This is a genomic window from uncultured Duncaniella sp., assembly GCF_910578445.1.
In the GTDB taxonomy this organism is placed as follows: domain Bacteria; phylum Bacteroidota; class Bacteroidia; order Bacteroidales; family Muribaculaceae; genus Duncaniella.
This window is the reverse complement of the sequence record NZ_CAJTQC010000010.1, coordinates 1-92391: the sequence shown is the minus strand read 5'-3', so window position 1 is coordinate 92391 and position 92391 is coordinate 1. Positions and strand designations below refer to the sequence as shown.

At 49.5% G+C, this 92391-nt stretch carries 68 protein-coding genes, 1 tRNA gene and 1 pseudogene; 40 read left to right on the top strand and 30 right to left on the bottom strand.

Annotated features, from left to right (window positions below; translation table 11 throughout):
* Window positions 1-83 precede the first annotated feature (83 nt).
* Window positions 84-305 (bottom strand): DUF2795 domain-containing protein, encoded by a 222-nt coding sequence (locus QZ311_RS06190; protein ID WP_123613708.1) that lies wholly within the window; start codon window positions 303-305, stop codon window positions 84-86.
* Between the two features lie 316 nt (window positions 306-621).
* Here QZ311_RS06190 and QZ311_RS06185 point away from each other — a divergent pair, with 316 nt between their 5' ends.
* Window positions 622-2838: a TonB-dependent receptor gene (locus tag QZ311_RS06185; protein ID WP_297065493.1), complete on the top strand. Its 2217-nt coding sequence runs from the start codon at window positions 622-624 to the stop codon at window positions 2836-2838.
* A gap of 168 nt (window positions 2839-3006) precedes the next feature.
* A complete protein-coding gene (locus QZ311_RS06180; RefSeq protein ID WP_297065490.1) occupies window positions 3007-3936 on the top strand; it encodes a hypothetical protein in 930 nt (309 codons plus the stop codon).
* A gap of 98 nt (window positions 3937-4034) precedes the next feature.
* Here the strand turns inward: QZ311_RS06180 and QZ311_RS06175 are convergent, their stop codons facing one another.
* The 5 genes from QZ311_RS06175 to QZ311_RS06155 form a co-directional block, all read right to left on the bottom strand.
* On the bottom strand, window positions 4035-4931 hold the full coding sequence (locus QZ311_RS06175; protein WP_297065488.1) for a WYL domain-containing protein: 897 nt from the start codon (window positions 4929-4931) through the stop codon (window positions 4035-4037).
* Window positions 4932-4958: 27 nt separating this feature from the next.
* Window positions 4959-6272: a Na+/H+ antiporter NhaC family protein gene (locus QZ311_RS06170; protein ID WP_297065485.1), complete on the bottom strand. Its 1314-nt coding sequence runs from the start codon at window positions 6270-6272 to the stop codon at window positions 4959-4961.
* A 472-nt stretch (window positions 6273-6744) separates the two neighbouring features.
* Complete coding sequence (locus QZ311_RS06165) at window positions 6745-8343, bottom strand: YifB family Mg chelatase-like AAA ATPase (protein WP_297065483.1); 1599 nt, start codon at window positions 8341-8343, stop codon at window positions 6745-6747.
* A gap of 53 nt (window positions 8344-8396) precedes the next feature.
* Complete coding sequence (gene metH / locus QZ311_RS06160) at window positions 8397-12068, bottom strand: methionine synthase (protein ID WP_297065481.1); 3672 nt, start codon at window positions 12066-12068, stop codon at window positions 8397-8399.
* A 94-nt stretch (window positions 12069-12162) separates the two neighbouring features.
* Window positions 12163-13251 carry an SGNH/GDSL hydrolase family protein gene (locus QZ311_RS06155; protein WP_297065478.1) on the bottom strand — a complete coding sequence of 363 codons (1089 nt, stop codon included), beginning with the start codon at window positions 13249-13251 and terminating at the stop codon, window positions 12163-12165.
* Between the two features lie 248 nt (window positions 13252-13499).
* Between QZ311_RS06155 and rplS the strand changes: the two genes are divergently transcribed.
* A complete protein-coding gene (gene rplS / locus QZ311_RS06150; RefSeq protein WP_123613700.1) occupies window positions 13500-13859 on the top strand; it encodes a 50S ribosomal protein L19 in 360 nt (119 codons plus the stop codon).
* A 149-nt stretch (window positions 13860-14008) separates the two neighbouring features.
* Here rplS and QZ311_RS06145 read toward each other — a convergent pair whose 3' ends face one another.
* Window positions 14009-14152, bottom strand: a complete 144-nt coding sequence (locus QZ311_RS06145; protein ID WP_297065470.1) for a hypothetical protein — start codon at window positions 14150-14152, stop codon at window positions 14009-14011.
* A 285-nt stretch (window positions 14153-14437) separates the two neighbouring features.
* Here QZ311_RS06145 and QZ311_RS06140 point away from each other — a divergent pair, with 285 nt between their 5' ends.
* The 5 genes from QZ311_RS06140 to QZ311_RS06120 all read left to right on the top strand — a co-directional run bounded on the left by QZ311_RS06140 (window position 14438) and on the right by QZ311_RS06120 (window position 19161).
* A complete protein-coding gene (locus QZ311_RS06140) occupies window positions 14438-15409 on the top strand; it encodes a DUF3943 domain-containing protein (protein ID WP_297065468.1) in 972 nt (323 codons plus the stop codon).
* A 128-nt stretch (window positions 15410-15537) separates the two neighbouring features.
* Window positions 15538-16083, top strand: coding sequence for a hypoxanthine phosphoribosyltransferase (hpt, locus tag QZ311_RS06135; RefSeq protein ID WP_297065465.1), 546 nt, complete (start codon window positions 15538-15540; stop codon window positions 16081-16083).
* Window positions 16084-16175: 92 nt separating this feature from the next.
* Window positions 16176-16766, top strand: coding sequence for an adenylate kinase (locus tag QZ311_RS06130; protein WP_297065461.1), 591 nt, complete (start codon window positions 16176-16178; stop codon window positions 16764-16766).
* Between the two features lie 44 nt (window positions 16767-16810).
* A complete protein-coding gene (gene xseB / locus QZ311_RS06125; RefSeq protein WP_297065458.1) occupies window positions 16811-17041 on the top strand; it encodes an exodeoxyribonuclease VII small subunit in 231 nt (76 codons plus the stop codon).
* Window positions 17042-17109: 68 nt separating this feature from the next.
* A complete protein-coding gene (locus QZ311_RS06120) occupies window positions 17110-19161 on the top strand; it encodes a M13 family metallopeptidase (RefSeq protein WP_297065456.1) in 2052 nt (683 codons plus the stop codon).
* A 123-nt stretch (window positions 19162-19284) separates the two neighbouring features.
* On the opposite strand, the gene QZ311_RS06115 is transcribed toward QZ311_RS06120, so the two are convergent.
* From QZ311_RS06115 to QZ311_RS06100, 4 genes are all read right to left on the bottom strand, one after another.
* Window positions 19285-20256 (bottom strand): type I phosphomannose isomerase catalytic subunit, encoded by a 972-nt coding sequence (locus QZ311_RS06115; protein ID WP_297065453.1) that lies wholly within the window; start codon window positions 20254-20256, stop codon window positions 19285-19287.
* 92 nt (window positions 20257-20348) lie between these two features.
* Entirely contained in the window at window positions 20349-20873 is a 525-nt protein-coding gene (locus QZ311_RS06110) for a hypothetical protein (protein ID WP_297065449.1), read from the bottom strand.
* A gap of 58 nt (window positions 20874-20931) precedes the next feature.
* Complete coding sequence (locus QZ311_RS06105) at window positions 20932-23379, bottom strand: two-component regulator propeller domain-containing protein (RefSeq protein WP_297065446.1); 2448 nt, start codon at window positions 23377-23379, stop codon at window positions 20932-20934.
* Between the two features lie 96 nt (window positions 23380-23475).
* On the bottom strand, window positions 23476-24057 hold the full coding sequence (locus QZ311_RS06100) for a non-canonical purine NTP diphosphatase (RefSeq protein WP_297065441.1): 582 nt from the start codon (window positions 24055-24057) through the stop codon (window positions 23476-23478).
* A 264-nt stretch (window positions 24058-24321) separates the two neighbouring features.
* Here QZ311_RS06100 and rsmH point away from each other — a divergent pair, with 264 nt between their 5' ends.
* The 12 genes and pseudogenes from rsmH to ftsZ all read left to right on the top strand — a co-directional run.
* Complete coding sequence (rsmH, locus tag QZ311_RS06095) at window positions 24322-25242, top strand: 16S rRNA (cytosine(1402)-N(4))-methyltransferase RsmH (RefSeq protein WP_297065506.1); 921 nt, start codon at window positions 24322-24324, stop codon at window positions 25240-25242.
* Window positions 25243-25281: 39 nt separating this feature from the next.
* A complete protein-coding gene (locus QZ311_RS06090; protein ID WP_297065438.1) occupies window positions 25282-25623 on the top strand; it encodes an FtsL-like putative cell division protein in 342 nt (113 codons plus the stop codon).
* Complete coding sequence (locus QZ311_RS06085; RefSeq protein WP_297065435.1) at window positions 25623-27707, top strand: penicillin-binding protein; 2085 nt, start codon at window positions 25623-25625, stop codon at window positions 27705-27707. The genes QZ311_RS06090 and QZ311_RS06085 overlap by 1 nt, the downstream gene beginning before the upstream one ends.
* 35 nt (window positions 27708-27742) lie before the next feature.
* On the top strand, window positions 27743-29203 hold the full coding sequence (locus tag QZ311_RS06080) for a UDP-N-acetylmuramoyl-L-alanyl-D-glutamate--2,6-diaminopimelate ligase (RefSeq protein WP_297065432.1): 1461 nt from the start codon (window positions 27743-27745) through the stop codon (window positions 29201-29203).
* 64 nt (window positions 29204-29267) lie between these two features.
* Complete coding sequence (mraY, locus tag QZ311_RS06075; RefSeq protein WP_297065428.1) at window positions 29268-30533, top strand: phospho-N-acetylmuramoyl-pentapeptide-transferase; 1266 nt, start codon at window positions 29268-29270, stop codon at window positions 30531-30533.
* A gap of 33 nt (window positions 30534-30566) precedes the next feature.
* Complete coding sequence (gene murD / locus QZ311_RS06070; RefSeq protein ID WP_297065424.1) at window positions 30567-31913, top strand: UDP-N-acetylmuramoyl-L-alanine--D-glutamate ligase; 1347 nt, start codon at window positions 30567-30569, stop codon at window positions 31911-31913.
* A gap of 83 nt (window positions 31914-31996) precedes the next feature.
* Window positions 31997-33328 carry an FtsW/RodA/SpoVE family cell cycle protein gene (locus tag QZ311_RS06065; RefSeq protein WP_297065421.1) on the top strand — a complete coding sequence of 444 codons (1332 nt, stop codon included), beginning with the start codon at window positions 31997-31999 and terminating at the stop codon, window positions 33326-33328.
* A gap of 89 nt (window positions 33329-33417) precedes the next feature.
* Complete coding sequence (murG, locus tag QZ311_RS06060; protein WP_297065418.1) at window positions 33418-34548, top strand: undecaprenyldiphospho-muramoylpentapeptide beta-N-acetylglucosaminyltransferase; 1131 nt, start codon at window positions 33418-33420, stop codon at window positions 34546-34548.
* Window positions 34549-34600: 52 nt separating this feature from the next.
* Window positions 34601-35989, top strand: a complete 1389-nt coding sequence (gene murC / locus QZ311_RS06055; RefSeq protein ID WP_297065416.1) for a UDP-N-acetylmuramate--L-alanine ligase — start codon at window positions 34601-34603, stop codon at window positions 35987-35989.
* Window positions 35990-36029: 40 nt separating this feature from the next.
* Window positions 36030-36926 (top strand): hypothetical protein, encoded by an 897-nt coding sequence (locus QZ311_RS06050; RefSeq protein WP_297065413.1) that lies wholly within the window; start codon window positions 36030-36032, stop codon window positions 36924-36926.
* 29 nt (window positions 36927-36955) lie between these two features.
* Entirely contained in the window at window positions 36956-38734 is a 1779-nt protein-coding gene (locus tag QZ311_RS06045) for a cell division FtsA domain-containing protein (RefSeq protein WP_297065409.1), read from the top strand.
* A gap of 140 nt (window positions 38735-38874) precedes the next feature.
* Window positions 38875-39822: pseudogene (gene ftsZ / locus QZ311_RS06040) on the top strand (cell division protein FtsZ); the annotation flags it as partial.
* Window positions 39823-40355: 533 nt separating this feature from the next.
* Here ftsZ and QZ311_RS06035 read toward each other — a convergent pair.
* Window positions 40356-42380 carry an alpha-glucuronidase gene (locus QZ311_RS06035; protein WP_297065405.1) on the bottom strand — a complete coding sequence of 675 codons (2025 nt, stop codon included), beginning with the start codon at window positions 42378-42380 and terminating at the stop codon, window positions 40356-40358.
* A gap of 158 nt (window positions 42381-42538) precedes the next feature.
* Between QZ311_RS06035 and QZ311_RS06030 the strand changes: the two genes are divergently transcribed.
* Window positions 42539-42889, top strand: a complete 351-nt coding sequence (locus tag QZ311_RS06030) for a hypothetical protein (protein WP_297065403.1) — start codon at window positions 42539-42541, stop codon at window positions 42887-42889.
* A 55-nt stretch (window positions 42890-42944) separates the two neighbouring features.
* On the opposite strand, the gene QZ311_RS06025 is transcribed toward QZ311_RS06030, so the two are convergent.
* The 4 genes from QZ311_RS06025 to QZ311_RS06010 are packed head-to-tail and all read right to left on the bottom strand — an operon-like array spanning window position 42945 to window position 48207.
* Entirely contained in the window at window positions 42945-43931 is a 987-nt protein-coding gene (locus tag QZ311_RS06025) for a glycoside hydrolase family 43 protein (RefSeq protein WP_297065503.1), read from the bottom strand.
* Between the two features lie 43 nt (window positions 43932-43974).
* Window positions 43975-45090 (bottom strand): endo-1,4-beta-xylanase, encoded by a 1116-nt coding sequence (locus tag QZ311_RS06020; RefSeq protein WP_297065501.1) that lies wholly within the window; start codon window positions 45088-45090, stop codon window positions 43975-43977.
* A gap of 40 nt (window positions 45091-45130) precedes the next feature.
* Window positions 45131-46543, bottom strand: a complete 1413-nt coding sequence (locus QZ311_RS06015) for an MFS transporter (protein WP_297065400.1) — start codon at window positions 46541-46543, stop codon at window positions 45131-45133.
* A gap of 44 nt (window positions 46544-46587) precedes the next feature.
* Window positions 46588-48207, bottom strand: coding sequence for a sialate O-acetylesterase (locus QZ311_RS06010; protein WP_297065398.1), 1620 nt, complete (start codon window positions 48205-48207; stop codon window positions 46588-46590).
* A gap of 172 nt (window positions 48208-48379) precedes the next feature.
* On the opposite strand from QZ311_RS06010, the gene QZ311_RS06005 reads away from it, so the two are divergent.
* A complete protein-coding gene (locus QZ311_RS06005) occupies window positions 48380-48526 on the top strand; it encodes a hypothetical protein (protein ID WP_297065395.1) in 147 nt (48 codons plus the stop codon).
* Between the two features lie 108 nt (window positions 48527-48634).
* Here the strand turns inward: QZ311_RS06005 and QZ311_RS06000 are convergent, their stop codons facing one another.
* From QZ311_RS06000 to QZ311_RS05985, 4 genes are all read right to left on the bottom strand, one after another.
* Window positions 48635-50536 (bottom strand): ATP-dependent DNA helicase RecQ, encoded by a 1902-nt coding sequence (locus QZ311_RS06000; protein WP_297065393.1) that lies wholly within the window; start codon window positions 50534-50536, stop codon window positions 48635-48637.
* A 37-nt stretch (window positions 50537-50573) separates the two neighbouring features.
* Window positions 50574-52295, bottom strand: a complete 1722-nt coding sequence (recJ, locus tag QZ311_RS05995) for a single-stranded-DNA-specific exonuclease RecJ (RefSeq protein ID WP_297065390.1) — start codon at window positions 52293-52295, stop codon at window positions 50574-50576.
* Between the two features lie 399 nt (window positions 52296-52694).
* Window positions 52695-53618: a mechanosensitive ion channel domain-containing protein gene (locus QZ311_RS05990; protein ID WP_297065387.1), complete on the bottom strand. Its 924-nt coding sequence runs from the start codon at window positions 53616-53618 to the stop codon at window positions 52695-52697.
* A gap of 31 nt (window positions 53619-53649) precedes the next feature.
* A complete protein-coding gene (locus tag QZ311_RS05985; RefSeq protein ID WP_297065384.1) occupies window positions 53650-54888 on the bottom strand; it encodes a clostripain-related cysteine peptidase in 1239 nt (412 codons plus the stop codon).
* 310 nt (window positions 54889-55198) lie between these two features.
* On the opposite strand from QZ311_RS05985, the gene QZ311_RS05980 reads away from it, so the two are divergent.
* From QZ311_RS05980 to QZ311_RS05965, 4 genes are all read left to right on the top strand, one after another.
* Window positions 55199-57331 carry an outer membrane beta-barrel protein gene (locus QZ311_RS05980; protein WP_297065381.1) on the top strand — a complete coding sequence of 711 codons (2133 nt, stop codon included), beginning with the start codon at window positions 55199-55201 and terminating at the stop codon, window positions 57329-57331.
* A 101-nt stretch (window positions 57332-57432) separates the two neighbouring features.
* Entirely contained in the window at window positions 57433-57921 is a 489-nt protein-coding gene (locus QZ311_RS05975) for a sigma-70 family RNA polymerase sigma factor (RefSeq protein ID WP_297065378.1), read from the top strand.
* Between the two features lie 20 nt (window positions 57922-57941).
* A complete protein-coding gene (locus QZ311_RS05970; protein WP_297065373.1) occupies window positions 57942-58484 on the top strand; it encodes a hypothetical protein in 543 nt (180 codons plus the stop codon).
* A 2-nt stretch (window positions 58485-58486) separates the two neighbouring features.
* The gene (locus QZ311_RS05965) at window positions 58487-59023 is read left to right on the top strand and encodes a DUF4252 domain-containing protein (protein ID WP_297065371.1); all 537 of its coding nucleotides are present in this window, start codon (window positions 58487-58489) and stop codon (window positions 59021-59023) included.
* Between the two features lie 148 nt (window positions 59024-59171).
* On the opposite strand, the gene QZ311_RS05960 is transcribed toward QZ311_RS05965, so the two are convergent.
* Window positions 59172-59450 (bottom strand): PQ-loop domain-containing transporter, encoded by a 279-nt coding sequence (locus QZ311_RS05960; protein ID WP_297065368.1) that lies wholly within the window; start codon window positions 59448-59450, stop codon window positions 59172-59174.
* Window positions 59451-59661: 211 nt separating this feature from the next.
* Between QZ311_RS05960 and QZ311_RS05955 the strand changes: the two genes are divergently transcribed.
* The 4 genes from QZ311_RS05955 to QZ311_RS05940 all read left to right on the top strand — a co-directional run bounded on the left by QZ311_RS05955 (window position 59662) and on the right by QZ311_RS05940 (window position 64666).
* Window positions 59662-61707, top strand: a complete 2046-nt coding sequence (locus tag QZ311_RS05955; RefSeq protein ID WP_297065365.1) for an Ig-like domain-containing protein — start codon at window positions 59662-59664, stop codon at window positions 61705-61707.
* A 295-nt stretch (window positions 61708-62002) separates the two neighbouring features.
* The gene (locus tag QZ311_RS05950; RefSeq protein ID WP_297065361.1) at window positions 62003-62977 is read left to right on the top strand and encodes a polyprenyl synthetase family protein; all 975 of its coding nucleotides are present in this window, start codon (window positions 62003-62005) and stop codon (window positions 62975-62977) included.
* Between the two features lie 314 nt (window positions 62978-63291).
* The gene (gene ndk / locus QZ311_RS05945; RefSeq protein ID WP_297065358.1) at window positions 63292-63759 is read left to right on the top strand and encodes a nucleoside-diphosphate kinase; all 468 of its coding nucleotides are present in this window, start codon (window positions 63292-63294) and stop codon (window positions 63757-63759) included.
* Between the two features lie 76 nt (window positions 63760-63835).
* The gene (locus QZ311_RS05940; protein ID WP_297065356.1) at window positions 63836-64666 is read left to right on the top strand and encodes a M23 family metallopeptidase; all 831 of its coding nucleotides are present in this window, start codon (window positions 63836-63838) and stop codon (window positions 64664-64666) included.
* Between the two features lie 133 nt (window positions 64667-64799).
* Here QZ311_RS05940 and dapA read toward each other — a convergent pair whose 3' ends face one another.
* Window positions 64800-65687 carry a 4-hydroxy-tetrahydrodipicolinate synthase gene (gene dapA / locus QZ311_RS05935; protein ID WP_297065354.1) on the bottom strand — a complete coding sequence of 296 codons (888 nt, stop codon included), beginning with the start codon at window positions 65685-65687 and terminating at the stop codon, window positions 64800-64802.
* A gap of 319 nt (window positions 65688-66006) precedes the next feature.
* Here dapA and QZ311_RS05930 point away from each other — a divergent pair, with 319 nt between their 5' ends.
* From QZ311_RS05930 to QZ311_RS05895, 8 genes are all read left to right on the top strand, one after another.
* Window positions 66007-66372 (top strand): PadR family transcriptional regulator, encoded by a 366-nt coding sequence (locus tag QZ311_RS05930; protein ID WP_297065352.1) that lies wholly within the window; start codon window positions 66007-66009, stop codon window positions 66370-66372.
* Window positions 66369-67598, top strand: coding sequence for a PspC domain-containing protein (locus QZ311_RS05925; RefSeq protein WP_297065350.1), 1230 nt, complete (start codon window positions 66369-66371; stop codon window positions 67596-67598). The genes QZ311_RS05930 and QZ311_RS05925 overlap by 4 nt, the downstream gene beginning before the upstream one ends.
* A gap of 146 nt (window positions 67599-67744) precedes the next feature.
* A complete protein-coding gene (locus QZ311_RS05920) occupies window positions 67745-69616 on the top strand; it encodes an AraC family transcriptional regulator (RefSeq protein WP_297065348.1) in 1872 nt (623 codons plus the stop codon).
* 167 nt (window positions 69617-69783) lie between these two features.
* Window positions 69784-72984 carry a SusC/RagA family TonB-linked outer membrane protein gene (locus tag QZ311_RS05915; protein ID WP_297065347.1) on the top strand — a complete coding sequence of 1067 codons (3201 nt, stop codon included), beginning with the start codon at window positions 69784-69786 and terminating at the stop codon, window positions 72982-72984.
* A gap of 32 nt (window positions 72985-73016) precedes the next feature.
* On the top strand, window positions 73017-74429 hold the full coding sequence (locus QZ311_RS05910) for a RagB/SusD family nutrient uptake outer membrane protein (protein WP_297065346.1): 1413 nt from the start codon (window positions 73017-73019) through the stop codon (window positions 74427-74429).
* A 27-nt stretch (window positions 74430-74456) separates the two neighbouring features.
* Entirely contained in the window at window positions 74457-75629 is a 1173-nt protein-coding gene (locus tag QZ311_RS05905) for a TlpA disulfide reductase family protein (RefSeq protein ID WP_297065345.1), read from the top strand.
* Window positions 75630-75879: 250 nt separating this feature from the next.
* Entirely contained in the window at window positions 75880-76821 is a 942-nt protein-coding gene (locus QZ311_RS05900; RefSeq protein WP_297065344.1) for a tyrosine-type recombinase/integrase, read from the top strand.
* Window positions 76811-77104 carry an HPF/RaiA family ribosome-associated protein gene (locus QZ311_RS05895; RefSeq protein ID WP_297065343.1) on the top strand — a complete coding sequence of 98 codons (294 nt, stop codon included), beginning with the start codon at window positions 76811-76813 and terminating at the stop codon, window positions 77102-77104. Before QZ311_RS05900 ends, QZ311_RS05895 begins: the two co-directional genes overlap by 11 nt.
* Window positions 77105-77266: 162 nt before the next feature.
* On the opposite strand, the gene QZ311_RS05890 is transcribed toward QZ311_RS05895, so the two are convergent.
* The 6 genes from QZ311_RS05890 to QZ311_RS05865 form a co-directional block, all read right to left on the bottom strand.
* Window positions 77267-78748 (bottom strand): hypothetical protein, encoded by a 1482-nt coding sequence (locus QZ311_RS05890; RefSeq protein WP_297065342.1) that lies wholly within the window; start codon window positions 78746-78748, stop codon window positions 77267-77269.
* Window positions 78749-79119: 371 nt separating this feature from the next.
* Entirely contained in the window at window positions 79120-79665 is a 546-nt protein-coding gene (locus QZ311_RS05885; RefSeq protein ID WP_297065341.1) for a 2-amino-4-hydroxy-6-hydroxymethyldihydropteridine diphosphokinase, read from the bottom strand.
* 49 nt (window positions 79666-79714) lie between these two features.
* Window positions 79715-82834: a translation initiation factor IF-2 gene (infB, locus tag QZ311_RS05880; protein ID WP_297065340.1), complete on the bottom strand. Its 3120-nt coding sequence runs from the start codon at window positions 82832-82834 to the stop codon at window positions 79715-79717.
* A 93-nt stretch (window positions 82835-82927) separates the two neighbouring features.
* A complete protein-coding gene (nusA, locus tag QZ311_RS05875; protein WP_297065338.1) occupies window positions 82928-84313 on the bottom strand; it encodes a transcription termination factor NusA in 1386 nt (461 codons plus the stop codon).
* Between the two features lie 39 nt (window positions 84314-84352).
* On the bottom strand, window positions 84353-84820 hold the full coding sequence (gene rimP, locus QZ311_RS05870; protein ID WP_297065335.1) for a ribosome assembly cofactor RimP: 468 nt from the start codon (window positions 84818-84820) through the stop codon (window positions 84353-84355).
* A gap of 244 nt (window positions 84821-85064) precedes the next feature.
* Window positions 85065-86351 (bottom strand): pitrilysin family protein, encoded by a 1287-nt coding sequence (locus QZ311_RS05865; RefSeq protein WP_297065333.1) that lies wholly within the window; start codon window positions 86349-86351, stop codon window positions 85065-85067.
* Between the two features lie 232 nt (window positions 86352-86583).
* Between QZ311_RS05865 and QZ311_RS05860 the strand changes: the two genes are divergently transcribed.
* Entirely contained in the window at window positions 86584-86757 is a 174-nt protein-coding gene (locus QZ311_RS05860) for a histone H1 (protein ID WP_297065330.1), read from the top strand.
* 123 nt (window positions 86758-86880) lie between these two features.
* Here QZ311_RS05860 and mfd read toward each other — a convergent pair whose 3' ends face one another.
* Both mfd and QZ311_RS05850 read right to left on the bottom strand, forming a co-directional pair.
* The gene (gene mfd, locus QZ311_RS05855; RefSeq protein WP_297065498.1) at window positions 86881-90186 is read right to left on the bottom strand and encodes a transcription-repair coupling factor; all 3306 of its coding nucleotides are present in this window, start codon (window positions 90184-90186) and stop codon (window positions 86881-86883) included.
* Window positions 90187-90298: 112 nt separating this feature from the next.
* Window positions 90299-91948, bottom strand: coding sequence for a S41 family peptidase (locus QZ311_RS05850; protein WP_297065327.1), 1650 nt, complete (start codon window positions 91946-91948; stop codon window positions 90299-90301).
* A 241-nt stretch (window positions 91949-92189) separates the two neighbouring features.
* Between QZ311_RS05850 and QZ311_RS05845 the strand changes: the two genes are divergently transcribed.
* Window positions 92190-92263 (top strand) — tRNA-Asn (locus QZ311_RS05845).
* The last annotated feature ends 128 nt before the right edge of the window (window positions 92264-92391 follow it).

The following is a 92391-nucleotide window of genomic DNA, read 5'->3' as shown; positions in this document are numbered from 1 at the left end:
AATGCAAGAAAAAAGAGTTGGGCTGTCGCTTGGCGCGAAGCTCAACTCTTTGGTATTCTTTGTATTAATCCTTTTGTATGGGCTTAATATTCCTCCTCGTTGAATAGGAAATCTTCTTTCTGGGGGTAGTCGGGCCAGATGTCTTCGATACATTCGTAGGTATCGCCTTCATCTTCGATTTCCTGAAGGTTTTCGATCACTTCCATCGGTGCGCCGGAACGCATGGCGTAGTCTATGAGTTCTTCCTTGGTGGCGGGCCAGGGTGCGTCTTCGAGTTTTGATGCCAATTCAAGTGTCCAATACATGGTGGTAATGTGTTAGATAAGTGTATATTGTTGATATTTTTATGTTCCCACGTTTTTTGTGGGCGCAAAGGTAGTCATTTTCTATATATATACAATCGAATTCAATAGGTGATTTGTTAAATCTTCTAAACAATTGGCTACGGCAGGCTTTTTGATAAATAATTCTTATCTTTGCAGTCCGATTTTAACGGCCTATAGCTGATTGTCCAAATTAAAAACCAATATTTCACGTATGGTTAAGTTTCTACGCTACCTTGCTCCCCTAATTCTGTCCATTTTTGTAAATCCAGTAGCCTCTCATGCCGCTTCTGACGATATGACATCAGTACCCCGTATAAAGGAAGGCCCTGATACGCTTGAAATCGGTGAAGTGACTATTACCTCCATCAAACAAGCCCGTTCGCTCCTCCGACAGCCGGTGTCTGTGACCACCTTGCGACAGGATGAACTTGAGAGACTGAACGTCGGTGGCATTAAGGGTGTCTCTGATATAGTGCCTAATTTTTTCATGCCTGAATATGGTTCGCGAATGACATCCTCGATATATGTTCGTGGCATAGGTGCGAGAATCGACCAGCCTGCTGTCGGATTGAATGTCGACAATGTGCCGTATCTCAACAAGGATGCCTACGATTTCGATATGCAGGACATCCAGCGTATCGAAGTCCTCCGCGGACCGCAGTCGACGCTCTATGGCCGAAACACCATCGCCGGCCTCATAAATGTGACTACTCTTTCTCCGTTGCACTATCAGGGTGTACGTGCGATGGCCGAAGGGGCTACACACAATAATTATAGGCTCGGATTATCTTACTACGGTTTGCTTGCACCTCGGCTCGGCATGTCGGTGAGTGCATGCGGTTCTTTCCGTGGCGGATATTTCAGAAACAGCTATAATGGCGACAAGGCCGACCGCGAACGCCTCGGTTCTTTCCGTTGGAAGACCGCATGGCGCCCGGCCGATAATCTCCTGATTGAAAACGTCGCTTCCTATGGACATACCCGTCAGAACGGCTATCCGTATTTTTTTGAGGATACGGATGAAATCAATTATAATGATACATGCTTCTATAAGCGCACGACATTTACCGACGGTCTGACTGTCAATTGGAGCACACCGTATTTCACCTTGGCTTCGATTACAGGTTTTCAGTATGTGAACGACAATCTGACGCTCGATCAGGATTTCCTTCCCGAAAGCTATTTCACCCTGACCCAGAAGCAGCATGACCGCAGTGTGACTCAAGACATCGTCCTGCGCGGAGCGAAGGGCGGCTATAGCTGGCTGGCAGGAGTGTTCGGGTTTTATAAGTATGCCAATATGAACGCACCTGTCAACTTCGGCAAGGATGGCATTGATAATCTTATATTAGGCAATGTGAACAATATGCTTCCTCCCGGAATGGCTCTCCGATGGGATCAGGATAATCTTTTTCTCGGTTCGGAGTTCACGATGCCTGTGAAAGGTGTGGCCGTGTATCATCAGAGCACATATGACTGGCGGAATTTCTCGTTTGCGCTTGGTCTGCGTCTCGACTACGAGCACACTGCCCTTAAATATCGTAGCCACAGCTCGTCGTCGTGCACGATGTATCGTGGCAACAGGCCGCTCGGATCGGTCAGTGTCGACATTGACGACTCCGACCGTCTTTCGCAGCACTTTTCCCAGCTTCTGCCAAAATTCAGCATCACTTACAACCTTCCGCATTCAGCAATCTTCGCGTCGGTCTCTAAGGGCTATAAGGCAGGAGGATTCAACACGCAGATGTTTTCCGAATTCCTCCAGCAGCGTCTGAAGCAGGAAATGATGGGAAATATGGGTGGCGGACAGGGCGGCCGTCCGCAGACGGTGGCCGAGGGGGGAGCTGACCTCGTCGCCGGACTGGTCAATTACCATCCTGAAGTGTCGTGGAACTATGAAATCGGAGGCCACTTCAGCGTTGACCAAGGACGTGTCTACTCGTCTTTTGCCCTTTTCATGATTGATTGCCGCAATCAGCAGCTCACAATGTTCCCGAAAGGCACAACAACCGGGCGCATAATGGTCAACGCCGAGCGTACGCGCAGCACAGGCGGCGAATTCACTCTTGGCTATAATCCGACTCCGCGCTGGGCATTTAACCTCGCTTATGGATATACGCATGCAGTCTTCCGCCGATTTTCCTATAACGGTAGCGAATACAAGGGCAATCATGTTCCTTATGCTCCGTCAAACACCCTTTACCTGTCGGCGACCTATCGTCAGCCTGTAAAATCGTCACTGTTGAAGAGCATAGGATTCACGGCTGATATGCGTGGAACAGGTGAGATATATTGGGATGAGGCCAATGAATACCGACAGCCGTTCTATGCGGAAATGGGTGCGAATATCAGATTTGAGCTCCTGTGCGGTAGTCTCGACTTGTGGGGAAAGAATCTGACCGATACACGGTTTTCAACCTTCCGCTATGAATCGATGTCAAACAGCTTCTTCCAGCGCGGACTCCCGGTGAGAGGAGGATTGACTTTGCGACTTGATTTCAGGTCGTTATAACGATTTTCATTTATTTATAAGGATAAGTTAACCAAAACTTGCGGTTTTTTAACTAAACAGCTATATTTGCGCTATAATAAGCGGACATAAGTTGCGTTTATAAATAACTGTCTTTATTAGACAGCGATATAGCTCCATATAATTCAAAAGATAATAACTCCACAAACTATGAAGAAGTACCTTCTTTCGCTTGGCGTTCTCATAAGCGCCGCTCTTTCGCTCACTTCTTGTCTCGGTTCAGGTAACGGCGAGCAGAAATATACATTTTCCTACGGCCCGTCGGATTGCTTTAACCGTGTCGTGGATAATGAAGCAGGCACAACCTACATTGGGCTGAACCCGGCATATAATATTGTATTTAATATGACTTCAGCTCAGGCTGACATTGACATATCAAATCTCAAGTTCAGTTCGTCCAACTCCGGAATTACTCTCCGTCTGCCATCGTTGCCTCTAAAGCAGGATCCTCAGGATGCTTTCTATACTGCATCGGGGATGTATCTCACACCTGTTGGCCAGACTTCTTCCTTTGTGTTTGACAGTTTCAATTTCCGTGCTTATCCTTTCCGTTCGATTCCCGCCTACATTATCAATTATACTGTTAACAGCCGCTATGATGTGACAGTCTATCCGACTTTGCCGACTTATGTAGGTGCGGTTTCTGCGACCAATCTTGAACCTGAGGAGGGCAAAAATCCGGTGTTCAATCTCAATCCCGATGGAGAGGCATACTATCAGCTTCTTATTAATCCTGAGAATATGACCGCAATGTTCCATGTGGCCAACGCAAAGTTTGCCGACGGTATGTCACGCTATAGCTTTGCAACCAAAGGACTTAAGGTTGAGCTGACATCCGAAGGATATCGTGTTGCGACTGAGGCCGGAAAAGAGTATAACATCTATTCTCCCCAGTCTGTATCTTCTGACACAGCTACCCCGATACCCGGATGTACGATCAGTGACCTAAGAGTAAACGCCGTTCTCTCGACCGGTGCGTCAATCTCATTCACCTGTGATCTCGGTGATATGGGCAAGTATTCAGTCAATGCAATATTGCGCTATCTCATCTATAATACAGAAAATACAGATAAGCAGTAATTTCTTCGAAGGAATTCGTTAATATACATATACAGCGAAGGCAGTCCGCATGAAGGACTGCCTTCGCTGTATATATGATTTGCGGTTATACCTTTGTGCTACAATCCATATTGGTCGAGGGCCGAACGCAGGGCGTCTGTTACCATTGCCCTGAGCTCGGGTGGAGATATGACCTTTACGTCAGGGCCGAGCGACAGAATTTCCTGCACAAAATCCGGTGTCAGTCGCAATCGGTAGTGGAAATCGGAAAACGAATCGTGGATTTCCTCACGTTGTGAATGATGTAGCGGAAGAGCTCTGATGTATTTGGCCCGTCGGGTATTTGCACGTATCACCACATCGTGTGGATTTGCGTGAGTGAATACGATACCGAATGAATCTTTGACGAAATTCTCGGCATCGAAGTCGGGAGCGATTGTGAACTTCTCGCTGCCGATAGCCACGTCTTCCATTCGGTCAAGGGCATAGGTCTTGATTATCTTGTCGCGTATATTCAGACCGGTGACATACCAACGCTGTTTGAATATTTTCAGGAAATACGGCTCGATTACGACATCGCGTGTCGGGTTGACACGTGTATAGGGCCTGTATGTAAAATGTAGCTGTAGCTTTTCGCGTAATGCCGAAATCACCTGCGACAGATACAGTCGCGCGGAGGGGACATCCTCAAGGAAAATACGTTCGGATACATCCCTTACCGATGAAAGCACGTTGCTCATGGCAGCCGAATTGAGCAGCCAGTCTGTGACGCTTGCCTGATGCGAGTCGCCGGAGTCGATATAATACTCATAGGTGGTCGGGTTATACTCTATGTTTATGTTGAACAGCTCCTCGATAGCGGTTCGGTAGTTATAGAAAGTCCTTCTTGGCAATGGATTTCCGTCGGAGTAGGGCGAGAGCATCCAAAGCTCGTTGAGTTTTTCGCGTGTGATCGCACCATAGCGTCTGATGGTGTCGATGAGCCAGATGTAGCGGGCGAGTAGGTTGCGTGACATGTCGGCGGTGGTTTTATTGGATTTCCGTCAGTTGAGTCTGCGGGGGAAAAGGAATATTATGGACAGTGCAATCATGGCAGCGAGCGCCCACGGATAATATAGATAGGGGAAAGGAGCGGCCGGTGAGATTCCTGCAAGCGATGTGGCAAGCAATGTCTGTGCGCCATATGGGATGAGACACTGGATTACGCATGAGGCCGAGTCGAGCAGTGAGGCGCTTTTTCTCGGGTCTATGCCGTAGCGTTCGGCAATGTCGCGTGAAATTCCGCCCACTGTGATGATGGCCACAGTATTGTTGGCGGTGCAAAGGTTCACAATCCCGACGAGCAGTGCAAGTATGGCCTGCGCTCCACGTCTGCCTGATATACGTGATGTCAGTCCCTGAAGCAGAAACTGTATTCCTCCGGCAGCCTTGATGAGCCCCAACATTCCGGCGGCGAGGAGTGTGATGATGATGAGGTCGCCCATGCCGTCGATGCCGGCTCCTGCAAATGACGCCATGTCAATGAGGGAAATTCCGTTTATCATGCCCATGATGATGGCAGAGAGTATGCCCAACGACAGGACTATGGTGACGTTTATGCCTGCAATTGCAGTTGCCAGCACCACGATGTAGGGCAGAATCAGCATGTAGTCGCTTTCCTGCGCAAGCTGTATCGGAGGAGTATCCTGCCCCATGACTATGTAGGCTATAAGTGTGACGATTGCGGCCGGTAGCGCTATCCAGAGATTGGCTTTGAATTTGTCGGCCATATTGCATCCCTGCGAGCGGGTGGCGGCAATGGTTGTGTCGGAAATGAATGACAGATTGTCGCCGAAAAACGCACCACCGAGCACGACTGCCACATAGAAGGCTGTATTGGCTTCGGCCATCTGCGCGATTTCAACCGCAAGAGGTGTGAGCGCCACGACTGTCCCGACCGATGTCCCGACCGACAGCGAGATGAAGCAGGCTGCAAAAAACATGGTCGGGATAACGAATTCCGGGGGAAAGAAGCGCAGTGTGAGATTGACCGTAGCGTCGATAGCCCCGATTTCTTTTGCAATTGTGGCAAAAGCCCCTGCGAGTACGAACACCCATATCATATAAAGGATGTTGAAATGGCCTGCCGCACGTGAGAATGTCTCGATGCGTTCCATCAGAGGCCGTCCGCGATAGATTGCCACAGCCCACATTGATGCAACGACAAGGGCCACGGCGATGGGCATCTTATAGAAATCATTGAGTATGATCGATACCATCACGTAAAGAAACAGAAATACGATGACTGGTGACAGTGCAAGCCATCCGCGTCCCGGGGGGATGCGGCGGTCTGTGTCGATGGTCGGTTTTTCAATCATAAGTGGGGAGGTGTGATGTTTTACTTAGTTGATGAATCTCCTGTGGAGTGGTTGCAAAGGTAATATAATTCTCAACAGCTCTGAGCGAAAGACATAAAAAAAACGCCCCTTTGATTAAAGGAACGCGGCATTGGTTGTTTACTCGGCAGCCTTTTTGGGGCTTACTTTTCAGCGTGGCTTTTCGCTTCGTTGAGATAGAGTTCTGCCCGTGCGATGCAATAGTTGGCAGTGCGAAATGCGTTGGCGGCTTTTTTGAATAAGTTGGTCATAATAAACAGTGAATTTAATAAAACCTTAGTGATTGTTGCTTTCTCTTAAGTAACGCTGCAAAGTTACAAAATGTTTTTAAATTATGTTGTATAACATATAAAAATTTAAACATATTTTTTCTATGTCGCGTGGGCGGTTTGCGTAATAGGCTTATAGATAGCGATATATGTGATTGTGGCGTTCCAACGGTGATTCGGCTGATTTAGAACGGCATTTTATCGACGGTCCGTCCCCAGTTTCCACGGTCGAGATTGCGGTATGACAGCGCTTCTTGGATATGATGTGTTAGAATCGGGGCATTTACTGCATCTGCTGTAGGGAGCGAAGAGTCGAGTCCGTATTCCAGATCGGCTATTGTCCTTGCAACTTTGAGTATGCGGTCATAGGCACGGGCGCTCATGTCAAGACGTGTCATTGCCTCGCGCAATGTTTCAAGTCCTTTTCTGTCAATGGAGGCATATTTCCGAAGAAGTCGTGACGACATCTGGGCATTGCAGTGTATGCCTTTCTCTGCGGCAAAACGCAGTGCCTGAATTTCGCGTGCTCTGACCACCCTTGCTTTCATTGCTTCGCTCTTTTCGCCTTCGCGGGCTGAGGACAGCTCGTCGAAAGCGACAGGATAGATTTCTATCTGCAGGTCGATGCGGTCAAGGAGCGGACCGCTGATTTTGTTAAGGTATTTCTGCACGATTGGCTGAGAGCATATGCATTCTTTGGTCGGATGGTTGTAGTAACCGCAGGGACACGGGTTCATTGATGCGACGAGCATGAAACCGGCCGGATAGTCAATGGTATATTTCGCTCTGGAGATTGTGATGTGGCGGTCTTCGAGGGGCTGTCGCATTACTTCGAGCACCTGACGGGAAAATTCCGGGAACTCATCAAGGAAAAGCACCCCGTTGTGGGCAAGCGATATTTCGCCCGGAGCGGGATTTACGCCTCCACCGACGAGTGCGACCGGAGATATCGTGTGGTGTGGCGAGCGGTAGGGACGTGATGTCATCAGCCTTGATCCGCTACGAAGTTTTCCTGCCACAGAGTGTATTTTGGTCGTTTCGAGAGCCTCGGATAATGTCAGCGGCGGGAGAATGGTCGGAATGCGTTTGGCCATCATTGATTTTCCTGCTCCCGGAGGCCCGATCATGAGGATGTTGTGCCCTCCGGCACAGGCTACCTCAAATGCTCGTTTCACATTTTCCTGTCCCTTCACTTCTGAAAAGTCACAGTCGAATATATCAGCGGCACGTGCAAACTCCTCGCGTGTGTTGACCCTGACGGGGACTGGAGTGCTCTTCCCGGTGACAAATTCAATCACTTCCCTGAGTGTCGACATGCCATATACCTCAATATTATTTACAACCGCTGCCTCTGTAGCGTTGGCGACAGGGACAATCATGCCTTTGAACCCCATTTCGCGGGCTTTGATGGCCATTGGCAGCACACCCTTTATGGGGAGTATCGATCCGTCGAGGGACAGTTCGCCCATAATCATGAACGAATCAAGAGGGATGGCCGGGCTCAGCTGCTCGCAGGCCGCAAGGATGCCGATTGCAATCGGGAGGTCGTAGGCTGCCCCCTCCTTTTTAACGTCGGCAGGCGAGAGGTTGACAACAATCCGCCGGCGAGGCCACTTGTAGCCTGACTGGCTGACAGCCGACAGCACACGCTGGTAGCTTTCCTTGACGGCTGTGTCGGCCATCCCTACCAGTGAAAACTGGATTCCTGTTTCGGCTACCGCTTCGATGGTTATCACCAATGCGTCGATTCCTTGGACGGCAGCGCCAGATGTCTTGATCAACATGGTATTTTAGAGGGTGTTTAAGGTTCTGTGAAGGTTTGTAGAGAGGGTAGAGGTCAGTTGTGGGCGAGTAGCTTTCGTATCTCATCAACACTCATGCCGCGCCGTCGGGCATAATCCGCCATCTGGTCGTCGGCAATCGGGCCGAGCATGAAGTAGGATGAATCCGGATGGGCGATGTAAAGCCCGCAGACTGTCGCCGATGGGCTCATCGCTCCGTTTTCAGTGAGCGAGATTCCTATTTCATCGAAGTCCAGCAATCCGGACAGGACAAACGTGAGCTTCTGGTCGGGGAGTGAGGGATAGCCTATGGCCGGACGGATGCCGGAATACCGAGCTTGGAACATCTGGAGGGTGGTCAGGTCCTCATCTTTGGCATAGCCCCACAGTTCCCGTCTTACGATTGAGTGGAGGTATTCAGACGATGCTTCTGCAAGGCGGTGGGCTATACTCTGCACCAGCAATGATTTGTAGGAATCGCCGTCCGTTTCGAAGCGTTTGATTGTCTCGGAGATGTCGACGGTCACGGCAAAAGCTCCGGCATAGTCGCCGGAAGGCATTATATAGTCGGCAAGAGAGCGGGTCGGGACGTTATTTTCAGGAGTCTGTGAACGGAGTGTCGGGATGCGGGTGTCACCGATTATAATATCGTCATTCTCCGAATGAGCATCAGTCAGGCAGACAACAGCTCTGCAAACAGTATTGTTTTTTTCAAGTTCATGCAATAGCTCCGAGGCATCGTCATAAAGCTTCAATACTTCCTGCCCCTTGGCTGTGTTTCCGTGACAGTGTTTCTCAATCCACGCCTGACGGCAGGCGGGACAATCGTGGAGCGATGCGACAGACGCGAAGTCGCCGGGCATCTTCCATGCGTTGAAAAAGAAGCGCCAGTTGATGAAGGGGATGACTTTTCCGACCGGGATGTCAATCACTGTTCGCCCGGGTTTGGCCGGTCTGACAGGTGTATATTGGCTCAGTGTGGAGCGGATAGAGCGCTCGCGGGCTTCTTCAAGGGGAATTCTTGGGATGAGGCGCGTACGTTCGCGTTGACGCAGCGCCTCGTATTCTTCGCGCAGCTCCGCAATGTAGTTTTCATGGGTGGCTGAGTTGAGCAGGCGCGCTGCAATGAGTGGATTCTGTGATGCGTCGGGGACATGGATGACCGGCGCTGAATAGCATGGAGCTATTTTGACCGCTGTGTGGATGCGCGATGTGGTCGCTCCGCCTACCATGACCGGGATTTTCAAGCCGCTTTTTTCCATCATCTCCACAACGTGGGCCATCTCTTCGAGAGAAGGCGTTATCAGGCCGGAAAGGCATATGAGATCCGGGCGTTCTTCAATAGCCGTTCTTACAATTTTTTCGGCCGACACCATCACACCGAGGTCGATAATCTCATAGTTGTTACATGCGAGAACTATCGACACGATGTTTTTGCCGATGTCGTGGACATCGCCTTTGACGGTGGCAAATATTATTTTTCCTGCCTTGCTTGTTTCGTGAGCTCCCTGTGAGGCCTCGATTGCGGGTGTGAGTATCCCGACCGCACGTTTCATTGTCCGTGCGGTCTTCACCACCTGTGGCAGAAACATTTTGCCTTCGCCGAACAGTTGGCCTACGCGGTTCATACCTTCCATCAGCGGGCCGTCAATAATGCTGACTGGATTGTTGTATTTTTCAAGAGCCTCGGCAAGATCTGTTTCGAGATATTCGTGGATGCCTTTGACGAGCGCATGGGTCAGTCGCTCGCCGACAGGCAGCTTGCGCCACGATTCTTCCTTCCGGCTATCGGCTGTGGGAGTCATGGATGTGCTCTCTTTGTCGCGGAGCATCCGCTCGGCATGTTCAATAAGTTCGTCAGCAGCTTCCTCACGGCGATAGAGCACCACGTCTTCGAGCAGTGTCCGCAACTGCGGGTCAATGTCGTCGTAGGTGACAGTTGCCGAGGGATTGACAATCGCCATATCCATGCCGGCTGCGATGGCATGGTAGAGGAAAACGGCGTGCATGGCTTCACGCAGGTAATTGTTGCCTCTGAAAGAGAATGAAAGATTGCTTACACCGCCGCTGACTTTTGCTCCGGGCAGGTTGGTCTTAATCCATTTTACGGCTCGTATGAAATCAAGTCCGTAGCGGTCATGTTCCTTTATTCCTGTGGCGATTGCGAGAATGTTCGGGTCGAATATTATGTCTTCAGGATCGAACCCTATCTGTTTGGTCAGCAGTCTGTAGGCACGTTCGCAGACGGCTGTCTTGCGTTCGAAGGTGTCAGCCTGACCTTCTTCATCGAAAGCCATGACCACGGTTGCCGCGCCAAGTTCCATGATGCGTCGGGCGTGAGAAAGAAATCGTTCTTCACCTTCTTTCAGGGAAATCGAATTGACAATAGATTTACCTTGGACGCATTTGAGGGCCGATTCGATGACTTCCCATTTTGATGAGTCGATCATTACGGGCACGCGTGCTATATCGGGCTCGGCTGAGATGAGATTGAGAAATCCGCACATTTCCTTGCGGGCGTCCATCATGCCGTCGTCCATGTTGATGTCGATGACCTGCGCTCCGTCTTCGACCTGTTTGCGTGCGATGGTGAGCGCTTCGTCAAGATTTCCTTCCTTAATCAGGCGCAGGAATTTCCGTGAACCGGCGACGTTGCATCGTTCGCCGACGTTGACAAAGAGTGATTCGGGAGTGATGTCGAGGGCTTCAAGACCTGAAAGCTGAAGACCATGTTTTGACCGGGGAATCCTGCGGGGGCTGTGGGCAGAGGCTTCTTTGGCAAGAGCCGCTATATGGGCCGGAGTAGTTCCGCAGCAACCGCCGGCGATATTGACAAGATTACCGCTGAAATATTCACGCATGTGCCCGACCATTGTTTCGGGCGTTTCGTCATATTCGCCCATGGCGTTCGGAAGTCCGGCGTTCGGGTGACAGCTGATCGGGTAGGGCGCGATGCGCGATAGCTCTGTTATGTGTGGGAGCATTTCAGCTGTCCCCGATGAGCAATTGATGCCGACCGATGCGATGTCGCTATGCCCGATGGATGCAAGGAATGCCTTGAGTGTCTGTCCGGAGAATGTGCGTCCGTCAGGGCCCGAGATTGTGACCGATACCATGATGGGGCATTTTTTGCCTGTTTCAGTCGCGACTTGTCGGGCAGCGTCGAGACCGGCTTTCAGATTAAGTGTATCAAACACGGTCTCGAAAAGTAGAATGTCGACGCCTCCTTTGACGAGTGCTCTGATTTGTCGGCGGTAGGCATCGAATAGGTCATCGTAGGTCACAGCCCGCATTGCCGGGTCGTTGACATCAGGACTCATCGAGGCCGTCTTGTTGGTCGGGCCTATGGACCCTGCTACGAATATTGTCCGTCCGGTGGCGCTTCTGTGTCCGTCGGCAAGTCGGCGGAGCAACCGAGAGGCTTCGGTGTTGATTTCCTCAACGAGTCCCTCCATGCCGTAATCGGCCATTGAGATTGGATTGGCGTTGAAGGTGTTGGTAGAAATGATGTCTGCCCCGGCTTCGATATATTGGAGTGCTATGTCGGTGATGACATCAGGGCGCGTGAGTGTAAGCAAATCGTTGTTTCCGCGCAGGTCACATGGCCATGAGGCAAAGCGTTGGCCGCGGAAATCGGCCTCGCCAAGCCCGTAAGCCTGTATCATTGTGCCTGTCGCACCGTCAAGTATTAAAATTCGCTCGTTGAGGAGCAAGTTGAAATCATCCACTGTGTAAAAAATATATATATTGAATTTCGATGCTTTGTTGAGGCTATGTCGCTTTAATGACAGGGGAGTTTATGGTCGTAGAGCTTTTCCCTTCTTATAAGAGTGTCTTTAGGAATGAAGTGAGCTCTTCGGCATTTTTTGCGGCCTGTGCGGCAGAGGGATGGAAGTCAGCTCCGTAGCCAAGGTCTCCTGTTTGCTCTGACATGTCGAACCGATAGATGTTATCGGAAGTTTCCGCAAGCCTGTCAAGGGCGGCTTTGACATCCTCAAGGGCTGTTCCGTGGAGCATCGGGCCTGTGAGCAATACGATTTTGGCTTGTGGCTGGAACATGCGGAGATGCACGAGGAATTTTTTGTATGCCTCTTCAAAGAGAGAAATGTCGTAGTCGTTGAGCGACGTGTCGTTTGTTCCTAAATTGATACAGATTATGTCGGGTCGGAAGGAGGCATGATTCCAGTAGTGGTCCGGATTGTAGATAAGAGTCCGGTCATATTCGGCCGGAATCCGCTGTTGAGGTGTTCCCTCGCGAGGACCGCCGTAGCTTCGGTACATGCCGATGCCTGAACGGGCCACGACATTGAAATCGGCATTCAGCGAGCGGGCTGTCAGATAGGCATAGCTGAGGGTGTGGTTCTGTGTGTCATAGCTGTAGTGTGTATTGCCGTCGGTGGCTTCTGTGCCGTAGCCGCAAGTGATGGAGTTGCCGATGAATTCGATTTTCAGGTCCGGACGGATGGGTGTCGGTAGCAGCTTGGGTGAATTGCCCGAGATGGTGAAACCGCGGAATTCGGGATGTTTCTCATAGCCTTCGATGGCATACGTCACACGTAACGAATGCTTACCCTCGGCGAGAGAGTCGGCAAGGGTTATGAGCGAATCAGAGTCCGTAAAATTGATTTTGAATGGCGGTAGTGAGTCAATCTCCACCATGAATTGTCCGCTCCCGGGTGATGCACCCATAGCTATTGACGATCCTTCGAAGTCGAGCATGGCGGTTGTGCCGGGATATGTGAATGTCGGGGGCACAGAGTCGCTCCACAAGATACGGCCCATGTATAGGATTCCCGGATCAGAGGGTTCGACTTTGAGCTGTTTTGAATCTGAGCAGGCGCATAGAACCAGCGCTATCGCCACAATGAAAGCATTGGCGCGAATGTGTCGAGTTATGAAATTTAATCCCATTGGAAAATTCGTGAAATGAGAGGTTTGAGTGATATATCAGTCACAAAATTACACGATTTTCCCAATCCCGCAAAAAAAGAAGCAGATTGTTGGGCAAAAGGAAGTCAAAAGCATGATTTTTTGGTCAAACTTTTGGAATTCACCTGATTTTCGCTTACCTTTGCACCCGATTTCGCAATCTCTGGCAAGGACATGCAGCCTGCGTATATTGCGAGTAGTGTTAACATTTTTAATATACGTATAGAAAAATGGACTTAATTAAAGTTGCAGAGGAAGCATTTGCCACCGGCAAGCAGCATCCCGACTTCCAGCCCGGCGATACCATTACCGTGGCTTATCGCATCAAGGAAGGTAACAAGGAACGTATCCAGCAGTATCGCGGTGTTGTTATCCGCATCTCAGGCGACGGCGACAAGCGTCGTTTCACAGTTCGCAAGATTTCTGACAACATCGGTGTTGAACGTATCTTCCCCATCGAGTCACCCTTCATCGACTCTATTACCATCAACAAGTATGGTAAGGTACGTCGTGCCAAACTTTACTATCTCCGTGGCCTTACAGGCAAGAAAGCCCGTATCAAAGAGCGCCGCGTAGTGAAGAAGGCGTAAAGATATTGAATACCCGCCCGTCCGGGCGTCCCCCAACTCCATCGCCCGGACATAAAAAGAGCCGCATGCCCTATCATCGTGAGGTGAAAAAGCTTGTGTGGCTCTTTAACTTTATATATGGCTGTAAGAAGAAATTCGTGTTGAATTTTTCAGAGTGGGGCGATAAATGCGGCTACGTCTGTATCGCCGAGAAGGTCGGCGATTGTGAGCCACAGTATCAATAATATTATCAGAACAACCACCCCTATGGCAAGCCACAGTGTAGTGCCGGATTTTGTTTTTCTCTCGCTCATAATTATAGTTGTTTTAGTAATTCGTTTATGGTTGAAACCGGTATATGCCCTATTAACACATTGGATGCCGTATTTGTTGAATGGAATGCTCTTTAAACTTTTTTAGCTTATAAATCGAGGATTTGAGTGGCGGTCGGATGTTATTAACAATAGAAAGATACGGTAATAATCAACTCACGAAACCACCCGCGTCACGCACGCTTCAACACCATCTGACCGGAAGGCTTTAACACCTTTCTCCACGCGGGATTAATCGTAAATCGTATAATATAAACTATTTATATTATGGGAACGAGAGAAACACACACACGATGCCTTGCAGCATTTTTCACCGGTTGTATGGCACTTGCTGTCGCAGAGCCGATAGCCGCACAAGTGGTGGCTGACACGATTGAAGTCAGGCATCTATCCATTGATATTGATGGTATCCGACGCGATTCTGACGGTCAGGAAGGACTCTTCAAAAGACCTGTAGCATTTCCGTCGGTAACCCCTGTAGAGGCCATTGCGGATGATGCCGGCATACCGCTTCCGTCTGCCGATATTCCACAGCGGCACTGGAGCATTTATATGGAACCATATTCACGACACGGCGGTCTACATCCCGACTGGCATAGGATGTGGATCAACACAGCTGTGCTGTCAGGCGCTTTTCTCGGCACGTTGTTTGTTTTGCAATGTCTTCCTGAGGATGCTACCGCATGGAATCGCGCCGCATATCAGAACACCACATTCTATTCACGATGGTACAAGAATATATTTGTGAAAAATCCTGAAATAGACCATGATAACGCCATCTTCAACTATGTTCTTCATCCCTATGCCGGGGCAGCTTATTTCATGGCTGCGCGCTCGTGTGGATTCAGTTTCTGGGGTTCGATGCTCTATTCGGCCCTTATTTCGACCGTAGGGTGGGAGTTTGGTGTAGAGGCATGTATGGAACGTCCGTCGTATCAGGATATATTCATCACACCCGTGGTCGGGAGTATTCTCGGAGAACTTTTCTATAAGTGCAAGCGCCACATCGTAGAGCATGATTACACTCTATGGGGCTCGCGGGTTATGGGCAATATCGTTGTTTTTCTGGTCGATCCGGTCAACGAGGTTGTCAACCTGTTCAGAGGCAGTTATGAGCGCAAGGCACATCTCGGCACGGATAATCCCTCGGTCATCCGCGAACGTCCGCTTGTCACATCGACATTCACTCCATCCATTGTCGGCGGCGCACCCGGATTTACCCTCACATGTACGTTCTGATTGAAAGTACACTTATCAAATCCTCAATGAATATTTTTTTTATGGTTGATTTAATGTTTTCTACAATAATGGAATTAGATATATGGTAAAAATTTAGTAACTTTGCGCAAAATTTTTTGTTCGGAACCATGAAACGTAAATGCTATCAGGGGATGAATTTTCGTCCCTACATTTCAAATTCCCAGATACAAGAACGCATAGGTATGCTTGCCAAGTCGATATGTGACGAGTATGCCGAGTGTAATCCGCTGTTTATCTGTGTCCTTAACGGCGCAGCGCCATTTGCCGTGGATTTATTCCGGGCATGTGAGGACATTGATGCCGAGCTGACTTTCGTAAGGCTTAAAAGCTACGACGGGATGGGGTCGACCGGTGTGGTCAAGCAGGTAATGGGTCTGAGCGAAAATCTTGCAGGCCGACATATAATCCTCGTGGAAGACATAATCGATACCGGCAACACTATGGTGAAGCTGCTTGCCGACCTGAAGGCTCATAATCCGGCTTCTATCCGTATCGCGACCCTCTTGTTTAAACCTGAGGCGCTTCAACATCCCGAGTTGCAGCCTGACTATGTAGGCTTTGAAATCCCGAAAAAATTCATTATCGGTTATGGTCTTGACATCGACGGTCTCGCCCGTAATCTTAATGACATATATATCCTCGATGAAGATTGAGGTTACGGTTTCGACACATAATTCAGTCAGAGGGTGTGGCTTCCCTGTGTAGGAGTGGCCGGCATCCAGCTTAAATAAAATAGGATAACGGAATGTTTAATCTTGTAATTTTTGGTGCTCCCGGAAGCGGAAAAGGCACCCAAAGTCAAAAATTGATCGACCGCTACGGTCTTACTCACATTTCAACCGGCGATGTACTTCGTTCGCAAATTGCAGCCGGAACAGAACTCGGCAAGGTTGCCGACAGCTATATTTCTAAAGGCCACCTGATTCCGGATGAACTCATGGTCGATATTCTGGCTCAGGAAATTGACCGTCTGCGTCCGACTTCAAACGGTTTTATCTTTGACGGATTTCCCCGTACGATTCCTCAGGCTGAGGCTCTGAAAAAGATGCTTGAGCAGAGAGGTGAAGAGGTCCACTCGGTAATAGGCCTTGAAGTGGCCGACGAAGAACTGATGGAACGTCTCATCAAGCGCGGTGAGCAGAGCGGACGTTCGGACGACAATCCTGAGACAATCAGCAATCGTCTGAAGGTATATCATTCAACCACTTCGCCTCTGCGTGACTACTATACCAAGGAAGGAAAGTACACTCCTATTCACGGTGAGGGACATGTCGACGAAATTTTCAACAATATCGTAAAGGCCATCGATGGCCAGACGGTTGTTGAAGCAGTCTGATTCATCAGCCAAAAACTAAAAATCTCATAAAAACTCTACTCTCCATGATGGATTTTAAACCTATCAGCGAGCTCACTTACGCCCAGAGCGTAAGTGAGCTCGAAAATATTTTAAGAATGATGCAGAGTGACAATTGCGACATTGATCATCTTGCTGCCTATACACGCCGTGCGACGGAGCTGCTGAAAGCATGCCGAATGCGGCTCACCACAACCGAAGAAGAGCTTCGCGACATACTCGCTTCGCTTGGGAATGAAGTGGCCGGTAATTCATAAAGGTATGATGTGCTTTCACATGACATTGCAACAGAAATAAAAAAATTCCAAAACCTATATTATTAAACATGAAACTTCTTCCTATCGCAGCTATCGCCATGACGCTGACAGTTGCAACTACAGGATGTAAGCAGAATAAGACCGAGCATCTTGCCAGTCTTAATGTGGCTTACATGGACACGACAGTCGCCCCCGGTGCAGACTTCTACACCTATGTCAACAAAGGTTGGATGGATGCAAATCCGCTTACAGCCGAACATGCCCGCTACGGTCAGTTTGATATCCTCAATGATTCATCTGAAACACGTGTGCGCAATCTTATCCAGAATCTCGGTGCTTCCAACCCTGAAGAGGGAAGCGTGGCTTATAAGGTCTGGACTGTATATTCGCAGGCTATGGACACTGCGCGCCGCAACGCTGAGGGTGCGAAGCCTATTCTTGCCGATCTTAAGAAAATCGAGGATACTCCCCACGAAGGCATGGAGGATCTTTTCCTCTGGATGCACGGCAACTATGCAAGTCCGTTCTTCGGTGCAGGCCCGATGGAGGATCTCATGAACTCGACGGTGTATGCAATGTACGTTTCAGGCGGTGGCATGGGTCTTGGTGACCGCGACTACTACCTGCTCAATGACGAACGCAACACAGCTGTGCGCAATGCCTACAAGAAACTCATCGCAACTCAGATGCAGAATGCCGGATATGCTGAGGCTGATGCTAACCGTATCGTGGCCAATGTCATGAAAATCGAGACAGCTATCGCTGATTCGGCCATGACAAGAGAGGAAAGCCGTGATATCCCACGCATGTATAATCCCCGCACTTTCGCCCAGCTTAAAGAGTCATATCCTGCTGTAAACTGGGACCGCTTCTTCATCGAGACAATGGATATCGCTTCGCCCGACTCTGTTATTGTCACCGACCCGAAGAGCATGTTGCAGGCCAACAAGCTCATGAGCACTCTCAGCGACCGCGAAATCAAGGACTATTATCTCTGGAAATATGTCAGTCAGGCTTCATCGAGACTGAGCGACGACTTTACCAACGCCAATTTCGAATTCTCGAAAGTGAAGAGCGGTGTGCAGGAACTCCGTCCGCTCTGGAAACGCGCGCTTGACGCAACCGAGGGCGCTCTTGGTGAAGCTGTCGGCGAACTTTATGTTGAGAAGTATTTCCCTGCAAGCTCAAAGGAATATATGCTCGGACTTGTTGAGAACCTCCGCACAGCTCTCGGCAAGCATATTGCTAACCTCGACTGGATGAGTGATTCAACCAAGGCCCGCGCTCAAGAGAAGCTTGCCGCATTCACCGTGAAAATCGGTTATCCCGACAAGTGGAAGGACTATACTTCAATGGAAATCGATCCCAAGCTCAGCTACTACGAAAACATGCACAATGTGGCTATGTGGCATCAGCGTGACACTTATTCGAATTGGGGCAAACCCGTTGACCGCACCGAGTGGGGCATGACTCCGCAGACTGTCAATGCCTACTATAATCCCCTTGCCAACGAAATCGTGTTCCCCGCTGCAATCCTCCAGGCGCCCTTCTTTGACCCGAACGCTTCAGACGCTGAAAACTATGGTGGCATCGGTGTGGTTATCGGTCATGAGATGACTCACGGTTTTGACGATCAGGGCCGTAATTTCGATGCTAACGGCAACATGATCAACTGGTGGACAGAAGAGGATGCCAAGGCATTTGAGGAAAAGACCAAGGGACTTATCGCACAGTTCAACGAGGTCGAGGTGCTCCCCGGTCTACATGCCAACGGTCAGTACACTCTCGGTGAGAATATCGCTGATCAGGGTGGTCTTCGTGTAGCGATGACTGCATTCCTCGACGCTCAGGCCAAGAAGGGTGTTGATGTGAACTCTCAAGAGGCTCTTATCGATGGCTTCACACCTGCACAGGTATTCTATATGAACTATGCAAATCTCTGGGCCAACAATATCCGTGATGAAGAAATCCGCTCGCTCACTACCGGCGACGTGCATTCGCTCGGCAAAAACCGAGTTAACGTGACACTCCGCAATATCGCTCCCTTCTTCGAAGCTTTCGGCATCACAGAGGATCAGCCGATGTTCCGTCCGGAGGCTGAACGCATTGTTATCTGGTAATGGCGATGTATCTCCATTGACGGAGAACCATACTTACAAATAAAAAATAACAGATTTTCCTGCGGTCTTCATGACTCAAAGAAAATCTGTTATTTTTTTTATTGCCTTACGTTATTATCGTAATTATGCCTGTACGGAAAGCAGGTTGCACTTGCCGGTTGCTGTTATTAAGTGTAGAGTGGCCGGAAAAAGCAGTGTTTCGCCTTGCTTGATTCTGAGGGTCTGTCTCTCCGGGTTGGCTTCGTCGGTCGAACATGTTATCTCAGCCTCTCCGTCAAGACACATTACAATGGTAAATGAATCGCGTGTATGGGGGAGGATTACGATATTGCCGTCAGGCTTGATGTTGTTTACGACGAAGTAGTCGCAGTCGGCCAGTAGAGAGCCTTCGGTGCTGGAACGGTAGTCGGGATGCACTGTATAGTCAATCGCATCGCGTGCTTCGGCTGTATGTAGCTGGCGGGGATTTCCATCTTTGTCACGCCGGTCATAGTCGTAGATGCGATAAGTTATGTCGCTTGTCTCCTGAATTTCCGCAAGAAGGTTGCCGGCGCCTATGGCATGGATGCGTCCCGCAGGTAGGAAGAAAGTGTCGCCGGGAGCGGAATCGTAGGCTGCGATAACATCCATAATGCTGTTGTCGGCCACGCGTCGCTCATAATCTCCGGGGGTGATTTCTTCTTTTAGCCCTACATAGATTTTTGCATCAGGCGCGGTGTCGATGATATGCCACATCTCGGTCTTTCCGGGACAGCTGTGGCGCTTTTGGGCGAGATTATCGTCAGGATGTACCTGAACCGACAGGTCGTCGCGCGCATCAATGAGTTTGATTAAAAGGGGGAAGTTTTCGCCGAACTTACGGTAGATTTTTTCACCGACAAGTTCAGCTCCGTGTTCATTGATAAGTTCTGAGAGAGATTTTCCCTTGAGAGGGCCACGGTCGACAGTCGAAACATGTCCGGGCACAGCCGAGATTTCCCAGCTTTCGCCTATACATGTCTGGTCGGTGGCAATACCTTTAAACGGGGCTATGCGCTCCCCTCCCCAGATCACAGATTTGAGGTAGGGTGCGAAATGCAGCACTTGAGTGAACATGTGTAAATAAAGATTTATAAAAAAAGACTATTGGAAACGTGTGATAATAGGAGAGGGAGAATGAGAATATATGTGTGTGATTCTACGATATTTCAGAGCATGCGCAACGCTTCAAGCAATTCGAGTGTGTCAAGGCGCGAAAGCGACCGCCGCTTCATGAGGGCCGCCGCAAAATCGTGGGCCACTGACTGCACTCCGCGATGGGTGAAGACTCGGTTGAGATATGAGAAATTTTTGTCAAAGAGGCGGTCGATTTCATCGTCGTCAAGTGAACACGCCTCATGTCCCTCTTCGCGTGCGAAATCATGGAGAAAATCGTGGAGTTCCTGAGGGAGCTCGTGACGGTCTTTCACCATATGACGGCACATAAGGTTCGACATAAGCATTCCGATTCCGATGTTATAGTTTTTCAACATCTGATTCCATGCGGTCTTTGCCGACACTCCGGGATTGCCTGCAAAGTAGAAATAGGGCGACATGGCGACCATATCGTTAGGGTCGCAGTCGAGGGAAATTGACGTGAGCATATCCTCTCCGTCAAAAATCATCAGACCGATGGCCATGCCTGTTGCACCATAGCTTCGGTCGGTATCGTCGGTGTATTTCAGACTTTTCATAATGAGCAGAATATAGTATCAAAACATCCTTACGGGGTTGAGAGTTCTAAATTAAGTTCTAATTAACAACAAGGATTTTGGCAACGACATCGCCTTGAGAGTCGGTCTCGGAGCTTACGGATGCGAATACGTAGTAGACTCCGCTTTTAACGCGCGCGCCGTTCATTGTGCAGCCGTCCCATGTAGCCATGCCTCCCTGCGACCGTGTCTGGTAGACGAGGTGCATGCCTGCATCCATGATTTTGACAAGTGATTCATCCATTAGTCCACGGATTGTTATGAGGCCGGTATAGTCGGGGGTGACAGGGTTGGGGTAAGCGATGACATCGGAATAATCGGGACGGGCGGGAGATGCGGTCGACGAATATTCGTAGAGGCCATTCAGAGTCGAGACAAAAAGTGAATTTGAGTTTGCATCGACATAGATGTCCGTGATGCAGTTGGTGGGCAGTGGCGAATTTGTGGTATTGAAATTCTCAAGAATCTCGTCGCCGTTTTCGCTGACGAGATAGATGCCAGAGCCTTCGGTGGCAATCCATTTACGATTGGCGGCGTCGACGGCTATGGCATATATCTTTTCAGTTTCCAGCAGGTAGTCGGCGAGGTTAGTGCCGTCATTGCGGGGGACTTTGAGACGGTTGATGCGGAAATCAGACGAAAAGACGTTGGCAGGATTTGTGATTTCGAAGATTCCGTTGGTAGTTCCTGCCCATACGCGTCCGCGCTGGTCTTCTGTAAAACAGAGGATATAGTCGGTTGAAAATATCTTTCCGTCCTGATCTGTCAGTGTCGAAACGACAAGAGCTGTGTCGTCGGACGGATCTGTGATTGAATTTCCATAATGTAAGGCGGAGAATCCTTGTTTTGCCTGGGCATCTGACATGAATATGGCCGGAATCCTGCCACACTGGTGCATGACAATGTCGCGTTGGGAGATTGTTCCGCCCATGTCAAGTCCTATCCAGTCTTCTTTGGTGATTGTCGACGGATCTTTACGGCGTTTATCGGCCGGAAGCACAATCAGAGGTGGCCATGTTTTATCCTCGGTATATACTCCGACCAACAGGTTGCCATGTTTGTCGAACTGGGCGGTGCTTGGTCGCCATGCCCAGTTTACGTTTTTGTTTATGAGAGAGTTTTCGTCAAATTTTCCGATTTGCCGTCCGTCTTTGACAACGTAGATGCCTTCGATTCCCGAACCGATGTAATGGATTGCATGGTCATCGGGATCTTCAAGCAGGAATGTCGGTGAGAAAATATAGTCGCCTTTGGTGCGGCGTCCATCGGCTGAGGCGGATGATTTGAACGTAAGGTCTTCGGTCGCGTCGATATCCGTTACATTTCCGTCTTCAATCATGTTGCCGGAATACACCAGATCAAGGAAGTCTCCGTTGCCGACAGCAAAATGGGCGCTCATGCCGTGGTTGGCGATCATGAAACCACGGTTGTCGGTCAAGGGGATTATGTGGGAGATGTCGGAAAATGTGGTGGCGTCTGCCGGGCGATATCGGTCGCGCATGACAGTGAGCGAACCGTTTTCTTCAATGCGGTAGTTTGCCAGTCCGCTGGCATCGGCTGACCATAGCGACTTCGGGCCATCGGTGGTTGAAATCGCATTGTTGAGCAACGGCTCAGGCAGTGTGATGTCCAAAGTCTGTGTCCAAGGAGCTGTGAAATGAAGAAGTTTTCCGTCAGCGATGGCATAGACACCATCGTCGGCAGTGAAAATGGACTTTGTATTCGTGACGGGAGTCTCTTCGAGAGTGGCGCTGCGGTTGTTTGCAGCGATTGACAGATGATAGAGTTTCGTGTTGTTACAATAGACGGCGAAGTGGGTGTCGCCTGCCGGATTATTGTTGCCTAATGGGACTAAGCCCTTGGGTGCAGAGAATATCTGGACAAGGAATGTGAACTTGTCGATTGTGTGATGCTGTCCGTTTTTAGGCGATGTGGTCACATAGTAGGTCCATTCCCGTGGGTTGGTCACGAGGATAATGTTGTCCGGTGTGAGGGCGATATTTGTCACATTGACATTGAAAATACCTGACTCATCGACTTCGAAAGAATTGTCATTGTATATCACAAAACCGAATGAGGTTGCAATGTAGATTTTGCCGTCGCCGAACTTCACATCGTTGATTGTCTTGCTGTCGACATTGGCATTCCTGATGTCGGGAAGATTGATGCGCTCTCCTTCATCGGGAATAATGTCGATGTTACCGTCCTCGTAGGCTACAAAAAGATAGTGTCGGTCGAAATTATAGAAAATATCCTTGATGCGGCCGGCTGCGATATCTACTTGTGGCTCGAAAAAGCGGGTTTCATCATTGACTTTGTCGTAAGAGTGGAGAGAACCGGATGTTGCGAGGTAGACGAACTGCGGGGTTTCAATCAGGCGGTCGGGAGTTCCGAAGGCCGGATAGACTTTCCAGCTGCCGGTGGCGAGCTGGCCGTTTATGGCAGCCGGCAGAAGTGCAAGGAGCAATAGGGTCAGCTTTCGTAACATTGCAGTGATTTTCAATGGGGGTGGAGAGGTTAATGTGGTGATTTTATTTTCTGGGGGAAAGAGATGCCGCCGGCCGGAAATAAAGCTGTCGGCCAATCAGTCGGCCGCCTGCAGATAGGCCATGAGCTTTTCCGTCGCTCTGCCACGATGGCTTATGGCGTTTTTTGCATCCGGACTCATTTCGGCAAAACTCATGTCGCTCTCGTCGGGTTGGAAAATCGGGTCGTAGCCGAATCCGTCGACACCGTGTGGCTCGGTGAGAATCCTGCCCTTCACCTGTCCTTCGAATGTCATTTCGACTCCGTTGAGAATCAGCGCGATGACCGTGACGAATCTGGCGCTGCGGTCGGTCACTCCCTGAAGGTTTTTTAGCAGCAACGACATGTTGGCGGCGCTGTCGTGGCCGGGCCCGGCATAGCGGGCCGAATAGACACCGGGCGCACCGTCAAGGGCATTTACCATGAGGCCTGTGTCGTCGGCAAAACAATCATAGCCGTAATGCTGTTTTACATAACGTGCCTTCATGACGGCGTTTCCTTCGAGGGTGTCGGCTGTTTCAGGTATATCGTCCTCACAGCCAATCTCTTTTAGTGACAATACACGGAATTTTCCACCGACTATACGGCGGATTTCCTCAAGTTTGTGGGAATTGTTTGTCGCGAATACTATATCTTGCATATTAATTATAAACGTATTCGGTATTTTAATATTGCTTATCGGAATTAAATTTATGGGAATCTTACATCGGGAGGCCATTATGAGGGCTTTCAGATGATTTGCATTTGTAAATTTATGCGATTCTGGTGCTGTGTCTGATTGCCAAGTGTTTAACAAGTGTTTAATATGATAAGAATAAATTGTGAAAAAAAGTGTGGTTTTTATGCTGTTTAGTTTTGTAAATTTTTGTAATTTTACACCCTCTAAACTATCCCTTGCAAGTTAATCTCTATGGCTGAAGAAGTTTACCATATTCCCGCGCTGCTCCCCGAGACAATAGATGCTCTTGACATCCATCCCGGTGGCATATATGTCGATGCCACGTTTGGTGGTGGTGGGCATTCGCGTGCGATAATGGAACGTCTTGATGCCGTGGAGGGTGGCCATCTCTATTCGTTTGATCAGGATGAGGATGCGGTGAAAAGAGCGCCGGCCGACGACCGTTTTACAATGGTCTATTCCAATTTCCGTTTTATCACAAACTTCATGTGTTACTATGACGTGGACGGAGTCGACGGAGTATTGGCCGACCTTGGAGTGTCGTTCCATCATTTCGATGATACCGAAAGAGGGTTTTCTTTCCGTTTCGACGGACCGCTCGATATGCGTATGAACCGTCAGGCGTCACATTCGGCGGCTGATCTTGTCAATACATTGCCGGAGGAGAAAATTGCTGATATTCTCTACATTTATGGCGAATTGAAACAAAGCCGGGCAATGGCACGTTCGATTGTGAAGGCGCGCCAGTCAGCTCCGCTGACAACAATCGGACAGCTTGTCGAGGCTGTGAAACCTCACATCGATCCGCGTAAGGAGAAAAAGGAACTGGCCCAGATTTTTCAGGCTCTCCGCATTGAAGTCAATGACGAGATGGGCGCTCTGAAAGAACTGTTGCAAGGGGCGTTGAAAGTTCTGAAACCGGGTGGAAGGCTTGCGGTGATCACATATCACAGTCTTGAAGACCGTCTGGTCAAGAATTTTATGAAGACAGGCGATTTTGCCGGAAAAGCCGACAAGGACTTTTTCGGAAAAATCAACGCTCCGTTCAAACCGCTCGGCAACAAACCGATTGTTCCTGACGCGGGGGAGATTGAGCGTAATCCCCGCTCACGCAGCGCAAAGCTCCGCGTAGCGCTAAAATTGTAGATATCCATAACGCTAACTCTCAACTCAAAAACATAAGAAGTGGCAACACGAACAGTCAAAACCTCAAGGCGTCCGTCATTAATATCCCGCCTGTTCAGGGGGCAGATATTGTCGAGCGACTTTTTCGCCCGTCATTGGCTTCCGGTGGTTCTCGGTGTAGTGGTTGCAATGGTCTACATCACCACGAAGTACACCTGCCAGACCAATATGGAAAAAATCGCAGACCTTGAACGTAAGCTTGAAATCGTAAACAACGAAAAGTCGCGGGAACGCAGTGCTTTCATGGGCCGTATCCGTGAGACATCGATGCAACAGTTGGTAGATTCTCTGCACCTCAATCTGAAAGTACAGTCCCAGCCACCCTATAAGATTCCAAAATAGTGAAAAAGGACAACCGCAGTCATATTCTTCTCCGTTACGGCATCATCATCGTGCTCATTCTGGTTCTCTCGGCGCGTATAGTGATGAAACTATGCGACACGACCATAATTGATGCCGATAAGTGGAATCATAGAGCCAACGAACTTCTCTCGCAGAGTAAAGTCATAGTACCTCCGCGAGGCAATATCCTTGCCTCTGACGGTAGTGTCCTTGCGACAAATCTCAATTTCTATACAGCCAGAATTGACTATCGAGCTGAAAAATTCAACGAAAAGCTGTTTCGCGACACAATCGACCAGCTTGCAGCGCGGATGGCTGAGCATTTTCCTGTGAGAGATGCAGCCGGATGGAAAAAACATCTGTTGAAACCTCTTGACAAGGTGCGCGAGAAACGTCCGCGTGCCTATAAGCTTATGTCGGGACTGTCGCATACCGACATGGAGACTCTGAGGACATTCCCGTTTTTCAGCATAAAAAACCGTAACCGCAACGGATTGACTTTCGAGAAATACATGCGCCGTTTCAATCCATATGGCGACATGGCGCGCCGAAGCATCGGTGGTGTCGGTGAAACGAAAGAGAGCAAGGAGATACATGGTATTTCCGGTCTCGAAAAGGCTCTTGACTCGCTGTTGTACGGTAAAATCGGTTACAGCAAGATGATAAATCTTACAAAAAAGATTACTGACTGGACCGATGTTCCGGCTATCCCGGGCTGTGATATTGTGACGACAATCGATATCAATATGCAGGATATTGTCGAGAGCGAGCTCAACAACGTGCTTGACACCTGTGGCGCAGACTGGGGAGTGGCCGTGCTCATGGATGTGAGAAACGGTGATATAAAAGCAATCTCTAATCTCGAACGCAACCCGAGAGGCGCAGGATATGTCGAAGCCCGCAACCGTGCCGTGATGGGCTATGAGCCGGGTTCGGTGGTCAAGACGCTTTCGATGATGATTGCTGTGGAGGACGGACTGATTCCGGATCTTGACGAGACGCTTCCGACCGGTGCGGGATGGGCCTATGCAGGCGGACGCCCCATAACCGACTCACACTATTCGGCGTCGATACGTGCGGGGGATGTCCTCGAACAGTCATCCAATATCGGCATGGCCCGTATCATCACCAGAAAATACAATGACAATCCTGGCGCTTTCTACTCGCGTGTGAAATCTCTCGGCTTTCTCGAACCGATGAACACCGGTATTGCCGGCGAAGTCCCCCCGCGGTTTGACAGTATCGCAAGTGACCGTGGCGGCCGCATAGCCCTTTCGCGTATGAGCTATGGCTATGCGACAGAGATTCCGCCTCTTTATACGCTTGCCATCTACAACGCCATCGCCAATGACGGTGTTTTCGTCCGTCCGCGTCTTGTCAAGGAGGTCAAGGGTGCGATTGACTCGGTGATGCCGGTAAGTTATATGGGCGATGGCCGCGCATGTTCGCAGCGCACTGCAGGAATCCTACGTCAGATGCTGACCAATGTGGTGTGGGGAGATCACGGCACAGGCCGTTTTCTCCGCAACAACACAGTCAGAATTGCAGGAAAGACAGGCACGTGCTACATGATTGAAAACGGTTCGTATAACCCGAGCAAGAAACGCCTTGCTTTCTGTGGATTCTTCCCGGCCGATAATCCGAAATACTCGTGCGTGGTTCTGACCTGTCATCCGACAAAGAACTATTTCGGCGCGGCTACCACTTCCGGTCAGGTACTCCGCAATATCGCGCTCAAACTATACTCGCGCGGCATGCTGGGCAACAGTTCCGATTACCGTAGCAAGATTCCGTCGAACGACGCGCCTACTTTCTATGCTTCATCGATGGGGCGCAAGGCATACGACCGGGTTAAGGCCGAGTTTTCACTCCCGTCGCACCGGGCTCTCAAATCGCCTGCAACGACATCAAAAGGAACTCTCCCTGATGTCAAGGGCTACAGTCTCCGTGAAGCGCTTGTCGCGCTTGAAACGGCAGGCTACAATGTCTCTTACTCCGGTTCCGGATATGTCAGGTCGATGAAACCGGCTGCGGGAACAAGAGCGCCTCGGGGGACACGTGTAAGACTTGTCCTTGGAAATTAATCAATGAATACAATCACATTCTAACACATATCATAGTGAAAAAACTTCAAGAGCTTCTCTCCCCGCTTGACATTATAAAAATCATCGGTAGTGATGATAAGAACATCACCGCTCTCACATCGGATTCACGCAAGGTTGAGGACGGAACACTTTTTGTTGCCGTTCCCGGAGTGAGTGTCGATGGCCATAAGTTCATTCCTATGGCCGAAGAAAAGGGGGCTGTGGCAGTGGTGTGTCAGGAACTCCCCTCGGAACTGTCCACCCATGTGACTTATATAGTTGTCCCGTCGTCGGCTATTGCCCTCGGCTATCTTGCTTCGCAGTGGTTCGACAATCCTTCGAGAAAACTGAAGCTGGTCGGAGTGACAGGCACGAACGGAAAGACGACGACCGCTACGCTTATCTATGAGATGTCACGCCTGCTCGGTCATAAGACCGGCCTGCTCTCGACGGTGTGCAATTATGTGGACGGCAAGCCATATCCGACAGACCATACGACTCCTGACCCCTATACTCTCAACGAGATGCTCCATCTCATGGTGGAGGCAGGGTGTGAGTATGCCGCGATGGAGGTCAGTTCACATGCCGCCGACCAGCAGCGTATAGCCGGGCTGCATTTTGCCGGAGGAATCTTTACAAATCTGACACGTGACCATCTGGATTATCATAAGACCTTCGAGGCTTATCTGGCCGCCAAAAAGAAATTTTTCGACATGCTGCCTGCCGAGGCGTTCGCCCTCACCAATGCAGATGATAAAGTTGGAGAAGTGATGTTGCAGAACACGCGCGCGCATCGCTACACTTACTCCTTGCGCAGCGATGCTGATTTCCGTGGCCGTATTGTTGAGTCGCGACTCGACGGAACACTTCTTTCGCTCAACGGCAATGAAGTGGAACTCCTTTTCACCGGAAAATTCAATGCCTACAACCTTACTGCCGTCTACGGTGCGTGTGTGTTGATCGGATGGCCGAAAGAGGATGTGTTGCGCGAGATGTCGCGTCTTGTTCCGGTTGCCGGCCGTTTTCAGGCATTCCATTCGCCCAAGGGCTACACGGCCATCGTCGATTATGCCCATACTCCGGATGCAGTTGTTAACGTCCTCAATGCAATACGCGAGGTCATCGGCAAGGACGGCGAGATAATCACCGTTGTCGGTGCAGGTGGCAATCGCGATAAGGGTAAGCGTCCGATTATGGCAAAAGAGGCTGCAGCCCGCAGCCAACGCTTGATTCTCACCTCGGATAATCCTCGTTTTGAAGAGCCTGAGGATATTCTCCACGATATGGAGGAAGGGCTTGACGAAGAGGCCCGCAAGCGGACTCTCCACATAACCGACCGCCGTCAGGCCATACGTACTGCCGCTCTCCTTGCCGGCAAGGGATCTGTCATTCTCATTGCCGGAAAAGGCCATGAGGATTATCAGGAAATCAAAGGTGTCAAGCATCATTTCGATGACCGCGAGGTGGTCATGGAGATAATAGCTGACGAAAAGTGACAATCGTGCTACTATAAAGAACGCGATTGTTTTAACCAAAACGTAAAAAATCAGATTAAGAAAAGTGCTTTACTATCTGTTTGAATTTCTACAGGAATATAATTTCCCCGGCTCTCGTCTGATGAGCTACATCACTTTCCGTTCGGGAGCGGCGCTGCTGCTGTCGCTTTTCATCGCGCTTGTGTTCGGACGTAAGATCATCGACCGTCTCCAGCTTATGCAGGTTGGTGAGATTATCCGTGACCTCGGGCTTGAAGGCCAGATGCAGAAGACGGGTACTCCGACTATGGGAGGTGTGATAATAATCATATCCATACTTGTCCCTTGTCTGCTTGTTGGCGATCTCAGTAACATATATATGTTGCTCATGATAATATCGACCATCTGGCTCGGATCGCTCGGTTTCTGCGATGATTATATTAAGGTGGCGAAACACGACAAGGAAGGGATGAAAGGCAAGTTCAAGATTATCGGTCAGGTCGGACTCGGCCTTATCGTCGGTCTTACCATGTATTTCAGCCCTGACATAACTCAGCGTGAGGTTATACCGGTTGAATCTACAGAGAATAATGTTGAATCGGTATATATCTCGGATTCGCATGATGTGAAATCCACACAGACAACCATTCCTTTTGTCAAGGACAATAACTTTGACTATGCCTATCTTACACAATGGATGGGGCCCTATGCACAGGCCGGAGGTTGGATTGTGTTTGTCATCGTGGTCATTGTCGTCGTGGCGGCTACAAGTAACGGTGCTAATCTTACCGACGGACTTGATGGGCTGTGCGCGGGGACATCGGCTATCATCTGTGTGGCTCTTGCCATCATGGCCTATCTCGGAGGCAATGTCATCTACTCGACATACCTTAATATAATGTATATACCGCAGTCGTCGGAACTCGTTGTGTTCATGTCGGCTTTCATCGGGGCGCTGATAGGCTTCCTGTGGTATAATGCCTATCCGGCTCAGGTATTCATGGGCGACACAGGCTCGCTGACCATCGGTGGCATCATAGCCGTGTTTGCAATCCTCATCCACAAGGAATTGCTTATCCCCATACTGTGCGCGATATTTTTTGTGGAGGACCTGTCTGTCATGCTTCAGGTGGCCTATTTCAAATACACCAAGAAGAAGTATGGTCAGGGTCGTCGCATATTCAAGATGACCCCGCTCCACCATCACTATCAGAAACCGGGCAATTCGGGAATCGAGGCTCTGATTCAAGCTCCTTTAAGAGCTATTCCGGAGTCGAAGATTGTCACCCGCTTCTGGATTGTCGGCATATTCCTTGCCGTCATTACTTTTGTAACTCTTAAAATCAGGTAACAATCCTGACCTCAACAATAAAAAAACAACGAAATGTCAAAAAATCTCGTAGTACTCGGCGGAGGAGAAAGCGGTGTCGGAGCCGCCATCCTCGGCAAGGAAAAAGGAATGAACGTCTTTCTAAGCGACTATGGAACGATAGCCGACAACTATCGTCGGCAGCTTGATGAAGAAGGCATCGAGTGGGAGGACGGCCGTCATTCCATGGATCGTATTCTTGCAGCCGACGAGGTGGTCAAGAGTCCCGGAATAGCTCCTTCGACCCCGGTCATGAAGGCTATCACTGAGAAAGGTATTCCGGTGATTTCTGAAATCGAGTTTGCCGGACGCTATACGGATGCAAAGATGGTCTGCATCACCGGTAGCAACGGCAAGACTACCACCACGCTCCTCACCTACCATATACTTAAAAATGCAGGCCTCAATGTCGGCCTCGCAGGTAACGTCGGCCGCAGTCTTGCGCTTCAGGTCGCGCGTGACCATCATGATGTCTATGTCATCGAGCTGTCAAGTTTTCAGTTGGAAAACATGTATTCGTTCAGGGCGAATATTGCAGTGATTCTCAACATCACCCCCGACCATCTTGACAGATATGAGTATAAGATGCAGAACTATATCAATGCCAAGTTCCGCATTCTTAACAATCTTACTCCGCAGGATGCTTTCATCTATTGGCAGGATGACCCTGTGATTGCCCGCCAGCTTGAACGCATACGTACGGAGGCGCAGATGTTTCCCTTTGCCGAACACCATGAGCAGGGAAGCCGTGCTTGGGTCGACGATGAGTCTTCGCTCGTAATAGATACGCCTGAAACCTCGCTCAACATGCCGCGTGCGGAACTCTCGCTCAACGGTCTCCACAATCTCTACAACTCTATGGCGGCGGCTCTTTCGGCCTGCATCCTTGATATTGACAAGGAAGAAATCCGCGAGGCTCTCGGCGATTTCGAGGGCGTGGAACATAGGCTGGAATACGTTGCGACAGTCAACGGAGTGCGTTATATCAATGACTCCAAGGCTACCAATGTCAACTCTTGCTGGTATGCGCTTGAATCTATGCCGGAGAATACGGTTCTGATTCTTGGCGGCAAGGATAAGGGCAACGATTACAGTGAAATCCTTCCGTTGGTCAGGGAGAAGGTCAAGGCCATTGTCTGCATGGGCAAGGATAACGCAAAACTGCTTGACTTCTTCGGCAATGAAGTCCCGGAAATCTACGACACACATTCCATTGAAGAAGCTGTCGGAAAATGTGCGTCGATCGCATCTCCGGGCGACACTGTGCTGCTTTCGCCATGTTGTGCGAGCTTTGATCTATTCAGTAGCTACGAAGACAGAGGCCGCAAGTTCAAGGAGCAGGTCGGAAGGCTTAAGGCTTGAAACTTCGGTCAAGGCTTGGTCCTTCTCTCCACATAGCTCAATACTTTGTCATCAATAAATTCATCCTTAATAATTAGAAATAAGTGTCAGTTGAATCTCCCTCCATTCAGGTCGATGAGCAGCAGTCAACCGTAAAACCGAAGGCTGTCGCCAAGGCCGACAAACATATCTGGGGTATATTCATAGCCCTGTGCATCATATCTACAATCGAACTCTACAGCGCTTCGTCGCGCGAGGTCGCAAGTTCGTCGATAGGTGTGATGGGGCCTATCATACGTCATCTCGTCATGCTTGGCGGCGGTGCTCTGATTGTCTGGTTCCTGTCGAAACGCCACTACTCGGAGTTCATCCCACTGACTCTCGGATTTGCCGCTGTCAGTGTGGTCATGATGGTCTATGTGATGTTTTTCGGTGAGATTGTCAACGGTGCACGACGGTCGCTTACGATTTTAGGTATAGGTATCTATCCGGCCGAAATGGTCAAATTGTCGGCTGTGTTGCTGATAGCCCTCGTCATGTCGTGGAATCCCAACACACAGAAGGTTGGCGTTACGTCGAATGCTGTGATCTACTCCGGAGTTATAGTGTTGATGCTAAGTGGTCTGCTGATTGAGCAGGGTCTGACCAACACATTGCTTCTGTTGTCTATCAGCTATTCGATGATGATTGTCGGCGGCGTGAGGCTTGTCCATCTTCTGGTCCTTACGGTTGCTTATGCCGCATGTGGCGGAGTTTTTATATTATATCTGCTATTAAGCGAACCGAAAGATATTCCGGCTGATGCCGAGCAGAAGGTTGAAATGATTGATGGCAAGGAGAAGAAAAATCCGACACGTCTCGACACATGGATTGCCCGTCTTCAGCGTCATGGTCAGGATTCTGTCCCTAAATGGGAAATTCCGGCAACGGGCAAGAACCGTCAGGAGATTCTTTCATACATGGCACAGGCCAATGGTGGCATCTATGGGGTAGGGCCGGGCAATTCACGTGAGGCTTCGCGGTTGCCCTTGGCTTTTTCCGACTATATATTTGCGATTATCATTGAGGAGCTCGGTCTAATCGGTGGAATCGTGGTGCTGGTTCTCTATCTGTGGTTGCTCGGACGCGCTTTGGGCATAGCCTCGCACTGCAACCGCACTTATCCGGCTCTTGTGGTCATCGGCATGGCTATCATGATTGTGTTTCAGGCCCTGTTCCACATGGGCATTGTGAGCGGATTCTTCCCGGTTTCAGGCCAACCGCTCCCATTGCTGTCGAAAGGCGGAACTTCAATTGCAGTCACCGCCATAGCATTCGGAATAATGCTTTCGATAAGCCGGACAGCCACACGGCAGGGAAGCCGTAAACAGGATATACGCGATGAGATTGATGCACTTCCCGAACAGTTCGATGCAGAAAATCAGATGCAGTTGTGAGCAATAAAGGCTTTATAAGTGTTAAATTTGTAATTGAAATGTAAATTACCACTTTTAAAGGTTTCTAAATAATAAACGAAGATACGACTATGACAGATTCAAGGAATCAAGGTAACGGAAGTCCCGCCGTGAAACGAGTGCTGATTTCAGGCGGAGGAACGGGTGGACATATCTTCCCGGCGCTTTCGATAGCGAATGCCATCAGGCGTCGTTATCCCGATGCTGACATCCTTTTTGTCGGTGCGCAAGGCCGCATGGAGATGGAGCGTGTCCCGGCAGCCGGCTATCCTATCGAGGGATTGCCTGTGGCCGGATTTGACCGCAAGCGTCTGTGGCGTAACTTCGGAGTGTTGATTAAACTATGGAAATCGCTCCGCAAGGCCCGCAGGATTGTCCGCCAATTCAAGCCTGACATTGCAATCGGTGTGGGAGGCTATGCGAGTGGTCCGGTGTTGAAACAGGCTCAGAAGCAGGGTGTCCCGACACTTCTGCAGGAGCAGAATTCCTACGCCGGCGTGACCAACAAACTTCTTGCACGCAAGGCTGAGGCTATATGCGTGGCATATGACGGCATGGAGCGTTTCTTCCCGGCCGATGTTATAATCAAGACCGGAAACCCTGTGCGTAGCGATCTCGACGGCTGTTCGTTGTCGCAGCGCGAAGCGAAAGTTAAGCTGGGCTTCGATGCCGACCGTCCCCTGATTCTCTCTGTAGGTGGAAGCCTTGGTGCGCGCACCGTAAACGAGGCTATCGCCGCCTCGCTCCCCATGCTTCACAACAAGGGTATCAGTCTCTTGTGGCAGACCGGCCGCTATGGCGAAAAAGAATTCCAGTCGACGGCAGCCGGTTATGACAATGTTAAAGCCATGACCTTTATATCGGATATGGCTACCGCCTATCGTGCTGCCGATTTAGTCGTGTCGCGTGCCGGTGCGGGGACAATTTCGGAACTTCAGAATCTTGCAAAGGCGTGCATCCTTATCCCCTCGCCAAATGTGGCCGAGGACCATCAGAGGCATAATGCCGAGGCCCTGTCGACCAATGGTGCTGCCGTGATGATTCTCGATGCCGATGCCGTCCGTGAACTGCCTCAGACTATTTCCGAGCTTATCGACGAGCCTGAAAAACGTAAGGCTCTGAGCCGGGAAATCTCTAAAATGGCTTTGAAAAACGCCGATGAGATAATAGTCGACAAGATAACGGAAATTCTTGGAAGATAAAAATCCTTATCAATAAAGCTCCTCATTTATAATCATCTAAAGGGAATATGTCATGAACAAAGACTTGACTAACATACAGAATATATATTTTGTCGGTGCAGGTGGCATCGGCATGGCAGCTCTCGAACGCTATTTTCTTGCCAAGGGTAAAAAGGTTGCCGGATATGACCGTGCGTCCACAGCGCTGACCGATGAGTTGCGCAGTGAAGGTGTCGACATTTCATTTGACGAGAGTGCTGATACGATTCCTGCTGATTTCCGTAATCCGGCTACTACACTTGTCGTCTACACTCCGGCTGTTCCGGCCGATCTACCGATTCTGGTATATTTCCGTGACAACGGATTCGATGTCATGAAACGCGCGGCCGTCCTCGGACTTATCACCCGTTCGTCACGTTCACTCTGTTTTGCCGGAACTCACGGTAAAACAACCACTTCATCAATGGCCGCACATATTCTCGCAAGCGGTTCGGTCGGATGTAATGCCTTCCTTGGCGGTGAACTCATCAACTACGGTACTAATTTTCTTCTCAGCCCCTCGTCGGATTTCAGTGTCATTGAGGCCGACGAGTTTGACAGGTCTTTCCATCATCTGACTCCTTATGTGGCTGTGATTACGGCTACCGATCCGGATCATCTTGACATATACGGCGATGAGGAGGCTTATCTTGAGAGTTTCGCGCATTTCACCGAACTTATCCGTCCCGGCGGTTCGCTTGTGATTCATGAGGATCTCAAATTGCGCCCCAGACCGCAGGAGGGTGTGCGCGTCCTGACTTATTCGCGCGATAAAGGTGATTTCCATGCGACATATATCCGTCGTGAACCCGGCAATATAACGTTTGACATCGTAACCCCCAGAGGTACTATCCGCAACGTGAATCTCGGAGTCCCAGTCGAGGTGAACATCGAGAATGCGATAGCGGCCGTGGCTGCGGTGTGTCTGACAAACGCGTGGGAACCTGAGGTTATCCGCGAGGCCATAAGCTCATATCGCGGGACTAAACGCCGATTCGAGACACATCTCAAGGAAGATAACGGTGCGGGACATGTCATTATCGATGATTATGCCCACCATCCCGAGGAAATTCGAAAGTCAATCGAATCGGTCAAGGCCCTTTATCCGGGCCGCAGACTGACAGTCGCATTCCAGCCCCATCTCTACTCACGCACACGTGATTTTGCGGCTGAATTTGCCGACGCGCTTTCGGCTGCCGATTCGCTCGTTTTGCTCGATATTTATCCTGCCCGGGAAGCTCCGATTGACGGTATAAGCTCTCAGATCATCTTTGACAGTGTTAAATGTGAGGATAAAATCTTAATTAGCAAAGAAAAATTGGTGGAAACGTTGAAAAATCGTAACTTTGACATCCTACTAACCCTTGGAGCCGGAGATATAAACACCTATATCCCTCAAATCATTGGCTCACTGCAAGAATAATCAAGCTGTTTTTACCGTAAAAACCGTATTTTGAATAGACATGTCCGACTATCTTAAGGTCATATTTTCATTGATGCTTGTCGTCTATCTCATTGTCGCCCTCTCGATGACAGTGAGCGAGGCCGATACTCAGCTATGTCGCGCTTTTGAAATATCGGTCGAGGATAGCGACAGCGGCAACAGCTTTGTGACTGCCGGCGAACTTGCCCGTGAACTTGACTCCCTCCCGGAGAAAGCTCCCGGAATGGCTCTCGCCAACATAAATACTCAGAAAATACGCAAGCATCTGCTCGACCTTGACAAGATCGAGGATGTGGAAGTGCTGCGCATGACCGACGGGACTATCCGCATCAAGGCTGTGCCCATTATTCCGGTAGCACGTGTCTTTTATCCCGGAGGTTCATACTATATCAACAAGGCCGGAAAGAAGGTTAGCGCCGATGCGCGCTACCACAAGGATGTCCCCTTGATTGAAGGAAGTTTTGAATATCCCGACTCGACTTTCACGCCTGAATCGCTGCTTCCGTTGCTCAGCTACATCTCTAACGATTCGGTGTGGAACTCCTATATCTCGATGATAAAGGTCAAGTCACCGACCGACATCATTCTTGTACCGGTCATCCGCGAACATGTCATCAACATCGGCGCGCCTGAAGGTTTTGATGATAAGTTCTCACGGCTTAAGAGATTCTATAAAGAGGTGCTTCCCCAGCAGGGCTGGGAGAAATACGACACCCTGACTCTGAAATGGAAAGGGCAGCTTGTGGCCTCGAAACGCAGGCATGCCACTCAGAAAGTTCCGACCGTCCACTATGACGATGATGAGACGGTCGATATGGGAACGATGCTTGCCGGCGAGGGGGTAGCCCCCGGACAGACAGTCCCCGGTGTAAAGGCCCACTCTGAAAAGCCTATTCCGGCAAGTCAGAAACATTAAAAATTAATCCGATAAATCATACATCTCCAATGGAAGATAAATATATAGTGGCTCTCGAAATAGGGAGTTCAAAAATAAAAGGAGCGATAGGCACGGTAGATGCCTCAGGGACGTTGAGTGTCAAGACTGTCGAGGAGGAAAGGCTCATTGACAGCGTTCGCTACGGTTGCATTCTCAATGTCCTTGAAACTGCAACTGCCATACGCAATGTGCTCAATCGTCTGGAGCAGCGCGAACCTCAGCGAAAAATCACCGGGGTATACGTGGCTGTCGGAGGTCGCTCACTCATGTCGGAGGATAAAGTGATTGAACGCAACCTCATGTCAGAGATGGAGATTACAAATGCGATGATAAAGGATATCACTGACGAGGCTATCAGCACTCAGCTCCATGAGCGCACCATTGTCGGTGTATCGCCAAAAGAATTCCGTGTCGACAATTTTCCTGCTCCGAGAGTTGTCGGCATGTTCGGTTCGCATATTTCCGCACGTCTCAACCTCATCAGCTGCCGAGACCAGTTGATGCGCAAGCTCAACATGGTTCTTGACGAGCGTCTGCACATAGCTATCAACGATTTCTTTGTCCGTCCTCTTGCCGAAGCTGACCTTGTGCTTTATCCCGAGGAGAAGCGACAGGGATGTATGTTTGTTGACTGTGGTGCTGATACGACAACTGTTGCCATCTACAAGAACGGTGTGCTGATGTATCTGTCGACAATACCTATAGGGTCGCGTCATATAACCCGCGACATCACGGCTCTCAACATTCTCGAAGAGCGTGCTGAAGATTTGAAGATTGAAGGTGGCAATGCCCTTCCAAATTCGGATTCAGCCAATATTCCTCACAATGTGGCCGGTGTTGATTTCGCTCAGATAAACAACTATGTCGCCGCCCGTGCCGGGGAAATTGTGTCCAACATCAACGAGCAGATCAAATATGCCGGGCTGAGCCCCGACAAGCTTCCCGGAGGTATAGTCCTTGTGGGTCGCGGAGCGAAACTCAACGGATTCGACCGTCGTCTGTCCAATCTCACGACCATGAACGTGCGCTTCGGTTCTCCGACCAACCGTATACGCATTCTTGACGGTCGTCTGAATGGATCGGATCATGTTGACGTTATATCACTTCTCTCTGCTGCCGCCAAAGAAAAGGATGTGCGTGAGTGCATGGAGCGTATCATGCCTGAATATTCCTATGCTTCCGCGTCACAGCAGCAACCGGTACAACCGGTTCAGCCTGTGCAGCCTGTTCAGCCTGTACAACCGGTGCAGCCTGCCCCTGAACCTGCTCCGGTTTATCAGCAGCCGGCCTACCAGCCTCAGCAACAGCCTTACCAGCCGTCCTATCAGTCTCAACAGGCTCCGCAAGCCGCTCCCTATCAGCAGCCTCAGCAACAGCCTTATCAGCCTGTACAGCAGCAACCCCAATATCAGCCTGTACAACAGCCGCAGCCGATGCAGCAGCCCGTGCAGCCACAGCCTGTACAGCCTCAATATCAGCCCTCCTATCAGCAGCCTCAGCCTCAACCTCAATATCAGCAGCCTCAGCCGGCTCAGCCTCCGGTCGCAGGCGGTTATCCCTATCAGGCCGGACAGCACCCCTATCAGGCCCCACAGACTCCCGATAATCCCTATCGCAGTCAGGCCCGTAACATCACTGCTGCCGAGAATACGGCTAAACCGGCTGTCGAACCCCAGCAGACAAAGACCCCTAACTGGTTGGCCCGAAAATTGGGGGCACTTCGTGACCGTGCGGTATCACTCATGACAGAACCTGTCGAAGATGATGATCCCGACAACGACAACTAATCAGACTATGCTTTGATAAAAAATAGTTTAGAATAAATTTTATACACTGACGTCTAACCTCAAGCAGTAAAAAAATGGACGAAAACAAAAATCAGTATAATCAAGACATTTCAGACACTTCTGCCTTCAAGGGCAATACTATGGCTCCTGACCTCGCATGCAATATAATGGCTATTGGTGTGGGCGGTGGCGGCAACAATGCCGTAAACCACATGTATGTACAGGGCATCAAGAGTGTTTCGTTTGTCAATATCAATACAGACCGTCAGGCTCTATGTCATTCGCAAGTGCCGCACACTCTTGAAATCGGCGACGGCCTCGGTGCGGGCAACAAACCGGAAAAAGCCCGTGATTTCGCAGAGGAGAGTGCCGAAGAGATTGCAGCCTTGTTCGATGACCAGACGAAAATGGTGTTTATCACTGCCGGTATGGGTGGTGGAACAGGTACAGGTGCTGCACCTGTGGTCGCACGTATCGCCAAGCAGCGTGGCCTGCTTACAATCGGTATCGTGACGATTCCCTTCCTTTTCGAAGGACAGAAAAAGATTAAGAAAGCGATTGCCGGAGCTGACGAGATGGCAAAGCATGTAGATGCGCTCCTTGTCATAAACAACGAACGGCTCGGTGAGATATACGGCGATCTTGATTTCCTTAACGCGTTCGGTAAGGCCGATGACACTCTCTCGATTGCCGCCCGTTCGATTTCGGAGCTTATAACTTGCAACGGCCTCATCAACCTTGACTTCAACGACGTTGATTCGACTCTTCGCGACGGTGGTGCTGCAATTATCTCTACCGGCTACGGCGAAGGTGAGGAGCGTGTCACCAAGGCTATCCGCGACGCACTCAACTCACCTCTTCTGAAAAACCGTGACATCCTCGGTTCGAAGAAGCTCCTGTTCAACCTCTATTTCAATCCCAACGCAGAGGAGAAATTCCTCATGAGCGAGACCCGCGAAATCACCGACTTCATCGGCTCGATTACGACCGATGTCGATGTCATCTGGGGTGTCGGATTTGACGAAAACCTCGGCAACGGTGTGAAGATGACTATTCTCGCCTCAGGATTTGATGTCACTCTCCGTGAAGAGGAAGAAGAGCTTATGGCAAACGGCATGAGCGGTTTCGGATTCGGTGGCGGTAAGCCCGGCGGACGTCCCGCAACCCCGACTCCTCCTCCTGCACCGGCCAAGAGCGGAATCAATACTGCTCCGGCAACACCTGTTGCGCCTAAGCCCGCGACACCTAATCCGTCGGAGATAACCGACGAGCGTCTTGCCGAGGAATATGGCCTTACAAAAATCAAAGACCTTACCGAAGGCAAGGACCGCACATCTACTATAATCCTTGGCCTTGACCAGCTCGACGATGATGCAATCTGCGACATACTTGAGAAGTATCCTACCTACAAGCGCGACCGCAAGATTGTCGAGAGTGTCCGCACCGGAATGTCGGAATATGTTGGCTCTCACTCAACCTCGCCTGTGCAGCAGGGAGGAACGCCGGGTATGACTGTTGTCTTCGGCTAATCCGAGAGTTTATATATATAAGGATAAGCGAAGCAGGATTCCCGACCGGGAGTCCTGCTTCGCTTTATTACCATAACTATTCTATAGCCGTGTCATCTTACTCTGTTGAGCAATTCCGGCGATGGAGATTCGTAGTTGGAGATATTGAGCTTGATTTTCATCAGCTCATCGAGGGTGTGTGACGGAGATTCCACTTTATCGGGGATTGGCATCCGGGAGTATTGACGGAAATATTGCAGACATGCGTCGCGCCACCATTTTGCGTCGCGCAGTTGAGTGTCGAGCCTTAACGCGACATCCGCATAAACCGCGGGGTCTACATACGGCCGGGCGTTTTTCCATACATCCTGATAGGTCGCTACCTTGTCGACACCGCGCTGATATGCGTGACAGAGTTCATCCCATAAGCTTCTTCCTGATTTCATGGTATGGGTCCATGAGACATGATGAAACCACAGAAGGAATTCTTCGGGACATGTGTTTATGTCGGCAAGCTGTTCTCTGAATCCTTCGGGATATTGGCCGGTTGCGTTGCTTCCTGTCGGAGAGCGGTCAAAGCCTATGCCCTCGTTGTCGGCACGGTGATAGTAGACCGGAAGCCAGTCGGGGCGTGCGCCTTCCACTTCGCACCAAGGCTCAGGGCCGTAGTGGTGGCCGAATGCAAAGAGATGGTGGAGACCAAGGGGCATCATGTAGTCGACCACGGCTTCACGGCTGGTCAGAAACATGTCGATGAGTGATGTGTAGACCTCATTTGCTGTCTGCGTCTTGTCGACAAGGTGTGACGCAATCCATTCGTCGGCAATCCTGCCGGGTGTAAGTTCAGGATTCCAAGCCATCCGCCCGAATGCATACCAGTTTGCTTGAGCAAGTGGATTGCCTGTCCAGTTTTCGTCGTCACCGATGTTTGCCACGCCTGAAACAGCTTTTAGAGATTCGGGACGTACGTATTCAAAAAATTCGCTCCACATCGGGGCGAGATATGCCAGATGGTTGGCATGGCCGAGATATTCCTGTGTCACCTGAAATTCGACCATCTGGTCTGTCTTTGGCATAGCGCCGAAGAGCGGAGAGTAAGGTTCGCGCGGCTGGAAGTCGATAGGGCCGTTTTTTATCTGTATTATTACGTTTGATTCAAATTTGCCGTCGAGTGGCTGAAACTCAAGATAGGCTTGCTTTGCCCTGTCGGCATCGGCCGGGGAATAGACAAATGCACGCCACATCACAATTCCGCCGTAAGGTCTGAGCGCTTTGGCCAGCATGTTTGCGCCGTCGGCATGACTACGGTTGAAATCCATTGGCCCCGGTTGTCCTTCGGAATTGGCTTTGACAAGAAATCCTCCGAAATCGGGAATCAGTCGGTAGATTTCCTTGGCTTTGTCTTTCCACCATTTGTTGACTCGTTTGTCGAGCGGGTCGGCAGTTGGAAGCGAGTCAAGAGCCATTGGTGAGGCGAAATTGACCGAAAGATATACCTTTATTCCATAAGGACGGAATATGTCGGCGAGTCGGGCCACCTTGACCAGATAGTCGTGTGATAGGATGCGGGGCGAGGCATTGACATTGTTGAGCACCGTACCGTTTATTCCGATTGCCGCATTGGCGCGTGCGTATTCCTCATAGCGAGGTGAAACGGTCGTCGGTAGTTCGTCCCATTTCCAAAGGGAGTGTCCGGCATAGCCTCGCTCGATTGTTCCGTCGAGATTGTCCCAATGGTTGAGTATTCGCAGATCGTAGGCAGGTGAATCGTATAGACAGCTGTCTTTTCCGCTCTGTGGATTGCGAAGCAGGGCGTATGCGCCGTATAATATCCCAAGGTCATCAGAACCTTGTATGATCACCTCATCATCTGTCCGGCTGATTGCATATCCGTTGCGCGGGAGTTTCTTGGCGATTCCTTTTTTAGTCAGTCTGACAGGCTGTCCATTCCAGTTGTCGCGTAGCTCGCGGCATGCGATTGAGAGAGTCGGTGACAGGTGCTCTTGTGTGACTGTCACTGTTGCCTTATCGTCTTTTCCGTAGGGAAGCCAGCTGATTCGGCCTTGGTTTTCTGTCGCCGTGAGAGTGTGTGACAGAAGTATGAATAATGATAAAAAAAGTGTCCGATATTGATTCATAGACTGAAATATATGTTTGGTAGATGTTAAAACGGATTATATAAAGTCAGAATTCGATTGGCTGATATTTCCAATATGTTGGTCGGAATGTCTATCCACTCAACTTTATGTGATTCGGGAAAGTTTTATGAATATACAATCCCCAAATTCGAAAAGTCATGAAACGAATAGCAGCATTAGCCCTTTCGGCAGCAATCGCAGGTTCTACTCTTATGGTAGGACAGACAAATGTATCGTTTTGGATGGACCTTGGAGGAGCAGGAGTAAGTGTCAACCATCATTCAGGCCGTCATGTGCCGCCGCCACCTCCGCCACGCAGGGTGGTTCATTACGTGGACTATGGCTGGGACGGCCCGCGTGGTTACTACGATTACGGAGACCATCACCACAGCAAGAAGCTGAAGAAAAGATATAAGAAGTATCGTAAGGCTCAGAAAAAATTCTACAAGGAACTCTACAAACATCACAGACATCATGGCCATCACCATTGGGATGACGATGATGATTGAACAGAGTAGGGACGTGGTTTTTTACCGCGTCCCTACTTTCTGCTTGTCCCGAAGATTACTCATCATAATGGTCGCCTCCTCCGTCAATCGGTAGGATATGACCGTCTTCGTCGTAGGTAAGCTCGCATACCTTAAGGCTGCGTAGCCATGATTTGCCCCCGGAGGGGACACTGTCGTGATGGAACAGATACCACTTACCCTCATATTCTATGATGCAGTGATGGGTGGTCCATCCGACAACAGGAGTTAGAATCACACCCTGATAGACAAAAGGTCCGTAGGGGTTGTCGCCGATGGCATAGCAGAGCAGATGGCTGTCGCCGGTGGAATACGAGAGATAGTATTTACCATTATATTTGTGCACCCACGAGGCTTCGAAGAAGCGGTGGGGGTCATTTGCTTTCAAAGGATTTCCGTCGGCATCGAGAATCACTATCGGACGCGGTTCTTCAGCGAACTGAAGCATGTCTTTTGTCAGGCGTACACAGCGCGAGGGGAGAGCCGGTTCGTCTCCTTCAGGAAGATAGGCCGATTCAAGCGCCTTGTTGTCGCTGTAGCGCTGAAGCTGACCGCCCCACAGGCCGCCGAAGTAGAGATAATACTCACCATTGTCGGGAAGAACGCAGATGTCCATCGAGTATGAACCGCGTATAGGGTCGGGCTGAGGAATGAACGGTCCTTCAGGACGGTCGCTTACGGCTACACCGATGCGGAAAATGTCGTTTTTGTCCTTAAGCGGGAAATAAAGATAGTACTTTCCATCCTTTTCCGTGCAGTCGCAGTCCCAGAGCTGTCGGCCGGCCCAAGGAATATCCGCGATATCGAGCGCCTTGCCGTGGTCTGTGACTTTTCCGGTCATGGGGTTGCCGTCGATGCTCAGTACGTGCATGTCTTTCATGACATACTGGTCACCATTGTCGTTTTCGACGTTTTCACATTCCCAGTCGTGTGACGGGTATATATATATCCTGCCGTTGAACACATGGACGCTCGGATCGGCCATGTAGTCATCGGGAAACAGGTATCTTTTTTCGGGAGACAGTAGTTTCATATGGCGTTATTGATTTTAATTGTATTTATCGCTGTCACTTTGCAGTGGATTCGGCAAGCCGGTTTTCCATGAATGGCTTGAGATTGTAGTCGCGGTCAAACAGCAGCGGGTATTCCACACGGCCTTTCATCGGGAAATTGTTTTTCCATGACATGCCGTCGTGTGTGCCCCATGCGGTTACTCGTGATATGACGTCAGAATGGCGCAGGAGTATGTCGGTCACAGAGTCCATCCGGCAGTTCCAACGCTCGGCAATCTCGGCCGGCATTCCGTCGGGATAAGGATTGAAGACCGTGTTGTAGACAATGCTGTCGGAGATGTTGGCGCTGTGGCTGACGGTCGGGAGGGCGCTCATGTCCCATTCGGTGATCATCACATTGCAGCCTGTCGAAGCATAGGCCTCGATTGACTTCTCGAATTCATTGAAATCGGGATAATCCATACCCATGTGGGCCTGCATGCCTATCCCGTCGACGCGGAGTCCTTTTGACTTCATGTCGTTGACGAGTTTCACGTATGCGTCACGTTTTGCCGGCACGTTCATGGCATAATCGTTGATATACAGTTCCGCATCAGGGTCTGCTTCGTGGGCATACTGGAAGGCAAGAGGAATAAATTCCTCGCCCAGAATATCGTAGAACGGCGATTTGCGGTAAGAACCGTCTTCCATGATTGCTTCGTTGACAACATCCCATCCCTTTATTTTACCTTTGTAGCGAGTCACGACGGTTGTTATGTGGTCGCGCATGCGCTGTTTCAGCACATCCGGCGTGGCAGGTTTGCCTTCGGAATCGACGGCAAACCAAGGGGCGAGCTGAGAGTGCCATATCAGAGTGTGTCCGATTATAGCCATGTTGTTGCGCTGTCCGTAATCGACAAAAGCGTCGGCATCATCCCAGAAGTAAGTGTTTTCAGCCGGATGGATTTCTTCACACTTCATACAGTTTTCAGCCACGATTGAATTGAAGTGGCGGCGAACGATTGAATCGGATTTCGGATCATCTCCTTTGACATGGGGCATGTTGATTGCCGCTCCAATCAGGAAGTCGTTGGCAAAATATTCTTTCATCGTCGGCTCGGCTTTCTCAGTGGCACATGCCGATAAGAGGAATAAGGTCGCTGTAGATACTGGCAGGACGAATTTTTTCATAATCTTATTGTAGTTGGTGAAGTTTGTCGTGGGATGATGGTCAATGGCGAGATTCGATTTCACGGTTGATACGGTCGATTACATCGTCGTCAAGTTCATAGCGTGAGATGATGAACATTGCGAGGGCGAGGAGAATGGCTGGAATGACAGCTACGAGCCAGAGGATGCCCTGCTGTGCGAACGGAGTCTGTGTCAGTGCCTCTTTCTGGAAGCCTACGAAGGCGAGTACGAGTCCGGGGACAACTCCGCCAAGAGCCATGCCGGCTTTGTAGAAAATGCCGGTGAGGGCATTGACGATGCCTGAGATGCGTCGGCCGTGGGTGTATTCTCCGTAGGAGATGACTTCAGGCACGAGAGCCCACATGTAGCCGGTGGCGACGATTACGCCGGTCGATTTGATGAACTGGGCAATGTAGACGAGTATCATGTACTGTTTCAGGGCCTCGATCATTGAGATGGCATAGAGCATTGCCATGCCGATGATTGCCACTACAAGGAAGATGTAGAACATGCCTTTCTTGCCGACCATTTTCTTGATTGCCGGAATCATCGGCATGAAAATGAATGCAGGGATTGAGCCGAGTCCCATGAAAATTGAAAGTTCGGCTGCAGAGCCTCCGAGATTATACTGGATGTAGTATGCACCGGCTGCGTTTCCGACTGCCATCATGGCAAATGCGGTCACAAAGAAGAATGCGAGTATGCGCAGCGGACGGTTATGTACGAATTCCATCCAAAGGTCGGTCACTTTGACATTTTCTGTCTCTTTGGAATCCATCACCACACGTTCGCGGCACTGGGAGAAGCAGAATATCAGAAGTCCGAGCCCGACACAGCCATATAGGGTCATGGTAGCGAACCATGCACCGTCGTTCATCGACATGTCTGTCGTTTCGGTCGGGTCGAAAATGCGGAGCACGAACGGAATACCCATTCCGACGGCAAGACCGCCGACGTTTGCCATGAACATGCGCACCGATGTGAGCTTTGTGATTTCGGCCGTGTCGCGTGTCAGAGATGCGTTGAGTGCGCCGTAGGGGACGTTGACGAGAGTGTAGCACATCGAAAGCCCCACATATGTAATATAGGCATAAAGCAGAGAGCCGGAAAAGCCGTTCCAGAAACACAGAATGGCAAAACCGGTCAGAGGAATGCCTCCAAGTATCAGGTAGGAGCGGTATTTACCTAACCGGGGATTGCGTTTGTCGACAAAAGTTCCGACAATGGGGTCCCAGATGACGTCGACTATACGTACAATAAGAAACATGACAGCTGCTACGGCTGGGTCAAGCCCATAGACATTCGTGTAGAAAAACAGCAGATACATGCTGATGGTCTGATAGATGAGGTTTTGCGCGAGGTCGCCTGAACCGAATCCGATGCACTGTAGCATGGACAGTTTGTAGAAGCCTTTTGACTCCTGTGACTGTGACATATTGATACTTGCTTCCATGGATTTAAAGAATACTTATGGTAAGATGAGGTGGTTTTGACAGGTTATTTTATGATTGCATCTGCAACGCGCCGGCCGAGAGTCTTTTTATCAAGCGGATGGATGTCGTTCCACTCGCCGAGGTCGGAATTCCGGATAATGGTGGTGTTTGGAGTCTCATCGGCGACTTTGGCCTGCACGCTGCGCATTTCAGCCCATGCCGCACGTCCTTCATGGTCGGATGGATGGAGGAAATCGGCGAGTTCAACGATATAAAACGGCATATCATTGTCGCCCGACGCGTCGCGCCAGTTGGAAATCATCGTCTTAAGCAACGCTCCATACTCGTTGCGACGGCTCACGTTCGATTCGCCCTGATACCAGACTGTTCCTGCTACGGGATAGTCGATGACTGGTGAAATCATTGCGTTGTAGAGCACTGCCGGTTTGTAGCAATAAAATTCCATGGCCGGTCCCTGAGGCATCGGTGCTCCGAGATGATAGCGCCATTTGCCCTCAAGGTTGATAGATTCGTTTCCGACAATTATCTTATATGGCTTTTCGGCAACGAAATGTGGATTTCCGTTCTGGCTGATGACGCGTACGGTGACATTGTTTGTACCCTCGCGGAGGACACCTTCCGGAATGTTGTAGATGCGCGGAGGGTACTGATAGCTTGTCGTGCCGACGAAAGTTCCGTTGACATATACCGAGTCGGCATCGACGATGCAGCCTAAGCGGATTACGCCCGGTTTTCCTGCCATCGAGGCCGGAAGCTCGACATTTTTGCGAAGCCAGTGAGAGCCGTTGACAGGGTTGAGGCCGTCGTTGCTCCAGCGGTCAGTGCCGTCGTTCAATGTTCCGCTGATAAGGTCTGTTTCAATCCATGATGAATCATCGAATTCGGGAGCATACCATTTCACCTCAGAGTGAAGTCCCGGGTCACCGGCCCACATCGCGGCATTCCATCGCGAATAGTTCTCGCTTTCGAGACGCTTGATATGGTCGCGGTAAGAATCGTCGCTGTATATCAGTTTTTCATTGATTGCGCGGGGGAATGAAGAGAGGTTCGCCTCGCTTATCCAAGCTTCGACAGGTGTGCCGCCCCACGAGGCGTTGACGATACCCACAGGCAGCCCTGTCTTTTCGTGAAGTGCCTTGGCGGTGAAGTAGGCGAGAGCTGAGAAATTCATGGCATCCTCATCGACCGATTTCCACGTGGAAGGGCTTACGTCGTCGCGCTCGGATGCAAAGTCGAATTCCTTGGGCACGATAAAATGGCGGATATCCGAATTTCTGTAGGATGCGATTTCATCTGCAAACATATCGGTCACACGTCTGACCGGGAGTTCCATGTTTGACTGGCCGGAACATAGAAGCACATCTCCGACGGCAACATTCGTGATGGTTTTATCACCGGCTTCGATGGTGTATGTCCTGCCGGTTTTGAGAGCCGGAAGCGACGCTGTCCAACGACCGTCGGCATCAGCCTTGACGGTGGTTTTGTTACCTTTGATAATCTTGATGGTTATTTCCTCGCCGGGGTCGGCATATCCTCGCAGATGGAGTGGTCGGTCGCGTTGCACGACCATGCCGTCGGAATATATCTGGGGAAGTCTGACCTCGGCGTGAGCTGACATCAGGCTTAAGAATGATATTATGCTTAAGGCGATTAATCTGGTCATGGTTTATGTCTGCTGTGATAAAGTTTGGCGGTAGGATTTCGGGAGCGAAGATAGCGTATTTTGGTTGAATAGAGATTCTTCAGGCGTTTCATATCCGTATTGATATGTAACATACCACTCATATTGGTATAATTTTACATGCCTGATTTCAAAATTGTCGACACAAATGCGGATGAGTCGTCCAATGAGGTGGCTCATCAACGTTGAGAGTGCGAATCCGCTTCCGGTTTCCGTCAATGTCGATTTCAATCTGCTCGACGGACGCAAGGCCGATACGTTTTCCTCGCCCAATGCCCCCTGTGATATTGATAAAATATGATTCTGAATAGTGGTCCCGGCTGTTATGAATGTGCTTTTAAGTGGGAGGAATAAGGCTTATGTTTTTAATGTAATAGAGACATCGATTATCCGTATGCCGTGGGATGTCCTATTTTTTTATTCTGATATAGCTGCCGTCAATTATGATTTCATCCATGTCGGCGAGGTGGCGGATTTCCGTAATTATATTTTCACGGTTTTCAGGAATATCCCGCAGAAGGGCTGTGATTTCACAACCGCCCGGCTGGTTTGCACGGTAGATGATGGTGTTGCGGAGACTTTCACGGCCTGATGCCGGGATGCGGTTCTTTTTGCGCTTGTTGCGGCACACATCGCACTTGCCGCAATCCTGCGGGTCTTTCTCTCCAAAATAGCGTAGCATCCCTTTGGCCCGGCATTCGGTGGCTGAGAATACAAATTCTTTCATTGCGTCGAGCCGGATACGCATCCGCTCTCTCTGATGCTCGTAGACTTCAAGAGGAAGTATGACATGTTTCGGGAGTTCGCGGGAAGTCGTATAATATATATAAGGTGTAGTCCGGCGCGGGATGTAGTGGATGGCGTGGAGACGTGTGAGATAGAGTAGGGTCTGGTAGACCGTTTCGGTCGACATCATGGTCGCACGTGCGATGGTCAGCTCGCTTATGGGGACATAGTCGGCAAACAGGCCTGTGTAGGTGCGCAGTATGCACTGGAACACCTCTTCGGCATCGTCGGTCATTTCAAGGCCATATAGCTCATCTTTTTTCATGATGATCATGAGCCGAGATGTCGATGTTGTCTCCTCGATATATTCAATGTAGCCTGCACGGCTGAGCAGATGCAGGGCGCTTTGCGTCGGAATTGGCGGCAGGGAGTAGGTCCGGCAGAAATTCTCAAGGCTGAATTCATATAGCTGTCCGTAACCGTCGCCGACAGCAACGTTGAGAAAGTTGCCTGCCAGTTCATACACATGGCTGATGAAATCTTTCTCGGGGAAACTTTCGCTTAGCCTGCGCGAGAGGGTGGCTTTGTCGCGCGACGATGCGATGACGACGGCAAACGACTCCTTTCCGTCGCGTCCGGCTCTTCCGGCTTCCTGATAATACTCTTCGAGCGATGAAGGGAGGTCGTAGTGTATGACTGTTCTGACATCCGGTTTGTCTATGCCCATTCCGAAAGCGTTTGTCGCCACGATTACGCGTATGTGGTCGTTTTTCCATGCGTTCTGGCGCAGCTCTTTGTCCTCGGGTGCGAGTCCGGCATGATAATAGTCAGCGCTTATGCCTTCTCTTGTGAGCAGCTGGGCTATCTCGCGGCATCTGCGCCGGGAGCGGACGTAGACAATACCGCATCCCGATGTGGCATTCAGAACACGCAGCAGTGTCTCCTCCTTGAAGTCGGCATAGCGGACGATGTATGATAGGTTGTCGCGTGTGAACGAACGGGCAAACACTCTCGGTTCGCTGAAGCGGAGACTGCGCATGATGTCGGCAGTCACTTCCGGAGTGGCCGAGGCGGTGAGTGCGAGGATTGGAACGTGTTCGCCTGTAATCTCGCGGAGCTTGGCTACCTTGAGATATGAAGGGCGGAAGTCATAGCCCCACTGCGAGATGCAGTGGGCTTCGTCGACCACTATGAGGCTCACGTCCATGCTGCGGAGCTCGGCAATGAAATTGTCGTTTTGCAGACGTTCGGGCGAGACGTAGACGAGCTTGACTTTCCCAAGGCGGCATCGTGTCAGTCCGAGGTTCGCTTCGCGCCGTGTGAGGCCCGAATGGAAGTAGACAGCTCTGATGTCGCGTTTCTTCAGGTTGTCGACCTGATCCTTCATCAATGAAATCAGCGGTGTCACCACAATGGTAAGTCCCGGCAGCAGCAGCGCCGGGACTTGAAATGTGATGGACTTGCCTCCGCCTGTCGGCAGAAGTCCGAGCGTGTCATGTCCGCCGAGCACGGAATCAATGATTTCGCGTTGCATCGGCCTGAACGCATCGTAGCCCCAATATTGTTTGAGTATGCTCAGAGGCATAGGCTTGTGGCGAATGTCGGTTTTCGTGGGGTCTGTTTCAGTCGAGATGTATGGCCTTGACGAAAAGTTGAATGGCAGAACCGCCCTTGTGCTTGTTTTCCTCGATGGTGTAGCAGATGCTGAATGGCTTGCCTGAATGGATATGGTCAAACATCTGTGCGCTGTTGAACACGATTCCGTTCATTACCTTTCCGCATGTCGGGTCTACAAGGTCAAGTTTGATGTGCTCGCTGTGACGGCCGACGAGTTTCGATGTGCCGAAGTCAGTGACATTCCGTGTGCAGAACACGGGTTTGTTGTTGCCGGGCCCGAATGGATTGAATTGTTTGAGCAGACCGAGAAACTCCGGGGTTATTTCTGAGAATGTCAGATAGGAGTCAATGTCGAGCTGAGGTGTGAGCTGGTCGGGACGTATATTGTCGCTGACAAACTGCTCGAATCTCCGGGTAAACTCCGGGATGTTCTCTTCTTTCAGTGACAGTCCGACCGCGTAGGTGTGACCGCCGAAGTTTTCAAGCAGGTCGCGGACAGATTCGACCGCGCGGTAGACATCGAACCCCTGTACCGAGCGCGACGAGCCTGTCGCAACTCCGTTCGAATAGGTTAGCACGACCGATGGCTTGTAGTAAAGCTCTGTCAGTCGTGATGCGACGATGCCGATGATGCCTTTGTGCCAGTTCTTGTTGTAGATGACGATTGATTTTTTGTCGGAGAGCGTTTCGCTCTGTTCCTCAAGGATGGCGTTGGCTTCGTCGGTAATCTGTTTGTCAAGTTCCTTACGGTCCTGATTGTAGCGGTCGATTTCCTTTGCGCGGGCATATGCGTCGGGGATGTCGCGCGACACGAGCAGGTCTACCGCCTCTTTTCCGCTCTGCATTCTGCCCGAGGCATTGATGCGCGGGCCGATTTTGAAAATCACGTCGCTGATGGTGATTTCGCGCGATGCAAGTCCGCAGATGCGGATGATGGCGCGCAGTCCCATGTTTGGATTGGAGTTGAGGCGCTTCAGACCGTGGTAGGCCATGATGCGGTTTTCGCCTACCATTGGGACGATGTCGGCTGCGATTGAGACGGCCACGAGGTCGAGCATCCCTTCGAGATCGGAGCAGCCGAGACCGTTGGAGATTGCAAAGGCCTGCATGAACTTATAGCCCACGCCACAACCCGAAAGGTGCGGACATGGATAAGGACTCCCTTCGAGTTTGGGATTCAATATGGCCACTGCCGGCGGAAGAGTCTCGTCGGGAACGTGGTGATCGCAGATTATAAAGTCGATGCCCAGAGTGCGGGCATATTCTATCTCTTCCGTCGCCTTGATGCCGCAATCAAGGATAATGAAGAGTTTGACCCCTTGACGGGCGGCCATGTCTATGGTGGCCTTCGAGATGCCATATCCGTCCTCGTTGCGTGTCGGGATAAGGTAGTCGATGTGGGAGTAGAAATTGCGCAGGTATTTATAGACGAGAGCGACGGCGGTTGTTCCGTCGACGTCATAATCACCATATACAATAATCTGCTCTTTTGACCCCATGGCACGGTTAAGCCTGTGGACGGCTTTGTCCATGTCGGGCATAAGGAACGGGTCGTGCATATCCTTCAGCGACGGGTGGAAAAATTTTTCCGCCTCCTCGACAGAGGAAATGCCCCGTTGCACCAGCAGCTCGCTAATGGGCGGTACTCCGGCATAGCGCTTGGCCAGACCGGACTCCACTTCTTGTTCGTCGGATGTAAGGGGACAGTAATTCCATTTACTTGTCATTTATGTTGTTTCTTTTTTATTTCAAAAGAAGGCGGGGCGGGTCAATGACTTCTTTGTCAGACCCGTGGAGTGGGAAAGAGGAAAACTAAGAGGAGATGGACTGTCGGGATAAAATCGGTTATCGGACACACCGTGCCCACTCCGGCATCTAAGCATTGGAGACCGCTTCGTCTCCAATAAGGCACTATTACCCTACTATTTGCAAAAGTACGCAGAATATTTGGATAAATTGCCATAAGAAATGTTATTTATCCTTTAATCCCTCCAAAAAGGTCTGTGCAATAAAAAATCCCTTCCGGTGTGTCCGTGGTGGATTAGCCGGAAGGGATATGGGTTGATTTTGTATTAACGCACCTTTTCTGTGGTGCATGTGGTGTAACTTTGCGTCGGATATTGATATCAGGACTGTGAGTCTGTCGGAATCATGTGGACATCGAGCTGGGGGAAGGGGAAAGAGAGGGATGGATTGGAAGTGATGGCATTGTAGAATTCCTCGTTGTGGTCGAAGAACACTCCCCAGAAATCGGCGCTTCTGACCCATGCGCGGACTGTAAGTGTCACAGCGGAGTCGTCGAGGGATGCGAGATAGACCACAGGTGGAGCTACGCTCGGGCCGTCGGCCGGTTTCTCCTGAAGGACACGCTCATCCTTGGCCAGTAGACCGAGCAGCAGTTCGCGTGCAGTCTCGACACTCTCGCCATAGGCAATGCCTATTTTCCATTCGACACGGCGGTAGGCCTGTGTCGAGTAGTTGTTGACACTGCCCGTCGATAGGCCTCCGTTTGGAATGATGATCGACTTGTTGTCGGCGGTGCAGATGATGGTGTTGAAGATTTCGATGCGTGTGACCGTTCCGGCGAAGCCTTGTGCCTCGATGTAGTCGCCCACTTTAAATGGTTTGAGAAGCAGGATGAGGACTCCGCCTGCAAAATTCTGCAACGTTCCGCTCAGAGCCATACCGATTGCGACACCGGCCGAGGCAAACAGTGCGAGGAACGAGCTGGTCTCAAGTCCGAGGATGCCGATGACGGTGACAATAAGGATGAAGTATAGCACTATCCTCACGAGGCTCATAATGAATGTGCTCAGCGACGGATCGACATTACGCTTCGACAGGATGTTGACCACAAAATTATAGAGCTTTTTGATTATATATTTGCCACCGTAGAAGACGAGGATGGCTATGGTCAGCGAAATCGCGAAATGTATGATGTCGTGGACAAGAGTGTCGACAAGCTGGTCGAAAGACATGCTTTTGAGCACGCTTTCTTCAGCTTTGACTGAAGGAACGGAATCAGTCGGCAGAAAATCGAATTGTATCATTGTTCGGTGTAAAATGAATTTAGATTGTTTGTCAGTTATTTATGACCGGAGCTTTCGACACCACGTCGTTCCACCATAAGGTCTGTGCACAGCCGTGATAATCTCCGTGGTTGCCAAGGCGGACTACGTAGGAGCCGAGACCGCAGTAGCGGTTGATGCTTATCCCTGTAAAATCTCGTGATGTAGTGGCTTTGTAGGCCACTGTCGCTTCGAGAGCCGTCCGCCATGCTTCAAGCAGGTCAGGACGGTTTTCTGTCAGCACCTCCATATAGGCATCCATGTCGTAGACCGGGTGACAATCGTTGCATCCGGGAGTGTCGGGTGTGTTCCCGAAAAACCTGAAGTGTGATTTCGAGAGTTCCTGTACAAACCACAGGCGTGGCGGGAAATCGGTCTGCGTGAGATATATTTCGCGAGTGGCGTCGGCAAGGGCTTCGAGAGCCGAGGTGTCGATGACGGTCATCTGGCAGCTGTAGTTGCCTGAACGAAGGTTGTAGTATTCAAATGTGTTTGTTGCCATCGCCACTACATCAGGCTTCCCCGAGGCGAAAAAGGCCGGCAGGTTGAGATGGTAGGGCATACCTTCGCCCTCAAGCTCAGTGGGCGATGCTACTATGTAGGGGGTGTTGTGTCGGAATTCGTAGGCGATTTCCACTGTTCCCATAAGACAGCAGTCGAAGTATATGAAAGAGAAGTATTCGCCGTCGAGAGCCTTGCGCATTGATGTGAGCGGCATCCATTTGTTGCGGTCAGAACCATACGATCTCTTGACCGGCGCTGAAGCTTTGCCGTGGATGTCAGAACTTCCGTGAGTCATCCATGCGGTGGCGTGTCCCCAGAACACGAGGCCGTAATCGGAAGCCGGGGCATATTCTTTCATGTCGGAAAGGACTTCGCGCATTCTGTCGGCTTCAATCGAGTATATGGAAGGATCGTCAGGATAGGTTTTGAGTGTGTCGAGTCCCATTTCGGTGACTTCGATCAGCTGTGGGGCATTGCCGGTGTTTGTTCCGGGACGATTGTGGTAGACGAGTAGCCGTCCGCCGTTCAGTCCCCCTTCTGCCGCGCCTTTCACCATCTCCTTTAGGTCTGCGCGGTTAAACTGATTGTATGAGCCTAAGTTGTTGTCGGCAACCATATAGACGAGCACCGTGCGTTCGACCGGCTCATCTGGCTTCGGGGTGGGTGATGGTTCGTCATTATCGTTGCATGCGGTAAAAAGGCAGGCGATGATAACTGTAAATAAGATATTCAGATGCGTTTTGATCATTTCGTACAGTTGTGACGGTTTTTAGGTGTGTGAAAAAAGTGATTGGCATTATAAATCTGTAGAAAATACTTACTGCTCAAGCTCAAGATCGGCATTTTTTGCTTAATGATGCCGGAGGTTCTTCCTGAAGACTTCTTTAATGCCTGTGGCTTAATTTGCAAAGTTAAGATTTTTCTTGTCAGTGCCGGGGCTATTTCATGATTTTTAACCACGATGTCAATTGATAAAGCGTATTATTTTTTGATTTTTGTCACAAAAACAGATGTTGGCTGTCAACTTAGATGTTCACACTATCATAAATTCATCATAAATGAAAACAGTCATATCAAAATCAGCCGGAAAGATTGGCAGCATAATATCTTATGTTTCAGTTGCCATGACGGCTCTTATATATGCCCCGGCCGTTGTCGCGCAGGATACAGCCGTCCCTGTCGACACTCTGGCGGAAAGCGTCGGGCTCGGCGAAGTAGTCGTGCAAGCCCCGAAAGTGATACATAAAGCGGATATGGATGTGCTTTTCCCGTCGAAAAGCGCTATAAAACATTCCCAGAATGCAATGGGTCTGTTGAATCATCTGATGATTCCGACTCTTAATGTAAACGAGATGGCCGGTTCGGTCAAAAGCGGAGGAGAGGATGTCGAGATACGTATAAACGGACGTCTGGCGACTGTCGACCAATTGCAGACAATAGAACCATCGACCGTAAAGCGCATAGAGTGGATTGACAATCCCGGAGTCAGGTATGACGGGGCGAGTGCGGTGCTCAATGTCGTGGTGTCAAACCCGGCGGTCGGAGGTTCGCTCATGGCACAGGGTATGCAGGCTCTCAACCAGCCGTGGGGCAACGGCTATGCAGACCTCAAGCTTAACAGCGGTCGCTCGCAGTGGAGTGTCGGTCTTCAGGGTCGTTATACGAACCGTGTCGACACCTATCGTGAATATGAGGAGTCGTTCACCTATGCCGACGGTAGTTCCGTGACGCGTACCGAATCACCCGTGTCGGGCTACGTCTCGCAGACCAACATGCGTCCGCGTCTGGCCTACAGCTATATCAATCCGGATAAGACCGTGGTGTGGATCGAGGTGTCGGCTGAGAAGAGATGGCCGATGGAGCGTTCTAATACCGGTCTTATGACGTTGTCGAACAGTCCGTTGTCAGTCATCCTTTACGAAAGAGAATCAACTTCCGGCGCTACTCCGCGTTTCAATGCCTATATCGAACAGACCCTGCCTGCATCCCAGACCATAGCTATTGACTTGAATACATCCGTGTTTAACGGCCGTTCGACCCATGACTATGTCGAGACCGATGAGGCGACCGGCGAAATCATTACAGACACATACACATCTATCAAGGACTGCAACAGGACTCTCAGCGCTGAACTTGACTACGTGAAGCGCTGGCATAGAAGCCGGTTGACTGCCGGTGTCCGCTACAGCATGGCCCGTAACCGTGCGACACGTGAGTCCGGTTCTGTCACGCGCCAGCATCAGGACCGCACATATCTGTTTGCCGAATACTTCCAACAGATTTCAAAAGTTAGTCTTACGGGCGGTATTGGCGCACAGTATCTCGACCAGCGTACGAGACACACCGGCAAGGGTGCTGTCGGCTGGTCATTCCGCCCGCGTTTTTCGGCGAGCTATCGTCTCGCCCGCAGTTCACAGTTCAGACTGAATTTCTCCACATGGCAGACCACTCCGTCCCTTTCGCAGACAAATGCGACTCCGCAGCAGATCGATGGTTTCCAGTATCAGATCGGCAACCCTGATCTGAAGGCATATAACAATTACAGGGCATCCTTCCAGTATAATTTTAATTTCCCGAAGGTTACAGGCCGTTTCGAAGCCCGCTGGACGCGTTCGCCACACCAGATTGCCCCCTACATGGAGTGGAAAGACGATAATCTCGTGACATATTTTGAAAATAGCCGTGGATTGACGGCATGGCGCTTCAGCTTTGCTCCGCAGATTGAAATAATCCCGTCGGTTCTTACGGCAAAGGGTTCGTTGAAATATTATATGGCTGAAAGCTCCGGCCGTGGATATCTTCATAAATGCCATAACTGGAGCGGAGATGTGAGTATTCTCGCCTATTATAAAAATTTCAGCTTCATGGCCAATTATGAGGTGAATCCCGCAACCCTTTCAGGCGAGACCATATCCACCGGTGAGGAGACTTCGACTTTGGCGGTGAGCTATAAATGGAAGGGATTCATGGCCACAGCCGGGATGCTTATGCCATTCAACCACTACAGCATGCAGACCGAATTGCTCAACCGCTACAATTCCAACCGGAATGTCCTGCGGAGCAAAGGTTTCGACCGTATGCCGTTCATACAGATTGCCTACAACTTTAATTGGGGCAAACAGAAGCGCGACGTGTCGAGAATTATTGACGGAGAGGATGATTTGCAGCAATCAAAGGCGGCCGGCCGATAAAAAAATCAAAAAAAATCACTATTTTTGTCACAAATCAGACGGAGAAATGTCATAAGAGTGATTGCCATCCCCAAATTATGACGGTCAGCAAGAGAACGAATATGGACATTGTGACTTTCAAGGAGCTGTTTATCCCGATGAATCGTCTGCTTTACGGACAAGCGTTGCGTATGCTTCGCGATCCCATTGAAGCGGAAGACGTGGTTCAGGATATCTATGTCAGGCTTTGGGAGCGACGGTCGGAGCTTATTGGTATAGACAACCCTCAGGCTTATGCGGTGACTATGTTGAAAAACCGCTGTCTGAATCTTGTAAATTCCAAGAGGTTTACCGAAGACCTTGAAGGTTTGCAGATTGCAAACGAACCGTTGTCCGATTCTTTGGAACTCCGCGACCGGGTTGGGGCAGTGATGAATCTCATCGGAGAGCTTCCCGACCGCCAACGGCAGGTGATTGTCATGCACGATGTCGACGGATGTCCCAAAGAGGAGATTGAACGCGTCACAGGACTGTCGGCCGACAATGTCAGGCAGTTGCTTAGCCGGGCGAGGCGATTCATACGGAATCATTTCTCCAAAGATTTAAACTAACGAAAAAAACGACGAATAAAATGAACACAGACTCCATATCCCGTCTAAGGGCGCTGCTCGACGGCTACTATGCCGGGGAGACGTCTGAAAGCGATGAGCTTGAGCTTCAGCGTCTGCTTGCCGACGCTTCGCTTCCGTCGGAGTTCGAGCCGGACAGGCGCATGGTATCAGCGATGTCGCTGTTGTCGCCGTCCGATGGGTTCGAGAAGCGGCTGTCAGACAGAATCGACCTTCTGGCTGCCGAAGAGACCCGCCGGCAAAGGCTGTCGAGACATTTTAATGTCAGGCTGATGATGCGGGTGGCTGCCTCGCTTATTGTCGCAGTGGGAGTCGGTGTGTCTGTTTTTTTCTATAAGCCGGACTATGGCAGCGATCTCTCTCCTGAGGAAGCCTATCTGCAGACAGAATATGCTTTGGCCGTGTTTGCCGATGCGCTCAACAAAGGTTGCGACGGAATCCGATTGACCGAAAGTCAGCCGGACGAGGGTGTTCAGAAAGCGCTTGCCTCAATTGGAATCATTATGGAAGGAAACGATATTGTGGAAAACGATAAAACGATATGACAATGAAACGGTTATTCATCATCATTATGCTTGCGCTTGCGGTTGCCGTAAATGCAAATGCCGGTAAGACACTCAATGAGCTACATGAAAAATGTGAGAAAGTAAAGAGCCTCACGACAGTCTATGTGAGCAGAGCGATGCTTGATATGATTGTCAATACACAGCCTATGGACGAACAGGCGAAAGCGCTGTTGAGCGATAACATACAGAATGTGCTTGTCGTGACAAGTGAATTGGATAAAGGAATTCAATTTCTGGCGAAACTAAGCAATGATTTTACGTCCAAGAACGGTTATGAGACTCTCATGCAGGTCAACGACCAGAAAGAAAATGTGAACGTCTACCAGAAAAAGCTTTCATCAGGTCTTAATCAGTATATTGTCTCGATCAAAGGTGGAAAAGAATCGGCAATGATTGTCATAGAAGGCTTGCTTAAACTTGAAGACATCATACGTTTGACCGGTGTCATGGACAAAGACAAGGCTAAAAGCAAACTGAAATCTGCAAAATCCGCAAAATCTTCAAAATCATCAAAATAAGTAAACAACAAACTTACATAATATATTATATTTTATTTAATAGACTACGAAAAAGGAATGCGTGCCCGTGAGGGTACGCATTCCTTTTTTTGCGGTTAATGAGTTTTAGAGGGTGTTTAACTATTGTTGTTAAACACCTCTTATAAACTTATTTTCTCTTTTTCATCCTGTCATTGTGGACTTTGATTACGAAAACGATTACAGATGACACCGTCGTGATAAGATTAGTGATTATAAGAGGCCAGTTGTCAATCATGAATCCTTGGATTACGAAAAAGATACTTCCGAATCCAAGCAAAAGGAATGTTGGCATAGCTATACCGTCGGTGTCGCGGGTGCGGATGGTATAGATGGCCTGAGGAAGATAGCCGCACACCATACAGATGGCGGCTGCGTAGCCGACAATGTTTATTATTAAAGGTGACATGTTAGGAAGGTATTAAGTTTGAAGTACGAAATATTAAGTATTAAGTATGAAGTATGAAGTATTAAGTATGAAGTTTTTAAATGTGGTGGGGGTGGGAGAGGGGACACGTGGAGACCGCAGAGTGGCGTTAATGATATTTTAACGTAGAAGGGGGCAGTTATGTTGTCGTTTTTTTTTAATTTTGCAATTTTCCAATCATCCGATTCCGCCTATGCGTTCCGTTTCAGCTTTAAGGCTGCTTTTTATAGTTGTCGTGACTGCCTTTCTGGCCGCATGCGCGAGCATGGGGCGTCCTGAGGGTGGACCGCGCGACATGACACCTCCTGTTTTCGTCCGTTCTAATCCCCGTCCCGGTCAGCTGAATGTGTCCGGCAATAAGATTATAGTGGAGTTTGACGAGAATGTTGCTCTTGACGATGCGATGAATAAGGTTGTGGTCTCTCCGGCCCAACGTACAACTCCGGTAATCAGTGCCAACGGTCGCCGTGTGACTGTCGAGCTTCGCGACACACTGAAGCCTGATGTCACCTATACGATTGATTTTGCCGATGCCATCAAGGATTTGAATGAGAGCAATGTCCTCGACGGGTTTGCACTTGATTTCGCTACCGGCGATTCCATTGACTCGCTACGAATATCCGGAATGCTTTTTGAGGCGCGTACATTAGAGCCGGCCCAAGGGATGGTGGTCGGTGTCTATTCGAATCTTTCTGACACCGCAGTTAAGACCCTTCCGCTTGAACGCATCACCAAGACAAATCAGCTCGGACAGTTCACATTGCGTGGATTGAAGGCAGGTACTTACCGTATATATGCCATCAACGATGTCAACAGGGACTATCATTGGGACCGATCGGAGGATGTGGCCTTTTATGATGTGACCGTATCCCCCTCGTCAGAACCGGCTCAGTTTGCCGACACTCTGATAAATGTTGCCGGCGAGGATTCGGTAGTGATGCGCGACGGAACTCGTTTTTTGCCTGACGATGTGCTGCTTACGTGGTTCAACGAAGGCTATTCATCGCAATATCTGCGAAACCACGGACGCTCGGATCGCCATCTCATTGATTTTGAATTTGCGGCAAAAGCCGACACTCTTCCTATAATCAAATTGCTCAATAGCCGGCGTGTGGGAGAGGATATTTCACAGTGGGCTGTGCTTGAGGCCAATCCGACTCTCGACACGCTTAGATATTGGATCACCGACACTGCGCTTATGGCTATGGATACGCTTATGGTTGAGGCCCGTTATCTGATGACCGATACCCTTGAGCAGCTTTCAATGACGGTCGATACTCTCCGGCTCGTCGACAAGGGGGCGCGAAACCGCAAGCGTCAGATGGAGAAGGAGGCGCAGCAGCGCGAAAAAGAACGTGAGAAAGAACGCAAGGAACTGGAAAAACAGGGCGTTAACCTTGACTCGCTGGATGCGGCCGACACTATTCCGCCACGTCCCGATCCGATAAAGTTCAAAGTGACTTCTGCTGCCAATCAGGATGTCCACCGTCCATTGATGTTTGCGTCGGAAACCCCTGTGGCGACTCTCGACACATCCGCTGTAAAGCTGGAATACCTCGTGGACTCGACTTGGTATGTGGTCGATGCTCCGGTTATAAAGCGGATTTCACCCCTCAACTCTCTCAAATTCAAGGCTGACTATAAATGGTCGCCCGGCGAGAAATATCGTCTGACAATCGATTCGGCGGCTATCTATGACATCTATGGCCTTACGAACGATTCGATAGTACATGAATTTACTGTCAAGAAGCTTGATGAGTATTCATCTCTGTCATTCAACATAACAGGGCTTGACGGACGCCCGGCTGTGGTCGAGGTGCTTGACGGTTCGGACAAGGTTGTGGCCTCCGCTCCTGTCAGCGGTAATATAGGCAGGGTGGAATATCTGTCGCCCGGGACGTATTATGCGCGTCTGTTCATCGACTCTGACAGTAATGGCGTTTATACGACAGGTATTCTTGATTCAATCCAGCCTGAGGAGGTGTACTATTACCCCAAGAAGGTAAACCTTAAGAAAAACTGGGGGGTTGAACAGTCGTGGAACATATATGAACTTCCGCTTGACATGCAGAAGCCGGCTGAAATCAAGAAGAACAAACCCAAGCGCAAGCGTGGCGAGGAAGACCCCGGACGTAACGAAGATGAAGAGGAGGAAGATGAATTTTTCGATGACCCCTTCATGAATGCGGCCAATCGAAACCAGTTTGGCAACACATCGCTTGACAACCGTCGCAGATGACGCCTTGTCTCTATGATAAAATAGCCGCTCCGATAGGATAATGCCTTCCGGAGCGGCTTTCTGTTTGCATCATTGACATAGGTGGATATTGCATCTTTGTTGGAGTGAGGCAGTGTCAAAGAATGGTTGAGAAGCTGTGCCCATCCCGGCATTTTTGCAAATACGACAGAATGTTTTGATGGACCTTCGGGCATGGAGATGAACTCCTTCGTCATAAAAATGATTGGATTTATTTACCGGCAAATAGCGCATGTTTTTGCATTTCAGTGAAAATTCGTAAATTTGCACCTCAGTTATGAGCGCCATTGAAGACATAAGGCAATCCCTCAAGTCAGAACTTGAGCGGCTGGACACACTGATCAGCCGTACGCTTGATTCGTCAAACACATTGATGAATCAGATTATTGGCAACTATTTGGAGCATAAGGGAAAGCAGTTGCGCCCGATGCTCGTGATGCTTACTTCCCGGCTTTTCGGGGGAGTAAACGACAATGCGCTTACTGCAGCTGCGTCCGTCGAGATTCTTCACAATGCTTCGCTGATTCACGATGATGTGGTCGATGATTCCGGCTGCCGTCACGGTCATGCGACCATTAATGCCGTGTGGGACAATCACGTTGCGGTGCTCGTTGGCGATTTTTTTGTTTCAAATGCATTGAAGCTTGCGACCGAGACCGAGGACTTGCGTGTGATACGCGCCATTGCTGACCTCGGTAAGCTCCTTTCGCTCGGCGAAATGGACCAGATTTACAATGCACGCTACCATGAGCTCAACGAGGAGGCATATTTTAATGTCATTTCCCATAAGACGGCGTCACTTTTCGTCACCTGTGTCTCTATGGGGGCATATTGTTGCGGGGTGGACGACTGGCGTCTTGAAGCCATAAGGGAGTTTGCCGAACTGTTCGGGCGCTGTTTCCAGATAAAGGACGATATTTTCGACTATTTCGATTCGCAGGTCATAGGCAAACCGACCGGTAACGATTTGCGTGAGGGAAAGGTGACTTTGCCTTTGCTCTATGCTCTCTCCCACGGGACGTCGCCTGAAAGAGATGAGATGCTCAGCCTTTTGCGTGAGGACCGCGTGCTGTCCGACAGTGATATACGCCGGCTGATTACATTCACCCACGAAAACGGAGGTGTGGAGTATGCCTATGCCACAATGGAGCGGATGCGTGCAGAGGCCGTTGCTATCCTTGACAGGTTTAACTCGCCGCTGACTTCCCAGTTTATCTCGTTGCTTGACTTTGTGATAGCCCGTGAAAAGTAGGTGGGAGTAAGCTCGGATGAAGAGAGTCTAATCATATCTGTCAGAATTGTATTTGTTAAATATTTTGGAGTTAAAAATACAATAATTAACAAATATTAAATGCGTGATAGAAATGCAAAAACACGTTTTAATATTTTAGGGTAATTTCACATTGTAGGGCAATGCTTTGAACTATTGGATGTTAGCTTTCAAGGCTTATCGGTTTTTTCGCTATTTTACATTTTTTGGCTTGACATCGTTTTTTCAAATGCTTCAAAATGACTACCTTTGATGAGTATGAACGAAAAATGTAAAATTTCGTTAAAGCCAAATTAATGGAACAGACTCTAATCATATTCAAGCCATCCTCTATCGAGCGTGCTCTTGTCGGCCAAATCCTCTCCCGCTTCGAGCAGAAGGGTCTTACGATTACCGGCATGAAAATGATGAAACTCTCCGAAGAGCTTCTGCGCCAACACTACGCTCATCTTGTTGACCGTCCATTTTTCCCTCACATCCTGGCCTCCATGACCGCATCGCCGGTTATTGTGATGGTGTTGAAGGGTGTCGATGCAATTGCGGTTGTCCGCGGCATGACCGGTGCGACAAACGGCCGTCAGGCAGTTCCCGGCACTATAAGAGGCGATTTTGCGATGTCAAATCAAGAAAATCTTATCCATGCGTCGTCCTCAGCCGAGGATGCCGAAGTTGAAATCAGACGTTTCTTTTCGCCTGATGAAATTTTTGACCGAACTCCGCTCCAGACACCGTTCGTTTACTGTTCGCTGGAACTCCAACCTTGAAAATACGTCTGCAAGTATCTTAACCTTAAGCCATCATATCGCTCCTCCCCACTGGAAAAAACATCAAAGTAGACCAATGAAATTTTTAAAACTTAAAACTCTTCTCGCAACTTTACTCATATCAACAGCAGCGTTCAGCGCAGATGCCCAGCTAAAGTTACCGGCTTCACATACTAACCAGCATAATTCTCTCATAGCAAACCAGAAGCCTTCAATCAACCCTTTTAAGATTGAAAACAACGATTTGCTTCTGAATCAGATTAAAGAGCGCGAGGCCGCGATGAACAATGAAATTTATGCTTCATTCTGGAACAGCGACCGCGTCAACCCATATGGAACTGCAGTGACCATCCCCGAGCATAAGGATATTGACGTTTCCGAATACACTACTCCTACCCCCGGACATATAACATCCAACTATGGATACCGCTCCCGTTTCGGTCGTATGCACTATGGCATAGACCTCAAACTTCAGGTCGGTGATACAGTGCGTGCCGCTTTCTCCGGAAAAGTGCGTCTTACGAAATACGAAAGACGCGGATATGGTTACTATGTTGTGGTTCGCCACGACAATGGCCTTGAAACCGTCTATGGTCACCTGAGCCGTTTCCTTGTGAAACCTGACCAGTATGTCAAAGCCGGAGAGCCGATTGCATTGGGTGGAAACACAGGCCGCAGCACAGGCGCCCATCTTCATTTTGAAACACGCTATCTCGGCATTCCTATCAATCCTGCGGCAATAATAGATTTTGAAAACGGAGTTCCGCATAAAGATGTTTTTGCTTTTGACAAGCGGACTTATGGCAAGTCTCAGAAATATACACCTGCCAGACGTTCGACTAAAAAATATGCGTCACGCAAGCGTAAATCAACCAGACGGACCACCACTACTACTGCGAAGAAATAATCCATACGTAAAAAGCGATAAAAACAATGGCCTCAGCCAATCCGGCTGAGGCCATTGTTTTTATCGCTTGGATGCGATTGCCTGAATTTATACAGCATTTGGTTGCGTCGTTTCAGGCAATCTGTGCTGAGAGTCAGAGCCTTTCTTTCTCAAGTCCGCGACGAGTCTCGTCGGTCACGGGAACGAGAGGAAGTCTCAACACCTCTTTGTAGCGTGGGAAGAGGATGTGGAGCATACATTTAATGCCAGCCGGGTTGCCGTCTTTGAAAAGCAGTGAATAAAGAGCTGAGAATTGCTGGTGGAGCTTGGCTGCACCCTCAGGGGTCTCATCCTCCATGCTGCGGTGAATCATGTCGACGAATTGTGACGGGTAGGCATTGCCGAGCACTGAAATCACACCGTCGCCCCCGATGCGGATCATGCTGTGGGCAAGTGAGTCGTCGCCTGAAATGACAAGGAAACCTTCGGGACGGCGTGTGATCACCTCCTGAGCCTGCTGCATGTTGCCGCTTGCCTCTTTTATACCGATGATTTTGCCACGGAATTCTTTGGCAAGGCGTATGATGGTGTCGGTGTTCATATTGACACCTGTCCTTCCCGGAATATTATAGAGGATTACCGGGATAGGCGAGGCCTTGGCTATCTCGGCGAAATGACGGTACATTCCTTCCTGTGTGGGTTTATTGTAGTAGGGGACCACAGAGAGGATTGCATCAAACTCATCCATACGTGGTGTTTCGGTCAGCTCCTTTACGACCGAACGGGTCGAATTTCCACCGACACCGATAACCACGGGGCAGCGGTGGTTAACGTAGTCAAGTATGTGAAGTGCAAGTTCGTGTTTTTCATCCGCAGATAAAGTCGGGGTCTCGGCCGTTGTTCCAAGAGCCACAATATAGTCTGCCTTGCCATCGATAAGATAGTCAAGGTGCATGTCGAGCGTATGATAGTCAATATCTCCGTTTTCCAGAAAAGGGGTTGTCAGCGCGACACCCATTCCTCGCAAATGCTCTGTAGACATAAAAATCAGTATTTTTTTAATAATGTGTCAGTTTTATCTAAACAATGACGACAATTCCGAATTGAAACCGCCTAATCTATTGCAAAATTACAAATTATTCTCTAACTCTGCAACTCAGACCTGTCAATTGTAAGGGCGTCCCTATTGATGATTTAACAAATGAAATGTATATTTAACGGAGACAGGTTGTGTTAAAATTTGTTATTTAATAGTACCTTGTATTGCATAGTACCTTGCGACTCCATATCTTTGCAACGTCAACGGAAATAAGTGCACGTCTCCGTTGGCGCAACTTACAATCAACATCATCAACTGAAACATGAACATAGACAATCTCAAATCACAGATGCGCAAAGGCATGCTTGAGTTCTGCGTTCTTCTCCTCCTCAAGCGTGGCGACGCCTACGCTTCCGAGATGATAGCGCGGCTTAAGGAAGCTCATCTCATCGTGATGGAAGGGACTCTCTATCCTCTCCTCACCCGCCTTAAGAACGACGGACTGCTTTCCTATCGCTGGGAAGAGTCGATGCAGGGGCCACCAAGGAAATATTATTCCATCACTCCGCTCGGACTTGATTTCCTCGGCCAGCTTCAGTCTTCATGGGACGACATATCCCGCTCAGTCAATCTTCTTCTCTCCGACCAGACAATTATCTCTAACACCTCAAATATCACAGAAGAATGAAAAAGACATTTCCCGTCAACATCAACGGTAAAATATTTTATATCGACGAAGACGCCTATAAACTGCTTCTCGATTATCTCTCCCAGCTCCGTACGACATTTACCGGCGCAGAGGGTGAGGAAATAGTCAATGACATAGAGTCGCGAATCTCCGAACATTTTGACGAGCGCATACGCCTCGGTGCAAACGTCATTGTGCTTGAGGATGTCAACCGCGTCATTGAGACGATGGGCCGTCCGGAAGAGCTGTCAGATGACTCCCAACCGGCTTCATCCGGGGCTGACGAGTCGGAAGACGGGTGCGATTCGCAGAATGTCCCGCCTTTCAACGGCACACGGTCATGTACGCCTCCGCCTGTCCACAAGCGTCTTTTCAGGGACATACGCCACCGTGTGTTCGGAGGTGTCATTGCCGGACTTTCGCAATATTTCGACTGGGACGTGACCGTCATGCGAATCCTGTTTGTGGTCCTTACGCTCTGCACCTACTTCTGGCCTTGCGTGATTATCTATCTCGTGGCATGGATGGTAATACCCGTGGCGCGTACTCCGCGTGAGATTCTTGAAATGCAGGGACAGCCGGTGACTCTCGACAATATCGGACAGACTGTCATCAACAATTCTGTCCCCCCGGCCGCTCCTGTTCCTGACACGGACACATCGTCGTTTGCCTATTTCGTCAACACGTTCTTTTCCATAGCCGCTAAATTTATCCTCGGATTTTTCGGGCTTATAGCTGCGGTGACAGCTATCGTGTTCTGCTGCCTTATTCTCGTGGCAATCTGCGGAATCATCATTTACTGGACGAGTGGCGCGACTACCATACTCGATGGCCTTGATATTCTGGAAACGGCAGCCCCTTATTTCTCTTCATGGGGTGGGGTCGCTATATTCTGTGCCATCCTTCTGCCGGCTCTTGCTGTCACATGGGTAGCGTCGTGTGTGCTGTTCAAGGCCAAGACGCCATCGAAAGCCGGGATTATAACAGCTGTGATTCTTGAAATCATCATCATAGCCGTGGCCGTCGTGCTCAGCGGTCTTGCTGACCATTATGAAGATCAGGCCTTCTCCACATTCTATTCAATGGCCGAACCAATCTCATTCTCCCTCACCTCATCAATCGAATCGCTGTCACAGGTAGCTGAAACAGCTTCAGCCATTCCGTCGCTCACACGTCATGCCGTAATTCCGTCAGCCGTGCTGATAGCTCCTGCCATGGCAGCATGAATCCGTATGACAGCCGCCGTATGAACCGGAAATACGGATTAAAGCGGCATCCATATCTTTAACTTCTTGTCGTAAAGACCAATTTTATTTAAATTTGCAAGCGGACATCCGAAATCATGAATCCGCTTGCAAATTTTTTTATCCAAATGGCCCGACAACACACAATACACATTGGACTATACTTACTCGCCATAATCCTCTCCGCCTTCATGCCCACATGCAGGCCAGATGGACATATACATGCCGGAATTGACCGGCCTCTATCCGATATAGGCCATCTTCGTGCCGAAGGAATGACCGCACTCAACAGAGCAGATTTTGACAGTGCGATAATCTGCGGACATCGTTTGCTTGAAATTGCGGATAAAAGTCATGGGCGCCCAGCTCAGGAGGCCGACATCTATGGAAATCTTATTCTCGGGCAAGGTTTTCTGTTCAACGACAGTGTAGGCCACAGTTACCGGCATCTCCATGAAGCGGAGCTTTTATGTCTGAAATATGGCAATGATTCTGCTCTTGCATCCGTCTACAACGGTCTCGGTCTGTATGCCTCTAATATTGAAAAAGATTTTCCGGGAGCATTGCGTCATTTTTTCAATGGGCTCGATGCTGCCAAGCGCTCAGCCAACGAACGTCTGCATTCATTGCTGCTTGTCAACATAGCATCAATCTATTCTCTGAACGACGATCCCGCCGGACTCCGATATGCGCTTGAATGTTATAGACATGGTAAGCAAAACAAGGATAATTTTCTGCGTTACACCGGTGCGATGACTGCTGCCTATTCCTATGCCCTGCGCAAAACCGACACATCGAAGGCTCTTGACTATATCCGCGAGGCTGAAATCATTCTTCATTCAGATTCCATTCGTGACGGTTCTTCACTCTATTATATATATGGTGTGTTGTTGCGTCAGCAGGGACGTGATTCTGAGGCAGTCGAGTGTTTCAGACAGTCGATTGACTTGCTGAAGGCAAACCACAATGAGGGCGATGTCAGAAGTTTCATCGAGTATGCCGACATACTTTTTTCAAAACACAGACATTCCGAGGCCCTTTCCCTGCTCGATTCGGCTCTTAAGGTTACCGATAGCGGACATTGCGGCATTTTCCGTCAGGATGTGCTTAAGGCTCTCGCTTCCACTAACCGAAAGCTTGGCAATACTCAGCTTGCCAAACAGTTTCTCAGCATAGCGGATAATGAAAACAATATTGATGACAATGCCGAGAAGGAGTCGGTAATAGAGCATATAAAGAGCAAATATGATCTTGAGCGAGCTGACAACGAGGTCAACCGTCAGCGTGTCGAGCTGCTTGAAAAAGAACGCATAGTCAATTTTCTTATTGCAGCCATCTCCATCGCTATTGTTTTATCGGGAAGTTTCATATACCTCTACAGGCGTAAGAGCCTGCTTTACTCGACTATCGTAAAGCAGGCCACTGAGGCTGCACGTGAGGAAATACGCTTGCGCGCTACAATCCGTCAGCTTGAGGAGAGACTATCCTCCGGCTCTTTCCAAGAACAAGGGAAAATCAACGATGCTGGTTTTCCGGATGACCATGATGGACAGATTGCTGACACCAATGTTGGCACTGCTGTCGGTGCTGATTCATCTTCGCCAAAGAAATCACCTATTCCTGACAGGCTTATAGTGGCATTCGAGAGCCTGATGCTCGATCCGGCCATTTATACGGACAATCTAATCTCGAAAGACAAAATCGCCCAGATGCTTGATACGAACCGCACTTATGTGTCGCGGTTGGTTAATGAGGTCTACGGCATGACTTTCCCTCAGTTCATCAACAGCCTTCGTGCCAAGGAGGCTATCCGCCGTCTTTCAGATCCGGAATGCGACACACCACTCAAAGCCCTGTCATCGGAACTGGGCTATAATTCCATGACCACTTTCTATAATAAGTTCAGTGAGGCTACAGGCATGACTCCGGCTGCTTTCCGTGAAAAGTCCCGTTCGATAGCGACCGGCCAGACCTCTGATGTGGACAGTGACAAATCATAACCATCAGCGGATGGTAAACTTTCATTTTGCTATGATTTATCGGCTTTAGCTTATGAATCATTCCATAAACGGCAAAATTTCCGACATTGTAATAGTAAATTTGCCTTTGTTTCATTATTTTATGGTTAATTTGCAAATGAAAGTTTAACCAATTTATTGTCCATTTCATGAAAACCTTAACCGACTTTATCAACAGAGGTCTCATGGCGGTCATCGCTCTCGTTGTCACATTCAGTGCCGGAGCGCGTACAATTTCCGGCATAGTGGTCGATGAGAACAACGAACCGCTTGCAGGTGCGACCGTCAGAGAAATACCCCGAAGTTCCGACAATTCCGTGGCGATGGTCATAACGGATCTTCACGGACATTTTTCCCTTACCGTACCACAGTCTACCGCTGAGATTGAAGCCTATTTTCTCGGCTATCTGACAAAGAAAGTCAAACTGACTTCAGATGATTCCTATAAGATAGCGTTGCAGCCAAACGATGAAATGCTCGATGAAGTAGTGGTCACCGGCTATCAGACGCTGTCAAAAGAACGCACTACCGGTTCTTTTGCGAAAATAGACCGGAAACAGCTTGAAAACCAGCGTTTGACTTCCGTAAGTGATATGCTTGAGGGACATATCGCCGGTTATACTGACGGTAAGATACGCGGAACGACATCTATGCAGGGAATCACGACACCTCTCTATGTGGTTGACGGTTTTCCGGTTGAACGTACGGAAGTCACTTATGCCGGCGGAGCATTCAGTGAGTCTGTGCCTGATATAAATGTCGATGATATTGAAAGCATAACAGTCCTTAAGGATGCCGCTGCCGCTTCGATTTATGGTGCACGAGCCGCCAACGGTGTCATCGTCATCACCACCCGCAAAGCTCAGAAAGGTAAGGTCAATGTCATGGCTTCGGCAACCTTTTCGATAACTCCATATAAACGTTACAATACATATACGCCTGATGCGGCCGAGGTGATTGCTGAAGCCCGCGACTGGATGTCGCAGAACCCTAACTTCAATGGTGACGGTGCGGCTGAGTATGCTGCCAATATGCTGCGTAACAGTGGCAATCTTTCTCCTCACACCAAGGCTATATATCAGCGCTATGCCGGGATGATAAGCGAACAGCAATTAAATTCGATGCTTGATGGTTGGGCATCGCAGGGCTACCGTTACTATGATGAGGTCGATGACATCGAGCGTCGTGACGCTACAACGCAGCGCTATAGCCTCTCACTCTCGTCGTCGGGCGAACGCAACAGCTTCGTCGGGACAGTTTCGTATAACCGAGATAATTACGATGCTATAAATTCACATAGGGATGCTCTTGATATATCCTTGCGCAACACGATCGACATGACCCGTTGGCTTTCGGTCGACCTCGGTGCTTATGTCAATTATACAGGTTCGCAGACACAGACATATTTCCTTTCTTCGCCCGGTTTCACAGTTGCTCCCTATATGAGTTTCTACAATGAAGATGGTTCGACCATTGTCAGCCGTCAGGAAGACCGGTTAACCCAGTCGCGCCTAAATGCCATTAACAAGTATGGACTCTACAGCGAAGACATTGATCCTATGGACGAACTCGGCCGTTCAAATTCGACCACGAGCGACCTGCTGACACGGGTCTATGCACGTCTGAATTTCAAAATAACCGACTGGCTGCGCTTTACGACGCAGTTCCAGTATGAATTCGGTAATTTCCGTCGCCAACAGATTGCAGAGAAAGAGACTTATGCGGTGCGTAATAAAATCAATAATTTCGCCTCATCGCCTGACGGAGTCAATGCTCAGTTCAATCTTCCTTACGGTGATATATATTCGAATGGCACTAATGACCAACGCTCATATAACTTCAGAAATCAGCTTGATTTTAACAAGAATTTCGCCGGGTTGCATGATGTTACCGCAATAGCCGGTATGGAGATGCGCCACAACAAGACTCGTTTTGAGAGTAATACGCTTTATGGATATGACGACGACCTGAATCAATGGACGGTGGTTGATCAGTCGGCCATACAATCGTTTTCCAATGCCATTTTCAGCCGTCCGTGGATTGCTGCAACCGACTTTGCATCAATCAACGAACTGACCAACCGTTTCATTTCATTCTATGCCAATGCCGCATATGCTTTCGACAACCGATATATGATAAACGGTTCAATCCGCACTGACCGCACGAATCTCTACGGTACAAGCAGTGAGTATCAGGGAAAGCCAATCTGGTCGACAGGTGTGGCATGGAGAATAGATCAGGAGGAATTTTTTAAGGCCGGATGGGTCAACATGCTCAAACTGCGCGCTTCTTATGGTATTGGCGGTAATATTGCCAAGAACCGCTGGCCATACACGGTGGCATGGTATTCGACAAATACCCATCCCGGAGTCGGTGGCATACAAGGCTCGATAAGTTCACGTCCCAATCCGAAACTACGTTGGGAGAAGACCACAACTACCAATGTCGGCGTAGATTTCGCCCTTTTCTCAAACCGTCTTAACGGTTCTGTCGAATACTACAATAAGAAAGGCACAGACCTTCTTGCCTCATCCAACGGTGTCTCGGTGGAAGGTCAGGGCTTCTCGACAAATGTCATCAATAATGGTGAGATGACAAACCGTGGCTTCGAATTGAATATCAACGGAACGATTATCCAGAACCGTGACTGGTCGTGGACCATGCAGGGTGTAATCGGTTACAACCATTCTGAGGTGGATTATGTGAATGTCGAAGCCCCTGTCTATTTCTTGCAGCTCGACCAGCCGGAAGCCTTCCCGCGTGTCGGTGTGCCGTTTACAGCTCTCTATGGATATAAATGGGCCGGCCTGAGCGCCGAAGGATTGCCACAGGTATATGATGCCGAAGGAAACATATGCACGAGCAACACTCCGACAAATCTTGACGACATCATATATCTTGGAAGTTATACCCCGACCTACAGCGGTTCACTTTCCACAAATCTCCGTTGGCGTGACCTCACGCTCTCTGCCCTGTTCCTGTTTGAAGGCGGACATAAGCTCCGGTGTACGGATTTTACTTACAATGACCGGTGGAAGACTCCGGGTGATGAGGATGTTACAGATGTCCCGCGTTATGTGGCCGGTGAAAATCCGTCGCTCTATTGCAACATGGACCTCTACAACCGCTCGTCGGCTGTCATCTGCGATGCGTCCAACATCCGTTTCCGCAATCTATCTCTTTCCTATAACGTTCCCGGCCTGTGGTGCTCGAAGTTTTATGCCAAAGAGGCTCGCTTGATGTTGGGTATGGAAAACATAGCCGTTTTTGCAAAGTCAAAAGCTGCCAAACATTCGATAGGAGGCTATCAGAAACCAACCTATATGCTCTCACTTAATCTCGGTTTCTAAACGACCGCAATATATTATCAAAGATTAGATACATGAAAAAATATATTTCGTTAGCCATTATTGTGCTGGCTGCTGTTATCTCTGTCAGCTGCGACAATTATATTGATGTGATGCCTAAGGGCATGCGTATACCCAAGACTCTTGCCGATTATGAGGCTCTGTTGCGCTATGAATATTCGGCGAACTATCTGCCATCGCTTCAGGATCAATATCTACTCAACGACCGTTTTGTCGGAGCGAATAATTGCCGTAATGTCGATGACCTTCGTACCGCACATTACATGTGGAAAGAGTCACGCGACAGAATTGAGCTCAATGCATCGACCGAAGATGTATTTGACAACGGTTATGGAATCATCGCCATAGCAAATACAATCATCGAGGAAGTGCCCGGTGCGACTGATGCGACCGAGGCTCAAAAGGCCGAGGTAATGGCTTATGCCTATGCCATACGGGCATTTGTGCTGTTTCATGTCGTGAACTATTACGCGGATGCATATACTCCTGAAAAGGCTGCCTCCACCCCCGGTATACCATTAATTTATAGCGGTGGCCTTGGATCTTCGTGGCATCAGGGATCGGTAAAGGAGGTCTATGACCAGATTCTTGCCGATTTCAACAAGGCTATTGAGCTTGGGATTCCTGAGACATCAATGACTGCCATCCATCCTAATCGCGCTGCTGTCGAAGGTGGTCTTGCAAGGGTCTACCTTTCTATGCGTGACTACGACAGCGCCCTTTTACATGCCGAGGAGGCTCTCAAACGTCATTCTGACCTATTTGACTGGTTGGAATTCTACAACAGTTATAAAGACCGCATCGAAAATCCTGAAGACTATACGGCTATAACTTCGCCTATGTCACACACATGTGTGGAAAATCTGTGGTTCTGTTCCGGTAACGGCAATCCGAACTATCCGTGTGGCGATATGGATATATCCGAGGAGCGTGCAGCCCGTTTTGAAGAGGGCGATATGAAATTTCTTGTCCGGTGGAAGAAATATCAGTCATCTACGGATCTCTATCATCGTGGAATGTTAAGCGGCTACTATAATTTGGCCGGTATCGCGACTCCTGAGGTATATATGATCAAGGCTGAGTGTCAGGCACGCAATGGTGCGGTAGCCGATGCGCTCCAGACTCTCGATGTTCTCCGCAAATCGCGTATACATCCGGATTTCTATCAGCCTTCGTCGGCTTCGACAACGGCTGAAGCCATCGAGCTCATACGTCGTACAAAAGACAATGAAATGATGAATACAATGATTCCTTTCATAGATATGAAGCGATACAATGCCGAGGGGACATATGCCCGTACTCTTACAAAAGAATTTGACGGAAAGACATATACGCTTACACCTGATTCGCATCTGTGGACTATGGTATTTCCGGCAAATGCAATCAATCGTCCGGGTAACGGAGTCCTTACACAAAACAGCAAATAGTCAATTTACATATTTCAGTCATATCTAATGAAAAAAATATTTATTACCGGGCTTGCAGTGTCGTTGCTGACAGCCTGTGGAAGTTCTGAAAAAACGTCGTATACTATCCGTGGTGAGATAGCCGGAATTCCCGACAGTTCGGTGGTGCTTATTTCATCCGTGACCCATACCGCTCCCGATACAATTGCCGAGGCAATTGTCACTGACGGAAAATTTGAAATCAAAGGTGTGGCAGATGAGCCCCGCGCCGTCACTCTTTATATAAAAGACAACTACGGAGGCAAAGTCTTTATGCTTGAGAATGGGGATATAAACATCAATGGTGTGGTTAAGGCAGAAGAAGTTTCCGACGGGAAGATGCGCTTTGATTTCGGTGAGGTGGCAGTCTTGGGTTCTCCTATGACCGATACCTACAATGAGAAAATGTCGGGTCGCCGTATGCTCGATTCGATGTTCACTGCTCACCAGTCCACATATCGTCCTTTAATGAACAGATATTATGAGGCTCGGCAAAATGGCAATACCGGTCTGGTAGACTCGATTAATGCGTCCGAGGAATTCAATCGGATGAGGGAGGCTGAGAAAAATCTGTTTGCTGCCGCCGATTCTATTTTCGAAGCATCAGTCAATGCGAACAAGAGTGATTTCTGGGGGCCGTTGCTCATGATTTCTCAGACAAGCTATCTGTCGGCCAAGCAGCGTGATCTCTACGAAAGTCTTAGTGACAGTGCGAAAAACAGTCATTATGGCCGTCTCGTATACGACGAACTGTATCCCGTAGGCCGACCGGGCGACAAGATGCCGGAATTTGAAGCTGTTACCATCGACGGGACTAAAACCGGGCTTGCAGCTCTGTGTAAGGATAAGAAATATGTCATTCTTGACTTCTGGGCTTCATGGTGTGGTCCGTGTCGTCGCGAAATTCCCAATCTCAAGAAAATATATGCGGACTTCGCCGACAAAGGCTTTGAGATAATCAGTGTGTCAATCGACAAGGAAGAAAAACCGTGGATAAACGCTGTCGAAAATGAAGGTCTGAAATGGGTAAACATCCGTGATACAGACCATAGTATAGCTGATAAATATAAGGTATCAGCAGTCCCGACAATGTATGTAGTAGATTCTGAAGGCCGTCTTGTAGCAGAAAATCTGCATGGAGAGGAACTTGCAGAAAAAATAAAGGAGCTTTTTCAAAATTAAAGTATCGAAAATAAAAGAGCCGTTACCGGGCTTTCGCAGAGGATGATTCTTGAAAGTTCATCTCTGTAAAGCCTCGAAGCTGAAAAGGTCATCGCGTAGCGGTGACCTTTTTCTGTAAACTTAATTTTTAATTAAGGAGATTTTTGAATTTTTGTAACTATTTTTCGCTCTCCGGGCTTCTATTTCTTGTTTTATTCAAAAAAGTTTTCTATTTTCGCTAACGACAAAGACATCTCAATACGAGCAAGACATGAACCTGATTGAGCAATTTCTCGAATATCTAAGATTGGAGCTCAACTATTCGAAGCTCACCGTCGACGCTTACCGTGCCGACCTTAAGGCTTGGGCTGTCTTCGCTACGGACAATTGTCCTGAGTCACTCAGGCCGATGGATGTCACCACATCTGACTTGCGACTGTGGATAGGCGCTCTGGCCTCAGGGGGCAATTCGGTGAGAACGATTCGCCGGAAGGCTTCGTCGCTGCGGGCTTTCTTCCGCTATCTGATGACCCGTCATGGACTCGAATCCAATCCCGCTTCAGGACTTATCCTTGCCAAAATACCGAAGGACTTGCCGGTCTACATCCGTCCGGAAGACACGGAGCGTATCCTTGATGACTCTGATTCCGAAACGGTCGGTGAATTCACCGCGTCGCGCAACCGTCTGATTATAGACCTGCTGTATTCAACCGGCATGCGTTGCTCTGAGCTGGTCGGCCTTCTGGATGTCAACACTGACACCCGAAAAGGTGAACTAAAGGTGCTTGGAAAGCGTAATAAAGAAAGAATAATCCCTATCGGCCCGGAACTGATGGAGGCTATCGACACTTATCGGCAGCTTCGCGACAGTTCGCCGGACACGTCAATCTCTCTTCATGACCGTCAGGCTCCGCTTCTTGTAAAGGCGGACGGAGCTCCGCTCTATCGCCGTCTGGTGTATAGGGTTGTGAACAAGGCTCTGACCGATGGCGACGTTCATGCTGCAAGGCTGAGTCCTCACGTTCTGCGTCATTCGTTTGCAACGGATATGCTCAACGCCGGTGCGCCCATCAGCTCGGTGCAGCAGCTTCTCGGACATGCCTCTCTCGCCTCGACACAGATCTACACTCACGTCACTTACAGTGAACTTAAACATAATTATGAACTCGCACACCCGCGTGCACTAAAAAAAGGAGGAAAAAATGGAAACTAAAATCAATGCCATCCACTTCGACATCAGCGAGAAACTCACTTCCTTTATCAACAAGAAAATAGATAAGCTGACCCGCCGTTATCCCAATGTAATGAGCGCCGAAGTCTCTCTCCGCGTGGTAAAACCTGAAACTGCTCTCAACAAAGAAGCCATAGTAAGCCTCGTCGTTCCGCAAGAACCCGATCAGGTGGCGACAAAAACAGCCGATACGTTTGAAGAGGCTATCGACCTCTGTCTGGAAGCACTCGACCGTCAGCTCGAAAAAGTAAAAAATAAGAAATAATCCTCGAATCTCAGAACCCTAAATACATATAAGTTCAGAAATCAAGAAACATCCTGACATCAGGAACAGGAAATAAACCTGAATTAAGTTCATAAAATCAAGGGCAACCCGGTCAAACCCGACCGTGGTTGCCCTCTGTATTTCTATTGACTATGCACCTTGTTATATTTTAATTTTAAAGTTTGTGGAACCAATCTTAACTATATAAATACCTTTTTGTCCTATTGGAATTTCCCGGCTATCTCCCTTATATACCAATTTCCCAAGAGTGTCATATATCGAAACAATGCCAATCCCTTCAATATAGATGGTATCTCCTTTACTCCAGACTGAAATATTATCATTAGATATTTCATCTACAGATGAGCTCAAGTTGAAATGTATATTTGTAAAACGCCTCCAATCTGACAATACATATTCCTGATATTTTATCTCAGGCACATATAAAATAGCATTTTTATAAACCTTTTCACTAAAAGCATTCTCGTCAAGAAATGGAGGTGTATATGCTGAAACATGAACTTCTGTAATTTTATTGTCGGGAAAAGCTATCCCACATATAGAATCAATCCCTGATGGAATCCTTATAGAAATTTCATCTGTCTTTTCCATTAATTCAGAATCAAACATAGGTCCGTTTAATTTTGTAACCTCATAAGAGCCATTATAACCTGTCTTCTCCGGAATTGTCAATTCACCATTATTTTCCTCTATGTAATCTATAATTCTTGCAGGCAATGTCTCCACGGCTCGTGCCGTACGTTCCACGGCTAAACCTGTCACAGCAATCACATGTTTAAAAGTAGCCACTTCTTCGAACTCACGCACATCTGACAACTCAAGATATTCCTTCCACCAGTCACAGTTCGCGTGAGGATATGCTATTGCGACAGTATTGCTAAAATAATCCATGACTTCGCTTCGGAAATCATCCAATATTGCCTTTTCCCTTATAAGTCCTGCTGTATCATTTACTTCCATCAATTGCTGACACACGGCAGACATTTCATTAAATCTGTCGAAATACGGTATCCATTTGTCAACATTAAATATTTTTGCCTGATTTTTACACTCTGATAATATAACGTCATTCAGTTCCGGAATAATATAACTTCCCATCTCATCATATAATTCAGGAAGCATTCTCAGAATCTCTTCCTGACGGATAAAAACTGCATCAATTTCACTATGTAGATTGAAAAAAACATCCCCATACGAATCATAACAGTCCTGATTATTAAATTTATCAATTGAATCCTGTAGTTCTGTGATTGATTCGAGCAGAATACCGGCGCGATCCGCAAAATCAACTCTACTTTCAACATATATTTTGCTTTCCTCTCCCAAATTTTTGAGTTTCTGACGATATAGTTCCATAAATTTGGCATTCCATGTCTGGATACGCATATTATTAGAATCCACAGAGTCCTTTAGTGTATTAAAATATCCTTTAAAATCAGGCAATAGCTGTGGAGAAATCAGCGTTGCGGTTGATGTTTCAGGATATAACTTAAATACGAATCCTATTGTATCATTGAAATTATAATTACTTTCGTTCAACTGGAAAGTATACTCCCTTCCGTCAGCATTACTCACACACAACACTACAATAAAAGCACATAAAAAACTTTTCACTCTTTCCATGTTCTTAGTTATTATTTAAGGGTAATCTGTCCTCCGACCACCTGTATTAAAGATAAAAAAGCGCAGGACAATGTTCTGTTTATCATAACAGAGGCATCGCCAAACGCCCATCCAAAAATAAACAGTCCACTCCCACGCCTAATCGAATATCTATACCCGTAGTGGGGAGTTGACATACGACAAGCATGAACGTTGTCCGACTGCTTAATCCTTTTGGATAAAATTTTGGCGAAATTTCTGTTATAGGATAAAGCACGAAACGCTTCACAATATGAATATGCGATGGCTCTCTTGCCATCGCACTACAAAAGTATATAAAATTTTTTGTGTACCAAAAGTACGAAATAGAATTCTGTTATTAAAGTTTTAAATTATAAATAGTTGAGAATGTCAGATAGATGTTGGGAGGCGGTTTTGCCTGTAAGGGGGTGATGCCATGTAGGGTCAAGTTGTGCCAATGGCCGGAGGACGAAGTCGCGCATGTGCATGCGTGGGTGAGGCAATGTCAGGCTCGGGTGGTCAATGACCCAGTCGTTTATGGCAATAAGGTCGATGTCGATGGCGCGGTCGATATATCTTCCTTGTGCGTCGCGGTGTGGCGACGGGTCTATGCCACTCTGTATTTCCTGTATAACCATGAGCACATCAAGGGCAAATCTCTCTCTGGCAGATTTGTTTTCCGTGATGTCGCTCTTGTCCGCTATGTTATGTGGGATTTCTGTTGTTCGGAGCATCATTCCGATGTTGAGGAACGGATTGGGAGACTCGAATCCCCAAGGAGCAGTCTCGATGATGTCGGAGCATTTTATCTCCACGTCGGGGAAGGCAGATGAAACGGCGGCCACCGCACGCTCTATGAGAGCTTCACGGTGGCCGCTGTTTGAGCCGATATTTAAATGAATATCAATAGTTGTCATTGTTCAAGCCAATGAATTCAGGCTGACCGATAGGGTTGGGCGAGCAGTCTTAGAGGCTCTTCTTAACCTCGACTTCCTCGTAAGCTTCGATGAGGTCGCCTTCCTGAACGTCGTTGTAGCCTGCGATTGAAAGACCGCAGTCATAGCCTGAGGTGACTTCCTTGACATCGTCCTTCATGCGCTTGAGCGAACCGAGCTCGCCGGTGTAGCGAACGATGCCGTCGCGAATGAGACGCACTTTGCAGCCACGTTTGATGCGGCCTTCACGCACGATAGCGCCTGCGATAGTACCGACTTTCGAGATGCGGAATGTCTGGAGCACTTCGGCTGTACCGATGACTTCTTCTTTGATTTCGGGGGCGAGCATGCCTTCCATCGCGTCCTTGACTTCCTCGATGGCCTGATAGATGACCGAGTAGAGGCGGATTTCCACGCCGTCGCGTTCGGCGGCACGGCGTGCGGCCTGCGAGGGACGTACTTGGAAGCCGATGATGATGGCGTCGGATGCGGCTGCAAGTGTCACATCGCTTTCGGAAATAGCTCCGACAGCCTTGTGAAGCACATTGATTTTGACTTCCTCGGTGGATAGCTTGATGAGTGAGTCGGAAAGAGCTTCGATTGAGCCGTCCACGTCGCCTTTGACGATGATGTTGAGCTCATGGAAGTTGCCGATGGCACGACGACGTCCGATTTCTTCGAGGGTGGTACGCTTGGAGGTGCGCAGGCCGAGTTCGCGCTGAAGCTGTTCGCGTTTTGTTGCGATTTCGCGCGCTTCCTGCTCTGTCTCCATCACATTGAAGGTGTCGCCTGCGGTGGGCGCACCGTTCAGACCGAGGATAAGGGTCGGTTCGGCCGGGCCTGCTTCGGTGATACGCTGGTTACGTTCGTTGAACATAGCCTTTACGCGTCCGAAATGAGTACCTGCGAGGATGGTGTCGCCTACGCGGAGTGTGCCGTTCTGCACGAGCACTGTTGCCACATAGCCGCGTCCCTTGTCAAGCGACGACTCGATGATAGAGCCTGTGGCGCGACGGTTGGGGTTGGCCTTGAGGTCAAGGAGTTCGGCTTCGAGAAGCACCTTTTCCATAAGTTCTTCAACGCCTATACCCTTCTTGGCCGAAATGTCCTGCGACTGGTATTTTCCGCCCCATTCTTCAACGAGATAGTTCATCTGCGCAAGCTCCTCTTTAATCTTGTCGGGGTTGGCTGCGGGCTTGTCAATCTTGTTGATGGCGAAAACGATAGGAACACCGGCGGCTGAAGCGTGGTTGATAGCCTCAACGGTCTGTGGCATGACGTTGTCGTCGGCAGCCACGATGATGATACAGAGGTCGGTCACTTTCGCTCCTCGGGCACGCATGGCGGTGAATGCCTCGTGGCCCGGGGTGTCGAGGAATGTGATGTGACGGCCGTCGGAGAGCTTCACGTTATAAGCACCGATGTGCTGAGTGATACCTCCGGCCTCGCCTGCGATCACATTGGCGTTGCGGATATAGTCGAGAAGCGATGTCTTACCGTGGTCGACGTGACCCATGACGGTGACAATCGGCGGACGGGTGACGAGTTCATCCTCGTTGTCTTCTTCTTGATGAATGGCTTCAACCACTTCGGCTGAAACATATTCTGTCTGATAGCCGAATTCCTCGGCTACGATATTGATGGTTTCTGCGTCAAGACGCTGGTTGATTGAAACCATTACGCCGAGATTCATGCAGGTTGCGATGACATTGTTGATGGGCACATCCATCATGACGGCAAGGTCGTTTGCTGTAACGAATTCTGTCAGTTTGAGCACCTTGCTTTCAGCTGCAGCTTCGACGGCGGCCTCATGTGCGCGGTTGGCGAAAGCTTCGCGCTTCTCCTTGCGCCATTTTGCGCCTTTCTTCTGGCCCTTGTCCTTGGATGTCAGGCGTGCAAGGGTCTCGCGTACCTGCTTCTGTACGTCCTCTTCGTTGACTTCGGTGTGCACGGGGCGCTTGTTGCGTTCGCGGTTGCGGCCTCCGCGTTCGCCACGCTCGTTACCGCCACGGCCGTTGTTGTTTCCGCCGCCGTGGTTATTTCCACCGTTCTTGTTATTGTTGTTATTGCCGTTATTACCGTTACCACCTTCGCTGCCTTGATTTACGGTCTTTTCGATATCGACCTTACCACCGATGCGGCGACGTTTCTTGCGGTCACCGCCTTGCGAGGCATTTCCGCCGGCGTTCTGACCGTTCTTGTTCATGCGCTCGTTGCGGCGTTCCTCCTTCGATTTCTTTTTAGGACGGGTCGACTGGTTGAGCGCGGAGAGGTCGATGTGACCGACCACTTTTGGAGCGACCACCTGTGCGTCGGACTGATAACGGAACACTTCATCTTCCTGTTTTGCAGGAGCGGCTTCAGCCTTGGGAGTTTCCTTAACTGTTTCCTTCGCAGGTGCGGGAGCAGGTTTTTGCTGCACTTTCGGAGCTTCGGGCTTCGGTGCAGGTTTGACTTCCGTTTTTGGAGTTGTCTTAGGAGCTTCCGGCGTAGTCTCCTTTTTAGGAGTTTCCTTCACGACCGGGGTTTCCTTGACGGGTGCTTCTGCAGGTTTGACGACTTCTGCAGGCTTTTGGGCCTCGACCTTCGGGGCTTGGGGGTTCACTTCAGATTTAGGCATTTCAGCTTTCGGGATTTCCACTTTAGGAGCGTCTGTCTTGGGCATCTCAGGTTTGACGGATGTTTCAACTTTCACTTCCGGTTTTGACACCTCTGGTTTGGGGTCTTCCTTGACGGATGTTTTGGCCGGCGCAGGTGTGGCCGGCTGTTTTGTCGAAGCTTCCGCAGCCTTAGTGGCAGCAGGGGGTGTGGGGATTGGATTATTATGTTTGTCAAGCGTTATTTTGCCTACCACTTTCGGCCCTTGTATTTCGGAAGGGCCTTTCGCAGATGATGCCGGGGAGGCAGGTGTGTTAACCGGAGCTGAAGCAGACTTTTCCTTTTCTTTTTCCTGACGGATACGGTCTATGCGCTCGCGCTCCTTGCGGTCGGGCTGGAAAGCCTCGACAAGGATATCGTAGGCACTCTCATCCAGACGGGTGTTAGGATTCGAGGCATCAATTGAGATACCCTTCTTGTTCAACTGGTCAGCTAACGACTGTATAGTGACGTTGAACTCTTTGGCGGCTTGACTGATTTTTATTCTCGGCATATATGAGATGGGTGGTAATGTTTTAATTTGTTAAGAGGGGAGAGGAGTGTGGCAGGCAATCATTGTTGCCAGGGTTCAGTTCGTATGTCTTTTTCAGGCTTCGGGCTTCTCCTCGGCTGCGGAGTCTTCCTCGGGCGCTGATTCTTTGGCGCTGTCTTCGACGCTTGCTTCTTCGGCTGTTTCAGCGGGGGCAGGGGTTTGTGCAGGGGCAGCAGACGTGTCCTCGTCTTCAAATTCGGCACGGAGAATGCGGATGACATTGTCGACAGTGTCTTCTTCGAGGTCGGCGCGGTCGATGAGTTCCTGACGCGGAGTCTTGAGCACGCTTTTGGCTGTGATGCAGCCCATGTCTTTGAGCGCGTCGATAACCCAGCCGTCGATTTCGTCCTTGAATTCGTCGAGGTAGATGTCTTCGTCGATTTCTTCAGGGGTGTCGCGGTAAACGTCGATCACATAGCCTGTGAGCATGGATGCGAGTTTGATGTTGAGACCGCCCTTACCGATTGCGAGCGACACTTCTTCGGGGTGGAGGAACACTTCGGCCTTCTTTTCCTCTTCGTCGAGGTGGATGTTTGAAATCTTGGCAGGGCTGAGTGCTCGCTGGATGAAGAGCTGCGGGTTGGATGTATAGTTGATGACATCGATGTTCTCGTTGCGGAGCTCACGGACGATACCGTGGATACGTGAACCCTTGACACCCACGCATGCGCCTACGGGATCGATGCGGTCATCGAAGCTTTCGACTGCGATTTTTGCGCGTTCGCCCGGGATGCGGGCAACGGCGCGGATGCTGATAAGACCATCGACGATTTCGGGGACTTCGCGTTCGAAAAGTCGGCGGAGGAATGCCTCGTTGGTACGCGATACGGTGATTTTGGGATTGTTGTTCTTGTTGTCGACGTTGGCGATGACAGCAAGGACTGTCTCTCCCTTGCGGAAAAAGTCGCCGGGGATTGATTCGTTCTTAGGCAGAAGAAGTTCATTCTTCTCGTCGTCGAGCAGAAGTGTTTCGCGCGACCATGTCTGATATACCTCACCCGATACGAGCTCGCCTTCGAGTTCCTTGAATTTTGCATAGACAGCCTCTTTCTGGAGGTCGAGAATCTTGGACTGGAGTGTCTGGCGGAGGTTGAGGATGGCGCGGCGACCGAAGTCGGCAAAGAAGATTTCCTTTGTGTGCTCCTCGCCGATTTCCACATCGGGGTCGTCGTCGGCACGTGCGTCGGTCAGTGAAATCTGTAGGTTGGGGTTTGTCACCTCACCGTCGGGCACAACTTCAAGATTCTGGAAAATCTGCACGTCGCCCTTGTCGGGGTTCATGATGACATCAAGATTCTCGTCTGTGCCAAACATTTTGGCCAACACATTTCGAAACGACTCCTCCAGCACACTGATCATGGTGGTCTTGTCGATATTTTTCAGTTCCTTGAATTCGGCGAAACGCTCCACCATGTTGGGGGCTTCTTCTTTTCTTGCCATTATCTGTGGGATTATATATATTTAGTTGGAATGAATATTTTACTTGAAATTAATCACGTAGCACACCTGCTTTGCATCGGCATAGGGGATGACCGTAGGTTCGGCGACCATGACCGGACGCTTTGCTCCGGGTTCTTTGACCTTGCGGGTAATCTCGACTGTGAAGTCGTTGTCGCCTGCGGCTGTGAGGATGCCTTTGAGTTTCTTGCCGTCACGCGTGAGCACCTCGACTTCGTTTCCGATGTTCTTGTCATACTGACCCTTTACCTTGAATGGTGCGGTCAATGATGCAGAGCCGACTTCAAGGCTATAGTTCTCGTCTTGACGGTCGAGCTCTTCCTGAAGTTTACGATTGAGGTCCGCGCAAAAATCAAGGTCGACACCTGTCGGGCTGTCAAGCTCGATAACGATATCATTGGCTGTCGACACGGTGATATCGACCACAAAAGCATCGGTCACGGCTATCGCCTCGTCAACCAAGCGGCGAATTTCTGTTTTATCTATCATATATCTTAAGTGTCGTCTTAGAGTTTGTGTGTAATTTTCATACCGTCATACCCGACAATATAAAAATAAATTGGAGGAAGCTTGTGGCCTCCTCCGTGACTTTCTGAGTGCAAAATTAGTAAATTTTATAAATTCCTGCAAATCAAAGCCCTTAAACCAAAGGTGGATGAGAGTTTATTTAGCATTTTTTAACTCTGTGTGTGGCGTGTTGATTACAAATTTAACCCTGAGTCCCGACAAGGCCTCATTCCGGTCTGTAGATGAGGGTGCAGGCGTGGGCCGGATCGATGACGCGACGGGCTGTTGTGGCTATCATGGCGGTGGTGACGCGACGATAGGCCGGCACGATTTCGTTGATGTCCTCGCCGTGCATTTCGGCCATTGCCAGTGCTTGAGCCCGCTGCAGGTAGCTCAGCGACGAGAAGGTGAAGTCGCTTGCGAAACGGTTGATGGCTCTTTCAACCTCGTAGGGTGTGACTCCTCCCGGCCTGGCCTCGGTCAGATTGTATGACAGACGGTCGAGGCGTGATGCCTGATAGCACAGTTCGGATGCTTCGGACATCAGGCGCTCCACTGCCTTGCGGGCAGTTGCTTCCGATGGGTCTTCGAGATAGCCTTTGAGCATGAGCATTCCCGGCTCTTCGCTTCCGATGATAGAGGCGTCGGCCGAAGTGAAAAGGTCGCTACCGAGAAGCAGCCGCCTGTAGAACCGCGATGACCTTCCGGATGCCAGAATGTCGGTGATAAGGTCACACTCGATATAACCGGGCTGGCCGTAACCGGGCATAGGGTAGGCCACGACCACGCATGTCTGGGGGACATGGCCCCGAACTTCGAGCTCGCGTGGAGCATCGGGTAGCGGTTCGGGCTCGTAGGTGCGCGGTCTGACATCACGACGTGGTATAGAGTCGAACCAGCGTTCGACACCACGGCGCACTTGGTCGGGCGTGACGTTTCCGCTGATTGCGAGCACGGCATTGTTAGGCGCATAATGGCTATAGAAAAAGTCGCGGACATCGTCGCGCGTCACCTTTTCGATGTGGGCCGGCTCTTTGCCGATGGTCGGGACTGAATATGGGTGACTGCGGTAGACCAATGAGCGGAGTTTGTGGAATAAATCGCCGTATGGCCGGTTGAGGTGGGTCTGTTTGAATTCCTCGATGACGACATTGCGCTGCACTTCAAGCGATTTTTCAGAAAAGGCAAGTCCGAGCATGCGGTCACTTTCAAGCCATAGCAGGGTCTCGAAGTTTCTTGCCGGAGCGACATCATAGAAATTTGTGAAGTCATTTGAGGTCCATGCGTTGTTCATGCCACCTGCACGCTCGATTTCGGCATCGAAATCCGGAATGTTGGCAGAACCGCCGAACATAAGGTGCTCAAAAAGATGGGCCAGTCCGGTCATTGAAGGGTCTTCATCGCGCGAACCTACATTATAAAGCACATTTACAGCCACCATTGCAGTAGTGGGGTCGTAGTTGTGGACTACACGCAGACCGTTGGGAAGTGTGAAGCGATTAAAGTCAATCATGATATAATTATGCTAAAAGCGGGGTCAAAGTTATGAAAAATAAGCGAAAACACGGCAAAAAGAATAAAAAGTGTGGAATAAGAGCGTATTAAGCCGTTTTTTTAACAAATTTATTGCAAAATAATTTTTTTTGTCCGTATATTTGCAACATGAGTAATATGCTGTTGCTTATCACTTTGGTTAATAGCCCATATTCTCTATAACAATAACAAATTTAAACCCAAAATCACCGATGAAAACTCTCGTTGAACAACTCACTTCAAATTTTGAAGCTTTTGCAAAAGACGCTATGGCCCAAGTGGAAAACGGCAATAAGGCAGCAGGTGCTCGCGCACGCAAGACCTCTCTTGAAATCGAAAAGCTTCTGAAGCAGTTCCGCAAAGATTCAATTGCTGCGGGAAAATAAGATTGAAAAAATTAGTCATGTGCTGATAACTATCGGCACGAGACAAGGAATGCGACGACTAAGATTGCTTTTAATCAATCCTATGGTCGTCGCATTCTTTGTGTTTTGCCGTGAAAATGTCAATCAGCCTATTATTTCCTGAAGTATGGCTACGGCTGACTCCACGGTGTCGACATCGGAGATTGCGAACGAACGCTTTCCGTTACGTTCGCGTATCTGTACGCGTCGTGGATGGGCCGTGAGATAGCCGAGCATTTTGCCAAACATTTCAGACTGGTAGTATGCTTTGTTGCTTTCATCAACAAAGAAGGTGTACATCTTGCCCTGTTTAAGGGATACCTTTTCGATTCCGAGCCGTCGGGCAAGTCGTCGCAGGCGCGGAATGCGGAGGAGTTCGGCTGTAACGGCCGGTATAGCTCCGAAGCGGTCGGTCAGACGGGCCTTGAAGGCCTGAAGGTCAAGTTCGCGTTCGATTCCGTCGAGTTCCTGATAGAGCGAGATGCGTTCGCTTTCGGTGGGAACGTAGTCGGCCGGCAGGAGTAGCTCCATGTCGCTTTCGATTACGCAGTCGGCCACATAGTCGGTGGTCTCATCGTCGTCGAGGCGGTCGGCTTGCTCAAGATCGGAGAACTCTTCGGTACGCAGTTCGGTGACGGCTTCCTTAAGGATTTTCTGATAGGTCTCGTAGCCAAGGTCGGCGATGAATCCCGACTGCTCTGCGCCGAGAAGGTTGCCTGCGCCACGGATATCGAGATCCTGCATGGCGATGTGGATGCCGCTGCCGAGGTCGCTGAAGCTCTCTATGGCCTGCAGGCGTCGTCGGGCTACGGGCGAGAGCGGAATGTGGGGAGGCACGAGTAGGTAGCAGAACGCCTTGCGGTTGCTGCGCCCCACGCGTCCGCGCAGCTGATGGAGCTCGCTGAGACCGAAATTCTGCGCATTGTTGACAATTATGGTGTTGACATTGGGCATGTCGATGCCGCTCTCGATGATTGTGGTTGCAATGAGTACGTCATAATCATGGTTGGCGAAGTCGATGATTGCCTTCTCGAGCTTTTCAGGTGGCATCTGTCCGTGGGCAACGATTGTGCGTGCGTCGGGAATCAGGCGCTTCACCTGCGCTTCAAGTTCGTAGAGGCCTTCGATGCGGTTGTTAATCATGAACACCTGACCGTTGCGCGACAGTTCGAAGTTGACAGCTTCGGCTATTATGTCGTCGCTACCGGCACAGACCGAGGTGATGATGGGGTAGCGGTTGGCCGGAGGGGTGTTGAGCGAGGTAAGGTCGCGTGCACCCATGAGCGAGAATTGCAGTGTGCGCGGTATTGGTGTCGCACTCATGGTAAGGGTGTCGACACTAACTTTCATCTGTTTTAGTTTTTCCTTGACGGCAACCCCGAATTTCTGTTCCTCATCGACAATGAGCAGGCCGAGGTCCTTGAACTTGACTTCCTTCCCGATGAGTTTGTGTGTGCCTATGAGAATGTCTATTTTGCCGTCGGCGAGGTCCTTGACAATCTGCTTGACCTGTTTTGCAGTGCGGGCTCGCGATATGTAGTCGACACGCACCGGCAGGTCTTTAAGGCGCTCACGGAAGGTGTTGTAGTGCTGATAGGCGAGCACTGTCGTCGGGACGAGCACTGCGGTCTGTTTGCCGTCGACGGCAGCCTTGAAGGCGGCACGGATGGCAATTTCTGTTTTGCCGAACCCGACATCGCCACAGATAAGGCGGTCCATTGGCTTTTCGCTTTCCATATCGGCCTTTACTGCCTTGGTTGCAGTCAGCTGGTCGGGGGTATCTTCGTAGATGAATGAGGCCTCGAGTTCCTGCTGAAGATAGCTGTCGGGAGCAAAGGCGTGTCCTTTTTCTTCTTTTCGGGCGGCGTAGAGCTTGATGAGGTCGCGGGCTATGTCTTTGAGTTTTGATTTAGTGCGCTCCTTCATCTTGTTCCATGCGCCTGACCCGAGCTTGTTGATTTTGGGTGGCACACCTTCCTTGCCCCTGTATTTTGCCAGCTTGTGAAGTGCATGGATTGAGACGAATATTATGTCGTCGTTGGCATAGACGAGTTTTATCATTTCCTGTGTCTTGCCGTTGACATTGGTTCGCAGAAGCCCTGCGAACCGACCGACACCGTGGTCGACATGGACAATGAAGTCGCCCGGTTCAATGGCGCTCAGTTCTTTTAGCGAAAGGGCCAGCTTCCCTGAGCGTGCGCGGTCGCTTTTGAGTGTGTATTTATGGAAACGGTCAAAAATCTGATGGTCGGTAAAGACGCATTTTTTCAGCGAGTGGTCGGTGAATCCTTCATGGAGCGTGGAGATGACGGGCGTGAAGTCAATCTTATCGCCACGGTCCTCGAATATCACCTTCAGGCGTTCAATCTGCTTTTCGCTGTCGCTAAGGATATACAGTCGGTAGCCTTCACCGAGAAACTTTGAGAAGCTTTCGCTTATGAGCTCGAAATTTTTGTGATATATGGCCTGAGGGGAACATTTGAAATCAATGGCTGCTTTCGCTTCCGGGTCGGGCTGTGATGCGGCTGTGAAACGTAGTTGCGGGAAGGTTGCGAATTTCCGCTCGAAAATCTCTCCGTCGACAACCTGTTTCATTGCATTGGCGTCAGATTCACCGGCTACGATGGCGCTTTGCGACATTTCTTCGTTTCCGATGGCTTTGATGCGCTCGACCGTGAAGGCCGCATCGCGGACGACAAACAGCGTTGCAGGGTCAATGTATTCAAGAAGTGATTCGCCTGATGACTGAGAGGCTACGCCTGAGGTTATGGCTACCTCATCGATTTTGGTCTCTGATAGCTGGGTTTCGATGTTGAAGGCGCGTATTGAATCGATTTCATCTCCGAAAAAGTCAATTCGGAATGGAAGTTCGTGGCTATAGCCGAAGATGTCGAGGATTGAACCGCGTGCAGCGAATTGTCCGGGTTCGTATACGTAGTCGACCTCTATGAATCCGTTTTCACGTAGCCATTTTATAGTTTCAATGAGATCGACCTCGCTGTTCTTGCGCAGATGTAGAGTGTGTCTGTCGATTACTTCGCGACGCGCTACTTTTTCGGCTAATGCTTCGGGATAGGTGACGACATATAGGGGGGCGCGGTCGGAATGCCATAGGTTAAGGGCTTCGGTGCGTAGAATTTGTGAGGGAGGGTCGACTTGTCCGTACTTTATGTCGCGTTTGTAGCCTGACGGGAACATCACAACACCTGATTCTCCGACAAGGCGCGTAAGGTCGTGATAAATATAACCTGCATCGTCGAGAGAGTCACCGACCACAACTGTCGGCACATCGCGTTTCGGAAGCGCGCCAAGCATCATGGCGGGAGATGAACCGGCGAGATTGTAAACAGATATTATAGCAGCCTCGCCGCCGAGCGCCTTTGTTATGGCGTCCCGGCGGCGTGAGGTCATAAATTCATCGCTGAGTTGCTGAATGGTCATGAAATCACAAGATATGATTTTGTGTGTCTGAGGTAGATTTAACGTGTCGGCATTGCCGATAACCCTGATGGACTGTTTTTTGTCATTGCTTCTTGCCGAGGATTTCGTCAAATCGCGGAGTGGAGAGTATTTGGACAGCAGAGTCGACTGCTTCGTCATCGCGTAGCGAATATATTACTTCGCCGCGGTTGAAATAGTAGCGGCTCAGGATTTCTCGGGCTATATAGGGGGTGAGGTTTTTGCGGTTGAGGTCGAGGTCGCGTTTTAAGTCATGCTTGAGCATTGAGGCGAGTATGTCGAACTGGGCGGATGTGGAATCGTTCATGTAGCCTTCGACCTTGGCTATCTCGCGTAGCTGGTCGACAGCGTTTTCGCATACCTTGTCATAGTTGAACTTGGCAGGATCGATGAAGTTTTTAAATTCTTCATATATTTCGTCGGTAACCTCGAATGTCTCCGGCGAAGCGACGGTGTCATGCTCGGCGGCATACTTATTGGCAAAGTCAAAAGCCCAGTTGTCACGTACGACGTTGAATGTCATTCGGTTTACTTCGGGGTATTCAATCTTGATGTCCGGCGTTATGCCGCCTCCGTCGCGGACTTCGCGACCACCGGCGGTTTTAAACACGTTGGTGAGGCTGTCGGGGATTCGGGCTACAGAGCCGTCAGGGTTGCGGTGAGAGTAGTCGATAGCCTGTATAAGACGGCCCGATGGAATATAGTATTTAGCCACGGTGACTTTCAGGAGTCCGTCGTAAGGTAGTTCGCGGGTGCTCTGCACGAGTCCTTTGCCAAAAGAGCGGTTTCCGATGACCACGGCACGGTCAAGGTCTTGAAGAGCGCCTGTTACAATCTCGGATGCCGATGCGGAGTTGCCGTCGACAAGCACTGCCAATGGTATTTTAGTGTCAACAGGATTTACGCTTGTCCGATAGACTTTTTCGTTAAGAACGCCTTTTCCTCGGGTGGTTAGGACTGTCGTGCCTTTGGGAAGGAACATGCCGAGTATTTCAACGGCGCTTTCAACGAGTCCGCCTCCGTTTCCGCGAAGATCGAGGATGAGGCCTTTTGCTCCATCCTTGATGAGCTGTTCAACTCCGGCACGTACTTCCGGGTAGCTCTTTTCTGAGAATGTAGTAAGGCCGATGTATCCGATGCCGGGGCGTATCATACCGACATATGGAACTGAAGGCATCTGGATTTTGCCTCGTTTGAGCTCGAATTTGAGAATCGAGTCTTCCACCCATGGACGCTTCATCACGAGTTTTAGGGTAGAGCCGCTTTGCCCTTTCAGCTTTTCGCTCACCTTATCGGATGTCCAGCTGCTGACGGTGTCGCCGTCAATCTGAAGGAATATGTCGCCGGGACGCAGTCCTGCCTGCTGAGCGGGGCTTCCCTTATATGGTTCGACAACAATTACGCCCTTGGGGGTTTGCTGGATTACAGATCCGATGCCTCCATATTCTCCGGTGGTCATGGTGCGGAATTGGTCCTGCTCCTTGGCAGAAAAATATTCGGTATATGGGTCAATGTCATTCAACATCGCAGCGATAGCGGTATTGATTGACTTTTCGGCATCAATTGAATCGACATAAAAAGTCTGCAATTCCTTATACAGGGCATTAAAAATGTCGAGATTGCGCGAAATCTCGCTCTTTTTGCTCCGCGTGGCTGCAGAGGCAATCACACTTATGGCGACGAGCAGCGCGGCAAGGAGTGTTAGCTTTTTCATAGAAATCGTATGCTGAAGTGATAAAATCGTTGAAACGGAGACCAAAGTTAGTCAATAATTACAACAATTAAACTACCAAATAGTCAGATTTTTTCAAAAAAATGCAAGAAAAAATGTTTTTAGCATCATTTTTTCATTAAAAAGGTTGCACAATAAAAAAAAACAGCGTAATTTTGCAACGCAAAAACAAGAGGAATCCTCTCAAATTGCACTTCTCAACCTGAGGGTTGTAGAATTTACTGCTTCAGTAGCTCAGTTGGTTAGAGCACCTGACTGTTAATCAGGGGGTCGTTGGTTCAAGCCCATCCTGAAGCGCAAAATGAAAAGAATGAAAAAGGATGAAGCTTCATAGCTTCATCCTTTTTGTGCTTTGGAATTGAGGCGTTCTAAGCTCCTTCAAGGCTAAAGGAGGGGGCAGTAGAAAATCAGTGGGGATAAGCATA

Excerpts from the sequence above, each read along its gene's own strand:
- QZ311_RS06190 (WP_123613708.1), bottom strand. The coding sequence starts at position 305 with ATGTATTGGACACTTGAATTGGCATCAAAACTCGAAGACGCACCCTGG.
- QZ311_RS06185 (WP_297065493.1), top strand. The coding sequence starts at position 622 with ATGACATCAGTACCCCGTATAAAGGAAGGCCCTGATACGCTTGAAATC.
- QZ311_RS06180 (WP_297065490.1), top strand. The coding sequence starts at position 3,007 with ATGAAGAAGTACCTTCTTTCGCTTGGCGTTCTCATAAGCGCCGCTCTT.
- QZ311_RS06175 (WP_297065488.1), bottom strand. The coding sequence starts at position 4,931 with ATGTCACGCAACCTACTCGCCCGCTACATCTGGCTCATCGACACCATC.
- QZ311_RS06170 (WP_297065485.1), bottom strand. The coding sequence starts at position 6,272 with ATGATTGAAAAACCGACCATCGACACAGACCGCCGCATCCCCCCGGGA.
- QZ311_RS06165 (WP_297065483.1), bottom strand. The coding sequence starts at position 8,343 with ATGTTGATCAAGACATCTGGCGCTGCCGTCCAAGGAATCGACGCATTG.
- QZ311_RS06155 (WP_297065478.1), bottom strand. The coding sequence starts at position 13,251 with ATGGGATTAAATTTCATAACTCGACACATTCGCGCCAATGCTTTCATT.
- rplS (WP_123613700.1), top strand. The coding sequence starts at position 13,500 with ATGGACTTAATTAAAGTTGCAGAGGAAGCATTTGCCACCGGCAAGCAG.
- QZ311_RS06145 (WP_297065470.1), bottom strand. The coding sequence starts at position 14,152 with ATGAGCGAGAGAAAAACAAAATCCGGCACTACACTGTGGCTTGCCATA.
- QZ311_RS06140 (WP_297065468.1), top strand. The coding sequence starts at position 14,438 with ATGGGAACGAGAGAAACACACACACGATGCCTTGCAGCATTTTTCACC.
- hpt (WP_297065465.1), top strand. The coding sequence starts at position 15,538 with ATGAAACGTAAATGCTATCAGGGGATGAATTTTCGTCCCTACATTTCA.
- QZ311_RS06130 (WP_297065461.1), top strand. The coding sequence starts at position 16,176 with ATGTTTAATCTTGTAATTTTTGGTGCTCCCGGAAGCGGAAAAGGCACC.
- xseB (WP_297065458.1), top strand. The coding sequence starts at position 16,811 with ATGATGGATTTTAAACCTATCAGCGAGCTCACTTACGCCCAGAGCGTA.
- QZ311_RS06120 (WP_297065456.1), top strand. The coding sequence starts at position 17,110 with ATGAAACTTCTTCCTATCGCAGCTATCGCCATGACGCTGACAGTTGCA.
- QZ311_RS06115 (WP_297065453.1), bottom strand. The coding sequence starts at position 20,256 with ATGTTCACTCAAGTGCTGCATTTCGCACCCTACCTCAAATCTGTGATC.
- QZ311_RS06110 (WP_297065449.1), bottom strand. The coding sequence starts at position 20,873 with ATGAAAAGTCTGAAATACACCGACGATACCGACCGAAGCTATGGTGCA.
- QZ311_RS06105 (WP_297065446.1), bottom strand. The coding sequence starts at position 23,379 with ATGTTACGAAAGCTGACCCTATTGCTCCTTGCACTTCTGCCGGCTGCC.
- QZ311_RS06100 (WP_297065441.1), bottom strand. The coding sequence starts at position 24,057 with ATGCAAGATATAGTATTCGCGACAAACAATTCCCACAAACTTGAGGAA.
- murD (WP_297065424.1), top strand. The coding sequence starts at position 30,567 with ATGTCAAAAAATCTCGTAGTACTCGGCGGAGGAGAAAGCGGTGTCGGA.
- murG (WP_297065418.1), top strand. The coding sequence starts at position 33,418 with ATGACAGATTCAAGGAATCAAGGTAACGGAAGTCCCGCCGTGAAACGA.
- murC (WP_297065416.1), top strand. The coding sequence starts at position 34,601 with ATGAACAAAGACTTGACTAACATACAGAATATATATTTTGTCGGTGCA.
- QZ311_RS06050 (WP_297065413.1), top strand. The coding sequence starts at position 36,030 with ATGTCCGACTATCTTAAGGTCATATTTTCATTGATGCTTGTCGTCTAT.
- QZ311_RS06045 (WP_297065409.1), top strand. The coding sequence starts at position 36,956 with ATGGAAGATAAATATATAGTGGCTCTCGAAATAGGGAGTTCAAAAATA.
- QZ311_RS06035 (WP_297065405.1), bottom strand. The coding sequence starts at position 42,380 with ATGAATCAATATCGGACACTTTTTTTATCATTATTCATACTTCTGTCA.
- QZ311_RS06030 (WP_297065403.1), top strand. The coding sequence starts at position 42,539 with ATGAAACGAATAGCAGCATTAGCCCTTTCGGCAGCAATCGCAGGTTCT.
- QZ311_RS06020 (WP_297065501.1), bottom strand. The coding sequence starts at position 45,090 with ATGAAAAAATTCGTCCTGCCAGTATCTACAGCGACCTTATTCCTCTTA.
- QZ311_RS06015 (WP_297065400.1), bottom strand. The coding sequence starts at position 46,543 with ATGGAAGCAAGTATCAATATGTCACAGTCACAGGAGTCAAAAGGCTTC.
- QZ311_RS06010 (WP_297065398.1), bottom strand. The coding sequence starts at position 48,207 with ATGACCAGATTAATCGCCTTAAGCATAATATCATTCTTAAGCCTGATG.
- QZ311_RS06005 (WP_297065395.1), top strand. The coding sequence starts at position 48,380 with ATGAGTCGTCCAATGAGGTGGCTCATCAACGTTGAGAGTGCGAATCCG.
- QZ311_RS06000 (WP_297065393.1), bottom strand. The coding sequence starts at position 50,536 with ATGCCTCTGAGCATACTCAAACAATATTGGGGCTACGATGCGTTCAGG.
- recJ (WP_297065390.1), bottom strand. The coding sequence starts at position 52,295 with ATGACAAGTAAATGGAATTACTGTCCCCTTACATCCGACGAACAAGAA.
- QZ311_RS05990 (WP_297065387.1), bottom strand. The coding sequence starts at position 53,618 with ATGATACAATTCGATTTTCTGCCGACTGATTCCGTTCCTTCAGTCAAA.
- QZ311_RS05985 (WP_297065384.1), bottom strand. The coding sequence starts at position 54,888 with ATGATCAAAACGCATCTGAATATCTTATTTACAGTTATCATCGCCTGC.
- QZ311_RS05980 (WP_297065381.1), top strand. The coding sequence starts at position 55,199 with ATGAAAACAGTCATATCAAAATCAGCCGGAAAGATTGGCAGCATAATA.
- QZ311_RS05975 (WP_297065378.1), top strand. The coding sequence starts at position 57,433 with ATGGACATTGTGACTTTCAAGGAGCTGTTTATCCCGATGAATCGTCTG.
- QZ311_RS05970 (WP_297065373.1), top strand. The coding sequence starts at position 57,942 with ATGAACACAGACTCCATATCCCGTCTAAGGGCGCTGCTCGACGGCTAC.
- QZ311_RS05965 (WP_297065371.1), top strand. The coding sequence starts at position 58,487 with ATGAAACGGTTATTCATCATCATTATGCTTGCGCTTGCGGTTGCCGTA.
- QZ311_RS05960 (WP_297065368.1), bottom strand. The coding sequence starts at position 59,450 with ATGTCACCTTTAATAATAAACATTGTCGGCTACGCAGCCGCCATCTGT.
- QZ311_RS05955 (WP_297065365.1), top strand. The coding sequence starts at position 59,662 with ATGCGTTCCGTTTCAGCTTTAAGGCTGCTTTTTATAGTTGTCGTGACT.
- QZ311_RS05950 (WP_297065361.1), top strand. The coding sequence starts at position 62,003 with ATGAGCGCCATTGAAGACATAAGGCAATCCCTCAAGTCAGAACTTGAG.
- ndk (WP_297065358.1), top strand. The coding sequence starts at position 63,292 with ATGGAACAGACTCTAATCATATTCAAGCCATCCTCTATCGAGCGTGCT.
- QZ311_RS05940 (WP_297065356.1), top strand. The coding sequence starts at position 63,836 with ATGAAATTTTTAAAACTTAAAACTCTTCTCGCAACTTTACTCATATCA.
- dapA (WP_297065354.1), bottom strand. The coding sequence starts at position 65,687 with ATGTCTACAGAGCATTTGCGAGGAATGGGTGTCGCGCTGACAACCCCT.
- QZ311_RS05930 (WP_297065352.1), top strand. The coding sequence starts at position 66,007 with ATGAACATAGACAATCTCAAATCACAGATGCGCAAAGGCATGCTTGAG.
- QZ311_RS05925 (WP_297065350.1), top strand. The coding sequence starts at position 66,369 with ATGAAAAAGACATTTCCCGTCAACATCAACGGTAAAATATTTTATATC.
- QZ311_RS05920 (WP_297065348.1), top strand. The coding sequence starts at position 67,745 with ATGGCCCGACAACACACAATACACATTGGACTATACTTACTCGCCATA.
- QZ311_RS05915 (WP_297065347.1), top strand. The coding sequence starts at position 69,784 with ATGAAAACCTTAACCGACTTTATCAACAGAGGTCTCATGGCGGTCATC.
- QZ311_RS05910 (WP_297065346.1), top strand. The coding sequence starts at position 73,017 with ATGAAAAAATATATTTCGTTAGCCATTATTGTGCTGGCTGCTGTTATC.
- QZ311_RS05905 (WP_297065345.1), top strand. The coding sequence starts at position 74,457 with ATGAAAAAAATATTTATTACCGGGCTTGCAGTGTCGTTGCTGACAGCC.
- QZ311_RS05900 (WP_297065344.1), top strand. The coding sequence starts at position 75,880 with ATGAACCTGATTGAGCAATTTCTCGAATATCTAAGATTGGAGCTCAAC.
- QZ311_RS05895 (WP_297065343.1), top strand. The coding sequence starts at position 76,811 with ATGGAAACTAAAATCAATGCCATCCACTTCGACATCAGCGAGAAACTC.
- QZ311_RS05890 (WP_297065342.1), bottom strand. The coding sequence starts at position 78,748 with ATGGAAAGAGTGAAAAGTTTTTTATGTGCTTTTATTGTAGTGTTGTGT.
- QZ311_RS05885 (WP_297065341.1), bottom strand. The coding sequence starts at position 79,665 with ATGACAACTATTGATATTCATTTAAATATCGGCTCAAACAGCGGCCAC.
- infB (WP_297065340.1), bottom strand. The coding sequence starts at position 82,834 with ATGCCGAGAATAAAAATCAGTCAAGCCGCCAAAGAGTTCAACGTCACT.
- nusA (WP_297065338.1), bottom strand. The coding sequence starts at position 84,313 with ATGGCAAGAAAAGAAGAAGCCCCCAACATGGTGGAGCGTTTCGCCGAA.
- rimP (WP_297065335.1), bottom strand. The coding sequence starts at position 84,820 with ATGATAGATAAAACAGAAATTCGCCGCTTGGTTGACGAGGCGATAGCC.
- QZ311_RS05865 (WP_297065333.1), bottom strand. The coding sequence starts at position 86,351 with ATGATTGACTTTAATCGCTTCACACTTCCCAACGGTCTGCGTGTAGTC.
- QZ311_RS05860 (WP_297065330.1), top strand. The coding sequence starts at position 86,584 with ATGAAAACTCTCGTTGAACAACTCACTTCAAATTTTGAAGCTTTTGCA.
- mfd (WP_297065498.1), bottom strand. The coding sequence starts at position 90,186 with ATGACCTCACGCCGCCGGGACGCCATAACAAAGGCGCTCGGCGGCGAG.
- QZ311_RS05850 (WP_297065327.1), bottom strand. The coding sequence starts at position 91,948 with ATGAAAAAGCTAACACTCCTTGCCGCGCTGCTCGTCGCCATAAGTGTG.